Consider the following 115,343-nt stretch of genomic DNA (forward strand, 5'->3'; position numbering starts at 1 on the left):
CTGTCTCAGTATGGAGCCTTGCTAGATAAGTGAATGATTTTTCTATAGTGACCTTTAAAAAGTGATGATTAGGAGAAATCATCACTTTGTTTAGCTTCTGATGGGATTAGTCTTTTTTCTTTTTTAAATTTTTATTTGAAATTTAAAAGCCAAACTCAGTGAGCAACAGTTTGGCTTTTTAGTTTTTAGTTTTTAGTGAAGGTACCGTCACTATAATTAATAGTGTAGCCGTTGGCTGTATTGTAAACAATCACTTTTTCATCGATTGATTTATCAGAAGATTGCATAGATACCACAACAGCTCTTGGAACTAATTCATCTCCACTATATACAGGCATAGCTTCATAATATAGATGACCTTTATGGTTAGCCTCTAACCATTTTTGAGCCTTCATTTCAGTGTAACGCATGCCTCCATGTTGATTTGTGCCCCCAACATTTTGAGTCCTTGTTCCGGTAATCGCATTTACCTTAAGAGCATCTCCTCCTAAACTATCTGCGATCAAATGGCTTCTATTCCAAAAATGACCATTGTAGACTGAGCCATTTAGCCACTCAATAGGATAAGTAACCCCTTTAGGATTTCCTATCCAACCTGAAGGGTTTTGATCTTTGGCAAAATGTTGCCTTACATTATAACTAGCTGCCACATTGTCATATGTCAATGTTCCCCTAGCTGTTTGTGTTCGACCCAACTCATCGAGTTCACTGTATAAAATCTTTCCTACCTCAGGAAATACTTCTGGGGTAAGGCCACTATTGCCTAGCACTTTATAATAATTTGGACTTTCATTAAATGTCCATGCTGAGGCTTCTGATAAGTACTTACTTGATCCGTCATTAAAATTAGCTTTGGCTGTTGTTTGCGAATCTCTAGCTAGTACGACATTCGTGGTCGGAAAAGCTGTAATAGCAAATGTAGCTGATACTAATGCAACAATTGACAGTTTAACTAACTTACGTTGTTTACTGATAATCTGTCTTAATCCAAGTAATTCCATTTTTCGTCTCCTTTTTTCTAAAGCTCACTACAATTAGTATACGCTTACATAACCAGTTAATCAATACTTTTTTTAAATAAAGTTCATTATTACTTAGTTTGATTAGAGAACACTCTTAATTATAGTAGAGAAATGAAAAGTAAGAACAGTCCACCTAATGTTTCTATTACTACTTTTACAAGAATTTTTTAGCCCAGCTAATAGCTGAAAGTAAAGAACTTCTCCTCCTTTCTTCTTATTTTTATCTAGTATGATATAATAGAGATAGGAAAAAAGAGATAGGTAACATAATGAAATTTAAAAAATGTATACAGTTAATCACAATTGCCAGCCTTTGCCTCCTTATAACGGCCTGTGCAGGTAAAACGGATAAAAAAACAAAGTCTAAGAACTTGGATGATAGTAGTCTGTCTCTGCATAAGACAGCGGAAGCTGAACATCAGGATAAACGTTTTGCCTTTGAAAAAATAAAGGTCGCAAAAGTAGAACAGGAATTTAAGGGTGGCACTTCTTTAGAAGAGTTGAAAGAACTATTTGGTCAACCAACAAGCCATGAACAAAAACCTGCAGGAAATGTAAAACTAGATAATTACACTTGGCATTTTGACCATGTTGTTATTAAAGCCAATCTATTTGAAAATAGCACAATTGTTAAGTCTATTTCTAACTTTGCTTTTTCAAGAAAAATGAAAATTAGCCTAAAAGACTATAATAAGCTTGAAAAAGGAATGTCCTATAATCAGGTTGTCAAAATTCTAACAGAGCCTGACGACTACACAGAAGCCAGCTCTAGTGACAATGTACAACTTCAGGCCATTTGGATTAGTGGTATAAAAACCAGAGTACAAGGGGCCAATATCAATTTAATCTTTAAAAATGATAAGCTTGTTGAGCTATCCCAGAAAGGTCTCATAAAATAAAAAAACAAAAAAAGCCTGATTTTGAACTGCACCCCTACAGTGATATGTACCCCTTTCACTGGACTATCCAGTGAAAGGGGTACATATCAGTTGTCCAACTTTTGGGGGTCAGTTCATTTAATAGGCTTTTTTACATGGTTTGAATCCACCTTGAGGGAATCGAACCCCCATCTCAAGAACCGGAATCTTACGTGATATCCATTACACTAAAGGTGGAAATACCTTAATATTATACCACAAAAAACAAACAAAATAAACTCTATCAACAAAAAATCAGGCTAGTTTTCTTAGTTATTAGCTAGTAGATATCTTATGCTTTAAAGGGATTATTCGTGTACAAAGGAAAAAAGATTGAGATAAGTCTCAACCTTTTTATCTGTATTATAATTCAATATCGCCAAATAAATCAGCCATTGAGAACCCAGTTTGTGTTTCAGGAAGTTCGTAATCACGTTTAGCTTCACGTTTTGGACGACGTGGACGAGATTGACGTTTTTCACTGTCTTTATTAGTGTTTTCACCTTCTGCTTGTGCAGGACGCTCTTCAAGAACTTTGATTGAAAGTGATACACGTTCATCAGCAGCGTTAACTTCAAGAACTTTAACAGTAACTTCTTGACCTACAGAAAGTACATCTTTTGGATTTTCAACACGTTTGTGTGAGATTTGTGAAATGTGAACAAGTCCATCAATTCCAGGTAATACTTCAACAAAAGCACCGAAGTCTGTCAAGCGTTTAACTTTACCTTCAACAACATCGCCTTGAGCAAGTTTTTGTTCAACGCCATCCCATGGTCCAGGTGTTGTAGCCTTAAGTGAAAGTGATACACGTCCAGCTTCTTCGTCAATTGAAAGTACTTTAACTTCTACTTCTTCACCAACAGAAACAACTGATTTAGGTGATACGTTACGTTCATGTGATAATTCAGTAACGTGTACAAGTCCATCAACACCACCAAGGTCAATGAAAGCACCAAAGCTTGTCAAACGAGCAACTGTACCAGTTACTACTGAACCTACAGAAAGTTTAGAGAAAACTTCTTTGCGAGCTTCTGCTGCAGCTTCTTCAATAACTTCACGGCGTGACAAGATAAAACGATTTTCTGCTGCATCAACTTCTTTGATTTTAGCTTCAAACTCTTGACCAACAAATTTTTCTGTGTTGCGAACAAAACGAGTATCAATCATTGAAGCAGGGATAAATCCACGTAAGCCTTCAAATTCAACTGAAAGACCACCCTTAACAGCGCGAGTTCCTTTTACAGTAACGATTTCGCCTTCACGACCAATAAGTTTGTCCCATGCTTTGCGAGCTTCCAAACGTTTTTTAGATACTAGGAAAGTAACTGTATCAGTATCTTTTCCTACAACTTGACGAAGAACAAGTACTTCAACTGTGTCGCCAGCTTTAACGTAGTCGTTAATATCAGCTTCACGCTCGTTAGTCAATTCACGAAGTGTCAAGACACCTTCGACACCAGTTCCATCGATAACAACGTTTGCTTGACCATTATCAACTGTTAAAACTTCCGCAGTGACAACGTCACCAGGGTTTACTTCGCTAACACTGTTTAGCAAATCTTCAAATTCATTCATTCTAAAAAATCCTCCAACAAAAGCTAGCTATGGCTAGTTTTTGATAACAATATATTTTCTCAAGGTAACCCGCAACGACAACAACTCTTATCTTTAACGGTCTCAGAACACTCTGATACCTCTGACTGGGGTAGCTGGATTCGAACCAACGCATGAGGGAGTCAAAGTCCCTTGCCTTACCGCTTGGCTATACCCCAAAATAATGGAAAGAGAGGGATTCGAACCCCCGAACCCGAAGGAGCGGATTTACAGTCCGCCGCGTTTAGCCTCTTCGCTATCTTTCCATAACAACAAAAACTATTCTAACATAGTTTTGCTGTACACGCAAGTGTTTTTGAGCACTTTTAGTGATTGAGGTTATAGTTCTCAATAACGTTTTCAACTGCTTGTTCCAAGTTTTTGAAAAAGCTTTCAACATTTCCATTTTTGACCACTACAAACTTATCGTCTAGCTCTGCAATTTCGCCAACGACACGTTTCCCAATTTGCAGATGATAGCCATCAACCATGGTGTTTTCTAGTGAAACGGAGTGATCAATTAATTGGATTTCGATTTTTTTATCTTTTTTACTCATACCTTACCTCGCTTTAATCATTTTACACAAATTTAAAAAGGCTTGCAAGAGCAAGCTTTTAAATTAATCAACTTTTACAATCCAACCTTCTGGAGCTTCAATGTCACCAAACTGGATACCTACCAATTCCTCGTATAATCTTTTTGTGACTGGTCCAACTTCTGTCTCGCTATAGAAGACATGATACTCATGTTTGTATTGAATAGCCCCTATAGGTGAAATAACTGCAGCTGTCCCACAGGCCCCTGCTTCTGTAAATTTATTGAGTTGATCTACAGGAACATCTCCTTCAATAACTTCCATGCCAAGACGATCCTTTGCTAATTCAAGTAAGGAATATTTTGTAATGGATGGTAAAATTGAAGGGCTTAATGGGGTGATGAATTGGTTATCTGCTGTTATACCAAAGAAATTTGCTGCGCCAACTTCTTCGATTTTAGTATGGGTAGCTGGATCCAAATAGATAACGTCTGAGAAGCCGTTTCCCTTGGCCTGTTTACCAGGTAAAAGAGAACCAGCGTAATTACCACCAACTTTGGCAGCACCTGTTCCGTAAGGAGCAGCCCGGTCAAAATCTTCAGCAACAATAAATTTTGTAGGTAATAGACCACCCTTAAAATAATTGCCAACAGGCATTACAAAGATAGTAAAGATGTATTCTTGTGCTGGTTGTACCCCAATGATATCACCAATTCCAATTAACAAAGGACGAATGTACAAGCTTGCTCCAGTCCCATATGGAGGTACATAGTCTTCGTTGGCTCGAACAACTTTTTTTACTGCCTCTATAAACATATCTGTAGGCACTTGGGGCATTAATAAACGTTCTGCAGTAGCTTGTAGGCGCTCAGCATTCTGATCTGGACGAAAAAGCTGAATAGAACCATCTTTTGTTCTGTAGGCCTTTAGGCCTTCAAAGGCTTGCTGACCATAGTGAAGAGCTGGTGAACTTTCTGAAATATGTAAGTTAGCATCCTCTGTTAGCTGTCCCTGATTCCATTTTCCGTTTTTAAAATAGGATATATATCTAAATGGCAAATGACGATACTGAAAACCTAGGTTATCCCAATCTAAATCAACTGTCATCTTCAAACCTCATTTCTTTTTTCTTGAAATATTTTTAATATTCTGATAAATTTCGGTAAAATAGAAAGGGAAAACCTCCCTATTTTATACTTGCTGAAAATACTTCTTGGTCAGATATACTGTCTGAAATAAAGGAACCATTACTTGTTCTTTCAGACAAAGATAAAGTCGCTAAATTAACTTGGTATGTTTGACCTGTTTTACTGATAACTTCTAATACTTCTTGTTCTACTTTTTCATCATCCATATCACTAAAGAGATCAATGTCTTTGCCTGAAGTTGAGCTTTGTACATTGCCTGCTAAAAAGACACGATGGGGTTTGTTTTTCAATTCACGAAGTAATAAGAGTCCACGATTAGCACGACTTGTAGCTGGTATTTCTTCTACTGCAAGGCGTTTGAGGCTACCTCTTTGAGTTAAAATGAAGAAACTATCATTTTTCACCAAAAAGGCTGAGCTTAAACTGTCTTCTGCCTTTAGATTGATCGCTTTAACCCCAGCGGTTTTTAGACCTTGTACTGGTACTTCTTCACTTGGAAAGCGCAAAGCATAGCCCTTGTGGGTCACTAACATGATATCTTCGAAATAAATCGGTTCAATGGCCACAATTCTATCATCAGCATTTTTTAATTTCGCATATTTTGTTGACTTGGTTCTGTAGGTCCTCCAAGGACTCAATTCAGCACGTTCAAAACGTTTTATCTGACCAAATCGTGTAACTGACATATAAAGACCCTTTTCAAATTGATCCACAATTTCAGCATAAAGAATCTTTTCGTCGGTTGCAAAATTTGTTAATTGTTGAGAAAGGTGTTCTCCCACTTCCTTCCATCGAATATCTGTTAACTCATGTATAGGACGATAGATGACATTTCCTAAATCGGTGAACAGTAAGAGCTGTTGGGTTGTTTTTGCCTGTTTTACAAAAATGAGGGTGTCATCATCACGTTTACCAATTTCTTCTATACTTGATGAATTAAAGGATCTTGGGCTAGTCCGTTTGATGTAACCACCACTGGTCACACTGACAAAGGTTTCTTCTTCGATAATCAGACTGGCTGTGTTAATTTCAATGGTCTGTGTTTCTTTTTGAAGTTCAGAAAGACGAGGATTGGCAAACTTCTTCTTCACCTCACGGAGTTCACGTTTCATTAGATGATACATGGTGGCTTCATCGCTGATAATAGCAGACAAAGTCGTAATCTGATCTCTTAACTCATCTTCTTCATTTTGTAGGGTCACAATGTCCGTATTGGTTAAACGATACAATTGGAGGGTTACGATAGCCTCTGCTTGCTCTTCTGAAAAGGCATAGCTAACTTTCAAGTTCTCTTTGGCATCGGATTTATTCTCAGAAGCACGGATTAAGGCAATGACCTCATCTAAAATGGATAAGACACGGATCAAACCTTCAACAATATGCAAACGCTTTTCTGCTTTTGCCTTATCGTATTTTGAACGTTCAATGATAATATCCTTACGGTGAGAAATATAGCTTGAAAGAATTTTTTGCAGACCTACTTGTTTTGGAGTACAGTGATCAATAGCCACCATATTAAAATTATAATTAATTTGGAGATCTGTATATTTTAGCAGGTAGTTTAAGACTGTCTCAGTATCGGCGTCTTTCTTTAATTCAATAGCAATTCTAAGCCCGCTACGGTCGGATTCATCCCGAACTTCGACAATACCAGGAACCTTGTTGTTAACACGAACATCGTCAATTCTTTTTACTAAAACAGATTTATTAATTTCATAAGGAATTTCTGTAACAACAATTTGTTCCTTACCACCTTTAAGACTTTCAATAACTGTTTTAGAACGAACAACCACACGGCCTTTACCAGTTTCATAGGCCTTTCTTATTTCGTCAGCTCCTTGAATAATACCTCCGGTTGGAAGGTCTGGTCCTGGCAAAAACTCCATGAGCTTATCTAATGACGCTTTTGGATGGTCAATCATGTAGACAACAGCATCAATAACTTCAGCTAAATTATGAGGGGGAATATCAGTTGCGTAACCAGCTGAAATACCAGTAGCCCCATTAACCAGTAAATTAGGAAATGCTGCTGGTAAAACGGTGGGTTCTTTTTCAGTGTCATCAAAATTCCAAGCAAAGGGAACGGTTCCTTTTTCAATGTCTTCTAATAAATAACCTGAAATTTCAGATAGACGTGCCTCAGTATAACGCATTGCGGCCGGTGGATCCCCGTCCATTGAACCATTATTCCCATGCATTTCTACAAGGATCTCACGGTTTTTCCAATCCTGACTCATCCGAACCATGGCATCATATATAGACGAATCCCCATGTGGATGGAAATTCCCCATAATATTACCGACAGATTTGGCTGATTTTCGGTAGCCTTTTTCAAAGGTATTACCATCCTTATTCATCGAATAAAGAATACGCCGTTGAACAGGTTTTAGGCCGTCACGGATATCAGGAAGTGCCCTCTCTTGAATAATATATTTGGAATAGCGCCCGAAGCGTTCTCCCATAATGTCTTCCAAAGACATATTTTGAACATTTGACATAAATTAAGATACCAAGCCCGTCAGTTGCCAAGTAAAAATAGGAAATCGCCAGCTCATCCTGATGAGCTAGGAGATTTATCTTTTTTACACCGCAAGAGGCTGGGTTCAATTCCTTTCTGTAGAATTAAAAAGGGACGTTTATAATTGTGAAAGCCTCCCAATGAAAAGAGCCTAGCTAGACTCCTAGCTTGAACCATTTTCAGTTGAAAAACCTTACTTTAAGACTGAATGAAAAGCACACCAAGCCAACACCTGCTAACATTAAAAGAGAAGCTAACCCGACCGCACAATAGCGGCAAGCGGCTTAGCATTAGCTGCTTCAGCAGCAAGGATAAGAAGATGAACTATTACGACCTGAGACAAGGCAGTCGACTTTACTGACTTGCCGAAGTAGTAAGTGAGTTAGCTTGACCGCACGATAGCGACAAGCGTCTTAGCATTAGCTGCTTCAGCAGCAAGGATAAGTACTCACTTAAAACACCGTATTTTCTTCTAAGGTAAACTTAACGTTATCTTCAATCCATTGGCGGCGTGGTGCTGCTTTATCTCCCATGAGAACAGATACTCTGCGCTCAGCACGAGCTAAATCATCAATGGTTACACGAATCAAGGTTCTTGTTTCTGGATCCATGGTTGTTTCCCATAGTTGGTCTGCGTTCATTTCCCCTAGACCTTTATAGCGTTGCAACATAGCTCCCTTACCGTACTCTTTGCGCAAATCTTCCAGTTCGCCATCTGTCCAGGCATAGGAAATCTTCTCAGATTTTCCCTTACCTTTTGACATTTTATAAAGAGGCGGCAAAGCAATATAAACATGGCCTTCTTCCACCAAAGGTCTCATATAACGATAGAAAAATGTTAGGAGCAAAGTTTGAATATGAGCTCCGTCAGTATCAGCATCGGTCATGATAATGACCTTATCATAATTAATATCTTCAATGGCAAAATCAGCTCCAACTCCTCCACCTATGGTAAAGACCATTGTATTGATTTCTTCATTTTTCAAGATATCTGTCATTTTAGCTTTTTCCGTATTTAGAACCTTACCACGTAAGGGCAAAATAGCTTGAAATTTACGATCCCGACCTTGCTTGGCAGAACCACCAGCGGAATCCCCTTCGACAAGATAGAGTTCATTTTTCTTAGGATTTTTTGATTGGGCAGGGGTTAATTTACCAGATAAAAGCCCCTTATCTTTTTTATTTTTCTTACCATTTCTTGACTCATCGCGAGCTTTTCTTGCAGCTTCACGCGCATCTCGAGCCTTTATGGCTTTACGGATCAAATTGGATGCCAGTTCACCATTTTCCAGTAAAAAATAGGTTAGTTTTTCAGAAACAATGCCGTCAACAACAGGTCGGGCTAAGGGACTTCCTAGTTTGTCCTTGGTTTGTCCTTCAAATTGAAGGTGTTGTTCAGGTACAAGAATAGATAGTACTGCTGAGAGCCCTTCACGATAGTCTGAACCCTCAAGATTCTTATCTTTTTCTTTCAAAAGATTGGTTTTTCTGGCGTAATCATTCATCACTTTAGTGATAGCTGCCTTCAATCCAGTCTCATGACTTCCACCATCTTTTGTACGCACATTGTTGACAAAGGATAGAATGTTATCTGAAAATCCATCATTATACTGCAAGGCCACTTGAACCTGAAAACCTTGTTCACTTCCTTCAACATAAATGACAGGCGTTAGGGTTTCCTTATCTTCATTTAAGTATTCAACAAAATCCTGCACGCCATTTTCATAATGAAATTCTTCTACCAGAGCTTCATCTCCACGCAAATCTGTCAGTGACAGTTTAACTTCTTTAAGGAGGAAGGCAGATTCCTTTAAGCGCTCTGCTATAGTATTAAATTTAAAATCAGTGGTTGAAAAAATCGTATCATCTGGCATAAAGGTAACAAGTGTACCTGTTTTGCTCTTGGGTGCAGTGCCGACCTTTTTAAGGCCAGAAACAGGCTTACCACCATTTTCAAACCTTTGTCGATAAACAGTGCCATCGCGGGTAATTTCAACCTCTAACCAGGCTGATAGAGCATTGACAACAGATGAGCCCACCCCATGAAGTCCTCCAGAAGTTTTGTAGCCACCTTGACCAAATTTTCCGCCGGCATGTAAAACAGTAAAGATAACCTGAACAGTAGGTATACCCATGGCATGCATACCTGTAGGCATACCACGCCCACTATCAGATACGCTGACTGAACCATCCTTATTAATAACAACTTTAATTTCATTACCGAAGCCTGATAATGCCTCATCAACAGCATTATCAACAATCTCCCATATCAAATGATGTAGGCCAGTGGCATCCGTGGAGCCAATATACATCCCTGGACGTTTTCGAACCGCGTCTAACCCTTCTAAAACTTGGATGGCATCATCATTATAATTGTTTATAGTTATTTCTTTCTTAGCCAAAAGTGACCTCCAGATTTTTTCATCCTATTAATCTTACAAGTTTTTTTCAAAATTTGCAAAATTATTTTTTATTTTTTCAAAAATAATTGTACTTAGCCTCTCTACAAGCAGGTTTATGATATAATATTGAATATGAAAATGACATTATTAATAATCTTTGCCTACTTGTTAGGTTCTATCCCTACAGGCTTATGGATTGGCAGACACTTTTATCATATTAACCTTCGAGAATATGGGTCTGGAAATACTGGAACTACAAATACTTTCCGTATTTTAGGAGTTAAAGCCGGTTTAACAACCTTAGCCATTGATCTTTTAAAAGGGACGCTGGCAACATTGTTACCCTTGATCTTTGGTTTAAGCAGTCTTTCTCCTATTATAATTGGATTTTTTGCTGTTCTAGGACACACCTTCCCTATTTTTGCAAAATTCAAGGGCGGCAAGGCAGTTGCAACCAGTGCTGGTGTGCTCCTTGGTTATGCACCATTTTATTTCTTATTTTTAGCCTTTGTTTTTATCATTATTCTTTACTTGTTCAGTATGATTTCTCTTTCTAGTGTTTCAATATCTCTGATCGCTATTGTGACGGTACTGATTTTCCCGGCCTTTTCTTTCTTGCTCCCACGCTACGATCTTATTTTGATTCTGGTTGTCATGCTTTTGGCCTCTATTATCATCTATCGTCATCGTGATAATATAGGAAGAATTAGCAGACACGAGGAAAACCTTGTCCCTTGGGGATTGAACTTAAGTAAACAAAAGAAAAAATAGAAGTCCCACTCAGATGAAGGGGACTTTTTTCTATGCCTGATAAACTACCTTCCCCTTAGCTATGGTATATTTCACAAGACCTTTCAATTCTTCTCCAACAAAAGGAGAATTACTTGCTTTTGATGCAAACTGCTCAGCTCTACTGTTCTTTTTTCCTTGTCAGAAAAAATAAGAAGATCAGCAGAACCATTTTCAGCCAGATAACCTGCGGGAAGTTGGTATAATTGGGCGGGATTCAGTGACATCTTTTCAAGTAATTCCATCAAGGACAAATGACCTGGTTCTACTAAATAAGTTAAACCTAAAGATAAAGACGTTTCTAAGCCTATCATTCCTGAGGGAGCTTGTTTGATATCTGCATTATTTTTTTCACTAGTATGATGAGGAGCATGATCCGTTGCTATAATAGAGATAACACCAGATTTTAAACCTTCAATAATAGCCAGACGGTCTTTTTCGTCTCGTAAAGGAGGGGTCATTTTGGCATTGGCACCAGCTCTCAATAAAAGGTCCTCTGTCTTAGAAAAATGTTGTGGGGCCACTTCAGCTGTGACCTTAGCTCCTAAGTTTTGAGCAAATTCAACCACTTTTAGGATCCATTAGACGACCATTTTTTATCAGTAACATGCTTCCTCCCTCTTTTGTCGAAAAACTATGCCAGCCAATTAATAGGCGTAATACCCTTACTTTCTAAGAAAGCATTGGTCTTTGAAAAGGGCTGGCTGCCAAAAAATCCACGATAGGCAGATAGAGGGCTAGGATGAGGGCTTTCAATAATATGATGAATAGGATTAGTGATTAAAGCTTTTTTCCTACGAGCATAGCCACCCCATAGGATAAAAACAATTGGTTCTTCTTTCTCATTTGCTGCTTTGATAACTGCATCTGTAAAAGGTTCCCAGATCATATTGGCATGGCCATTAGCTTGATGTTCTGGTACTGTTAAGCAAGCGTTTAAAAGGAGCACTCCCTGTTGGGCCCATGATGTCAGATCATGATGTCTTCGCTCACCTATGTCACTTTCTAATTCCTTTAAAATATTTTGCAATGATGGCGGAGCTACAAGAGAATCTGGTACAGAAAAAGACAAACCTTGGGCCTGGTCTGGACCATGATAAGGATCCTGTCCTAAAAGGACAACCTTCATATCCTCATAGGCTGTCACCCTTAAAGCCTTAAAAACGTTTTCTCTTGGTGGATAAACAATGCCCCTTTGGTATACCTGATCCATAAAATGGTTAATTTCTGAAAAATATCCCTTGGGTAACTGTTCTTTTAACTTTCTTTTCCAGGTTGATTCCATACTCTTTGACCTTTCTTTGTCACTATACATTAGAAACTTTAACACTACTTAAACCCTATTTTAACACAAAAAGCTAGTAAAAAACCCAGATTTTTAGTATTGTCTGGGTTTTTATTCGTTTTTTAGCTTTAATAGAGGAGTTTCTTTTCCAAATACGCTTGGTATTTTTCAAGTAAAAAGGTCAGCATCCAGTAAATAAGAGCCACAAGAACATACATTGACATATAATCCCACTCCCTGCTGCCAACAATTTTTGCCTTTTGAAAAATATCAGGCACTGTAATCATGGCTGCTAGGGAAGAAGATTTGACCATATCAATAATAACATTTCCTAAGGGTGGTACTGCTATTCTTACAGCCTGAGGAAGTATAATTTTCCTTATAATACTGGAATAAGGTAGGCCTAAAGACTTTGCGGCCTCCCATTGTCCTATGTCTATTGCATCAATTGAAGCTCTAAAAACTTCGGAAATATAAGCAGCGCTGACCAGTGAAAAACCAATCAGAGCACACAGTAGAGCTGGCAACTGGATACCGTAATAAGGTAGACCAAAATACAAAACAAAGAGAACAACAATCATTGGTACCCCACGCATCATGGACACATACAATTTGACCAAGAAACTGCTGAACTTCTTGTTAAGTCTTCTGATCAGGGTTAATAACAAGCCTAAAAAGAGACCTATGACAAAACTAAGCAAGGCTATTCCCAAAGTATAAGGTAGGCCTTCAATAACATAGCCCAAACTCCGCCAAATCAGTTTTAAGTTAATCATATGAACCTACAATTCACTTATTGGACATCTTTGGTATCAATAAGTGGTAATTTTTTATCTTTTCCAAAAGCCTTTGTTAAATCTTGGCCACCATAATAAGTTTCAGATATCTTCTTCAAACTACCGTCTTTTTTCATGGCCTTAAGTGTCTTATTTATTTTATTGAGGAGAGTCTTGTCTTTTTTACTCATAACAATCCCTTGCTCAGTAGGATTGTATTGAACCTCACTCATTTTGACATTAAGTTTTGGATTTTTAGATTTCATAAAGTCCACAAAGAGCTTTTGAGCGGGATAGTCATTGGGAATAAAATCTGTACGACCATTGGCCACATCATTTAAATAGACGTCATTAGAAACATTATCATAGGAGACTAATTTTGCCCCTTGTTTCTTAGCCACTTTCATGTACTCAGTGCCTTCAGCACCAGCTGCTTTTTTATCTTTCCAGTCACTCAAATCTTTCTTACTAATGCCAGAACTACCATCTGCACGAACAATCAAGCCACCCACTCCGTATTTGTAGGGTATGGACATATTGTATTTAGCTTGGCGCTTTTTAGTAATATCAAAATTATTCAATGAAACATCTACACGACCACTATCTAGAGAGGTAAAAGCCTGATCAAAACCTGTTTCTACAAATTTCACTTTAATATGAAGGCGTTTGGCCACTTCCTTCATCATATCAACTTCATATCCAACCAGTTGGTTCTTATCATTATAGTATGAAGTGGGTTGATAGGTTGTTGGTGTAGCCACTCTTAAGAGACCTTTTTCTTCAATCTTACCCCAAGTACTTTCTTTGCCCCCTTTGTCAGAAGCACATGCTGTCAAGGACAAGGCAGCAAAAGCTGTAACCAGTAATTTATAACGTCTTTTCATTAGAAAAAATACTCCTTTTTGATAATATCCTTAGTATAACATTATCTTAAAGCATCCCTAGATAAGAAAGCTTATAAAAGAAGGAGAACTATTATAGGATAGTTTTCTTATTATATATCACAATCAAAGGGTTAATGCTTGTTCTTCTTCAAATAGCTCAGCTACAGCTAACAATAAATCTTCTCGCCCTTTTCCAGCTATCAATTGAGTACCTAAAGCTAGGCCATCCTCTGTCAGATAAGTTGGTAAACTAACAGCAGTCTGACCGGTTAAATTGGCTAGTGGGGTATAAGGATTTAAGTCAAGCCCCTTTTGAAACATCTGATTGATTAAGTCTAACTGCTCTGAAGTTTTGTACTCTTCAGCATGGGCAAGTTTTTCCATTAAAGCCGCATCTGGGTCTAACTGTCCATGTTTTGGAGCGACATCATGGGTCGTTGGTGTCAACAGTAAGTCATAGCTTTGATGAAAGAGTTCCATCTGAAGACTGAATTGGTCCCATTGCTGCAAGGTGCTAGAATAATCCTTTGCTAACAAGCCTTTTCCTGCCTGATAGATTGCCCATGTCATGGTTTCCATATCGCTTTTACTTATGGTACGACCAAGGACTGCTTCAATGTCATCAAACATTGCTGCCGTTTCTGAAGCATTCATAAAATAGTAGGCAGACATTAAAGTATCTAAATCAACTGGTAGGCTATCTATGGCTACAAGTTCATGACCTTGACTGATCAGAAAATCTCGAGCTTTCAAAAGGGCATTTTGGACTTCTGTTTTTAAAGGACTGCCATCTGCCTCTTTTAATAAGTAGGCAATCCTTAATTTTGGTAAGGTAAAGGCAGAGAGAGCTTTCTCAGTTAAGAGTGGTAAGTTAAAAGGACTTTCCATCTGTGATGACTGCAGATGATATAGCAGATTCTTTGTATCACGCACAGACTTTGTCAGAGCAAAATGCACAGATGCTCCTTGCCAACCGCGATAGGAATTGGGTCCTGTAATAATGCGTCCCCGACTTGGCTTCAAACCAATTAGAGCATTAAATGAAGCAGGAACACGAATGGAGCCGCCACCGTCACTGGCAGTGGCCAGGGTACAGATACCAGAAGAAAGCAGTGCTGCAGAGCCCCCTGAAGAGCCTCCTGCATTTCTCGTCCTATCTGCTGGTAGGTTGACAGAACCATTGGCCTTACTGTCACTAATATTTTTGAAGCCAAACTCAGGTGTATTAGTCTTACCTAAGATAATAAAACCAAGTTCTTCCAGCCTTTTAACAAAATTGTTAGTATGAGCCGATCTATAAGTTTGAAACAATGAGGATCCTGAGGTTGATAATTCCTCTGCCATTTCTTGACCTAGATCTTTGATATAAATAGGAACACCAGCAAAAACCTGCTTACTGAAATCCCTACTGTCTGCTTCTGCTAAGGCTTTTTCATACCTTGTTGAGACAATGGCATTTAGTTCAGGGTTTAGGGCATTGGCCTTTCTGATAGTTTCTTGAACAATTTCTTTTGCTGAAATATCCTTTTTTCTCACTGCTGCTGCAATGGCACTTGCATCTTTAAATTCCATTTTTAATACTTTCCAATAAAATTAAGCTCAGCTTTTTCAATAAAGTGAGCATTATTTCTTCACATAGTTGATGAAGTAAAACCATTTTCTAAAGGCAATAGATCACCTAAGGCATAGACTGTAAGATCCAAGCTAAGCCTTTGGCATTTGGAGACATGTCTTCTCTGTCAAAGGGAAATGGCTTGGCTATAAAGAAGTTGATCTTCTAGATTGAAGTATTGACATGTTTTAGCTAGTAGGTTTACTTCCCATTTATAAATGCCTGCTGCTGCAACATCTTGACAGAAGTGTGGAAAATCAGTCTGTCCTTTTTGATGAGCCTCCAACTTCTCTAAAAATAAGTCTTGATCACTGATCCTTGAGATCTTCTCTACCTTATAGCTTGGTAAAAGAATTTGCTGTCCTTCTTTGTCGCCATAGATGGTTTGTCCTTCTTTAATATTAAGACTATAAAAAGTCATTCCCATAGCCAGGTAAGCTTCCACTAGTTTTGAGAAGTTATTTCCTGAGAATTTTTCCTGTGCATTTTTAATTTTTCTTCTGTTATCATTTTAAACTCCTTGTATGCATTTCATTTAAGCATAAAATGAGAAAAATCGCCATTAAAAACGATTTAAAAAGAGTATCGCAATCAACACTCTTTCTGACTTCTATCTACACTATTATTGCCAATTTTCTTGGTTCTCTTTGAACCTTTTCAGCAATTCCAGTCCTTGTTCATTGATGTAGCCTTTTTCTTTAGCGACTGCAATCAGTTCTGAATAAGCTGACAAGGTTAGTAGTTCAATACCAGCACCTTCAAAATTCTTTTTCGCCCTTGGTAATTCATAAGAAAAAATAGCCACTACTCCTAATACTTCTGCGCCTGCCTTGATAGCGGCCTTAGCTGCGTCAAGTACTGAGCCTCCAGTTGATATGAGGTCTTCGATGATAACCATTTTTTGACCCTAATGAATGCGTCCTTCAATTTGATTACCTGCACCGTGGTCTTTGGGTTTGCTTCGGATGTAAGCAAAGGGGAGGTCCATCTTATCAGCAATGATAGCCCCATGTGGAATCCCAGCTGTTGCTGTTCCTGCGATCACTTCTACTTGTGGGTAATGGGCTTTGATGGTCTCCACGAAGCCACCTGCAATCAGGCTTCTTGTTTTGGGATAGGATAAGGTAATACGATTGTCAGTATAGATGGGTGATTTGATACCAGAAGCCCATGTGAAGGGCTCTTCTGGTTTGAGGTAAACGGCTTGAATATCCAAGAGATCAGCAGCAATTTGTCTAGATAGGGTCATGTTTTCTCCTTTATTGTCGTGAGATGATAGTTTTTAAGCTAACTTTAGGCATTCCATTCTTTTTTTATGGCTAAATAGGAGACTAGAGGGTCTTCTGCCAGCGTGATTGGACGTCCGACTACAATATAGTCACTGCCTATCTTTCTTGCCTGATTAGGGGTCATCACGCGCTTTTGGTCACCAATGTCTGAGCCATTTGGACGAATTCCTGGTGTCAAACAGACAAAGTCCTTTGAAGTGACTTCTTTAATGGCTTCTACTTCGTGAGCTGAGCAAACAACTCCATCTAACTTAGCCTCAGCCGTTTTTTGAGCATAATGAAGTACCGAGTCCAGTAAAGTTGTTTGAATATTTTGATCTTCTTGCATTTGTTCTTGGCTGGTTGAGGTTAACTGGGTAACAGCAATAAGAAGAGGTCCCTGTCCTAGGCCTTTTCGTGCTGCCTTAAGCATCTCTACACCTCCAGCTGCCTGAACCGTTGTCATATCTATTCCCAGCTTTGCTAAAACTTTCATGGTTGAATAGACAGTATTTGGTATATCGTGAAGCTTCAAGTCTAAGAAAACGCTGTGACCGAGAGACTTCACATAACGGATAATTTCTGGTCCCACCGAGTAGTACAATTCCATCCCAATCTTGACATACAATGACTCTTCTTTTGGAAATTGAGATAAAAACGATTTAAGATCATCAAAATCAGGGAAGTCTAGAGCTATTATTGGACGTTCTTCGTGCATAGCATTTCCTTTCATATAAAAACCTATAATATAGTGCAAAGAAAAAACCTTGCTCCAGAAAGCAAGGTTACACGAAAGTAGGCCTAAAAAGCCCTATATACTTGTAAACCTTAAAGCCTCTCTGGACTCTTTTAAAGGTAATAATTTTTTCCATTATATCCTTTTTTAAGTTCCTTGTAAAGTCTTTTAAAAAGAGCGTTAGAAGTCCCCTCTTTGACATACAAAAAATCTACCCCAAAGGATAGACTTTATCTTATATGCTAACTACTCCATTTGAGTGCAAAGCTTCTGCTGAAGAAATCTTTGGTCCTTGATAATGTTTAATGAAGGCCTCTTCTTCCAGGTTGACCATCTTGATGTGTTCATACAAGACTGGTGGAACCGGAACCTCCTTAAGCGACATAATAATCACCTTTAAAGAGGAAAAAACATCAATTAAGACTCCAAACACACGAATACGTTTATCTCCTAGAATAGCTTGAAAGACCTTCTTAGACTGGCAAATACTTACCAAGTCATCTAGTCCTTTCACCCAATTTTCCACAATCTGCAAGGTTTTATTCATAAGTTTAAAGGCTTTTTCTTCATACCAAAAGGTAGATTCAATTAAGCGTTGCTGTTTGTCCAAAGTATCAATTTTTCTGACAATATCACCAAGTTCCGATTGAACCATTGACGCTGTAAAATCATCTCCCAAAATCGATGGTGTACGCTCAACCAATTTCAACTCATCCTTAAAGAGAGTCAGATAATGAATACTGACCAATAATTTTTGAATTAAAACATTGTGACTATTTTGATTAGTTGATCCCATACAACACCATCCTTATCTAGCACTCTTCCATCGAAATCTATACTATTAATATAACACAAGAAAATTAAAAGGGCAAACCTATTAACTAACATTTTAACAAAACTCCAAGCAGCAAAAACACTACTTAATCACGTCTAAAAAGATCTCGAGTATAGACCTTCTCTTTGACATCATCCAAGCTATCATCATAACGATTAGCAACAATGGCTTGGGACTTTTCTTTGAATAGCTTAAGGTCGTTGACCACTTGGCTACCAAAGAAAGTTTCACCCTCTGCTAGGCTTGGTTCAAAAATAATGACTTTCGCTCCCTTGGCTTTGATTCTTTTCATAATTCCTTGAATGGAAGATTGCCTAAAGTTATCACTATTGCTTTTCATCGTTAAACGATAAACACCAATAATGACCTCCTTTTCCTTGGATGGATCATAAGAGCTTGAACCCACGTAGGTATCAGCCATTTCTAGAACCCTCTCTGCAATATAATCCTTCCTTGTTCGATTACTTTCCACTATGGCTGTCATCATATTTTGCGGGACATCTTTATAATTGGCTAATAATTGCTTGGTATCTTTAGGTAAACAATAACCACCATAGCCAAATGACGGATTATTATAGTGATTACCAATGCGTGGATCTAGACCCACACCATCGATAATAGCTCTGGTATCAAGCCCTTTACTCTCCGCATAAGTGTCCAACTCATTGAAATAAGAAACACGAAGGGCTAAATAAGTATTCGAAAAAAGTTTGACAGCTTCGGCTTCTGTAAAGCCCATGATCAGAGTATTAATAGTTTCTTTTTGAGCACCATCTTGTAAAAGTTTTGAAAATTCCTCTGCTTTATCCGTTAACTCCTGGTCAGTTTTATCTGTTCCAACTATTATCCTACTTGGGAATAAATTATCATACAGAGCCTTTGATTCCCTCAAAAACTCAGGACTAAAAATAATATTTTTAGTCTGATATTTTTCACGAAGAGCTTCCGTATAGCCCACAGGTATGGTTGATTTAATAACCATGGTAGCCTTTTGATTCACTTTTAAGACAGTTTCTATAACCGTCTCCACAGCACTGGTATCAAAAAAGTCGCGTTTACTATCATAGTTTGTTGGTGCGGCAATAATAACGAACTCCGCATCACTATAAGCCTTTTCAGCATCTACAGTTGCTTCTAAATGCAAATCCCTACCAACTAGAAATTCTTCTATTTCCTTGTCTTGGATAGGTGATTTCTTGTCATTGATTAAGGCAACCTTCTCAGGAATGATATCTACAGCAGTCACTTGATGATGTTGCGCAAGAAGAACTGCTATTGATAGACCGACGTAACCCGTACCCGCCACTGCTATTTTTTCATGATTTTATCCATTTTTAACCTCTTCAAAATAAGTGTCGGGTTTGTTAGGATCAAAGATTTCATTACAAGTCATCACTGTAACAAGGTTTTCTGTTTCAGAAAGATTTATAATATTGTGAGTCCAACCTGGAACCATGTAAATAGCTTCTATTTTATCACCACTCACTTCAAACTCTACAATTTCACCTGTCACAATATTTCTTTCTTGAATGAGACCATGACCACTAACCACAATGAATTGTTCCCACTTACTACTGTGCCAATGTTGTCCTTTTGTTACACCAGGTTTACTAATATTGATACTAATTTGACCACAATCCTCAGTATGCATGAGTTCAGTAAATGAACCACGCTGATCACTATTCATTCTTAGAGGATAAATGAACTTGTCTGTAGGAAGGTAAGTTAAATATAAAGAAAACAATTTCTTAGCAAAAGATCCATCAGGTATTTTGGGCATCATAAGATTAATGGGCTGTTCTTTGAATTCTTGTAATAAATCAACAATTTGCCCAAGAGTCACGTGATGTGTGGTTGGAATAAAAGCATATTTCCCTTCAGGATCCTCAACAGGTTCCACCCCATTGTAATGACAATGAATTTCTTTATTTTCAAGAAGATCTAACATACCCTCAACTAAATCGTCTATGTACAATAATTCAAGTTGAGCCTTCCTATCATTTACTGTAAACTCTAAATCGTTGGCAATAGCATGACAAAAAGTAGATACGGCAGAATTATAATTAGGTTTAGAGTGCCCCATTAGATTTGGAAAACGATAAACGAAAACTTTAACCGTTTCACTTTCTGCATAATCAAAGAATAATTTTTCTCCGGCTAGTTTACTTCTACCGTATTCCCCTTCTGCATAGCGCCCTTCTAATGTTGCTTGAATGGAGGACGACAACATGATAGGTGCTTTATTTTGATGCTTTTTCAGAGTATCTAATAAAAGACTAGCAAAACCAAAGTTTCCAGCCATAAAGGCTTCTTCATTTTGCGGTCTATTAACACCAGCTAGATTAAACACATAATCAGCCTTCTCACAATAATATTCCAAGTCTTCTTGACTAGAATGAAGATCATATTCATATATATCGTCGATTTGAATATTAGGACGTGTCTGATTTTTATTGTCTCGAATATTTTTAAATTGGTTGACTAAGGCTGTGCCAACCATTCCTTTTGAACCAGTTACTAAAATTTTCATACTAAATTCTCCAACTATTCTTTACGCCAGACCATTTTATTGACGACATTAGTATAAGACTGAATAATTTTAACTACTTTGTCTGAAACATTTTCATCCATATAATCAGGTACTGGAATGCCTAGATGATTATTTTTATTCATTTCAACAGCAACATCTACAGCTTGCAGTAGGCCTTTTTCATCAATTCCAGATAGAATAAAATCGCCCTTATCTAAGGCCTCTGGACGCTCTGTACTAGTTCGAATACAAACAGCAGGTATTGGTTTTCCAATAGAACTAAAGAAGCTTGCTTCTTCGGGTAATGTGCCTGAATCTGATACAACAGCAAAAGCATTCATTTGCAGGTTGTTATAATCATGGAAACCTAAAGGATCATGTTGAATAACTCTACGGTCTAATTCAAAGCCAGTTGAAAGAATCTTGTTTTTACTTCTAGGATGACAAGAATAGAGAATAGGCATATCATATTTTTCTGCCATTTTATTAACGGCATTGAACAAACTGAGAAAGTTTTTATCAGTATCAATATTTTCTTCACGATGTGCTGATAATAAAATATAGTTCCTTTTTTTCAGCTGTAGACGTTGGTGGATATCAGAGCCTTCAATCTTAGGTAGATTGGCCCTTAGCACTTCGGCCATAGGAGAACCTGTAACATAGGTGCGCTCTTTAGGTAGGCCTGTATCAGCAAGATATTTCCTAGCATGCTCTGAATAGGCCATATTAACATCAGAAATAATGTCCACAATTCTACGATTGGTTTCTTCAGGTAGACACTCGTCCTTACTCCTGTTTCCTGCTTCCATATGGAAGATTGGAATATGAAGCCTTTTGGCACTTATAACTGATAAACAAGAATTAGTATCCCCTAGTACCAAGACAGCATCTGGCTCTATTGTAGCCATTAATTCATAACTCTCAGATATGATGTTACCCATTGTTGAACCCAAGTGATTTCCAACAGTATTTAGATAAACTTCTGGTTCAGCTAAGTCTAAATCATGAAAGAAGACACCATTAAGGTTATAATCATAGTTTTGACCGGTATGCGCTAAGATGACATCGAAATAGCAACGGGCTTTTTTGATAACTTCTGACAATCTAATGATTTCTGGACGTGTTCCGACAATGATTAATAACTTTAACTTACCATTATCTTTCCATTGTACATTTTGATATTTACTCATAATTCACCGATATTTCTATTAATCTTCTAAAAGTCTATTTTGAATATATGATAAGGCTGCAATTTTTGCTTTAGTTTCTTCAACCGACAATAGTTCTGTATTGTTACTATTAAATTCAATTAATGTATTTCGTTCTATATCACCTTTATCGAAGTATTTATCATAATTGAGACTCCGCTGATCCCTAGGAACTCTATAAAAATCACCTAAATCCATTGCATTTGCACATTCTTCGTTAGTCAGTAGGGTCTCATACATTTTTTCTCCGTGTCTTACACCAATGACTTGAATAGCATTCTTATCTCCACCAAATAATTCACAGACTGCTTCTGCTTGCGTTTGAATTGTACAAGCAGGAGCCTTCTGGACAAGAATATCACCAGCTTCTCCATTTTCAAAAGCAAATAATACAAGATCTACAGCTTCTTCCAAGCTCATTATAAATCTTGTCATTGTCCCATCAGTAATCGTAAGAGAGTTTCCTTCCTTTATTTGATCTATCCAAAGCGGAATTACAGATCCCCTAGAACACATAACATTCCCGTAACGAGTACAACATATCTTTGTAGTCTCAGTAGTTCGACTTTTAGCAACAACAACTTTCTCCATCATCGCTTTTGAAGTTCCCATTGCATTAACAGGATAAGCTGCTTTGTCTGTGGACAAACAAATAACGCTTTCCACACCTTCTTCAATTGCAGCGGTCAAAACATTCTCAGTTCCGAATACATTTGTTTTGACTGCTTCCATTGGAAAGAATTCACATGAGGGTACTTGCTTTAAAGCAGCTGCATGAAAAATATAATCAACACCATGAATAGCATTTTTGATAGATTGAATATCTCTAACATCACCAATGTAGAATTTAATCTTATGCGCAACATAGGGAAGCTTAGCCTGAAATTTATGACGCATGTCATCTTGCTTTTTTTCATCACGAGAAAAAATACGAATTTCTTTAATATCTGTTTCTAAAAAACGATTGAGAACTGCATTACCAAAAGAACCCGTACCACCGGTGATTAGAAGTGTTTTATCTGTAAATAATGTCATTATATCTTTTCCTCCAAAATATCAGCAATTCGTTTAGAGGCTGTTCCATCACCATAAGGATTTGAAGCTTGGCTCATTTCCTTATAAATTAATTGATTAGTCAAAAGATTACGAAACTCATTGTAAATGCGCTCTTCCTCAGTGCCAACGAGCTTTAATGTCCCAGCTTTAACTCCTTCTGGTCTTTCAGTCGTATCTCTCATTACTAAGACAGGCTTACCTAGGCTAGGAGCCTCTTCTTGAATTCCTCCAGAATCTGTTAAAATCAAATAACTAGCATTAAGAAAATTATGAAAATCTATAACTTCTAAAGGATCAATTAATCTAATTCGATCAACATCTTTAAAAATTTGATTTGCTACTTCTCTAACTTTAGGATTATAATGAATTGGATAAATAACTTTTGTATCCGGAAATTCATCAATAACTCGTCTAATAGCTCTAAACATATTCTCCATAGACTGTCCCAAATTTTCACGTCTATGAGCAGTAATCAAAATCAATTTACTATCAGACGCCCATTCTAACTGTTCGTGATAATAATTATTACTTACAGTTGTTTGTAAGGCATCAATAGCTGTATTTCCTGTAACAAAAATACTTTCTTCTGCCTTTCCCTCATTGAGTAAGTTTAATTTTGCCGTTTCTGTTGGAGCAAAATTAAATTTACTAATGATACTGACTGCTTGACGATTAAATTCCTCTGGAAAAGGTGAATAAATATCATACGTTCTGAGACCAGCTTCAACATGTCCAACAAGTATCTGAGAATAAAAAGCGGACAAAGCCGTTGCAAAGGTTGTAGAAGTATCCCCATGCACAAGAACGATATCTGGTTTTTCTTTTTCCAGTATTTTTTTAATTTTAATCATAATATTGCTAGTAACATCGTATAAAGTTTGATTTTCTTTCATAATGGACAAATCATAATCCGGAACAACAGAAAATACAGATAAAACTTGATCTAACATTTGACGATGCTGACCGGTCACACATACTTTAACATCAAAACAAATTCGTTTTTTTAGCTCATTAACTAAAGGACACATTTTAATGGCTTCAGGACGCGTTCCAAAGACAAGCATAATTTTTTTCATTTTATTCCACCATTCTTTCGATAATAATCGATAAAAACATAATACCTTATTATGAATAACAAAAATTCCGATAAACTACAATTAATAGCAAGGCTAACTAAATTAAATTTATCAGTTATAATCAGAATAAAAACTCCGATAATTTGAACAATTGCAGCTAATATCGTAGAAATAGTTGTTGCTTTTACTTTACCTATCACACCCAACGCTGGCCAACCATACAACATAGAATAAAAACTAAAAAATATAACTGGTGTTAGATATTCTAAAATTTTAGCTGAACTGGAATAGTTGTTCCCCCCTAAAATTATAAAAATTTTTTCACCAAATATAAAAATTATTATGATACCGAATATTATTGGTAGTGTAATTCGATTACGAACCTTGTTTAACAAACTAATACTTTTTTCTCTCACCATAAATGGATAAATACTATTAGTAATTGGTGTGTACATGGCTTTAATGATTGAAACTACTTGCATAGCCAAACTCCAAAACGCAATATCTGTTTTATCCAAATTAACTCCAACTATAATTGTAGTTAAAGCTCCAAAAAAAGTTGTTGCAAAGTTTGAAATAAAATATATACTGGATCTTTTTAAATCGTCTAACCATCTATGAATATTTGAGATTTGAACAGAAATTATGAATTTTTTCAGAAATAATAAAGAAATGATTACAGATAAAATATTACCTATCATTTCAAATATTGGAATAAATAATATATTATTATCACTCTTTACTAAGAATAATGTCAAACAGACAGTAACTGCTTTAGCAATAGAGAAAGGAATTACTATATATTTCATATCCTCAATACCTTGATAAAAGAAATCTGGTAAAAATACCGTAATTAGGCATGAAATGATAAATAATATAGTAAACAATTTATTAGAGTCTAGAATTGGAATTATAGGTATAATGATAGCCGATAATAGAACAATTAAAAATGCTAATAATATTTTTTCAATAAAGGTATCGCCAATTATTTTAGAAATTTCATTCATTTCAAAACTATTATTAATATCTAATTTTGAAATCCTTTTTGTAGAATATAGTAAAAATCCAAAATCTAAAAATAGTAAAACATATGAAGCATAAGCTTTAACATATGCAACCAGTCCATAATTTTCAACTGATAAAACTCTTGTTAAATAAGGTAAGGTTGCTAAAGGTACAATCATTTTAACTATAGTAAAAAGATATAGATAAAATGCATTTTGTAATATTTTATTTTTCATTTATTAACAGATTATTATCTAATACTTTCCAGTGTTCTTTTGTTTTGGTATAAAGTTCTTCCGAAATATTAATAGGAATATTTTGGAACATTTGTAACTTAGAAGCTATTTCAGAAGCTTCTACATCATAAAGATTCAAACATCGTTCTGCTTCTGAAATTTTATGATAATATCTAAAAGACTTTCCAGGATGTTCTGCTACACATACAACACTTTTGTTAAACATAGATGCTATAACTCCCACATGAAGCTTTGTAGTCAATACCATATCTACTTTTGTTAATAACTTAGTAAACATAAAAGGGTCATCATATATAAAATGAGAGACATCAAAATCAAGTTGTTTTTTAAAATTCTCAAATAATTCAACTTCTTTTTGTAAAATAGAATCTGCTGAAACAATTAGCTCATAATCAGGATTTTCTTTTTTAAATTGATTTACAGCAATTGCAAATTTATCCCTAGCTTCAACAGAATGATTGTAGTGTACTAGAAGATATTTCTTTTTACTATCAAATTTTAAATTCAGATTAGTTTTTGCTAATACTTCTGAGAAATTATAAGCAAGCATCATATCAAAATAGTTACCATTTGTTTGGACACCAATAGTTTCTAAAGCTTCTAAGGACTCTTTATCTCTAACACTAATCGCCTGAGCTTTTCCCCCAATTAATTTAATTGAATTTTTCATCAAAAAACTTTTAATAGGGCCTGCTCCAATTCCTATAATAATAATATCTTTAGACAAACATACTGCTTTTAAACCAACTATCATAAACCTATAAAATTGCATCAAGTTTTCTTTAAATTTTGCTTTATGTCCTTCTCCAAAATATCCACCAGGAATATAAATAAGTTTATCTGCATTTCTTATTTTGCTATTATTGTCAATATTCTCTAATGTTATATATTTTTTAAAATATGCAGAAGGGTTATAAAAGTAAACATCATACTCTTTAAAATTTTCTAGAATATGATGATATATAAAATAACCATAAAGAAAATCACCATAATTTGAGGAGCCCAAGTCAGTTGCGCCATGAAGTATAATTCTTTTATTCATATATTTTTCTCCTTGAATTTAAAACATAATTAACAATAAGGAAGGGTAAAAATCCAATTAATATCAAGGGCCTAGTTATTTCAAAAATACCAAGGCGCACACTAGAAATTAATACAAAAAATAGGGTAAAATATATTTCAGTTCTTTTATAAAGCAATGGTGCCAAAAACTTTGAAGAAATCATTGCAAATATACACGTCGCAATAACACCACCCCAAAAACCAAAATTCCAATAAAAATCTCCAAGTAAACTTGACCCTGTTGGTATTCCAATGTATTTATTTATAACATAAGTACTCGTAGCAGAATCAAATGTTTCTCTTAATAAACCACCAACTGGGAGAACCGAAGGTAGTGACTTTAAAAATGTTTTACCTAATTCATATTTAAAGACCGAGGGAACAAATGTAACAATAGAAGTAACCGAATAAAGTGTTAATCCCGTCTCAGCAAAAGTCTCAGCTAAAAGATTTTTAAAAAAAGTCATTTTTATTAAACTTTCAATAAAAGCTTTAGGAACTGAATATAATGTCATCCTATATTCTCTAATAATGTAGATTAAGTCTAAAAACACTAACCCAGTAAAGATAACTTTTAAATTAGTCTTTATCCGCTCACCTGACATTCTTTTTTTCCATTGATAGAATAGTACTATAACTAAAATTGTAAAAATTTGGGTTTTCCTACTACCGCTTAAAATCATATAAATTACATTAAATAGCAAGGTGAAATAAAACAAGAACTTACCTTTTCTTTTTATTTTCTCTTCAGCATTTAAAACCAAAAACAAACCAGGTACGGTAAGCTGAGCAAACGTTGCTATTAAACCATTGAGAGATATACTACTATAACCTGTATAACTTCCTATAGACTGAGTAGCTGTAATTACCTTAGATGACAAATATAAAGTAGAAAAGAAACCTAAAATATATAAAAATATTCCAACCGTTTTCTTTATACTATTGTCAATTTTAAAACTATAATTGTATGAAGTTTTAGAATGAATTTTTTTTGAGTCATAGGTTAATATATATATGAAAGAAAAAAAGGTTAAACATACTAAGGCATAATAACATGATTTGAATAAGTTAATCCTAGTAAAGTAAGTCCCTGGTTGCCATAATAAAGTTGTGTTCATATTAAAGACTTCAAAGAAAACATAGCCAAACATAAAACAATTGGATAAAATATAAAACCAAAAACCAAAATCAAATATTGATACCTTTTTTATAATAAAGAAAGAAGTCAAAGCAATAGTGATTGAAATTACAATCCAAGGAAAAAGTAAATCTTCATAAGGATGGCTATTAATAAAGTCTGTAGTTAACGTATTAGACCATATAAAGAGTGAAACGAAATAAAATAAGTAACACAAAAATACAACATAGTCTCTAATTGATACTTTTATTGTCATTTAATTAATAAATTTCCTTTCTAGATTTAAATATAGATTTTCAAGTTCTAGAGCCTGCAATTTAATATCGTAAATTGTTCCTTCTAAATATTTTATATTCAATCTAGTATCCATATTTTTAGAAAGTGAAAGTATTTCATTTGACCAAAACTTTGGCCCAAATTTCAAGTCAATATATCTAACTAATTTAGTAATATTTACTTCCTGTGTAATAGTATCTGATGATAGACTCTTCAATCCTGATGCTTGAGCTTCAATTAAAGAAACCGGTAAGCCTTCATAAAAAGAAGGCAAAACAAATAAATCAAAAGCCATTAAAAGTTCTGAAACATCATTTCTGGCTCCTAAAAAAATAATATTATTCAAATCGTATTCTCTAACAAGAGATTTTAGTTCTTTTTCTAATTCACCTTTACCAACAATAATTAACTTTATATTCGGATTATTCTTCAATAATAAAAATGTTTCAATCAAAAACTTCTGATTCTTTTGTTCAGAAAGTCTAGCGACATTTCCCACTAAAAATGTCTCGTCTGAAATTCCTAAATTTTGACGACACTTCATACGAATTTTTTCATTAAATAAAAAATCATCTGAATCAATTGCATTGTGAATAACTTGAAAATATCCATTTTTATATGAATTTTTACCATATAGCCAATTACCCGCATCAATACCACAGGACCACCTAACATTTGATAACAGTTTGGAAAATAAGGTAACAAATTGTCGCTTGATCTTCATAAAATTCTTTTCTTTTTCAAAAGCCATGTGACTATGAATAATTCTTACTTTTATACCAAAGATAAATGCAAAAATTAAACCAAGAATTGATTTATAGCCATGAGTATGAACTATATCATAATTTCCTTCTTTGAATATTTTTATCATTTCTTGTAAGTGCTCAATTTTATGATCTCTAAATAAAGAAACATGGAAAATTTTAGCTCCCAATTCTTCAAAATCCCTTTCAAGTATACCGATATCACTACCGGGAACTACAATATCAAATTCAAAATCTTTTCTATTCATATGTTTGTAGTAATTTAACAAAAAACGTTCAACTCCACCACCATCTAACGAAGTGTATATATGTAATATTTTCATTCTATTTCTTATTCCTTAAAACATTATCTAATTCATTGACTACTTTACTATGTTCTAATGACACCTTTTCCATAAATCTATTACAATTTTTAATCAAAGTTTTTCGATCAATATTTTTAATATACCTAAATAAAGCATCTTTTTCGTTATCTGATTTCAATTCAAGTGTGTAACCAAAACCAAATTGATGAGAAATCTCCTCCATATAAGTACCTTTACAAACAAGAATTGGTTTATATAGCGAAGCTGAATAATACAACTTATTTGACAACGCATAATCCAATAATGGTGTATCATTCCCATATAGATTCATAATTAAATCAGTATTGTTGTAATATTCTAAAGTCATATTTTGTGGAAATGTTCCAATGAAGCTGACATTCAAAATGTTTTCCTTTACACAATAGTCTCTTAACTTTTCTGAACCTGTTCCAAAAAATTGCAACAAAAATCTATCATCATTAGCAAAGAAATTTATTATTTTATAATTTTGATCAAAAAATCTAATTAAACCTATATAACTAATGACTACTCTTTCAAATTTTTCATTATTTTTAAGTTGCTTATATTGTTCGTCAATTACAGGAGGTAAATTATGAACAATATGATAATTTGATTTTGGAAGAAATTTTTCAAAACCCTCAGAAGAAATAATATTCATTTTGGAGCTCTTTACCAGAAGATATTCTATCCAACGAACGAATGGCATGTACTCATAACTATAATCTCTAACATCATAGATAAATTTCTTTTTAAAATGTTTTAATAATATATCAGCAATTAATAGGTTAACAATTTGATGAAAACCAATAATATAATCATACTTATTCTCACATATTTTCTTTTTTATTATGTGGCGAAATTTAATATAATTTACGAATTTTTTTAACTTCGTTTTTCCTTTTGGATTATATCTTATATAATTATTTTTGTTGATATTTTCACTATTAGTTTTATCCCAATAAACAATATCGTAATCAATATTATTTTTTTTTAGTATTGATATATATAAATCTTTATATGGAACCAAATACAAATTATCTGCCGATAAAAGTAATATTTTCAACGATTAACTCCCTTTTAAAATAAAATTTTTTATATTATTTTCAGTAATACCTTTATATTATCCTAATTATAGGAATACTAAACCAGATTTCTATTTAAAGAATATCACAATTTTTTACGGAATATATTATCCAAATTGCTTTTCAATTAGTATATTTATTTATAAAGTTATCGATAATAGACATTAACATTTTCTTTTTAAAATTTTGTTCAAAATATGTTCTAGAATTATTGCTTAACTGTTCAAAATCAAATTTTTCAATATTAATGATTGCATTTACCAATCCTTCTACATTCCCATTTTCTACGCAAATACCACTTTTGGATTCATTAACAATCTTTTCCACTTCACCTTTAGCAGCTGCTAGAATTGGCATCCCACACGCCATATAACTTTGTAATTTTGCTGGTATTGTTTTATTGAAAAGATCATTATTCGCAAAGGAGATATAAGCTACTTGACAAGTTGCAAGTATATCAGGAATTTTTTCAGGTTCTTGCTTTGGAATAAAGATAAAGTTCCTGGTAACATTTTTTTCTAGAATTTCTTTTTCCAGTTCTTTTTTATATCTTCCTTCTCCGACAATAACAAACTTATATTTTTCATTCTGTAATTTTTCAGCTACTAGAGGTAGAACATCTAATCCCTGTGCGTAACCTATATTTCCAGTGAAGGCTATTCTAAAAGTATTTTTATCTAATTTTTTTTCTCGTGGTAAATAGAAATCCTCTGCATATTGTGGCCAAAAATGAACCTTTTCTTTATCAACTGGAACTTTCCGATTGACAATAGAGTCAACAAAACTAGGACTTGTTGTAAAAATTTCATCATAAGTTTTATATATATAGTCAACCATTTTATCTACTAAAGAAAGAATATGATTATTTTTAATTCCCGCAACTATTTCCAAATTTTCCGGCCACAAATCTTGAACGTATAAAAAATTAGGAATTTTTGTTTTCTTAGAAAACCAACTTCCTAGTAGAGCTTGGGTCATGGGAGAAACTTCGAAACTAAATATTAAATCTGGTTTTAGTTTAGAAAATTTCGACCAAAAAAAACCTGAAATAACAAAAGAGAGATAATTAAGCATTAGCATTCCAGAGTTTTTCCCACGAGGAATTATTGGCAATCGGATAATTTCAATACCATTCCAAGTCTCTTTTTTATTTTTAACAATACTATAGCCTTTATAAAATGTTCCCTCAGGATAATTAGGGATACCAGTAATAACTGTAACTTTATATCCATTCTTTATCCAAGATTTACAAATATCATTTATTCTAAATTGTTCAGGATAAAAATACTGTGATATCACTAAAATATGCTTTTTCTTCACTAGTTATCTTCCTCTGTCACCATAATTGATTCTTCAAAATCAAAAAATCTATATTCAAACCCATAATCGCTCATTGACTTTTCATAGACTAAATTGCCAAACATTTTTTTTACGTTGTCACTAAAAAAGAGGCTCTTAATTAAGGGATTAAAAATCTTTGTTCTGACTGGATTTTTACCATGACTGTTAGCTATCTGATACATCAAATCACTGGTACAAACATAGTTTTCATTTTGTGGGAAAAATACTCCATCAAGTTTTCTATCAATTACTTGTTTAAGAAACTCGCATAAATTCCCAATATATAACATACTTCTCTTATTTTGGTAGTCTGGAATTATTGGTAAAGACCGAGATAATTTGGAAAGTCTTGGGTAGTTTCCCTTTGAGGCTTTGCCATAGATCATAGGTGGTCTTACTATCGCTACTTTAAATTTTGAATCTGCTAGTTGATTAAGTTTCTTTTCTGCTTGCCATTTACTATCGCCATAAAAGTCGCTTGGTTTCGGAACAGTATCCTTAGTTATAACCCTATCTGCTTTAGTGCTATCCCCATAAATAATAATACTGCTCATGAAAATAAACTGATTCGCCCCTTCTTCTTTTGCTTTTTTTGCTACTGTTTCAGTTAGTTCGGTGTTGACTTTGTAATACAGGTCTTTCTGACTTGGATCTTTTGAAAAATGTGCAATCCCTGCCACATGGAAAATGCTGTCATAGGAGCTGAAGTCATACTTTTTCCACTCCGGATTAAGCATATCTAAGGTATCCACTTGGTAGTCTTGATCTGATCTTGATAACCAATTTTCTAAAGATTCACCAATGTATGAATGAGCACCCGTTATCAATACTTTTTTCACTTCTTGTCTTCCTTTCCTTGGCCTGTGCCGCCTTCAACGACACCTTCTCTTTTTAAAACGCTAATAAAGGTGCCAAAAAAGCACTTGACGTCAAAGAGGAAGCTCATTTTTTTCAGATAATAGCCGTCTAATTGTGCTTTGACATCTATAGGCAACTCATCACGGCCATTTATCTGAGCCCAGCCTGTTAGGCCTGGTTTGATGTCATTTGCCTCATATTGATCACGCTCAGCTATTAAATCAAATTGATTCCATAAAGCCGGTCTGGGTCCAATGATTGCCATCTCCCCTTTAAAAATGTTAAAGAGTTGTGGAAGTTCATCAAGACTTGTTTTTCTTAAAAAGCCTCCCACCTTTGTAATCCTTAATTTAGGATCTACAAGCATATGTGTTGGCATATCAGCTGGGGTATCCGCATACATACTTCTGAACTTATAGATCATGAAGTGTTTTTTATTTTGCCCTATGCGCTTTTGCTTAAATAAAACCGGTCCTTTTGAATCAATCTTGATAGCTATTGCGATAAAAAGTAAAAGGGGACTCAAAATAATAATGGCCAAGCCTGATATGATAATAGCTAAGAGACGTTTGATGATAGGATACATTTTCACTCCTGTTTAGCGTATTGAATTAAGGTTTCTTTTAGGTCTTCTTCAGATAATTGATCTAAACGATTAACAATGCTTTCTACTTCAGTCAGCGGTTTTGAGCTTACCCGGCCCACAAATATTTTTTCATGAATTTGGTCACTAACTCTCTCACTCGTTGACAGAAGTTCTTCATATAATTTTTCACCGGGCCTTATGCCTGTTTCAATAATCTTGATTTCTTCTTCAGAGTGACCACTTAGTTTAATCATCTTCTGGGCAAGGTCTAATATTTTGACAGGTTCTCCCATGTCTAAAACAAAAACTTCCCCACCCTTAGCTAGGTAGCCAGCTTGAATAACTAAGCGACTTGCTTCAGGAATGGTCATAAAATAACGTGTCATTCTAAAGTCAGTTACTGTAATTGGACCACCCTTTTTGATTTGCTCTTTGAAGAGTGGAACCACACTGCCCCGACTACCCAGAACATTACCAAAGCGAACTGCTGCAAACTGTGTCTTGCCGATTTCATTTAGGCCTGTCACAATCATCTCAGCAAAACGTTTGGTAGCCCCCATAACATTTGGAGGATTGACAGCTTTGTCAGTTGAAACCATGATAAACTTTGGAATACCAGCTGCTTTTGCAGCTTCGGCAACGTTTTTCGTTCCAAAGATATTGTTTTTTATAGCTTCTCGTGGATTATGCTCCATAAGAGGAACATGCTTATGGGCAGCAGCATGATAAACTATATCGGGCTTATAATCTGCCATGATTTTAAAAATCAGATCTCTATCCCGAATATCAGCAATTACTGGGACAATTTGAATGCTATTTTTATATTTATTGCCTAATTCTTTATTAATTAAATAGATGGAATTTTCCCCATGACCCAGGAGCAGAATCCTTTTAGGTTTGAAATTCGCCACCTGACGACAGATTTCCGACCCGATTGAACCGCCTGCGCCAGTAACTAAAACTGTTTTATCCTTAAAAAAGTAAGACAGTTGGGACTGGTCCAAATGAACCTCTTTTCTCCCCAATAAATCGGCAATATCAATTTCTTTAAATTTATTAAAGGAAACTTTTCCCATAACAATATTTTCAATACTAGGCATATTGTTAACAGGAACATTGGCTTCACGACAAATATCTAGAATGCTTTCTCTTCCTTCACCAGATAGACTAGGAATGGCAATCGTCACTTGATCCACTTCATAATCAACTACAATTCGAGGAATAGCATACTTATTACCAAGTACTTTAACGCCATGAAGATAGGTACCATATTTATTCAAATCGGCATCCACTAAACCAACAATCTCAATATCTTTTGCTTTGCTGAGAACAGTCTGAATAAAGGTACTACCGCCTTCTCCAGCTCCCACAACTAAGATTCTTTTTTTCTTAACCTGATTTTTCCTTCTTTCAAGAGGATTTAGCTCATGCCAGGCCCTCCAAGACATCCTTGGGAAAATCACCAAAAAGGTACTAAAAAGGTAAGTTAGGAAAATAAAGCGTCTACTAAAACTAGTCAAAAAGATGAGGTTTGCCAAATAGGCCATTAAGAAAGAAAAGAAGAGATTGCTAGTAATTTTGAATAAAATCTTATAATCTGTAAAACGATTGATAATTGAAAATATTCTTGTATAGATTCCTAAAATACTATAAATAAAAATAGCTACTGAAAGTGTCACCAAAACTTCAGAATCAGATAAATGTTGACTGTAAGCCATCAAAAAATGATCGGCTGATAGATGCGCAATACTGATCATCAAGACATCTAAGAAATACAAAATGATTCTTTTTTGGCTTCTTTTCATTCGGTCTATTTTCTCCTTCTAGACTTCTTTTTAACTTTCTTACTGCTTTTATGTGTTTGTCCATAGTTTCCATAGGATCCGTAAGATCCATAGACCCCATAAGAATCAATGGTATCTTCTACCTTATTTAAGATAACTCCTAAAAATTGAGCTCCACTTTGTTCCATTTGCTCTTTGGCTTTTTGGACAAAGCGTTTTTTAATAGCTCCTGCTTCTGTCACAAGGATTGTAGCGTCAGCTTTTTGAGCAACTATGGCCGAGTCAATGACCAAACCAATAGGTGGCGTATCAATAATAACGTAATCAAATAACTCTTTCACAGTATCTATCATGAAGTTGAAATTGTTATTTTGAAGTAGGGTGGTTGGATTAGGTGGAACCTGTCCAGCAGGGATGATCATCAGATGGTCAATATCTGTATTTGAAATAACAGTTGATAACTCAGCATTGCCAGAAAGATAACTTGATAAGCCTTCAAATCTTTCATTTGATTTAAAGGTTCCAGACATGACGGAATTACGAATATCGGCATCTATAAGCAAAGTCTTAAAGCCAGCTTTTGCAAAAGAAATGGCCAGACTTATAGAAGAGGTTGATTTCCCTTCTCCAGGCTGTACAGAAGTTAGGACAATGGCCTTATAATCACGACCACTAAACTGAATATTTGTACGGATGGAGTTATAGTATTCTTCTGCTTGTGAGTACAAGTCTTTCTTTGATTTAACTAATTCTAAATAAGCCATTTTTTACCTCTTACATCTTATTTGTATTTGGAACGATGCCTAGTAGTGTCATACCAAGTATTTCTTCAACATCTTCGGGACGTTTGACACGATCATCCAGTACTTCCTTAACGATTATCAAGATAATGGTAAGTAGAGCTCCCAGTAGAATACCAATCAAAGTATTGCGTTGGATATTTGGTGACGAGGGTTTTGTTGGTACTTGAGCTTTTTCAAGCGGGGTAACATCTTCAACCTTGGTAACTGATTTGATTTTCTCAGAAGCCACTTCGCGAATAGCATTGGCTAATCTTTTAGCCTGCTGGGGATCATGATTTGTAACAGCAATAGAAATCACCCGTGTATCTGCTGGGATAGTAACGTTAATCATCTTGCTCAGTTCTTCTGGTGTAGAAGTTAAACCATCGTTAGCAATGACATCTTTCATTACATCACGAGAAGTAATGATTTCCTTATAGTCATTAACCAAGTAACCTCCAGCCTGCAAATCAAGAGCTGTTAAATTGTCAGACTGTTGCCGGTTGATAACATAGATTCTAGTTGAGGCCGTGTAAGACGGTTTAATCAGGAAGACACTTGCAAGTAAGGCTATCGTCCCAAAGAAGAGGGCCATGAAAAGAATCAAAAACTTTTTACTCCAAAGTTTCTTCAAAAGGCTCAATACATCAATTTCTATTGATGAATTTTCAGTGTTATTCATAATATCTCCTATAAATAATCATTATTTATTAATGTTTGTGGATTGGTTTCAAACAGAGCTCTAGCACGTTTTAATCCGTAATTTTTCTTGATTAGTTTTTTCGCCTCTCTCATATATGGGGGGCGCTTTTTCAGGTTATGCATGTCACTAGCTACGCAATGAACCAAATCCTCATCTAAGAAATACTTTGCTCGTTTTTTATAAATTTTTAACTTATCCCCTATGAGCTTTGCTTTAAGAACATGCGAGCTGTTAATCTGAGTGTAACACCCCATATTAATTAGTTCAGTAACACGTTTTTTATTGTATTCCAAAGCATCATAGCGTTCAATATGTGCAACAATTGGGGTGACTCCTAGCATCAGTACTTTTGTCAGAGCAGAATGAATGGTCTTCCAGGGAGTAGCTCCTGAAAATTCGATCAAAGCATAGCGGGTATCATTCATTCTTGGCACACGTTTTTGATCTAATTTTTCTAGGATATCGCTGGTATAATACAATTCTCCCCCATACAAAATGTTAAGGCCTTCAAATCGTTTTTCTGCTTCTCTTTTAACCTGTGAAAATTTATTGTAAATATCATCTTCTGGTGTTTCAAACATCCCTTTGCGACGATGCGAAGTTGAAACGATGGTTCTAACACCTTGACGATAACTTTCTTCTATTAAAGCCAAACTTTCTTCAATTGTCAGCGGACCATCATCCACATCAAAAACGATGTGGGAATGGATATCAATCATTAATTACCCTCCATTGTTGCTTTTATTTTTTCTTTTGCTTGATTAAGACTCTCATCATCAAGCTTATACATATATAGTTTTGAATCTGGCATTGCATAAGACGGCAATTCACCAGTTGACCCTGTCCCTTGGACATCTTGGGATTCTGTAGTGAATTTTTGCTTACTTTCTAAATGAGCATTGGCTAAGGTCATCATTTGACTTAAGCTCATATTTGTTTGTACAGAATTTTGCAGTCCTGTAGCTATAGCTGAAAACTGTGAAAGCGATTTAACCTTACTTAGTTTATTTACAATGGCAGCAACCACCTTTTCCTGGTTCTTACCACGGTCATTATCTCCACCCTCAAGACTCTTTCTTTCTCTAACAAAACGCAAAGCTTGCTCGGAGTTTAAAGAAATGTGACCAGCTGGAAAGTCATATCCACCAACAGTAAAGGCCTGATCATTTTCAACTTCAATTCCTCCTAAGAGATCAATTAAGGTTAAAAAAGAGGTGAAATTGATTCTGGCATAATTATTAATGTCAATATCATACAGATTAGCCAAAGTCTTCATAGAAGTCTCAACGCCATAGATACCAGCATGGGTTAATTTATCATACTGATCACCACCTTGATCAGGAATCTTGACATAGGAATCCCTAGGTGTGGTTGTTAAAAGTATCTTATGAGTGTTCATATTAACGGTCATAAGAATATTAACATCTGATCTAGAAACAGTTGAAATCGGTCCATAGGTATCAATACCACTGATGTATACATTGTAAACTCCAGATTTAGCCGAGTTAGCTTCCTTCTTAGTATGGATTTCTTTTTTGATGGTATATTTATAAATAGTTTTAACCTTAGACTCATAATCATTGCCATTTTGTTCTAAGAGTGATTTATAAGCACTATTCATAACCATAGCTTTAGAGAAGCCATTTAACAAATTATCATAGGCCTTCTGATAAGAAGCTACCTCTGTCGTTTTAAGTTGGATTTTTTTATCAGATTTAATCTTTTTTAAAAGTTCATCAATGTTTGACTGATCACTTTTAACCGGAGCTTCCAGACTATCCAGTTGAGAAAGCTGGGAAACCGTGCTAGCTTTAGGCACCAAAACTGACATTTCTATTTCAGAAAATGAGGCAGTCTTGTTCAATTCTCCTGTTAGATCAATAGTTGACTTAAAAACTAAGAGTATGATAGCCAAAATAAGATTGCTAAGGATTAATCCAATCATGGTAAAGATTTTTGCTTTTTTTCTGAAAATGAGAACTAAAGACAGAAAAAAAAGAAACACTAGGACAATTCCTAAACCTATGTTTAGGTGACGAAAAGCTAAAAAGTTATAACTAAACATCATAAATCCAATAAAAATGGATAATATTGTATAGAGTGTTAATAGGGCTAAGTTAATAATGGTAAAAGTACTACTTCCCTCGCTTTTACTACGTTTTTTACTTCTTGACTTTGATGTCATAATCTTGTCTCCAAATCCTTATAAATACATAAAAATATAGGATAATTATAGCACCATCAAGATTAAATTGCAATTTCAGCTAATTTAATTTTATTGTAATTGTTATAGAATTATTAGATAACTTTTTATTTGATGAGATTGCAATAAAAAAATGTAAAATTCAAAAATAATTATAAATGCTTATTTTAAAAGCCTGGAGGCATTTTTAAGACTTTACCTTGAAACTTTCTTTTAATTAGGATAGACTATTTTTATGAGATTACAACAATTACATTACATTATCAAAATTGTCGAATGCGGCTCCATGAATGAAGCTTCAAAGCAATTATTCATCACTCAGCCTAGTCTATCAAATGCTGTCAAAGACCTGGAGCATGAAATGGGCATTAGCATTTTCAATCGCAATCCTAAAGGTATTACCTTAACAAAAGATGGCGTTGAATTTCTATCCTATGCTAGACAAATCATTGAACAAACCTCTCTTTTGGAAGATCGTTATAAAAACCATAATTCTAATAGAGAACTTTTTAGTGTCTCCTCTCAGCATTATGCCTTTGTCGTCAATGCCTTTGTTAGTCTCCTTAAAGAAACGGATATGAGGCAGTATGAACTTTTCCTAAGAGAAACAAGGACCTGGGAAATCATTGATGATGTTAAAAATTTCCGATCAGAAATTGGTGTTCTATTTCTCAATGATTATAATCGTGATATTTTATCTAAACTCTTTGATGACAACCATCTACTGCCGACCGTCCTTTTCCAAACCCACCCCCATATCTTTGTCAGTAAAACCCACCCACTAGCAAATAAGAGTAAGCTAAAAACCTCTGATCTCTTGGACTTTCCCTACCTCAGTTATGATCAAGGCTTTCATAACTCCTTTTACTTCTCTGAAGAAATGATGTCTCAAATGCCCCATGAGAAGTCCATAGTTGTTAGTGATCGTGCTACCTTATTTAATCTGATGATTGGCCTTAATGGTTACACTGTAACCAGTGGTGTCTTGAACAATCACCTAAATGGTGACCAAATCCTAGCTATACCACTTGATGTTCCAGATAAGATTGATATTATCTATATCAAACACGAAAAAGCTAATCTTTCAAAAATGGGAGAAAAATTCATAGACTACCTTATCAAGGAAGTACCTTTTGATCCCCAAAAATAAAGAGCTCTTAGAAGGCTATGAATCCTATAAGAACGCTTATTGCTCCCTAAAGAAAGTATCAAAAAAGTAATAAAAAATAGCGAAGAAAATTCTCTTTTCTTCGCTATTTTTTATATCTGAAACCCCGCCTCAATCAGTGCATTAACCTGATCGAAATAAAAGGGGTCTCTTTGGTAGCTTACTCCTGTAAAAACTGCCAAATCAATAATTTTTTCCAGAAATTCCTGGGATGAAAAGTCAGTCGTCCGATGCAACTCTTCTTCATCAAAGGCCTTGATCAAGTGTGCTAAAGGGTTTCGAACTGATTTTTCAAATTTTCTCAGTGTAGTAATGGTTTCTTTAATGTCATCTACTAAGGTAGAAGCTCTTAAAAGTTCAACTAGACTACTTGTTGTGACATTACGGCTTTGCTTTCTGGAAAGAAAACGATCAAAGATGGGATTTCCTGCCTCTTTCATCTGTTCAAAATTCCAAGTATCATACTGATCATTTTTTGAATCAAAAATATAGCTGTCAAAGCTTGGAATTTCTTTTCTCAGCAGACGCAGAAATAGTCGATAGAGAATCGGTGAGACCGATCTGACAAAGTCAATAATCTCTCCATTTTTAACCTTAACTTCCAAATCCAGTAGATAATTGGCAATCTGTTCTTCTTCTACGCCACTATTCATCTCTAAAGACATAGCAGTTTGCGCTTCAATGGCTTGATTTTCCTTTTGATGTTGGTATAAAAAATCAAGATTTAATTCCCGTCTTTCTTTCAAAAGTTCAATCAAATAAAGAGAAGTTGGGGAAAAACCAGGTATGGTCTTAGCAATCTTTAAAGCATGATTATAAGCATAGACATCCAACAGTATATCTACTGTCTTTTCAAGCTCAGTCATAAGCAATTAGAGTTTCTAGTCCAACTTGCATCATATCAGTAAAGGTTGTTTGACGTTCTTCTGCACTAGTGTCTTCAGTAGGATCATTAAGATTATCTGATATTGTCATGATACCAAGTGCCTTAACCTTATACTGTGCTGCTAAATAATAAAGAGCTGCTGCTTCCATTTCAATAGCCTTAACACCTAATTTACCTAGGGCCATATTACGCTCTGACATGTTGGAATAAAAAACGTCTGTAGATAAAACATTACCAACGTGAGTAGTCATTCCCAAATTCTTAGCAATATGATAGGCCTTATCAAGAAGTCCAAAATCAGCAATTTGTGGGAAATCAAATTCTGGAAAATCATTCCTAATAATATTTGAATTAGTTGCTGCTGCTTGTGCTAAAACCAATTCCCTCACATGAACATCAGGATCAATAGCACCCGCAGTACCCACGCGGATTAAGGTTTTAACTCCATAATCAACAATCAATTCACGAGCATAAATAGAAATAGAAGGCATACCCATACCAGTTCCCATTACAGAAACTCGGTGTCCTTTGTAAGTACCTGTATAGCCTAGCATCCCACGAATTTCATTGAAACATACAGCATCTTCCAGAAAATTCTCAGCAATAAATTTAGCACGCAAGGGATCCCCTGGCAATAAAATCTTATCAGCAATCTCACCAGATTGAGCAGAAATATGAATAGACATAGTTTAAGATATAAAGGGCGACAGAGAACAAAGTAAAAATAGGAAACTGACGACGCATCGCAGATGCTAGACAGTTTATCTTTCTTACACAGTTCTCCGCCCGTATTCAGACCTATGATACTAAGGGCGTTAAGAGGACGAAGGCAAAATAGGAAGTTGACAGAAAATCCCGATTTTCTAGACAACTTATCTTTTTGACCAAGTCCTTAGCCCGAGTTCAAATGTCATGATACAGAGAGTGAATACTCTCAACCCTATCCTTTCTTTTTTAGTTTAAAATAATAAATTTAATAGAGGACATATGGACAAGAAAGCTTTTTGCTCTCAACTAACCAGCAAAGTCTAAAGTAAACTTAGAGTTCTACTAAAATAGCTTTAATCAGTCCTTTGAAATTTTCTTTGATATGTTGTGTAACTTCAACTACTTCTTCGTGATTCAATTCTGACTGGAAACCAGCTGCAAAGTTTGTAATAGCTGAAATACCAAGTACTTTCATACCTGAATGAGCAGCAACAATAACCTCTGGAACTGTTGACATCCCTACTGCATCAGCTCCCAAAGTCTTGAAGGCTCTTATCTCAGCAGGAGTTTCATAGGTAGGCCCAGTAACTCCTATATAAACACCACCTTCTAGCTTAATTCCTAGTTCTTGTGCAACCTTATTAGCTATTTGACGGTATGAAGTTGTATAGGCATCTGACATATCTGGGAAGCGTGGTCCAAATTCCTCAAGGTTTTCACCAATCAAAGGATTATTCCCTGTCATATTGATATGATCTGTGATCGCCATCAGTGTTCCAGGACCATATCCAATACCACCAGCAGCATTAGTGACCACAAGACCTTGACAGCCTAAAGCTTTCATCACCCTAACAGGGAAGGTAACAACCTCAAGAGCATTTCCTTCATAAAAATGAAAACGTCCTTGCAAGGCCAAAACCTTACGACCTGAGAGTTCTCCATAAACCAATTTTCCGGCATGACCAACAACAGTTGATTTCCCCCAGTTTGGGATATCAGCGTAATCAATAATGATGGCATTCTCAACTTCTTCTGCCAACTCTCCAAGTCCTGAACCCAGTATGAGCCCAAATTCAGGATTTGAAATCCCCTTAGCTTGTAAGAACGCCTTCGTCTCGTTAATTCTAGTCAATAACGACATAATAGTCTCCTTTTAAAAGTTATTTAGGATAAACTACTTCTCCATCTTCCTTTGTGAAAGGGCTTGGAAGTGGAACAGGTAGAATATCAAGTAGCAATTCTGATGGCCGACACAGTTTTGTTCCCTTTGAAGAAACAACAATAGGCCGGTTGATTAAAATGGGATCCTCAAGCATGGCATTGACAATCTCTAAATTAGATTTACTGAGGTCTTGCAAGTTGTGCTTTTCAAATTCAAGAACATTTGTCCTTAAAACATCTCTAACCTCACCCCCCATATCAGCTATCAACTTCAGCAAAGTGGCTCTTGATGGTGGTTTTTTCAAATATTCAATAACTTGAGGTTCAATACCAGCATGACGAATCATGGCAAGAACATTTCGTGAAGTACCACACTTGGGATTGTGATAAATGATCATTTCTTCCATAAGTCCGACCTCCTCTATTAGACTAAAGCTGACAAGAAAGATTCCCCAATCATAGCAGTATCAACACCAAAGTTCTCTGCAATAGTAGCTGAGATATCGGCAAAGTGACCCTGTGCGATGACGCCATTACCCTTGAATGAAGCTGAATAAGCTAACAAAGGAATATACTCACGGGTGTGGTCTGTTCCAACATAGGTCGGATCATTTCCGTGATCAGCTGTAATTAGCAAGAGATCATCCTCTTTCATATTGGCAATAATTTCAGGCAAACGCTCATCAAATTCCTGCAAGCAATCACGATAGCCCTCACTATCACGACGGTGACCAAATAGAGCATCAAAATCAACCAGATTGGTAAATGAAAAGCCCTTGGTAAAGTCAGGTAATTGCAAAGTCTTAAGCAAAGTATCTACACCGTGATTGTTTGATTTATTGTGCCCCATATCATTGGTAATGCCTGAACCATTAAAGATATCATTAATTTTTCCGACGGCATAAGTTGGCACACCTGCATTTGCTAAGTTATTTAAAACAGTATCTTGGAATGGAGAGACAGCGTAGTCATGACGATTGGCAGTACGAGTGAAGTTCCCTGGCGTACCTACATATGGGCGAGCAATGATACGGCCAAGTAGAGCTGGGCGCTCCAAAGTGATCGAACGAGCATATTCACAAATACGGTAGAGCTCTTCCAAAGGAATAATCTCTTCATGTGCTGCAATTTGTAATACCGGGTCAGCAGATGTGTAAATGATCAACTCGCCAGTTTCCATTTGACGAGGACCAAAGTCATCAATAACTGCTGTACCTGAATAAGGCTTGTTTGCTTCACGAATGACCTTACGGCCTGAAAACTCTTCAATTTTTGTCAAGATTTCTTCAGGAAAACCATCCCAGAAGGTATCAAAGGGTTCTGTGATATTAAGCCCCATGATTTCCCAGTGACCTGTCATGGTGTCCTTACCTAAAGAAACTTCTTCAAGTTTCGTTACATAGCCACTTGGATTATCTTCTTTAGGAACTGTTTTAAGAGGACTTTCACGTGGAATATTACCCAGACCAATTTTTGCCATGTTAGGTAGGTCTAATCCAACTCTCTCTGAGATATGACCTAATGTGTCGGATTCTGTATCTGCAGTACCTGCATTAAAAAAACGGTCAGCATCAGGAGCTGCTCCAATACCGACTGAATCTAGAACAACTAGATGAATACGATTAAATTGTGACATCGTGTCTCCATTCTAAGGGAAATTAAGAGTGGCTCCCTAGGCCCTATAATATTTTAAAATTAGGAAGGCTCAACTTGTCAGTCTAGAGCGCTTCAAGTACAGTAACTCCTGCTTTACCAGCGACAATCACCTTATCAACCATACCATTAAACAAGCCATGTTCGACAACACCAACGGTCTCATCCAACATCCTACCAAACTCAAGAGGATTTTCAATACATTTCAAGTCCAAGTCAATGATAAAGTTTTGCATATCTGTCACAAGCTTTTCACCATTTTTTATTCTAAAGCTTGGTTGGTAACCAGCTTTTTCAAAGACTCTAAAGAGACGTTCAGCACCATATTGAACAACTTCAACCGGAAGCTTAAAGGCTCCTAAATGTTCAACCATTTTGGATTCATCCACAACCCAGATGTATTCTTTAGTCGGTGTCGCAACAATCTTTTCCATTAAGAGGGCCGCACCGCCACCTTTAATACCATTGAAGTTTTTATCTACTTCATCAGCTCCATCTACGGTTAGATCAATAGAATCAATCTCATCAACTGATTTTAATGGAATCTCTAACCCTTGTGCCTGTTTTGTAGTAACACTTGAGGTTGTCACACCTACAATAGTTAAACCTTCCTCTTTCACACGGCGGCCGATTTCTTCTACAAAATAATAGGCAGTTGAACCAGTTCCCAAACCGACTGTCATTCCATCTTTAACGTATTGGGCTGCTGTGACTCCAGCCATTTTTTTTAGTGCTTCCATTGTTCCTCCTAAATTGAGTTGAGTTTCAACACCTTATTATAACATGAAAGCGCCAACTTGTTAATGAAAAGATTATTTTATCCAGCCTTCTTACAGCAAGATCTTTTAATAACAAAATCTTGCTTTCTAGCTTGACTTATTCTAAAATAAGAGGCATGAATATAACTAAAGAATTTGATACCATTACTGCTATTTCAACACCTCTTGGTGAAGGAGCTATTGGGATTGTCCGCCTGTCCGGAACCGATGCCGTAAAGATTGCAAAAAAGGTTTTTAAAGGAAAAGATTTGGAGACAGTGCCTTCTCATACCATTAATTACGGGCACATCATTGATCCTGATACTAATGCCATTGTTGATGAAGTCATGCTAAGCCTAATGCTAGCGCCAAAGACCTTTACCCGTGAAGATGTGGTAGAAATTAATACCCACGGTGGGATTGCACTTACTAATGAGATACTACAATTATTAATAAGACAAGGCGCTAGAATGGCAGAGCCTGGAGAATTTACCAAGAGGGCCTTCTTAAATGGACGGGTTGATTTAACCCAGGCCGAAGCTGTTATGGACATTATTCGAGCTAAAACAGATAAGGCAATGAATATTGCTGTTAAGCAGTTAGATGGCTCCCTTAAGCAGTTGATTGATGACACCCGTCAGGAAATTCTAAATACCTTAGCTCAAGTAGAGGTCAACATCGACTATCCCGAGTACGACGACGTCGAAGAAATGACCACTGCTCTCATGCGTGAAAAGACACAGGAATTTCAAAGCCTCCTAGAAAATCTTCTAAGGACTGCAAAACGCGGAAAGATCCTTCGTGAAGGCCTCTCCACTGCTATTATTGGCCGTCCGAACGTCGGCAAATCTAGTTTGCTTAATAACCTTTTGCGTGAAGAAAAGGCCATTGTCACTGATATAGCTGGAACTACCCGTGATGTCATTGAAGAGTATGTTAACATCAAAGGCGTACCCTTAAAATTAGTCGACACAGCCGGCATCCGCGATACCGAAGATGTCGTTGAAAAAATTGGTGTCGAACGCTCTAAGAAAGCTCTCAACGAAGCTGATTTAGTTCTACTTGTCCTCAATGCCTCAGAAAAGCTAACGGAACAGGACCGAACACTACTTGAGTTCAGTCAAGACAGTAACCGTATCATTTTGCTCAATAAAACCGACCTTGAGATACAAATTGAGAAAGATCAATTACCAGAAGATTATATTGAAATCTCTGTACTCAACAATAAAAATATTGATCAAATTGAAGATCGCATCAATAGCTTATTCTTTGATAATGCTGGCTTGGTTGAACAAGATGCTACCTATCTTTCTAACAGCCGCCATATTTCCCTAATTGAAAAAGCCCTCAAAAGCTTAGAAGCCGTCAATGAAGGCCTTGAATTAGGAATGCCAGTTGACCTATTACAGGTTGATATGACCCGAACCTGGGAAATTCTAGGAGAAATCACAGGTGACGCCGCCCCCGACGAACTAATCACCCAACTCTTTAGCCAATTTTGTTTAGGAAAATAAAAAAAGTCCTTCGGACTTTTTTTACCTGAGCCCAAATATTAAAAAGAGCCCTAATCAACTGCACCCCCAAAGTTAAACAAACAATCTAACCAATGGGAGTCAGTCCATAGCAGGCTCTCTTTTTTTATTTAATTAATTCATAGATCGCTTCAGCATAAATAGCTGCTGAACGGAAAATATTATCTAAAGGCATGTATTCATTAGCCTGGTGCATGGTATTTTCATCACCAGGGAACATAGCGCCAAAGGCAACACCACGCTCTAGTAGGCGTCCAAATGTACCACCACCAATGACTTGTTCATAACCTTTTAGTCCAGTCTGTTTTTCATAAACACTTAGTAAGGTTGAAACCAATTCATCATCCATAGGGACATAATGTGGCACATGACCATGTTTTGAAATGCTTACCTGACTGATACCCTTTAAGTTTTCTAGTCCTGCTTTTATAACATGAGCATCAAGACCCTTTGGATAACGGAAGTTAAGGGCAATGGTATTATCATTTGAAGTCTTATCAAAATGGAATACACCAGCATTCATGCTTAAGGCTCCCATTTTCTCATCAGTATAGGCTAAGCCAAGCTTTTTAGCATCAAAATCTTCATGAAGTGTAGTACCAGAAATGTTTAAGAAGGCTTGAGCAGGACCTTCAAATGAAAATTGACTAAGGAATTTAGCTAAGAGCGTTGCCCCATTGATACCAAGCTCAGGTGTAGATCCATGAGCAGACTTCCCAATGACTGTAATCTCATACAGATCATCTTTTTCTTCAATGGAACCTTCAACCTTATAGTCAGAAAGGAATTGTTCAAAGGCGGCAGAGAGAACATTTAAGGGATGAGCAGAGCTAATTAGAGCACTTGCGGATTCTGGTACCATGTTTTCACGCAGACCACCATCGAATTTATGGAGAACAAATGGACCATCATTTTCTCCTTCAAAATGGAGATATTCTGTGATATTCCCTTTTTCACCATTGATGATAGGAAACTCAGCATCTGGAGAAAAACCAAAGTCAGGATTTTCCAAGCCATTATGAGCAAAGTAATAATCCATATCTCCCCATCCAGATTCTTCATCGGTTCCAAGGACAAAACGAACTTTTTTAGAAACGGGTAAACCAAGTTCTTTTATGATTTTCAAAGCATAATAACAAGCCAAAGTTGGCCCTTTATCATCTGATGAACCACGCGCATAGATACGATCATCCTTAATGACAGGCTCATAAGGATCTGTATCCCAGCCACTTCCAGCAGGAACCACATCTAAATGCCCAAAAATCCCTAAAACTTGATCTCCTTGGCCAAATTCAAAGTCACCTGCGTAATTGTCAATATTACGCGTTTTGTAACCATCACGTTCTGCCATGGCTAAAAAATGTTCCAAAGCCTTAACTGGACCAGGTCCAAAAGGATGTTTATCATCAGCCTTTGAATCATCTCTTTCAGAATTAATCCTTAGAAGACTTATCAAATCTTCCATCATAGCTTCTTTGCGCTTGTCAACTTCAGCTTTAAAATCAATCATACATTATCTCCTTTAATATATTTCAAAACTCTAAATAAGCTTCAACTCGACGAAGTAACAACTTATTTAGTTCTTTTTTTCTGAATAGTATACCACTTTTAGTAACTATAATTAAACAGCAAATCCTCTAGCGTCGCTCAATGATTTCATCTACAGGAAGTCGGTAGCTAGGTTCTAACTTATCATCGCTATAACCAACCGTGATTAAAATTTCTGGACGGAAACGCTTATCAATACCAAGAATATCATTTGTGATTGACTTATCAAAACCTAGAATCATATTAGAAGCAATCTTCTGGTCAGTCAATGCAAGCACCAAGTTCATGGCCACGAGACCCGTATTGAAAGCTAAGTAATCACTCTTTTGATCCGGCATGAATTTATCAAAGCGTGGAGGTAAAGTCTCCATATAGTAACCAATCAAATCATCTGGCAGATATTTCCTACCGATACGGGCAATCTTGCGTGATCTCTGTGCTAGGTCAGTGTCAGAAAAGATAACAACCACATACTGTGCACCTTCCACCTGCTCCTTGTTTCCAAGAACCATATCTTTTGCTAAATCAGCCTTCTTCTCCTCAACAATAACAAACTTCCAAGGTTGAATATTATTAGCACTAGGTGCTAAGGTTGCAATTTCGATAGCTGTTCTTAAATCCTTAAAATCTACTGGCTTGTCATTAAAACGCTTAAAGGCATGCCTTTTTTTATTTAATTCGAGAAATTTCATTGTAAAACTTCCTATCTAATTTATATTGTAGAACTATTCTACCATTTTTTGAAACTGGTTTCATGTTTTTTCTTCTGCTTTAGCTTGATCGTCACCAATTTTGAAGCTATCAAGCAAAGCTACTGCTACTTTTTCAGGAATACCTAAGGTTCTAATCTCATCTACTGAGGCATTAGCAATGGCCTGCATGTTTTTAAACTGCTTGAGTAGAGCCTGCTTGCGCTTTGGACCCAGTCCTTCTATACCATCCAGTTTTGAAGCGAAGGAATTTTTACTGCGGACTTGCCTATGGAAGGTAATGGCAAAACGGTGAACCTCATCTTGAATACGATGTAGTAGGAAAAATTCTTCAGAATTCCGAGGCAATTCCACCACCTCCAAAGGATCTCCAAACAGGAGTTCATGTGTTTGGTGTTTATCATTTTTTTGCAGACCAGCAATTGGAATCTTTAGGCCTAGCTGATTTTCAATAACATCCTTAGCTACATTGACCTGTCCTTGTCCCCCATCAATAATGATCAAATCAGGCACGGCTAACTGTTCTGTTAGTAGCCTGCTGTACCTTCGAAAAATAACTTCCCTCATACTGGCATAGTCATCTGGGCCAATAACCGTTTTAATCTTAAACTTACGGTAATCTTTCTTACTTGCTTTGCCATCAACAAAGACAACCATGGCTGCTACCGGGCTGGTTCCTTGGATATTTGAGTTATCAAAGGCCTCAATCCTCCTTGGACTTTTAATCCCTAAAAGGTGACCCAAATGTTCAATGGCACCCTTGGTTTTCTTCAAATCTTTTTCCAACAAGTCAAATTTTTGCTGTAGGCTAAGTCGAGCATTTTTGGTAGCCAGTGCAACTAATTGCTTCTTTTCACCCTTTTGAGGCTTGACAATTTTACTTGCTACTATGGCTTGGACCAAGTCCGCATCAATTGTGGAAGGAATAAAAACTTCCTTAGGTAAAAAGTGCTTTTTATCCTGGTAGAATTGGCCCATATAAGTTAAGAAATCTTCTTCTGCTTCATTGTAGTAAGGAAACATATTGACATCTCTTTGGATAAGTTTCCCTTGTCTAACAAAGAAGACTTGGACACACATCCATCCTTTTTCCACGTAATAACCGAAAATATCACGATCTTGAAGATCCTTACTCATCACTCTTTGCTTGGTTCTAAGCGTAGCAATTCCTGAAATCAAATCACGGTATTCAGCTGCTCGTTCAAATTCCATCTTTTGAGAAGCATCCAGCATCTTCTCCTTTAATTGGTTAACGATTTTATCATCCTTGCCATTTAAAAACTGCTTGACGTCTTCAATCAGACCATTCCAATAGGCCTGATCCGTGTGACAGATAGTGTGGGCATTACACTGCCCCAAATGATAATAAAAGCAAACCTTGTTAAGGGGATTTTTACACTTTTTAAAAGGGAAAATCCGATCCAACAACCTTTTAACCTCAGTAGCTGTGTAAGAATCTGGATAGGGGCCAAAATAAAGACCATCTTTTTTCTTAATCTGTCTTGTAATTAAGAGACGTGGAAAGCTTTCATTTGTTATCTTGATAAAGGGATAGGATTTATCATCTTTTAATTTGATATTATACTTAGGCTTGTTTTCTTGGATTAAATTAATTTCTAAAAGCAAGGCCTCAGTATTAGAGCCAGTGACAATAAACTCAAAATCTTCTATTTCAGAAACCAGAATCTCCGTCTTAGTATCATGACTGCCTCTAAAATAAGACCTTACCCTATTGCGTAAATTTTTAGCCTTGCCTACATAGATAATACTTCCATTTTTATCTTTATGTAAATAACATCCCGGACTATCTGGAAGCAATTCCAATTTATGTTTGATCAGTTCATTCATAAGTCTTATTTTACCAGATTTCAATCATAAAAACTTAAAAAAGAGCTGGACAAGCTCAGCTCTTTTTAATCACTGTTAGTGCTAGGGGGTTAATAGCTGGGGCAAAGCTCCTGTTCTGAGAAAATAATAAAAAAAAGGCTTAAAAGTTAAGTTCTATACTTCCAAGCCTTTTAAAGTGATTAATGCTGTGATTTTATTTCTTTGGTGTATAAACTAAATGTTCATTAACAAAGGAAGTAAATCCAAGTTCACTTAGTTCACGTCCATAACCAGAGTTCTTAATGCCACCAAATGGTAATTCTGGAAGACTTGCCCAAGCTGAATTAATGAAGGACATACCTGTCTCAATCTGTGCTGCCACGCGCTCAGCATGTTCTTGATTGCTACTAAAGATGGTACCGCCTAAGCCATAGTTGGAATCATTTGCTACCTCAATAGCCTCTTCTTCACTGGCTACTTTGTAAATCTCACCAACTGGACCAAAGATTTCTTGATAATAAATAGGATTATCTTTAGTCAAACCTGAAATTATGGTTGGCATAACAAAGTTACCTGGATGATCAATTTTCTCACCACCATAAATCAATTCTGCACCCTTATCAAGTGCCAATTGGATTTGTTCTAGGACATCCTCTTTTGCTTGAGCTGATGACAAGGGAGCAAGGGTTGTTTCTGGATCCATTGGATCTCCCCATTTAGCTTCTTTGAAAATCTTAGTTAAGAGTTCAACAAAGCGATCATAGTCTTTTTCAAGTACAATAAAGCGTTTAGATGAGGTACATACCTGTCCGGCATTATACAAACGGGCAAAGTAAAGAACTTTTTCCAATTCATCCCAATCCGCATCATCTAGAATAATAAAGGCATCATCACCACCTAATTCTAGGGTTGTCTTTTTAAGATTTTTACCAGCCACTTCAGCAATTGAAGCTCCGCCACGCTCAGAACCTGTTAGACAGACCCCAACAACACGTTTGTCTTCAATAACTTTAGAGACTTGGTCATATGATACAAATAAGTTGGTAAAGGCACCTTTTTCAGCACCGGCTTCAAGTATTAGCTCCTCAAATGATTGGGCAGATCGAGGACAGATTGAAGCATGTTTCAATACCATAGGATTTCCAACAATAAAGTTTGGTGCAAAAACACGCATAGTTTGATAGTAAGGGAAATTCCAAGGTTCAACTGCTAAAACAACACCAGTAGCTTGTTTAAGATAGTAAGCTTCACCTGTATCTGTTTCTAAGGGTGTTGATTGTAGGAATTCATCGGCCTTATCAGCATAGTAATCCGCAATATCAGCACATAGGTCAATTTCACCTTGAGCTTCAGTGAAGAGTTTTCCCATATCTTTGGTCATGATTTCAGCATATTTATCGCGGTCACGACGTAAGATACTAGCAACTTCTTTTAATTGTGCTTTTCTTTCTTCGAGCCTATCTTCTTTACGCCATTTTTTGTAGAGCAGATGTGCTTCTTCTAAAACATTTTCTAATGCTTCTTCCGTCATATTATCATACTCATGAAGAACTTCATTAGTATAAGGGTAAACAGTTTTATAAGCCATAAATAAGCCTCCTTTGTATTATAATTAAAGTTTATCAAAAAGAGGAAGCGATTTCAAAAATCTGCTATGGAAATTAACTTTTCAGACTATTTTTTAGGAGCAGTTCTTGGAGCTCCTCAAAACTGCTGACCTCATAAGTTGGATTTGCCTGGCTTAAATTTTTAACACGCTTGGGATTATACCAAACAGTATCTATATGAGCCCTATTCCCACCTTGAATGTCAGCTGTTAAACTATCCCCTATCATCAAGGTCTTGGCCTTGTCAAAATGAGCTATCTGTTGCCCTATCCATTGGTAAAAAGCTTGGTCAGGTTTTTGACTAGCTGCTTGTTCAGAGATAAAAACCTTCTTGAAATAGCTTTTTATATCCGAAGCCTGCAAGCGACCATTTTGAATCTTTGTGATACCATTTGTAGCAGCATATATCTCAAAGCCAGCTTCAGATAATTTTTTTAATAGGGCACTAGCACCAGGATAGGTTTGTCCTTGACTTTTAAGGTGTTCCTGGTAGCGCTCTGCCAGATAAATCCCGTCAACGGATTGCCCAAAATAATCAAATAATCTGGCAAAACGGGTATTGACAAGTTCTGTTTTAGAAATTCTTTTAAGTTCTAAATCCTTCCACATTGCTTGATTCATTGGTTTGTAATAATCTTTGTAGGCCTGAATATCTCTTATTTGGCATTCCTTTAATAGCTCTGTCAGGGCTACTTCTTCTGCCTGATCAAAATCCATTAAGGTGTGGTCTAAATCAAATAACAAAAAGTGATAGCTCATTATCTTCCTCCTTAGTAATTAACCATATTTTTGCACATTATAACATAAAAGCATAGTAAGCAGAACTTCTCTTATAAGGCGCAAGACGTAAAAAAGCATCTGAAGCTATTAAGCCAGGATGCTTTCTTTTTTAGTAGTGTCCTTTTATGAGTTCAACTCTAGTAATAAGAGATCCGTTCATCTTATCAATTCTCAGAGCAACGTTTTTTAAATAGACTACTGCTCCTACTGAAACAGTTTCTTCTTTTTCATTTAATTTTCTCACGATAAAATCTCGCAGGACTTCATCTTTTTCAGCCTTAATTTTAGTGTGAGCCATAATATTAACCATTCTAATTTTCTGACTACCACGAACAATCATTCTGGTCGAATCATCAAAATGGATAAATAAGTAACGTCTCACAGCAAATAAAATAGCCACAGCATTAACTCCTAATAGAAATTCTACCATATCAGGATGCTCTACAATTAATTGTCTGGTCAATGCGAAAAGTAGCACTTCAATGACTGTTCCAGGGGAAGGCTTGGAGAGCATTTTAATCAGCTCGACACCAACTGCCAAAGTCATTGCTCTAGCTAGGATAAGGTTAAACAGTTGGTCACTGTCTGTCTTGCTTGACAAAAAACCGGGGAGTTCTGTTATAAGGGTAAAGGCAAAGAAAAACATTGCAGCTGTCAGTGTTAGAGCTAACAAAACTTCTAAATAATAAGCAACTTCTGTTTCCAGATCTTGTAAGTATTTTCTCACATGGTCTCCTTTTCATATGGGGTACATTTAGTTTTATTTTTTCCATGTTACCATAAAAACTGGCGTTGGAATAGTTTCTTGTTTTCCACAGCTTATTTTAAGTAGTCCTTAAACCAGTCCTTGGTTAACTTAAGATAAGCTTGACTCCCTAAGTTAGCATCAATCCGATCAAAGGCATGATTGGTGTATGGCATAATAACCAGCTTATTAGGAATCTTCTTCTTTGTCAACTGTCTCGCTAAGTCGTAGGTAGCTTCTTGTGGCACCAATGTATCTCTTTGACCAGAGATAAATAAGGTTGGTGGTGTCTTATCAGAAATTGCATTTTTAGGGGTCAGCTGAGCATATTTTTTAGGAACTTGGTCGGGACGACCACCCAGATAGGCCATGACCATGGACTTGGCAATGTCTCCCTTGACAGAGTCATTATTTTCATAAAAGCTCTTGGGATCTGCAACTGGATACAAAACAGAAACAGCATCAACCTTTGGTAATTCCACACCTAAAGATTTCTTATATTGACCCTTATTGATCTTATAAGCCAATTCTAAGGCCAAATTACCACCTGCAGAAACACCTGTTACAAAAAGATGATCGGTTGAACCACCATATTGGCCAATATTTTGTTCAACCCAGGCAAACCCCTTGGTTAGCTGGCTTTCAGTCACATCTGATAAATGACGTTTTTTACTAGATAGGTCATAATCTAGACTGACTACAACATAGCCATCTTTAGCAAAAGACTTCCAATAGTAAGAATGAGATGATCTATGACCAGCTACCCAGCCTCCACCATGGATATAAATGAGCACTGGCTTATTTTCCTTACCATCATCCACTTGATAGACGTTGAGTTTCACATCTCCAGCCTTGGAGGAAGAGTAGGTCACTGAGTCAACACTGACACCATAGGTATCTTCAGCCTGGTAAGATTTTAAAAAACTAACATCAGCTCCCAACTGATTGAGATTGGTCTGTATACTTATAACCATATAGAGCCCAATCAAAAAACTAAAAGAGGCCAAGATCGCATTTAAAATATGCCAAAACTTTTTATGATGATAGGCCAGATACACACTAATTAGAAATAAGATAAAAAGTAGAGGTAACCAGATTCTAATATAGGGAACTGTATAGTGATTGGCAATTGATCCTAAACGAGGGATAGGAAAAAGAGTGGCTAGATTAAAAAGGAAAATGATAAAGATAATCAATTCAAGAAGAAAGAAACTGACTTGCTTAAGAATTTTCATAAATAGCTCCATATTTTCTGAATTTGTTAGTAATACTAGATTATCAAAAGAAGAAAAGACATGCAAACTGAAGCCATTAAATCAAAAAAGTGAACAACCTAAATCTAGGAATTGTTCACTTTTTTATTGCTAATATGAGCAGACACCTTAGGAATGAAAGTAAGTCAAAAGGCAAAAAACTGCTATTACCAAGTCCCTAAAAGAGATTGCATGACAAGACTAATCCCACTAATAGACAGCCAGCAAAGAGCGCCTAATAAGATAGCTTGCCCTCCTGTTTTGATTAATTTAAGAAGATCCGTGTTTAAACCAATGGCTGACATTGCCATGACAATGAAAAATTTTGAGATGGTTTTTAAAACTGTAAATAGGGCCGGATGAAAACCAAGGGCACTGACTACCGTTGTTAATAGAGAAGCTAGCAAAAAGTATAAGATGAAAGCTGGAAATGCTTTTTTCAAACTAAAAGTCTTTCCCTTACTAGGATCATTTTTCTTTCTGGCCTTGAGATAGGATAGACCCAGGGTTATTGGGACAATGGCTAAGGTTCTGGTCAATTTAATAATTGTAGCACTATCTAAGGTATTAGTATGATGGATAGCATCCCATGACGCAGCTGTGGCTGTTACTGAGGAGGTATCGTTGACTGCAGTACCGGCAAAAATGGCAAAGCCCTGATTGGAAAGCCCAATAAGCTGTCCAAGGGTGGGAAAAATAAGGGCCGCTAAAATGTTAAAGAAAAAAATGACGGAAATGGCTTTTGCAATCTCATCATCTTTAGCTTCAATAACAGGAGCCGTAGCAGCGATTGCTGAACCTCCACAAATAGAAGAACCTACACCCACTAAAGTTGCTGTGTTCAGATCCAAATGAAGCCACTTTTGAAGCAGATAAGCAAGCAGCAAGGAAGTTGAAATCGTTGATAAGATGATTGGTAGTGATTGGGCACCAACAGCCATCACCTGGGTTAGGTTTAAACCAAATCCTAAAAGAACCACTGCAGCCTGTAAAATATACTTGGAGGTGAAGGCAATTCCTACTTGTGTTTTTTGTCTATTACTATAAAAAAGAGCCACCAGCATCCCAAATAAGATGGCAAAAACAGGTGCTCCGATGATGGGAAACTTCTGTCCCAATAGCCAGGCAGGTATGGCTAGTATAAGACAAATTAGTAGACCGGGTATTTTAGTTTTAAAAGCTATCATATCAGAATTCCTCTTTTCTCAAAACTATTATAGAACTTTTAAAATCACTTGTAAAATAGACTAGGAAACTAAAAGTTCAGAAAAGGAGAAAAGAGCTTTCCCCTACCACTTCAGAAAAAAGATCAAGAAAAAAAGCTTGAACCTCTTTCATATCAGTTCAAGCCTTTTTCTTTATAAAGCACCCACAATCTTATGAGGAATATATTCTGCATCTAAGAAGTCTATATCTTATTGACTGAGTTTCACATCAAATGCCCCATAAAGTCATCTAAATATTTCTCCTTGGTAACTCCAACAATTGGAGCATCAACTCCCTTTTGCCACAACCAGGCTAAAGCTAGCTGAGTCCTACCAATTCCTAATCTTTGAGCCAGCTCTGCAATCCTTTTAACAATAACCCTATCTTGCTCTTTCGTTTGATCATATTTTGATATTGCGGTCTCATCAGTTTTACTTCTGGCTGTATCCGCATTCCAATCTCTAACAACCCGTCCAGCTGCTAAGGGACTGTAAAGAACCAGAGCAACCCCACCATCCTTGCAAAATGGAATGAGTTCTCGTTCATCTTCACGGTAGAGCATATTGTAATGATTTTGCATGACAGAAAATTTTATCCAAGCATCTTTTTCTGCTACATATTGGGCTTTTTGGAATTGCTAAGCATACATAGCTGATGCACTAAGATAATGCACTTTCTCAGCTCTAATTGACCATCACCAAAGTAGACCTTACTGGCAATAATGACCTCTTCACGATCAGCAAAGTCACGAAGTGCTCTGCCCAAATACACTTCACTTGTTCCAGCAGCATAGATATTTGCTGTGTCAAAAAAATGAATGCCTAAATCAAGGGCTTTCTTAATAATCTGACGGCTTTTTTCCTCATCAAGTAACCAGCCTGAATGAAAACCCTTACTAGAATCCCCAAAACTCATACAACTCTTCAGATCAATTTTACTCTTTTAATGCCCTATCCTGCCATTAAAAGAGTCTCTCATTTCCTATTTGTCCTATCATAAACCTTAGCTCCTCTTTCAGCTTAAGAAAAAAGCTAAGAAAAAATGGTGTTTCAGAATTTTTAAGTTCTCTTTTGACTTGGGGAAATCTGCTTCCAAGAATACTTGAGCAGTCATTAGCTTATCTAGCTTCTCAAGTCCTGATAGCCTCTGCAAAAATTAAAAAGATGAAGTTATTTTCTTCACCTTTTTACATTATTTGCCAGAGAAAACTGCGAAGCGACTATAGTCTCCATATTCTTTAAAGTCAATGGCTTTTAAGATTTCCATATCGTCCCTAGAAATCATGAAATCAGTATTCATATTAGATAACATATGTTCAGGATTTTCAGTTTTTGGTAGGGCAACCATCCCCAATTGAAGAACATATTTTATACACAATAAGGCATTTGAAACCTGATATTTATTAGCCATCTCTGTAATCAGCTCATTTCCCATAGCTTGACCATGTGCAATGGGTGAATAAGCTTCTAATAAAATATCTTCTTTTCGACAATAGTCAATGAGTTCAAAGGGTGTATTACCAATATGGGTTAAGATCTGATTAACAGCTGGTTTGATCCGTCCATTTTTAGAAATATTTTCAATGTCTTCTATGAGGAAGTTGGATAGGCCAATTGTCTTCACTTTTCCTGCCATCTGTGCATCTTCAAGTGCACGCCAGTCTTCTAAATTACCAGCATCAAAGTCTTTATCAGTGGCACGCCATTCTGACCAAGGTTGGGGACTATGAATAATCATTAAATCAAGATAATCTAAGCCTAATTTTTTCAATGACTGGTCAATGGACTGAGCAGCAGCTTCATAGTTTTTATGCTCTGCTGCCACTTTGCTGGTGACAAATATTTCTTCTCTCGGGATACCTGAAAGAAAGATCCCCTTACCAACACCAACTTCATTTTTATAAGCTTGGGCAGTATCAATATGACGATAGCCTAATTTTAGAGCTTGCGAAACAATGGACTCAGCCTTTTCATCTGCAATCATCCAGGTTCCTAAACCAAGTTTTGGAATGGAATAACCACTAGCCATTTTAAGCACTCCTATCATAATGCATCCTCCGTTCTAAGCTCATTATACCATTGATCATAGAGAGCAAGTCAAGCAGAAAACTTAAAGTGCTATGAAGACAAGAAAAAGCTTCAAAGGCCTGTAAGTCTTCAAAGCTTTTTGGATGATTTGAGTTTCAATAATTGTGAGATATGCTTTTGGATTTTATCAGTAACCTCTCTTTTGCGGTAGCCAGTATAATCATGAATAAGCTGTCTCATGGACTTAAGTATGATCACCTTTTTGGCCTGGTCAATGGAGCGCAGGGATGTAATCACCTGAAAGAAATGTGTAAAAGATTTTTCATCAAAAGGAAAGGCATTAAGACTGGTTATTCCACTAGCAATCAAGCTATCAAAAAAGGAATCACAGACCAACTTGAGGTCATGCTTAGACAATTGTTTGGTCCAATCCCTGAAAGTCAGTTCCAATATGCGGCTGAGTTCAGTGGGATCTGAAACAGTCTCAAATTTACCACTTAGATCAACCTGCCAATTAGCAGTCTTATGCTGCAAGAGACCAAAGGAAAGGCTTTTGACAATTTTGGGTTTGACATCACAATAAAGCATAACCCCAACGATGGATTCTTGTGGCCTAATAACAACCAATCTATCACGGATCCTTTGATAGCCCTCTTTCATTAGAAACTCTTCGGCCAGGCCTGGTGAATCCAGCAAATAAATTTTCTTGATGGCCTTTTGTAAGTTTGGGAGCAGAAAACTTGAAGCATAAAGAGCCAAGTTCCCACCTTTGGAATGTCCACTGACAACAATCTCTTTATCAGGATTATTTTCCAAATAAGAACTTAGGTAAGAAATAGCTGACCTGTCTGCTGCCACTTCTTTCATGTAGGTTAATTTGAAGTCTTCCTTCCAGCCAATTAAGCTATCATCTGTTCCTCTAAAAACAATTTGAGTATGCTTAATAGCATCTATTTCAAAAATCATAGCAGCAAACTGCTTCTCAGATTCTAGGTCAATTTCATTGACATAATAAGACAGACTTAGGCCTTTAAAACGCTCAGACTTTCGCATCTGTCTGAAAAGCTCAATTCTCTCTTTGGTCATCAAGAAGTTATAAACCAGCTTTTTACTATCCTCAGCCTCATCAGCTAGGACCTTTTCCAAATCAATCGTCAAAGGCTTATCTTCTTTTTTCTCTACTAATTGGTCAAAAGATAAATAGCCGATCTCGTTAATAGCAACAATATCAACTTCATTTAATGGCAACACTTCAAAACTTTTTTGGCTATTATGTTGGATATAATCACTAATTGTTGGCAATTGATCCGCACCTTTCTAAAACTGATGTCTTCGAAATTTGAAAAAAGTAGTCAGAGCATTTCCTTAAGGAAGTTCTTTTATTAAAAGCCTCCCTTAGCTTTCTTTAAATGGCTAGCGCTGACCATCCCATTCAGCAAAAAATTCTTCTAAGTAAAGTTCTAAAAATTGATGCCTCTGCTCTGCTATTTGCATGCCATAAGTTGTATTCATCAGTTCTTTTAGTTTTAATAATTTCTGGTAGAAATGTATGATGGCAGTGTCGTCCCCACTTCTATAAGCTTCTTTACTGAGCTGATCTGGAGATAATGATCTATTGGAATCATGGATAAGCCGTCCCTTATAAGCAGAATAGGCCATGGTTCTTGCTACTCCAATAGCCCCCATGGCATCCAAGCGGTCTGCATCTTGAACAACCTTAATTTCCAAGCTTTTTTAATCTTTGATCCTGCCCTAGTCGATAAGAGATGTGTCTCGTAATATATAAGATTTCTTCAGCAAGTTCCGGATCTACTTGCTCTTTTACTAACCATTGTTCAACTTCTAGATCCGCTTTTTGAGGATCATCATTTAATTTACTGTCAGCCATGTCATGCAAGAGAGCAGCCATTTGACAGATAAAAAGGTCTGCATTTTCTTTTTGAGCAATTGCCTTAGCCATGTTTCGAACACGAACAATATGCCACCAGTCATGACCACTAGAATCGTTTTCTAGCTTAGCTTTGACCCAGTTTTCTGTCTTTTTTAATAGCTGCTCCTTTGTAGTCAGCTTACTGATCTCCTGTGAATAAGGCCTTGTAATCCCCATACCCTTTTTGCTCCAATTCTTCAAAGGGGATAAAGTTTAGGGCTGCTGAATTAATGCAGTACCTCAAGCCTCCCTTATCAACAGGTCCATCATTAAAGACATGACCAAGGTGAGACTTGCTATTACGGCTTCTAACTTCTACTCGGTGCATACCAAAGGATGAATCTTCATGATTGGTTACAGCACGGTTTTCAACAGGTTTTGAAAATGCTGGCCAGCCACAGCCTGATTGGTATTTATCCAGTGAGGTAAAGAGGACTTCGCCACTAACAACATCTACATAGATACCCTTTTCAAAGAACTGATCATACTGACCACTGTAGGCTCTTTCAGTTGCTCCCTCCTGAGTCACTTGATAGGACAAATCGCCAATACGTTGACGTAGTTCTTCTTTAGATTCCACCTTTATACCTCCTTTTTGATAGGCCTTATTTTAAAAATGTCTCGTTTTTAGGATTAATGTAGTCAGCTTAGCTTATCTTACTAGCAAACTGACAGCTTAAGTTTAGGTCTATTTTATCATATTCTCATTCTTCTTATGACTTTAAGGCAGGAAAAAACTCACTTTTTCAAGTGAGTTCAGACTGTAGACAAAGTGATGATTTCTCAGAGAAAACTGATGACAAACAAAGTCATTAGAGAGTTGCCTTAAAGATCTTTTTTGCCCTGATCAGAGTGTCTGAGTAAGGCTTTGTATCCTACTGGTCGGGCTTCTTTGACTCTCCTATCTCAAAAGCTTCTAAATAAAATCTTTTAGGGATCAAAAGCTTGGCGCAAGCTATTGTACTTGTCTAAAATGCTATTTTTATGCTTGCTGACATAGGCATAGTCTTCTTTTAGTGTGGGGATGGCTTCTAATGGTTTAATATCACTACTGGTCTTGGCATCTTTTCTTATAGGACGATTGGTTGTAGATTGGGCAAAACTGTTTTGAACCTCTAAAGACAGGACAAAATCAATAAAAGCCTTGGCCTTTTCTATTGATTTAGAGCCTTTGACGATGGCCATTGACGAAGGTAGAAAGACCGTTCCTTCTTTGGGGTAAACAATGGAAATATTAGCTCCGCTCTTTTGCAGGTTAAGACAAGGATCCTCATAGCTGAGCCCCACCACCATTTTACCATCAGCTACTGACTGGTAAACATCTGATGAGCTAGCAGAGCTAATACCATTGATGTTGTGAATCAAATCTTGAACATAGTTCCAGGCTTTGGGATTTTTGTAACCACCTTTGGCTAACAAGATATTGGTTAGTTGGGAAAAAGCACTGGATGAACTATTAGGATCCCCAAAGGCAATTTTGCCCTTTAAAGCTGGATTGAGCAAATCTTCATAGGAACGAATGGGAATATCCTTGGCCAGAGCATTGTTAACGATAAAGACGCTACCGTTAATGGTGTAAGGACTAGCAATGTCACTGGGATAAAGAGTATCCGCAATGAGATGATTGGCTGCCTTAGGAAGATAGGAATCAAATAAATCCTTATGACTTTCAAACTGACTATAATTACCACCAAAGAAAAGGTCTGCCTTTAAGCCTGAACCTTTCTTTTCTAATTGCTTCATGAGCTGACCTGTTCCTCCTTGAATCAACCTGACTTTGATGCCATATTTTTCTTCAAAGGCAGGAATAGTTCCTGTTAAGAGGGTCTGACTGTTAGGACTTAAAATCACTAGTTCTTTAGTGTCAGGACTACTTCGCCTATCCCTGTGATTAAGATAGTAAAAAGAAGTAAAGATTACTAGCATAAGAATTCCTAAAAGAGCTAAGACTTTAACATAGGTCTTGGACATTTTCATCTCCTATTCTGTGCTAAGTTTGACTAAGTGTTCTTTGAAGGCCTTGACCGTTTGTCCCATATATTTTTTAAAGACGCGATCAAAATAACGATAATCATAAATGCCTACAGCTTCTGCAATCTGATAGACCAACAAGTCTGGTTCATTGAGCATCAGTTGGATAGCTTGGTTGATACGGTATTGGTTGATATAATCACTCAAGGTCATGTTCAGGTGTTTTTTAGCTAAATTGTAGAGGTAACTTTCACTGTAGCCTAGCTCATGGGCTAATTGGCTAATCATGATTTTTTCCTGATAGTGGTCATGAATGAAGTGCAACATGTCTTGCGCTGCCTCTGGCAATTGTTCACTGATCTGAGGAAGTGGTAAGTACAGATGACTTTGATCACCTCTTAGCTTTTGATCTTCTAGTCGCTCAATAATGCTTCTTAAAGTCTGATATAAGGCCTCTTTTTCCAGGGGCTTGGTCAAAAATTCAAGTACACCGTAGTGAAGGGCTGATCTGGCATTTGGAAAATCGGCATAGCCTGACAAGATGATTTTGGCATAAGAATAGTCTTTTGTAGCATCAAACATTTCAAAGGCTGTCATGATTGGCATATTGATGTCTGTCAAAACTATATCAGGCTTGCTTTCAGCAATCAGTGCTGCTCCTTCTTTGCCATCTTTTGCTTCTCCCACAACGACAATGTCTAATAGTTTGTAATCAATGGCATAATGAAGCCATTTACGAATCAGATGTTCATCTTCCACAATTAAAAGTTTGTACATCTCTTACTCCTTAATCTTATAAAGTAGCAAAAAGTCCTTCTCTCTTTTCTCAAAGCTTAGGGTCACCTCTGAGAAATGATGTTTCAAACGTCTGTAGGAATTCACCAGACCATGATGTGAATCTTCTGATTCTAAGAGTGCTCTGATTTCTGCTTGTCTATCAGGGCTAATTCCCGGCCCATTATCTGATACTGCAAAGTAGATAGTATCTGCTACCCTACTAATTTCTATGCCAAGTGACACATCGTGGCGGTGACGAAAACCATACTTAATACTGTTTTCAACCACAGGTAACAAAAAGAGCTTGGGAATCTTAAGATCTTCAAGGGTCTTATCACATACAATCTCATAATCAAGCTCTTCAAACCTCACTTTATTAATGACTAAATAAGACTCCAAAACGGCCAAATCTTCCTTTAGTGGCACAGCTTCTGAAGAACCATTTAGGCTATAACGTAGCAATTTGGTTAGGCGAAGCACAATTTTTTCGGTTAGCTCAGGATCATAATGGCTGGTAATCAAAATCGTCTCTAGAGTATTGTAGAGAAAATGAGGGTTAAATTGCGCCTCAAGCATACGTTTTTCAAAGTTTAACCTTTGCTTTTCCAGTTCTAAGGTTTTATCGTTCAAGCCCTGCAAGCGTCCGACCATTTGATTGATCTGTCCGGCTAAGAATTGAAATTCATCTTGGCTGCTCAGTTCAATCCTTGATTTTTCTTGCCTAGAAATAGCTGCCATATCTCTGGTTATTTGAGTAATAGCTCGTGAATTCTTGGAAGCAATCTTATCTGCTAGGGATCTTGATTTCCAGTTCAAGACCATAAAAATGATTAGAGAAGAAATTAATGAAAATAAGAGCACCATCTTAATAGGAATTAAGGGGCGATAAAGAAAGAGGGTAATAGTTGGACTCAGCTTGATCTGTCTAAGAATAAAAGCTCGATTCCCATGAAAGATAAAGTATCCTTTCAACAAGCGGCTATCTACCTTATGAAGACTGGAAGAAATAAAGTCACGATTACTAAAGACAAAACTGTTATCAAAGCGATCTGAAATGATAATATCTGAATTAATATCCTTGGAAGGAGGCAAAAAATCCTTACCGTTCATCAGTAAAACAGAATAACCCTTGATAAGGTTGTTAACCCTAATAGGTTCAATCATAGCTAAAAAATGTTCTTCTTCATTATCCATGATAATTTTTACTAGGTTTTTCTTACTTTTGGCTTCTTGGATGATTTGCGACATGTAAACCGATTGGTTGAAAAAATTACCTAATTGTTGATTACTAGCAAACAAGAGCTGATTTTCAGGACTAAAAATCATAAGTTCTGTCTGACTTTGAGAATGATTTCTAAAATGATAATACTGCTTACCAAGGTCATCAAGGGTCAATTGATGAGATAAAAATGAAGCTAAAATGGTCTGATTAAGATCCTTTAACAGACTTCTATTTTTCTTTAAGAGGTGATGGTAAGTTCCCTCCACACTCTTTAGATCACGATAGAGACCAATTTGTTGAGGGGCTAAGGAAAAAATTAGAAAAAAGCCAATTAATAAGACCGATAAGATCAGGGATTGATGCGAAAAATCATGCGAGATATCGTCTTGTAAGTGTTTTTTAAACTGTTCTTCCATGAGCCACTCTTTCCTTTCTAACATCTTTTATTATAGCAAATGTCAGCCAAGCCTTGCTAGAGTCACTTGCTTTTAAAGTAAACTTAAAAAAGATAAGTAAAAGAGGAGAATAGACTTCTACTTATCTTTTTGTCTACAGTCAATTAGCAAATGCCGAACAATCCTAGGATAATCCCTAAGAACATGATGCCAAACATGATCCAGTTAATATTGACTTTCTTACGTAGAAGCCAAAAGGCAGTCAAAGTAACCATTAAAGGCACGATGCCAATGAATAATTGGTCCAAATAGTTTTGTATGGAAGCTGCTTCTTTAGCCCCTTTAGCAGCAACGGTTAAAATAGTTTTAAATTTAACATTTGAAGCTGTCATAGAACCAACCATCATCAAACCAAGCATACTAGAGGTTTTGGTAACTATCTTGATACCACCTGATTCATATAACTTTTTGATGAAGCCTGCACCGACAGAATAACCACCATATAAACTATAGTAATGAATAATAAAGGCAGGTATATTGTAAAGTAGCAAGAAAACAACTGCTCCCATGGCTGAACCAGTGCTAGCCAGTGAGATCCCAATTCCTGCTGCAATCACCCGTAAGATTCCCCAGAAGAAAGAATCACCAACGCCAGAAATAGGTCCCATCAAGGAAGCCTTAACAGCCGTAATAGAACTGGCGTCAAATTCTGGATCTTCACTGTTTTTCTTTTCCATTGAAGCCACAAGTCCCATGATAAAGTTATTAATGTGCATGGTTGCATTAAACCATGTGGTGTGTCTAACCAAGGCTTCTGCCTTATCTTTATCCTTTTTATAAAACAGATTAATGACAGGTAATAAGGTGTAAATGACCCCAATAGCATGATATTGAGTAGCCCCAGTACGACTAGCATTCATGGTCCATGAACGCCAAAAGACTGAGCGTAACATTTTGCGTTCTTCTTTAGTCAACTTGTCTTGCGTTTTCATGCAAAGAAATCCTCCTCTTCTGATTCTTTGGAATCAAATGTGTTTTGCTTACTGATAAGACCATTACCAATAGCATCCATTTCCAAATCTCTTTGTGAACTGATGACACAGATCACAGCACCAAGGGCAGCTACTGCAACTGCAGGCAATTTCAAGTAAGCTGTCAAGACAAATCCTAATAAGTAAAAGACTGCCAATTTATTAGTCCACAGTAGTTTCATCAGCATAGCAAAGCCGACAGCAGGTAAGAGACCTCCAGCTGCGCTCAAACCATTCATAAGATTTTGAGGGATATGTTGAACAAAGCTATTAACCGGCCCACTGCCCACTAAAATACCAATAAATGAAATAGAGGCAATAATGAGGTAATAAACAATCCATGTCCCATAATGAAGTAAAACAAGCTGACCTTGTTGATTTTCAGCGGCCGCCTTGTCTACCCACGGAGCAAAGATATTCATAAAGACATTTTTCAAAAACATGACCACAAAGGCTGCAAGCATCCCAATTGGTACTGCCAAGGTCATGGCTGCTTTTTGGTCAATGTGTGAAATAATGGTAAAAGTTGTTGCCATTGCAGTTGCTGTTACAGGCTCTGCAGCAATGACACCACCGATATTGACATTTCCTAGAAAGAGTGCCTCAAGAGAAGCTCCCATCAAAATACCAACCTTCATATCCCCCAGTAACAGACCTGTAACCAAGCCTACCACTAGTGGACGCTCCATCATACTTTGACCGGTTAAATAATTTCCTCCAAAACAAATCAAGACAGCAAGGGCTGCCATTGTTGCTGGCATTAACATCTCTATCACCTCTCTTTATTTGACTAATTGGCTTAAGTGAACCTTGCTGTTTGAAGGCAAGACCTGGTTAAAGACATCCAAGTTTGGAAGGCTGGCTAGTTCTTTAGCTGCTTCTAACTCTTTGGGATTTAACAATAAGCTGGAAGTTAATTTGACCTTGCTGGCTGGATCTGATTTATCAAAGCGACCAACATTTGCTACATTGACAGCTTCTAAATCGCTTACATTTTTAGCAATAGCACAAGCATCTGTCACAGAATTAACAATGACAAAGATACGTTTATCCTTTGCCCGCGGATCATTGAAAAGCTGGATGGAATCTTCTACAGAACGTATCAAGAGTTTCATGCCATTTGGCACTGCCATCTTTAAAGTCATTTGTGTGATTTCATTTTTAGCTGCTTCATCGTTTGCCACCACAAGTAAGGGAGCATTTAATTCCTTTGTCCAAACAACCGCTACTTGTCCATGAATCAGACGGTCGTCAACACGAATTTGAGTAATCATTTTTCTTCCTCCTTAATTAAAAAAGTCATCATCAGAGTCATGGCTACTTTCTATAGCAACCAACTGAACTTGGGATTCATTAATAGTGTTTTGAATTTCCTCTTTTGTAAGAGCTTCATCTGGTTTTAAAAACATGAGTGATAAGAGAGTCGCTAGATTGCTATTTGAGATTAAGAAAATATTGTCCTTACCACTTGCCATCACTGCTGCAAGCATTTTCTGATTAACACTACCTCCCAATAAATCTGTGAAAATGAGTGCTTGTTCATCAGCTGCCACTCCTGCAATAAAGTCCTCAATGCGACTAGTGTAGTCACTATCATCAATATAGGCATCAATCGTTTCTATCTCTTGGCCACGACCTGCTAAAATTTCAATTGAGCTCTGCAAACCACTGGCTAATTTCCCATGACTACCAATTAGACATTTTCGTTTCATCTTTTCCTCCAACTAAGTGCGAGACTTACCTTTACCAGTATCTGACTGGCTAAGTTACAGCTTCATTTTATCAAATGAAAACGTTTTTAAAATGGACTATTCTACTTAATGTGTAGACAATCCTACACAAAGAAAGCTGAATGATCTTAATCAGAACCTAAAAAAGACTAATGAGAGGCTGTACTAACCCCAAAAAGTTGGACACTATATTTAGTAAAGAATTTGTCCACTTCTTGCTCTTAAAAGGGTTACCAAAGGTCTTAGCTATTGAAAAAATAGTGAACTTCTTTCCTAACAAAAAACTGATCCTCATAAATGAAGATCAGTCTTGAGAAAAACCTATCTTTTAACTTGTTTCTAACCTTGCTACTAACTTAGGAACTTCTTTTTTGCATCCATCGATAAGTGAAAGCTATTAATAGCCCAGCAATGACTAGGCGTAACTATTACAGTAATCTCATTTGCTAGAAAACTACCAAAGAAAAAGCCATTACTACCCTTTTGTGACCATTTTAGAAATAATCCCGGAGTATCCGTAGCTGATACTCAGAAAATGGTTAAAACTTGATGGATAAAGCCTTGATTAAAGATAGTCATTAAAAAGCCTGCAGAAAAAACATTTTTCTACAAGCTGAAACTTATTTTTTAAGTAGGATAAATCCTTATTTTTTACTTTCTTCATCCATGGATAAAACACTCAAGAAAGCCTCTTGTGGCACTTCCACTGATCCAATAGATTTCATGCGTTTCTTACCGGCTTTTTGTTTTTCAAGCAATTTACGTTTACGAGAAACATCACCACCATAACACTTAGCCAAGACATTTTTACGAAGGGCCTTGATATCTGAGCGGGCCACAATTTTTTGGCCAATAGCCGCCTGAATAGGCACTTCAAATTGTTGACGAGGGATGATTTTTTTCAACTTATCAACGATGATTTTCCCACGTTCATAAGCAAATTCTTTGTGAACAATAAAGCTAAGGGCATCAACCTTATCACCATTTAACAAGATATCCATTTTCACAAGCTGTGATTTACGGTATTCTGAAATTTCGTAGTCAAAGCTGGCATAACCTTTTGTTGATGATTTTAGCTTGTCAAAGAAATCAAAGACAATTTCAGCCAGGGGAATCTGGTAAATCACGTTAACACGATTATCATCAATATAATCCATAGTCACAAAATCACCACGTTTTCGTTGGGACAATTCCATAACTGCACCAACAAATTCTTGAGGAACCATAATTTGAGCTTTCACATATGGTTCTTCAATGATATCAACACGTGTAGGGTCAGGGAATTCTGAAGGATTTGAGACTTCTAACAATTGACCGTCAGTCGTATGAACATGGTAAACTACCGAAGGCGCCGTCATAATCAAATCAATGTTAAACTCACGCTCCAAACGTTCCTGAATAACATCCATATGAAGCAAACCTAGGAAGCCACAGCGAAAACCAAAGCCAAGAGCCTGTGAGGTTTCTGGTTCAAATTGTAAACTAGCATCATTGAGTTGAAGCTTTTCCAAAGCCTCTCTGAGATCATTATACTTATTAGACTCAATTGGGTATAGACCTGCAAAGACCATTGGATTCATTTGTTTATAGCCGTGCAGTGGTTCTTGAGCAGGGTTAGTAGCAAGGGTTACCGTATCACCAACACGTGTGTCTGCCACGGTCTTAATAGAGGCAGCAATATAACCAACGTCACCAGTTGCTAGAAAATCACGTCCCACTGCCTTAGGAGTAAAAATACCAACTTCTGTCACATCAAAGGTTTTACCATTAGACATCATTTGGATTTTATCACCAGGCTTAACAATACCATTTACAATGCGGACTTGTAAAATAACTCCTCTGTAGGCATCGTAGGCAGAGTCAAATATCAAAGCTTGCAAGGGCTCATCAACATCACCAGCTGGTGCTGGAACTTTTTCAACTATTTGCTCAAGGATTTCTTCTATCCCTATGCCAGCTTTTGCAGAGGCTAGGACAGCTTCAGAAGCGTCTAATCCAATCACATCTTCCACTTCTTGACGAACGCGTTCTGGATCTGCGGCTGGTAAATCAATTTTATTGATGACTGGCAAAATTTCCAAATCATTATCAAGTGCCAAGTAAACATTGGCCAAGGTTTGCGCTTCGATCCCTTGCGCTGCATCTACCACTAAAACAGCACCCTCACAGGCAGCCAGTGACCGTGAAACTTCATAGGTGAAATCCACATGACCTGGGGTGTCAATGAGGTGCAAAATATAGGTCTGTCCATCCTTTGCTTGGTAATTTAATTCAATAGCATTGAGTTTGATAGTAATCCCACGTTCTCGCTCCAAGTCCATGGAATCTAATAATTGAGCTTGCATCTCTCGACTTGAGACTGTTTCTGTTTTTTCTAAAATTCTATCTGCCAGAGTTGATTTCCCATGGTCAATATGGGCAATTATGGAAAAATTTCTAATCTTCTCTTGGCGTTTTTTAAGTTCTTGACTGTTCATTTTGGCTTCCTATACACATTTTTCGTTTCCCTTTATTATAACAAAAATATAAGCTTCTAGCTATAGTAAGTCATTTCTTAGCAAATATAAGATCTCAAAAGAGAATTGACTTAGATTCTATATTAAAAATATGAAAAATTGTTTCATTTTAATATAAAACCAAAACTATTTTAAAAAATTTGTTATACTATTAGCATGAAAACGCTAAATCTCACTGGAGAGAGATTTGGTCGTTTAACTGTCATCAAAAAACAAATAAACGAGCAGGAAATAACGAATTTGTCTATCTTTGCCATTGCAATTGTGGCAATGTTATTGAATCCTGTAGTTCATTACTTAAACAGGGGAAAACTAGGTCTTGCGGTTACCTTCATAGGGATACTAGAATGACAGATCTTAAAGCTCTGAATAAAAAAAGACCATCGTTGATGGTGTTGAACTTGACATGTTTCAAAATCGGAAAAACAAAATAATACCAGTGCTTACAAAGGTGTCTATAAACACCATAATGGCTATATGGCCAGAATCTGTGTTAAGGGGATTCACCATTGAGGAGACCTATTCGGATCGCAAAGCATTAGAAAAGAAATTTCTTCCAAAAGTAAAATGATGTTGAAAAAATAGAAGGTGCTCGGAGCATCTTCTATTTTTTTAAAGAAAAACACTATTTAAAGGTCACAACCAAACCATATATTCATTTCTCTTTGAGCTGACTCAGCTGAATCAGACCCATGAACAACATTTTGGATTCCTCCACCGTCCTCAGCTGCTTGAGCAAAATCACCACGAATAGTTCCAGGAAGAGCATCCTTAGGATTTGTAACTCCCATCATAGTTCGCCAGGACGAGATAACATGATTACCAGAGATAACTCCAATTACAAGGGGAGCACTTGTCATATAACATTCAAGATCAAGGAAAAATGGCTTATCTACTAGATCCTCATAATGTTTTCTAAGAAGCTCAGAACTAGCTTCACGCAGTTCCAATTTTTCAATAGTGAACCCTCTACGCTCAATGCGATCTAGGACTTGGCCAACTAAACCTCGACTAACACCATCTGGTTTAATCATAAAGAAAGTCTTTTCCATAAATACCTCAATGTATAATCTATTTTCCACTAGCTTCTTGTATCTGCAATGAAGTGGATTTTTCTTTATTTTACACCTTTAGTATTTAAAGTACAAGCGATTACAAATTACATTGATTATTACAACAATAAACGTATCAAAGTCAAACTAAAAGGACTTAGCCCTGTACAATATACAATACAGGACTAAATCCTTTATAAAATATAGTGTCCAACTTTTTGGGGTCAGTACAATATCGCTACTGCCTTTTTTTATTGTTCATCCGGGAAATCAAATATAGACTGCCAAAAATGCTTTCATAAATCAGGAAAAATCCCATAAAACAATGCATAAAGAATGTTTCTGGCAGAATCCAGATAACAGGGTCTGTTAAGGGATCAAAAGTCCAGTTGTCCTTTCCTGGAAAGAGAAGCTGGTGAAAGAGGGTAAAAAAACTATCAAAGCCCATCATGAAGGCAAATACTCCAATAAGAATAGGAAGGAGAACCGCCATCAAAAAGAAAGAACCGTGGAGCTGAATGCTTCTATTTTTTATCCTTTTACATAAGAATCGGACAGCAGGAACTAATAATATAAGAAAAATAGCCTGTGCCAAGTGAAAGAGATACTTAACATCCTGAAAATGAGCTAATCCTTCCTTAGAAGATGAGAAACTGGCAAAGCTTAATCGACTTATAAAGGGATTGGTCAAATAATCCATCAAGCCATTAAAATGATATAAAATCGTCTCTTTTTCCATATAAACGACTTTTGTTAAATGGAGATGATCTATCTCAATAGGATAAAAAAGCCAGGCCCCATAAATGGTTACTAATGTAGACAATGCCAAAAGCCACAAGCAAGTTAAAGCTAATAAGAATTTTTCTGTCTTCATAAGTCCCATTCATCCAAGCTTGTTAAAACATGATTTGGCATGGTTGGTAGGTTAGGTACTTCTTCTTGACTTGTGAAACCTGTTGTAACCAATAAGGTAGCTATGTCATTTTGAATCCCTGCCATAATATCTGTCAAATAATTGTCCCCAACCATTATGGCTTCTTGTCTTTTAACATTCAGAATTTCTAAAGCTTTATTCATAATAATGGCATTAGGCTTACCTATATAAACAGCCTTAGTTCGGGTGGCTGCTTCTATCAAGGCAACTAATGACCCTGCCCCTGGTAAGAGTCCTCTTTCTGTAGGGATATTTAAGTCAGGATTTGTTCCGATAAAAAGAGCACCCTTTTGAACAGCTAAGGTCGCTGTCGCTAACATGTCATAAGTTAACTTAGAATCTAGTCCAACCACGACATAGGCTGGGTTCTCAGTATCTTCTACATAGCCAGCTTCAGAAATAGCAGACTTCAGTCCTGTTTCACCAATAACATAGACCGTTTTTCCACGCTTCATATCGTTCATATAATCTACTGTTGCCATTGTAGCGGTGTAGATGGTTTCAAGCGGCGTTTCAACTAAAAACTGGTCTTTTAACATGCTTTGGATCATCTCTGGCGTCCGAGTTGTATTATTGGTCACTAAGAGATAAGGGATCTTTTTAGCTTGCAGACGTTTTATGAAACGCTCTCCTGCCGGGATCCTATCTTTTCCCTTATAAATTGTTCCATCTAAATCAATGAGATAGCCTTTATATTCCACCTTAAAACTCCTTAACTTTCTATTTTTTGCCATTCTATAATGGCCTGGGCATTAAGAACATCGTCTGACCTTATCTCATGATAAGACCGTAAGCCCTCACGTCTATAGCAAGAAGTGATTTGACCACCAGGGGCAACTTCTTTAACGTATTTTAACTGAACACTACTGGGGCGATGATGATGTAAAAATTCATAACCCAGAACATCATATATCCAATCCAAGTATTTACTATTGTTGACATGACCATTCATATCAATATCATAGTAGCGTACCTGGTAGATTTTTTCTTCTGCTTCTCCTAAAGGATCCATACGAGCTACTCTTTTTAGCTTTTTAATAAATTCTGACTGAAAAGGTTCAACGATTTCCACGGGTATAGGAGCAACCTTACGACTTTCTGGACTCATTAAGGCAAAATGTGTAAGGATATCAGCTATTTGGTGATTATCAGCATCAAAAATGCGAAACTGACGGTAACAGAAGAACTTGTTATAGGAAGTAGCTTCAGTCTCTATCCAAACGCTTTCATTAAAACGTGGTAGACGTTCAAAGGTCATCTCATAGTCTGTAATAATCCAAACCAGCTCATACCTTTCCAAGATATACTCGTCACTGCGTTTTAGGAGCCGGCTTTGTTTTCCTGAAAGAGCTAGGCAATAAGCTAAAAATGAAGACAATTTTGCATCATGTTTAACATCACAGAGGTCAAAGGGCAAGGTCAATTTCTCTTTGTATTTTAATCCCATAATAAGACTCCTAATCTAGTATGAATTTCTCAGCAACTGAGTCTCCCAAAAAAAGACCTCTTTTGGTCATTCTTATATAATCCTTATCTTTGACAAGAAGCCCATCTTCTTGCAAATCTGCAACAACCTGGCCATAGAGCTGATCAAAAGAGTGATCAAACTTCTCTTCGAACCTTTTAATGGAGACACCAGACTTTTTACGTAAACCGAGAAACAATTCTTCTTCCATCTTTTCCTTTTGTGACAGCACTTCTTCACTCAAGCGAGCATTTCCCTTTGCCACAGCCTGCAAGTAATGTTGGATGGGTACCCTGTTTCGATAGCGAATGCCATCTATATAACCAGATGCACCAGCACCACAGCCATAGTATTCATCATTGTTCCAGTACATCAAGTTATGCTTACTATAGTAACCAGGCTTTGAAAAGTTCGAAATTTCATAATGTTCAAAACCATTTGCTTCCATCTCTGAAATGATATAGTCAAACATTTGAGCTTCCAAATCTTCAGTTGGTAAATTTAGCTTGCCACGACGCATCTTATTCATAAAGACTGTGTGATGTTCTAAAATCAGGCTGTAAAGGCTTAAATGAGGGATATCCAAGGCTATGGCTTTAGCCACGTTTTCTTTCACTTCTTCCAAGCTTTGTCCAGGTAAAGCATAGATTAAATCTATAGAAATGTTATTGAATCCCGCCCTCTTCAAGGCATTAATGGTTGAATAAATCTGTTCTTCATTATGACTTCGCCCAATTTGTTTAAGGTGTTTGTCATGAAAAGTCTGTACCCCTAAAGAAACTCGGTTGACTGCAGATTTTTTTAAGACAGCAATTTTTTCCTCATCTAGGTCACCTGGATTAGCTTCAATGGTGAATTCTTCTAGACTGGTCAGATCTAAGCCCTTACTTATTTCTGACAATAAATAGTCCAACTGTTCACTACTTATAGCTGTAGGAGTGCCCCCACCGATATAAAGGGTACGCAGATTTGTAATATGATAAGAACGAAACTCAGCTATCAGAGCTCGCAGATAGTCATCAACAGGTTGATTTTTAATAAAAACTTTTGAGAAATCACAATAATAACAGATTTGTGTACAAAAGGGGATGTGGACATAGGCAGAATCAGGTTTTTTTAACATGCTCTTATTTTAACATTTTGACAGTAAAAAAACATCTTTAGCTGATCACTTTGACGCATTTAAGATAAGAGCTCTCTTGACCATGGCCACTGACTTTAAAACTTTTATAGGCTAAAGCTTCCAGTGTCTTTAATGCAGCCTCCTCTTTTTCATCCACTAACATTTCTAAAGACTTGATTTCGTACCTACTCAAAGCAAAGTTTTCAATAGCTGTAAAAAATGCTTCTCCATTTTTTGACGCATCAGTCTCTTTTCTTGCAAAGCGGATCCTGAGTTGTTCTCCCTCCACTTGAAAAATGCAGTAGCCAATCAGTTGACCGTTCCTTAAAACTTGACAATAGTCTTTTTCTTCTGATGCTGTCTTTGGTGAACCTTTAAATCCTTGTAGGTCTTCTTTATCAAAGTCAATCAGCTTCCAAGTAGTCAGGATTTCTTTGACACTATCTTGGCTAAGGGGCATCAGATAATAGTAGACTTCTGTCATTAATTTTCTTAAGCTTTTATCTAATTGTTTGCGCCTTTTTAACTGTGTTATCTCTTTGTCTGCACTGTAGATATAGTGGACATAGGAGTCCTGGATCTCAGGCACCATTAACTGAAAAATCTGCCGACTGTCCTTTGATAAGTGCTCTGCTAATAGCTTTCTTTTTTCTATAGACATCACTCTACCTTCTAAAAAAGTGAAAAGAATTGATCTTTTCACCTTTATTATTAATCAATTCCAATTTCCTTGCGAACGACTGCTGCGATGGTATCAACATAGTAATCGACTTCTTCAGCTGTAGGAGCTTCTGCCATTACACGAAGAAGAGGTTCAGTTCCACTAGGACGTACAAGGATTCGGCCATTACCTTGCATTTCATTTTCCATCTGAGCAATAATTTCAGCAATAGCAGGAACTTCCATAGCCTTATTTTTCATGCTATTTTCAACACGAATATTCACTAATTTCTGAGGATAGATGGTGACTTCAGCAGCTAGTTCAGAAAGAGATTTACCTGTTTCTTTCATCACTTTGGTCAACTGAATAGCCGTCAATTGTCCATCACCAGTAGTGTTATAGTCCATGATAATCACATGACCAGACTGCTCACCACCCAAATTATATTCGAACTTACGCATTTCCTCAACAACATAACGGTCACCTACAGCTGTGATAGCCTTGTTGATGCCATGTTGATCAAGTGCTTTGTGGAAGCCAAGGTTTGACATAACTGTTGTTACAATAGTATTTTTAGCAAGCAAGCCCTTATCAGACAAGAACTTACCAATGATAAACATTATCTTGTCCCCATCAACAATCTCGCCATTTTCATCAACTGCAATGAGACGGTCACTGTCACCATCAAAGGCTAAACCGATATTAGATGCTGTTTCTTTGACCAATTCCTGTAATTGTTCAGGATGGGTCGAACCAACGCCATCATTAATATTCAAACCGTCAGGAGTTTCTCCGATAACTACAATTTCAGCATTTAAATCTAAGAAAATATCACGCGCAGAAACTGAAGCTGCTCCATTTGCAGTATCTAAAGCAATTTTCATACCTTCTAGATCACTACCAGTTGACACAAGGAACTTTTCATACTTACGAAGTCCTTCTGGATAATCCACTAAGGTTCCTAGCCCTTCAGCACTTGGACGTGGTAGCCTATCTTCGCTAGCATCTAGCAGTGCTTCAATTTCAAGCTCTTGATCGTCTGCTAATTTGAAACCGTCATTACCAAAGAACTTGATACCATTGTCCATAGCAGGATTATGGCTGGCAGAAATCATAACACCAGCACTAGCTTTTTCTGTTCTTACTAAATAAGACACACCTGGTGTTGCTAGTACACCTAATTTATAAACTTCAATCCCTACTGAAAGTAGTCCAGCCACCAAGGCTGATTCAAGCATTTCCCCTGAAATACGCGTATCACGAGCTACAAAAACTCTAGGTGTACCTGTTTCGTGTTGGCTTAGTACATAACCACCAAAACGGCCTAATTTAAAAGCTAATTCCGGTGTTAATTCCACATTTGCTTCACCACGAACACCATCTGTTCCGAAATATTTAACCATAATCACTTCTCAGCGTAAAACGCTTCCTCCATTTCTTATACTATGATATTATCTTTTATTTTTTCTTGGTTGTCAATTGAACGGTCACAGATGACGGCTCAATGGAGACATGATCTGATCTCAAAGTGACTGTTTTGCTGGTATTTTTCGTGACATCAGTAATATCAATTTCTGCCACTAGCTCATCAATAGTGTCTAAGACCTCACGACTACCAGAAATAACAGCCTTTTGTTTTGAAGCTTTAGCCTGTATATCTGCCAAGCCTTCATGCATATTTCCATATAAGGCCACTCTAATTGGCACTGTTTTTGTTATCTTATTGACCTTAACTTTGAGCAGAGTCTTAGCAGGACTAATTGAGCTTGCTAAGATAGTGCCATCAGAAGTTACAGCTTGCAGTGTTACCTCGTCGCTATAATCCTTATCTAATTTGACATTATCAGGTAATTTAGCAATGACATGATCAATCAAATCAATTTTAGATTCATCGCTGGTTACTTCAACTTTTTTATGTTCTGTTTCTATATGGGCAATTTCATAACCACTAGCTATTTGTTTAGGTTCAACCGAACCGCTAACGTCAAAAGCCTTTGTTTTCTTCTTTCCAATAGTTACAGAAATCTTATCAGGTGTAATCTTGGCAGCGACTCCTGCTGGAAGGTTGTTCACCCTTAAAGGAACGGTGACTTTTCCAGGTTTACTATTTGTTAAGTCTGCCACAATTTTAAAATTACGGGTGTCACTGTTAACCTCTGAATCTAATTTGACACGATTGGTTGAGGTTAGGTAAACTTGTGCACCATAGGAATATTCACTGATAAAATACTTTTCACTATCATACTTTAAATCTATGGGAACATCAGACAAACTATGGGTATAGGTCTCAATTGGACTATAGATTTGTGAATTAGTTTTACTGTAGTTACTTGATGCAGCCACTAAGAATAGGAGAACAGCAAAGAATATTGAGACCAGTCCTAACCAAAAGCGACTAACAAAAAATTTCTTCATTATTACTTGCCTCCAAAAATAGTTTTGTACCAAGGGCTTTTTCTTTCTGTCCCGTTATTGATATAAGTCCTTAAAACTGTTTCGAAATCAGATTTAGACAGGTCATGTAAGAATTGGCCTTTACGTGTAACTGAAATACCTCCTGTTTCCTCAGAGACAACAATTGTAACAGCATCTGAGTTTTCAGACAAACCAATAGCGGCTCTGTGTCTAGTTCCAAATTCTTTTGATATAGAAAGAGATTCTGAAAGTGGTAAATAAGCACAAGATGCTGCTATTTTGTTATCCGCAATAATAACCGCCCCATCATGTAGAGGGGTATTGGGGATAAAGATATTAATCAAGAGTTGACTAGAGATGTCAGCATTTAAGGGGATCCCTGTTCCAATGTAGGACTGCAAGGTTTGAGCTTGTTCAATCACAATTAAAGCTCCAATCTTACGTGGGCTCATATAGGCAACTGACTTCAAGAGTGCATCCACTAGTTTTTCTTCATCACTAATGGTTTCTTTCTGTAAGAAGACCTGGGTTGTACGACCAAACTTTTCTAGACCAGCCCGTATTTCTGGAGCAAAGATGATCAGACCAGCTATGACCCCATAAGTAATAACTTGATTCATTAAGAAGGTTATGGTTGTAAAACCTACCCATTCCGCCACAAAACGCAGGACAATAAATAAGACCACACCTTGAACTAGTGACATAATCTTCGTACCCGCTAAAGCCTTTATAAAACGGTAAAGGACAAAAGCAACTATTAAGATATCCAAAAGATGAACAGCCAAGGTCCTAGGGTCGTCAAATAAGCTGGCAATAAATTTTGCATCAATATTACTTAAATTACTCATACTATTCTCTTTCTATCTGAAATACAATCTACGTTATTATACCATTTTTCTGAAAGTTTTTCTTTATTTAAATTTTATAAACTTATGTTAAAATATAAACATGAAACTTAAGACAATAATGGGCGTAACTGCCGGAAAAATAGCATATAAAGTATTAAAGGCCATGGGACGAGGATCAACTTATCCAGGGAAGCTGGCCTTAAACTTTGATAAAGAGATTTTAGACACACTTGCCAAAGATTATGAGATTGTTGTGATCACTGGAACCAATGGAAAAACCCTGACAACTGCCCTAACAGTGGGGATATTAAAGGAAGCCTTTGGTCAGGTTCTGACAAATCCAAGTGGTGCCAATATGATCACTGGTATCGTATCTACCTTCTTAACAGCTAAGAGAGGAAAAAGTGGGAAAAAAATAGCTGTCCTAGAGATTGACGAAGCTAGTCTTCCAAAAATCACCAAGTATATTAGTCCCAGTCTCTTTGTTTTTACCAATATCTTTCGTGACCAGATGGACCGCTATGGGGAGATCTATACTACCTATCAGCTGATTATTGATGGGGCTAAAAATGCACCTCAGGCAACTATTTTAGCCAATGGTGATAGTCCTCTCTTTGCATCAAAAGAGCTCATTAATCCTGTCAAATACTATGGTTTTAATACAAAAGAGCACCAACCTCGCCTAGCTCATTACAATACTGAAGGTATTTTGTGTCCTAAATGTGAACATATCCTGCAATACAAACTCAATACCTATGCTAATCTAGGCCATTATACCTGTTTAAATTGTCAGTTCCAAAGACCAAAATTGGATTATCAGTTGACTGCTCTGACAGAAATAAGCAATTCAAAATCAGCCTTTGTTATTGATGGCCAAGACTACAAAATCAATGTCGGCGGCCTCTACAACATTTACAATGCCTTAGCAGCTGTTTCAGTTGCTGAATTCTTTGGTGTGGCACCAGAGAAAATTAAGGCTGGCTTTGATAAAAGTAGGGCTGTTTTTGGACGCCAAGAGACCTTTAAAATCGGAGAAAAAACGTGTACCTTGGTTCTAATCAAAAACCCTGTGGGAGCTAGTCAAGCTTTAGAAATGATTAAACTAGCTGATGTTCCTTTTAGTCTATCTGTCCTACTGAACGCAAACTATGCTGATGGTATTGATACCTCATGGATTTGGGATGCCAACTTTGAATTAATTAACCAAATGCCAATCACAGAAATCACTGCTGCTGGTGTCCGTCATTCTGAAATTGCACGTCGTTTACGAGTTTCAGGATATGATGAAAGTAGGATAAAAGAAGCTGAAAAACTTGAAGATGTTATGACAGCCATTGAAAACCAAGAAGCTGATCATGCTTATATTTTAGCAACCTATACAGCCATGCTTCAATTCCGTGAAATGTTAGCGGAACGCCATATCGTTAAAAAGGAGATGAACTAATGACCTATACTTCTCTACAATCTCCTGATCCTATTAATTATCAGTTTGACATCAGAATTGCTCATTTATATGGTAATTTGATGAATACCTATGGAGACAATGGTAATGTCCTTATGCTTAAATATGTAGCTGAAAAACTCGGAGCACATGTTACCGTTGATATTCTATCCATAGATGATCACTTAGACGCTGATGCCTATGATATTATTTTCTTTGGTGGTGGTCAGGACTACGAGCAAACTATTGTTGCTCGCGACTTAGCGAACAAAAAAGAAGCAATTGATACCTATATAAAAAAAGACAAAGTCATCTTGGCTATCTGTGGAGGTTTTCAATTATTAGGACAATATTATATCCAAGCAAACGGTGAAAAGATCAATGGTATTGGTGTCATGGGTCACTATACCTTAAATCAAGATAACAATCGTTATATCGGAGATATTAAAATCTATAATGAAGAATTTAACGAAACCTATTATGGTTTTGAAAACCACCAAGGGCGTACCTTCTTATCTGATGATGAAAAGCCCCTAGGAAAAGTCATTTATGGAAATGGAAACAATAATGAAGATCAAACCGAAGGTGTCCACTATAAGAATGTCTTTGGTTCTTATTTCCACGGACCAATCCTTTCTCGAAATGTTAACTTAACTTATCGTTTAGTAACAACTGCTTTAAAAAATAAATACGGCCCAACCGTGAAATTAGCAAATTATGATACCATACTTGGAAATGAAGTATCACAAGAGTATGCTGATGTCAAAAGTAAAGCCGAATGTGAAAGATAAAGACTATCTTATCATTGATAATAAAAAAACCTCTGAGGATTCTTATCCTCAGGGGTTTTTGAGATTATGGTTACTTAAAAAATCAATTAAAAGATTAATCCTTGCGCTTAGCTGAATATGAAACCATTCCTGCGCTTGCCATAACTGCTAATGCTGCTGCAGTGAAAATTGAGGTAACAGAATCACCTGTTGAAGGAAGTTCTGCTTTAGTTGCTTGTCCAAAATTATGTGACATTGCAGAGCTATGTGCTTTTTGACCCATAGGTATATCGTTCATCATGCCTGCTGGGCCATTTCCATGAACAGATTTTTGTTTATGGTCTGAAGCGTCAGTTTTTTCACTCATGCCGTCTTTACCATCATGACCTGGTTTGCCATCAATACCGTCGCGACCAGGTTTGCCATCTTTTCCGTCTGTTCCAGCTTTACCATCTTGACCGTTGCGTCCGTTTTGGCCATCTTTACCTTTTTGGCCATCTTGTCCATCACGACCTTTTTGTCCAGCTTGACCATCACGGCCATCACGGCCATCACGACCATCACGACCAGTTGCACCATCTCTTCCCCGAGCTCCATCTCGGCCATCACAACCATCTAATCCGTCACGTCCTGCTTGCCCTGGGCGGCCTTCTGGTCCAGTAGCACCATCGCGACCATCTAGACCATCTCGGCCTGGAATTCCAGGACCAAAATCAACAAAACCTGGTGCACTAGGAATTCCCCCAGGATATACACCTGCACTTGGACCAATTCCAAAAGTAGGATAGTGGCTATCATGAACAGAAAAACCATATCCAGCACGACCTAATGAAGAATCTGGACTTTCTGCAAATGCTGTTGTTCCCTGCATACCGAGTGCGAATAGCGTTCCTAAGAGAACAGAGGCCGCACCGAAACTATACTTACGAATTCCAAAACGTTGTTTTTTGGCAACGTCATTTTTCATGTTTGTCATGATATTTCTTCTTATTTTGCTCACTTTAAAGGAATTGAGCAGTTATATTGTTTTAGTTATGAGGTTGAGAAACTGACCAGGTTCTCAAGTTAATAACCAAGATATATCATGCCACGTTTGGAAAAATCCATCATGTATACTTCGCTATTTTTTGTCAAATGTGATAACAATTTGCAAGTTTCAGAAAGCGATACCACTGCAGTCAATAACTATTATTTACTTTAAAATATTGATTTTAAGATATCACAAGGATTTGCTATAGTAAGAACTTGTAAAGTACTAAATCACAGGCATTAACTGGGAATAGTGGAAGCTTATTGCAATATTGATTGGCTTTCTAATGTAGTGATTTGTTATTACATATGCATTATCTGAAAGGTTTACAACAATATATTAAAGAAAGGAAAGAAAACAAAGTTCATGTATAAACGTTCCATACTTGAATCTTTACACATTTGCTTGAAAATTCCCATCATTGTTTTAGATGACAGATTAAACACAATTAGAATATATCCTATGGATATTAAAGATACATTGAATGATCGACTGAAACAATTTTTACGAGACAGCTGTTGTCAAAATTGTTTTTCTCCTTTTAAACTTCTTTGTCTATCTGCAAATTCATTATTAGCTGTCTATAGATATCAGAAGCATCTGATAATCTTTGGTCCTTTTTTATCCAATTATCCATTAGAAACAGCTCTTCCCTTAGTTCAAACAGAGCGTCTCCCTCAAGAGTACTTATCTGTCCATAATCATTTTAAACTTCCTCATGTCAATAATATCAGTCATCTCTTGCATTTAATCCACTATTTTTTTACAGGACACTTGCCATCACTTAAGAGTGAGCATAAAGACCTGTCTCAAAAAAATAATAGCATTCTCCATAATAATCTTTCCAAGCAAGAAATGAAAGCCTCCAATGACATAGAAGATAAGCACATAATAGATGAATCACTTTTACTTGACTGCATGAAAAGTGGCAACCTCAAGGATGTCAAACAGTTTCTTCAACGTCAATTTACAAAAACAAAAGATCCCCGTTCAGAAAAGAATTACTCCATCCTAATCTTCGAAAAAATTTCTCAGTTTGCCATTTCAATGGGTATTTCCCGTCAATTTGCTCATGACACGAGAGACGACTATATTGAAAAGTATGAACAGTGTCAATCCGTTCATGAAGTGCTTCAATTAAGAGAGTCTGCCGTTCTCCTTTTCACTCAAAAAATAAGTGGTGTTAATAAACATTCTTACACCGTGTCACGCATTTTACACTATATCCAAGAAAATATTTCTAAAAGATTACTCATTCGCACTATCGCAAGAGAAGTCAATTTTAGTGAATCCAACATCCGTAAGCTCTTCAAAAAAGAAATGAAATGCTCTATCCAACAATATATACGTCAACAAAAAATTGAACAAGCTAAACTTCTATTGCGTCATGGTATAAGCGTAACAGAAGTCAGTATTAATTTGGGGTATTCTGACGCCGCTCATTTTTCAAAAACATTTAAAACAATCGTTGGTATCTCCCCAAAACAATATCAACAAAAACCACAAAGAGAGATTTGCTAGTTATTAATCCTATAAAAAAATCCCCTTCTACTGTTCATTTGTAGAGGGGGATTTTACTATGCAACGATTGCTTTTGCTATTTCTTCAACTGTAATTCTTGAGAAATATTGAGCTGTATCGATGGTCTGTAGTTTTTCTAGAACATCTTTATAATCATATTTTGTTCCTATTAATAGGTTTTCAATGTCTTCAACATCTTTAATACCGAAGAAATCTCCGTAAATTTTAATATTTTTGATAACTGATTGTTGAACATTTGCGAAAGTATTGATCTTACCAGCAGGATAGCGAACATTTCTTTCAATAGTGTATTCTGGAGCCTTACCGTAGGTCCAATCCCATGTTCCAAATTTTGTATCTGCTGATTCTTGGATTTTTTCTAACTCATCTTCTGAAAGGACATATTCTGTCATCTCTGGATAGGTTTCTTTCATTTTTTCTAAAATTTTATCAGAGAATTCATTTACAGTAATCTTTTCAGGTAGTTCATCTAAGATATTAGTAACACGTGCTCGAACTGATTTGATTCCTTTTGATTCAATTTTATCCTTGCTTACTTTTAAGGCATCGCCAAGCACTGACATATCAACATCAAATAAAAGACAGCCATGGTGCATCATACGACCTTTATAATAAGCCTGGGCATTACCACAGAATTTCTTGCCATCAATTTCTAAATCATTACGACCAGTAAATTCAGCCTTAACCCCTAAATCAGCTAAAGTTTCAATAACCGGTTGGGAGAAGGTTTTAAAATCGAAAGCTCCTTCTTCTGATTTATTAGAAATAATGGTGTAGTTTAGATTGTTTAGATCATGATAAACTGCTCCACCACCAGATAATCGACGAACTACATGGATACCATGGGAGTCGATGTATTCCTTATTAATCTCTTGGATGGTATTTTGGTGTTTACCAATAATAATAGCAGGTTCATTAATCCAAAGGATGAAAATTTCATCTTCTGAGGTCAATTCTTTAAAGGCATAGGCTTCTAGAGCAACGTTGTAAGCTGGGTTATTACTCTTGTTAACAATATATTTCATTTCTTCTCCTAATTTTCGTCATTCATAACTTCTATTTTATTCCAAAATACTGTAAAACACAAGCTTTATAAGCACTTATTCCTTAGCGATTAGCAAGTATTTTTTACGGACAGGCAAAAAGAAAAAGCTTAGGAAAGCCTAAACTTTTTCAGCTATTTAGCTATTATTTTTTTCTCTTTGGTGGGTTATGGATAGCTTCGCCAAGAACATCTGCAAAAGCTTCATACATAACTTCTGAGAAGGTTGGGTGGCCATGGATTGATAGTAATAATTCATCAACTGTCAATTCAGATTCCATGATTGTAGCAGCTTCATTGATCATTTCAGCCGCTGCAGGACCGATGATGTGAACGCCAAGGATTTCATGGAATTTAGCATCGGCAATAACCTTAACAAAACCATGTGCTTCGTTAGAAGCAATAGCACGTCCATTTCCTGTAAAGCTGTTACGTCCCACTAAGATATCGCCATATTTAGCGCGAGCATCTTCTTCAGTTAAACCAACCATGGCAACTTCAGGATGTGTGTAAACAGCAGCTGGAGTAAATTCTAGGTTAGCCTTACGAGTGTTTCCACGCATTGCATTTTCAGCAGCTACTTCACCCATGCGGAAGGCTGCGTGAGCTAGCATCTTAGTTCCGTTAACATCACCTGGTGCATAGATTCCAGGAATTGAAGTTTCTTGATAGTTATTAACTTTGATACGGTTACGATCCATTTCTAAGTTAAGGTTTTCAAGTCCATTCATTTGTGGAACACGTCCGATAGATAGTAGGGCTTTTTCAGCAACAACTTCTTCACCGTTGTTCAATTTCAATGTTAATTGGTTGTTAGCTTCAACAATTTCAGAAACACCAACAGATGTTTTAATCTTCATGCCTTTTTTAGACAAGATCTTTTGAAGTTCAAGAGAAACATCTTTATCCATAGCAGGGATAATACGGTCTGCCATTTCGATAACAGTCACATCAACACCATAAGATGCCCAAACAAGACCAAGCTCGATACCAACGACACCACCACCCATAACAGCAAGTGATTTAGGCATTTCACGTAGATCAAGAATATCATCTGAAGTCAAGACTAAGTTAGACTCAATTCCTGGGATGTTAATACGAGAAACTTTTGAACCAGTAGCAAGGATAATCTTACGGCCTTTAATGGTTTCAGAACCAATGGTAACAGTCTTATCAGGGTTTACTTGACCTAAACCGTTATAAAGGGTTACTTTGTTAGCTTTAAGAAGACCTTTTACTCCGCCTGTAAGGGTTTTAACCACTGAGTTCTTGAAGTCAACTGTTTTATCCATATCAATAGTATAGTTAGTTGAAGCTAAGTTGATACCACGTCCAGCAGCAATTTTAATACCATCAAGGATTTCAGCATTTCTGAGGTAAGTTTTTGTTGGGATACATCCCACATTCAAACAGGTTCCACCAAACTCAGATTTTTCAACAATGGCAACTTTACCACCAAGTTGTGCAGCACGGATAGCCCCGTAGTAACCAGCAGGTCCACCACCTACAACAACGATATCATATTCGTTGTCCGCAAGAGGTTCTTTATTAGCTGAAGCAAGAGATTGCTCTGTTTTTTCTGGTGCTTTTGGCACTTCAAGACCAGCAGCTTTTAAATCTTCAGTAGTACGAGCTACTTCTACATCAGAACTAGCCTTTGTTCCTTCTTCGATTTGTTCACCTTCTGCTCCGATGTAACCAATAATTTCAGTTACTGGTACAGTTTCGCCATCTTGACGAACAATTTTTAGAAGGACACCAGAATCTTCTGCTTCGATTTCCATATTTGTCTTGTCTGACATGATTTCAAGAAGGATATCTCCTTCATTGACAGTATCACCTTCTTGTTTTTTCCACTCGATGATTTCACCTTCTTGCATATCAACACCAAGTTTAGGCATAATAATTTCAACAGCCATTATTTTCTCCTTTATCTCCTCAAGGCTAAGCAAGCTAAACTTTTTTCTAGCTTTCTTAACCATTATAAGCTTTTATTACCGACTTGTATAAGTAAAAATGACTTATCAGATCAATAATTCAAATGGATTTTCCATTAGGTTCTTAAGATCAACCATGAATTTAGCACCATTCATACCATCAACAATACGGTGGTCAATAGTCAAGCAGAGTGCCATGATTGGACGTGCAACAATTTCACCATCAACTACAGTTGGTGTTGGGATTGTTGCACCGACACCCAAGATAGCTGAGTTTGGTTGATTGATGATTGGGTTAAATGTCTTAGTGCCAAACATACCCAAGTTGGTGATAGAGAATGTTGAACCAGACATTTCTTTTGATTTTAATTTACCTTCTTGAGTTTTCTTAATAACATCCTTAGAAGCTACAACAAAATCTGAAAGACTCATTTTATCAGCATTGTGAACAACTGGTACAATCAAGCCACCATCTAAACCAACAGCAATACCGATATTAACGAATTCATGCAATTCGATTTCTTGGGCATCATTTATAAGAGATGCATTTAAGAATTTGTGCTCAGGTTTCATTAATGTTTTAACAACTGCCATCCCAATTAAGTCTGTAAAGCTGACTTTTAAGCCAGTCTTATTCATGATTGGGTCAATTAGCTTCTTACGAAAAGCAATCATCTCAGTCATATCAACATCATAATTCAAGGTAAAGGATGGTGCTGTTAGATATGAGTTGGTCATCCCTTTTGAGATAGCCTTACGCATAGCTGACATCTTGATAACTTCAACACCTTCTGGTAGATCAACTTTTGCTTTTTCTTCTTTAGCAGACTTGGTTTCTACTTGTTGAGCTGGTTTAGAAGCATTGATCAGAGCAAGGATATCTTCTTTCATAACCTTACCTTTGAATCCACTACCAGTAACTTGTGCTAAATCAAGTCCAGCATCTTCTGCCATCTTACGAGCAAGTGGAGATGCTTTTGGTTGAGCATTTTTAAAGTTTTCAACATCTGCAGCATGAACACGACCCTTAGGTCCTGAACCAGCAATCTGACCAAGTGAAAGTCCCATCTCTTTAGCTATCTTACGAGCAGCTGGCGTTGCACGAACACTTCCTTCTTCACCTTGTGGCACTGAAGTTGCTGCTAGTTCTAAGTCTGGTCTGTCAACATCTTCTTTAGGAGCTACCTTTGGAGCAGCATCTGCAGAATTTGGAGCAGGGATTTCAGTAGTTTTTTCACTAGAAGCAACAGTATCAACAGACTCGCCTTCTGCTCCGATATAACCAATAACTTCAGTGACTGGTACTGTATCACCATCATGACGGACAATCTTTAGAAGGACACCAGCGTCTTCTGCTTCAATCTCCATATTTGTCTTGTCTGACATGATTTCAAGGAGAATATCACCTTCTTTTACAGTGTCACCTTCTTGTTTTTTCCACTCGATGATTTCACCTTCTTGCATGTCAACACCGAGTTTAGGCATTATAATTTCAACAGCCATAATTTCCCTTTCCTTTATCTTTTAAGCTAATACAGTTGAAGGAAGCCCCAAGCTTGGGACTTCTTCATCTCTTTATTAGTTACCATTTCTTGCCATTTTTACAATAGCAGCTTTAATTTTTTCAACATCTGGTAAAATAGCTTGTTCAAGGACACGAGCATAAGGTACTGGCACATCTTCACTTGCAAGACGGACAATAGGATGATCCAAATAATCAAATGCTTCACTTTCAGTAATCATTGTGGCAATTTCACCAGTGTAACCACCAGTTTTATAGGCATCATTGACAAGCATCACACGACCAGTTTTCTTAACAGATTCGATAATCAATTCTTTATCTAATGGTACAAGTGTACGTGGGTCAAGGACTTCAACGTTGATTCCATCTTTAGCAACTTCTTCAGCTGCTTGAAGAACACGTTCTAGCATACGACCATATGAGATAATGGTTAAGTCAGTACCTTCACGTTTGATTTCACCTTTTCCAAGTGGAATATAGAAATCTGGGTCCTGGTTAACTTCTTCTTTTTTACCATAAAGAGCCTTAGGTTCCATGAAGATAACAATGTTGTTATCTTGAATAGCTGATTTTAACAGACCTTTGGCATCGTTAGCAGTTCCTGGGGCAACAACCTTGATACCTGGAATATGTGTCATCCATGCTTCAAGTGATTGTGAGTGTTGCGCAGCTGACCCAATACCTGAACCTGAGGCAACACGGAAGGTTACAGGAGTTTTCATTCCTCCACCAAACATGTAGTTGTTTTTAGCACCATTGTTAACAATGGCGTCCATCATGATTGTAAGGAAGTCCATGAAAGTTACGTCAACAATTGGACGAAGACCTGTAATTGCAGCACCAATTGCAGCACCTGAAATAGCAGCTTCAGAAATTGGTGTGTCTTTAACACGTTTTGCACCAAATTCTTCAAACATACCTACTGAAGTACCGAAGTCACCACCGTAAATACCGACATCTTCACCCATAAGGAAGATATTTTCATCTTTGCGCATTTCTTCTGACATGGCAAGATTCACGGCTTCACGCAAAGCCATTAATTTTGTTTCACTCATTTATTCTTTTCTCCTAGTTTTTTCAAAATAGAAATTTTCTCTTATCGAAATTGTTGATTCTAATGATATAGATACTAATCTTGTAATAAGCTTAGTCTACCCAAACATCTTCAAATGCTACTGAAAGTTCAGGATCAGGACTGTTTTGAGCATATTCATAAGCATCGTCAATTTCTTTTTTAACTTGTGCTTGGATAGCATCCAATTCTTCATCAGTAGCTATACCTTCTTTTGTAAGGTAAGTTCTGTATTTAATCATTGGATCTTTTTCTTTCCAAGACGCTACTTCTTCTTTTGAACGGTATTTACCAGCATCAGCTGTTGAGTGACCAAACCAACGATAAGATTCTACTTCAACAATTGCAGGTCCATTTCCACCACGAACGTGCTCTACAGCTTTTTCCATTGTTTCATAAACAGCTAAAACATCATTACCATCTTCACAGTAGAAACCTGGAATTCCGTATGCTTCAGCACGGGTGTATAAGTGAGGAGTATTTGTAGCATTATTAATGCTCATTGAAATACCATAACGGTTGTTAATGATGAAGAATATAACAGGTAATTTCCAAGTAGCAGCCATGTTTACTGATTCATGGAATGATCCTTCATTAGTTGCACCGTCCCCAGAGAATGCAACCGCAATGTTATTAGTACCTTTATATTGTTGTGTTAAAGCAGCACCTACTGCAAGAGCATAGCCACCACCAACAATACCATTAGTACCGTAGTTACCTTTTTCAATGTCAGCCAAGTGCATAGAGCCACCGCGTCCTTTTGAGACACCAGTTGCTTTACCTGCAAGTTCAGCCATCATTTTATTTAAATCCATGTCTTTAGCAATAGATTGACCATGTCCACGGTGATTTGAGAAGATAATATCGTCATAAGTTAAATGCGCAACAGCACCGACGTTTGCTGCTTCTTCACCTACTGAAAAGTGAGTCATTCCTTGTACAAATCCACGACGAACTAGTTTGTTGATACGTGAGTCAAATTCACGAATACGTTCCATTTTAAGAAACATATCCAGATGTTTTTCTTTCGAAACTGTTACCATTTTGGCCTCCAAAATATTATATTACATCTCCAATGATAACTTTTTTTCAGACTTTATGCAAGCAATTGAGTTCGCACTATTAGCTAAAACATAAGGTTTATAGGAACATTACTTGTTTGTTAAATCACAAACTACTTTGTTATATATAATAATCTGTTATATATAACAGATTATGTAAGAAGATTTAACTTGAAGAAAAAGACCTTTTTCTATTGATTTTTTCTTAGGTGCGGGGTGAGCGCGACTTTTTTTTAGAAATTGCTGACTCTCAGATCACTCACCTCACAAATAGCTGAAATAAAAGGTTTTCAGTAGTCTGATCAGGGCCAGTCATCTTTTTCTGTCATGAGATTTCGTAAGAAATAGTAAGTCAAAAAGTGATGAATAAGAAAATTCATCACTCAGTTTGAAAAAAAGTTATTTTTTGCTAGCTTCCTTAGGTACTGTCGGACAGGTTAAACAGTCAGGGGAGTGACTGTTTGAGAAAACCAAAGAGTTCCATACCTAACTTTCGACCCTAAGATCTGGCAAGTTCCCGGTATCTAAAATGTTGATATTAAAGCCATTCTACACTTTCAGAACGGCGGAGCTAGCCTTAATAAGCTCGCTCTTGCTCGCAGAAATAGGAAATCTATTGATAGCCTGAAGAAGCTTCTTAGCCTATTCCTAGGTAAATTGGGTTTGTCTGGCCTCTAAGAAAGCTTCTACTTCTTTCTTTATAGTCCGATTTTTAGTCCGATTTCTTCCCACTCTGCCATTAAGGACTCTTGTTCTCTTTCCAAATGATCTAATTTACTTTGGCTTTCGATCAAGAAACTGGCTTCATTGCTATCTAGCATTTCTGCTTGAATAGAACTAACTTCTTGATCCAGGTCTTCTAGTCTTTTTTCTATCTCTTCAAGCCGTCTGCTTAATTTTCGCAGTTCCTTCTGATCTTCTTTTTGCCTTTGATAATCATTAAGCGCTCTAGCCTCACTGAGGACCTCTTGACTACTATCAGCTTTTAGACTAGCCAGTTCTTCAAGCTCTGCTTTTTTTTCAATATAATAGTCATAATCTCCCAGATATAAAGTCGAACCCTGCTCTGATATTTCTAGCACCTTGCTAGCAACCCGATTGATGAAATAGCGGTCATGGCTGACAAATAATAGGCTACCTTCATAAGTAATGAGCGCATTTTCTAGGACTTCTTTACTATCAATGTCCAGGTGGTTAGTCGGTTCGTCCAAGAGTAAAAAATTATTATTTTCTAAGGACAATTTAGCTAGGAGAAGTCGCGCTCTTTCCCCACCAGAAAGCATGGCAACTGTTTTTTTGACATCCTCACCTGAGAATAAAAAGGCAGCCAGACGATTTCGGATATCAAGTTCTGTTTTTGTAGAGAATTCCGACCACAGCTCTTCTAAGACTGTATTACTATCACTTAAGCGAGATTGTGATTGGTCGTAATAACCGATGTCAAGGTTAGCTCCAAACTTGACATTTCCCTTAATAAAGGGAATTTGTCCAATGATGGACTTCATTAGGGTTGACTTGCCGATCCCATTTGGGCCAACAATAGCGATGGCGTCCAACTTACTGATTTCTAAATCTATGGGTTCTGAGAGGATCTTGTTTTCATATCCAATGGCCACATCCTTTACTTGCAAAACAACGTTGCCCGAAGGCTTATCAACCTGGAAGGTCATATTGGCCTGCTTATTTTTAGCGTTTGGCTTTTCTAGGCGTTCCATTTTTTCTAATTGTTTTCTTCTAGCCTGTGCTCTCTTGGTTGTTGAAGCTCGTACGATATTTTTTTGAACAAAGTCTTCTAATTTAGCAATCTCTTTTTGCTGTTTTTCAAAGTTTTTTTCTTCACTGGCTAGTTTTTCTGCCTTTAAGTCAACAAACTGCGAGTAATTACCAACATAGCGGTCCAAAGAATTTGGATTTAAGTCCAAGGTTAAGGTAGCCACCTTGTCTAAGAAATACCGGTCGTGACTAACAATAATCAAGGCTCCCTGATAGTTGGACAAATAATTTTCTAGCCAAGCAATGGTATCAATATCAAGATGGTTGGTCGGCTCATCCAGTACCAGTAAATCCGGCTTCTCTAATAACATCTTGGCTAGAGCCAAACGTGTGTTTTGTCCGCCAGATAAGTCCGAAATTTTCATGTCCCACATAGATTCATCAAATTTAAATCCGTTCAAAATAGCTTTAATTTCGGATTCATAAGCAAAGCCATTTCTCAAGCGGAAACTTTCTAAAAGGTGATCGTAATCAACCATCAACTTATCAAAGTCAGATCCACTTAGAAGAGGCATTTTTTCTTCCATCTGCCTCAGCTTTTTTTCATCTTTTCTGAGTTCGGTAAAGACCTTCAGCATTTCATTATAGATGCTATTAGTCGATTCAAAACGGCTATCTTGAGCCAAATAGGACAAAGAAAGATCTCTTTTTTTGTTAATTTCCCCACTGGTCGGGCTTTCTTCACCGACTAATATCTTTAAAAGGGTGGACTTGCCTGCACCATTTGGGCCCACTAGGGCGATACGATCACGTTCGTCTACCTGTAAATTTATATTTTTAAATAAGGTGTCTCCTGAAAAAGAACGTTCAATTTTATTTGCTTGAAGTATAATCATAAGACTATTTTATCAAAAAAAGCCCCACTTGGGGGCATTTCTAGGTTAAATTATCGCTTTATTTTAGCTAGCATAGAGTTCTTTTACTTTTAAAATATCGCTTTTTTGAATCCCGTAATAAGAGCCTGAAGATTGCATAACTGATTCATTAGCATCATCATGTTCTAAACCAATGGCATGCCCCAACTCATGTTCAGCTGTGTGAACAATCCTCTCAGAACTATAACCATATTGGTTATCAAGTAAGTAATAGGCATTTAATAAAACTTTTGCAGAAGCAATGGTTTTAGTACTACTTAGGCTTTTAACCTTTGCTAAACCTGCAGCTTGCAGACTTGAATCCTTAGTGTGATCGGCAATAATATCGGCTTTCTCTTTTTCTTTTACTATTTCAAGTTTGAAGACACCAGTTTGATTCCAATTGGTGATTGCAGCTCGGTAGGCATTGACAAAAATAGGTTCTTCTGTAGCAATAAAGATCTTGGCCTGATTCTTAGGCCACTTCAGATCTTTTTTATCGGTAGAGTGATCAGAAAGCTTGTCTTTGAGCTTTGATCCCTTGGTCAGTTGCGCCCCATCAGTATGTTTCCAAGCATCATAGATAGCCACAATTTTATGGGTCACGTTTGCAATATCATGAGCAAATTTTGAATCACTGTGATTGGAATAATAAATTAAAGCAAAGATAATGATCGCTAAGACCAAAACAGTCTGCACAAAACCCCAGATAATTCGCCAAATCATTAAAAAGATTGTTTTTGGTAACCACAGTACCATCTTTAAAAATTTCTTCATCTTTTTCCTTATAAAACTTTCCTAAGAAAGCCTTTCTTCTTTGACATAATTAATGGGTAACCACTCAAGAAGGACTTCTAATTGTTTATTCCAATAATACCAGTCATGGGTACCATGATCATTGCGATAGTTAATATCAAGTCCAAGCTCTAAGAGTTCTTCAACGGCCATCTCATTGGCCTGATATAAGAAGTCTTCGTAGCCACACCAAACGTAGAAATGAGTTTTCTTATCAGACTCTTTGACCATAGTAGACAAATAATGCTTTTCAACAGCTTCAGAATCTAGATCACCAAAGATGCCTTGCCAGTAATCCATACTGATAGCATTAAACTCATCAAAGGCCATATCTGGTTTTCTAAGGGCTCCAGAAAAGGATGCCGCATAAGAAAAACGATTTGTTTTCAGAGCCATTTTAAAGGCACCATAGCCTCCCATTGATAAACCAGCAATAAAGGTCTTTTCTCTTTTCTTGGTCATATTAGGGAAGAAATTGGCTAGTACTTGAGGTAATTCTTCTGCCAGAGCTTTATAGTATGGCAAGCCAGAGGCAGTATCTGTGTACCAGCCTAAGTCTGTTGAAGGCATGACAACAATCATATTAGTATGACGAAGCAAACGTTCAATATTTGTTCTTTTCTGCCAAGAGTTCTCATTGCCTCCCATCCCATGTAACAAGTATAAAACAGGGATATCCCTATCTCCTTGTTCTTCTTTACTTAGGCTTGATTGGTCTGGATAAATGACATTAACTTGTCTTTCCATTTGTAAAACTTCAGAACGGTATTCAATCTTTATAGTTGCCATAAATGATACTCCTACTTATAACTTGCTTATTCTAAAAGAGGCCTGTATTAACAAGCCTCACCTCTTTTATGAACGGACTTCCATAACGACAGGAAGAATTGCTGGACGGCGTTTGGTTTGCTCAAATAAAAATTTAGAAAGTTCATCTCTGACAGAACCTTTTAGTTCACCCCAGTCAAAGCTATCTTTTTGCAAGTAGTTGTCAACAGTGGTGTTTACTAATTCTGCACTTTCTCTAAGGATGTCTCTGCTCTTTTTCACATAAACGAAACCTCGAGTGTTGACCTTAGCCTTTGAGATGATTTTTTTATCACGTTTGCTAACGGTAATAGCTACAATGAAGATACCATCTTCAGATAGGACTTTTCGATCACGTAAAACGATATTCCCAACATCCCCAATGGCATTACCATCAATCATGACGTCAGACGCTGAAACACCACCTTCATGAAGGAAGCCATCAGACTCTAAGATCATGACATCACCACGTTTCATAATGTAGATGTTTTCTGGTAGAAGGCCTACTTCTTCAGCTAAGCTAGCATGAGCTGATAGGTCACTATATTCTCCTTGGACTGGGAAAAGATAGCTTGGCTTCATCAGATTAATCATCAACTGAAGGTCACGACCATTGGCATGGCCAGAAACGCGAAGGTTTTGTGTGATCAATTTAACTGAACCACCAGCCTTATAGATTAGGTTTTCAACCCGAGCCACCATGGCTTCTTTAGAAACATTTGGTGTGGTAACAATGTAGACCAAATCCCCTTCTTTAATTTGCACATAGCGGTGACGACCTGAAGCCATCTTTTGAAGATTATTAATAGGCTCACCCATTCTTCCTGCTTCAAGGATAATAAGCTCCTGATCTTCATAGTGTTTCATGTCTTTAGGTTTAATTAATAGTTTTTCATCAACGATGGTTAACTTTTTAAGACGAATAGCTGTGCGGACCACATTTTCAACGTCTGCGCCAGTCAAGACCACACGACGACCATGTACAACTGCTGAATCAAAAACTTGTTGAATACGAACTAGATTAGATGCTACTGCTGCAATAATGACACGCCCTTGGGCATCGCCAATAACATTACTCATTTCTTCGCCAACTTCAGACTCGCTGGCAATCTGTGTATTGCTGGTTGCATTGGCAGAAGCTGATAGCAGAGCTAAGACACCTTCCTTACCAATCTCAGCCAAGCGTGACAGATCTGTCTGATAAAATTCACGGGCTGCTGGGTCAAATTTAAAATCACCTGTATAGACGATATTACCCCGATCAGTTCCAATCACAATACCTAAACTTTCTGGGATAGAATGAGTTGTCTTGAAAAATGAAACAAGGCCATCTTTAAATTCAATTTCTGTTTCACTATCCACCACGTGGAAATTATTGAATTTCTTTGTACTGTTATTGTTTTTAACAAATAGTTTGGCTAATTCAATAGTCAATTCTGAACCAAAAACAGGTACTGATACCTCAGATAACAAGTAAGGTAGGGCACCTATTGAATCTGCATGTCCATGTGTTAAGAAGACACCTTGAACCTTGTCCTTATTTTCAATGACATAATCAAGGTTTGGAATCACCAAATCTACCCCTAATTGTTCATTTTCAGGATATTTTAGTCCTGCATCCAAGATGAACATGGAATCATTTACTTCAACCAAGTAGAAGTTCTTACCGTACTCACGAACTCCTCCCAAGGCTATTATTTTAATATCACTCATGATACTCCTTTTTATATATTTTATTACAAACGGTCCTTAACTTTGTAAGTCGAATTACTGCACTGTAGCAAAGCTACATTCTCATACAGTATAACATATTTGTAAAGTTTTTTCTTGAAAGCAAAGCTAATTTAAAAAGAAATTTCCTAATAAAAATGTCCTCAGAGCTAGAGCAGAGGACATGGGAGCTTGCTTATTCAAAAAGTTGGTAATAATCTGAAATATCCAGTTTGGTCTTATCTGAACTATTGAGGTCTTTGACCACTTTGCCATCTTTCATAACAATTAAACGATTCCCATATGTCAGGGCATCTTCCATATGATGGGTAATCATCAGAGCTGTCAAATGACCCTTTGAGACAAAGTCATCTGTTAAGGCCATCAAAGCTTGGCTGGTTTTTGGATCTAGAGCTGCGGTATGCTCATCCAATAAAAGTAAATCAGGTTTTTTTAGAGTGGCCATCAAAAGACTCAGAGCCTGCCTTTGACCACCAGATAATAAGCCCGTTGGGGTTTCTAAATGCTTTTCTAGTCCATTAGCAGTTTGTCCTAGCAAGTCCTGATAAAGGTCTTTTTGACAGGCATAGGTTCTTCTTCTGAGGCCTCTTTTTTGCCCTCGTTTCTCAGCAATCATTAAATTTTCAAGAACCGTCATTCGAGGTGCTGTCCCCATCTTAGGATCTTGAAAAACTCTGGCCACATATCTTGCTCTTTTTTCTGGCCCCATAGTGGTCACATCATGGCCAAGGATTTTTATGCTTCCGCTGGTCAAAAATTGTGTCCCTGCAATGACGTTAAATAAGGTAGACTTGCCAGCTCCATTTCCTCCCAGTAGGGTAATGAAGTCCCCTTCATAAATGTCTAGGGAAAGATCATCTAAAATTGTCTTATAATCATCAAAACCATTCATGACTTGAAGCTTGGCATCTTTTAATTCGATTATTTTTCTTGTCACTTCAATCTCACCCCTTTAAAAATATTTTTTCTTAGTACTGGAACCATCAAGCATGAAGCTAACAGAATGGCACTAAAAAGTTTGAGGTAATTAGTGTTGAAGCCTAGGGCGATTACCAAAGAAATTAAAAACTGGTAGAAAATAGACCCCACTACTATTGCAATCAAGCGTTCAAACAAGGTCAGACCTGTTGAATAAAGCACCTCCCCAATGATAATGCTTGCAAGTCCTATAACAATAACCCCAATCCCCTTTGAGACATCGGCATAGCCATCTTGTTGGCTCACCAAGGCACCCGAAAGTCCTATTAGAGCATTAGACACCACTAAGCCCAAGACTTCCATTTTGTCAGTATGAATGCCAAAACTTTTTGCCATATCTTTATTATCTCCAGTAGCAATATAGGCCTGGCCTAAATTGGTGTAGAGAAAATAAATCAGTAAGAATATTAAGACAAAGACTAGAAGAAATCCCATGACCAGGATGTTAATGTCTGGACTAAAGGGCAAATAATCTTGCAGTCTCAGCTTATCTTGTAAGCCCAGATTAGCCCGTCCCATGACCATCAGCATGATGGAGTTACAAGAAGTCATTACTAAGATACCAGCAAGTATGGTTGGGATTTTCCCCTTGGTATAAAGTAGACCCGTCAGTAAGCCTACTAAAGAACCTGCCAACATAGCAAGGATTGTAGCTATAAGAGGATTGTAGCCCAAATTAATGACTGTAGCCGCAACTGCTCCTCCAAGTGGAAAAGAGCCTTCTGTGGTCATATCTGGAAAATTTAAAATACGAAAGGTCAGGTAAATCCCTAAGCCAAGAATAGACCACAAGAGACCTTGAGAAACCGATGAAATGATCATTGTTTACCTCTATTTTTTTCTAATAATAGTTGATTTTTTTGCTAAAGAATCCGAAATGGAAAGTTGCAATTCATTTACTACTTTCTCATTAATCACTGCCTTACCCTCATCAATAACCTTAACAGGGACCTGGGATACCTTCTTGCCTTTCATCAATTCTTTGATCTGCTTTCCAGTTTCTACTCCCAGTTGGTATTGACTTTGTGAAATTGACGCCACACTTCCTTCTTTGACCATTGTATCAACGCTGGAATAAAGTGGAACCTTGGCTGCCTTACTGGAACTGACAACCGTTGCAAAAGCGGAGGCTATGGTGTTGTCCTGTGGAATAAAAATAGCATCAACCTGCTTGGTCATAGCAGACATGGTGGAAGAAACTTCATTGGTAGAAGGAACTGCATACTTTTTGATGACATATCCTCTGGCTTCTGCTAGCTTTGCAAAATCATTAACCTGTAATAAGGAATTATCTTCGTTACTAGCATATAAAAGGCCAATAGTTTTGACAGTTGGAGTGAGGTCTTTGATTAAGTCCAGTGTTTGCTTAAGAGGAAGCTTGTTTGAAAGTCCGGTGACATTTGCCTCTGGTTTTTTAAGATTAGTCACTAGCTTAGCCCCTATTGGATCAGAAACAGCTGACATAACCACAGGAATATCCTTACTTGCAGCGGCCAAGCCCTGGGCTGCCGGTGTGGCAATCCCAACAACAATATCATTGCCACTAGAAACTAATTGCCTACTCATTGTTTGCAGCTTACTCTGATCACCTTCAGCATTCATTAGGCTGATCTTAACCTTTTTGTCCGCAGGCAGTGAAGCTTTCAATTCATCCTCAATCCCCTTTTCAATTTGATCCAAAGCTTGGTGGGTAACTAACTGCAAAATGCCAACTCTAATGACCTTCTGATCCTTCATGTCCTTGGTCAACCGATCTTTTTTGAAGGCAATTGCAAAAATAACCAGTAGAAACAGTATCAACAGTGTGGCAATCAATCTCTTATTTTTCATCTTATTTCCTTTTCCTCAGTTTGATCCTATTCTGCAAAAGAAAAAGCGCTTAGTAGAAAATTACTAGGCGCCCTTTGGAAACTCAAAACCTGCGCATAGATACTTTTTAGAAAATCTAAAAGCCGTATCTATGAAGCATCATAAACACAACTTATCTATACCAGCTTTGCCAAAATTTACAAATCATTCTTTGCATGACTGAGTTTCCTTACACATGTTTTTTTATTATTATATCCTAATTAGGGGAAAATGCAAGAGTAGAGAAAATATTTTCAAGAGCTCTCAAGCTTATGATATAATGAAGAGATTAGAAAACAGAAGGGAGAAACCATGTCATTCGACGGCTTTTTCTTACATCACTTAACACAAGAACTAAAAGAAACGATTCTTTTTGGGCGTATCCAAAAGGTTCATCAGCTTTATGAAAAGGAGATGGTTTTAACCATCCGCAATAACCGACAAAATTATAAATTTCTTATCTCTGCTCACTCTGTCTTTGGTAGGCTTCAAATAACAGATACAGAATTTCAAAATCCCAAAGTTCCTAATACCTTTACTATGATTATGCGTAAATACCTTCAAGGCGCAGTAATTGAAAGTATAGAACAAATTGAGAATGATCGGATCCTTGAAATTGGACTTTCCAATAAAAATGAGATTGGTGATGCTATCAAGGTAACTTTGATTATTGAAATCATGGGAAAACATAGCAACATCATCCTAGCTGATCGCAATCAAAACAAAATTATCGAATCCATCAAGCATGTTGGTTTTTCTCAAAACTCTTACCGCACCATCCTACCTGGCTCCACTTATATTGAACCTCCAAAAACCGGAGCTAAGAATCCTTTCACCATCTCCGATGACAAACTTTTTGAGATCCTACAAACTGAAGACCTAAGTCCCAAAAATCTACAGAAATTATTTCAAGGTTTAGGTAGAGATACTGCCCAGGAACTAGCCAAGAGCTTAAAGGATAATAAATTAAAAGCCTTTCGGAACTTCTTTGCACAAAAAACTTATCCCAACTTAACAGACCAGTCATTTTCAGCCGTTCTTTTTGACAGTTCAAAAGAGTCATTTGAAAGCTTGTCCAAATTGTTAGATCACTTCTACTTGGAAAAGGCTGAACGCGACCGTGTCAAACAGCAGGCTAGCGACCTCATCCATCGGGTTCAAAATGAACTTGAAAAAAATATTAATAAGTTAGCTAAGCAAGAAAAAGAGTTACTAGCAACTGAGAATGCTGAAGACTTTAGACAAAAAGGGGAGTTACTGACAACCTACCTGTCTCTTGTTCCAAATAATAAAGCATCCGTCAGATTAGATAACTACTACACCGGCCAAAGTCTTGATATTGCTCTAGACCTAGCACTTACACCCAACCAAAATGCCCAAAGATACTTTAAAAAATATCAAAAATTAAAGGAAGCCGTCAAACACCTCTCTGCCCTGATTGAAGAAACCAAGCAGAGCATCTCCTATTTTGAAAGTGTTGACTATAACTTGTCTCAGGCTAATAGTGATGAAATCGAAGACATACGAGAAGAATTAGTTGAAGCTGGTTTTATAAGGTATCGTTCAACAGACAAGAGACACAAACGTAAAAAACCAGAAAAATACCTAGCAAGTGATGGCAAAACAGTGATCATGGTCGGACGAAACAATCTCCAAAATGAGGAGCTAAGCTTTAAAATGGCTAAGAAAGGGGAACTTTGGTTCCATGCCAAAGATATCCCAGGCAGCCATGTGATCATTAAGGATAATATTAACCCCAGTGATCAGGTCAAAACCGATGCAGCAGAGCTTGCGGCCTATTTTTCAAAGGGACGTCTGTCCAACTTACTACCCGTAGATATGATTGAAGTCAAAAAACTACACAAACCAAGCGGGGCTAAGCCAGGCTTTGTTACCTACACCGGACAAAAAACCTTGAGAGTCACGCCTGACAAAGAAAGAATAGAAAAAATGAAAATCAACTAAAAATAAGCCTAAGCTAAACGGCTTTCCCACTTTTAGTTCTTAAAAAGAAGAAAATGGCCTCAGACTAAGCCATTTCCAGCAAAAATAAAAGCAGGGTCTTAACTTGTAGAGAACCCATTTGTTAGCTTATGTCTAACTTTTGGAGTCACTACAGATTGAGACTCTTGCTTTTTTATTCCGATTTTGTAATATCTTCCATCAACTTTTTAACATCAAAGTCAGCTTCTAGGAAGTCTGAGTTCTGACTAGGGAAGTCCTGTTGGAGGCTGTCTATTTGACCTATCTCAACCTGTCCTTCTACCAATCTAAAGTCCATGACATGACCACCAAAACTATGATCTTCAGAAAGAAAATGAAGATGATAGCCAGCAACACTAACACCATGAAAGAGTTCTGGCGTCCAAAAACCGACCAAGGTTCCACAGACAGTAGCTTCTGTAAATTCAGGCTGCTGACTGGCAATCTCTGCAAAGCTTTTACCAGCTTGAGACTTTGGAATCATTCGCACATGCATATTTTCAAATTTTCCAGTGATTTTAATAGACTGAAAGAGATTTTTACTCTTGAAGTATGTCAGCAATTTCTCTTTCAAATTGCTATCACTAATAGCTTGATCAATCCGAAAACTGCTATCTACCCTATGAGAAACAATGGCTGCATAGGGAACAAGTTCCTTAGGATCAACTTCTAAAACCTGAACCTGATCTTTCAAAGCCCTTGCCTGATAAGCCTTACCATCTAAGATAATCAGCTCTCCATCTATATAATCCAAGGTTCCAATTCCCAAGTCTCCATGTTTGAGTAAGTCTTCTATGCTTACGGTTCCCTTATAGAGGCCAGCCATAAGTGAAGCTAAGGTATTGTGTTGGAATAAAGTTGTTTGATTTGTCATCAGTCACCTTCTTAATCAAATTCGTCTGGTAGAATGGTTTCACCTAGTTTTCCATTATCCTTATAATCAATTGGCACATCAATAAGGATAGGGCCATTAGCAGATTCTTTAATAGCCTTCTCTAAAGTACTTTTGAAACTTTCTTTACTATCTACGCGGTAGCCCTTGGCACCAAAAGCTTCTGCATACTTGACAAAATCAACATGGCCCAATTGAATTCCAGAAGATCTTCCATATTTCATTTCTTCTTGGAATTTTACCATATTGTAGGATCCGTCATTCCAAATGATATGAACAATTGGTAGTTTGAGACGGACAGCTATTTCAAGCTCCTGAGCAGAGAATAAGAAGCCACCATCCCCTGAAACAGAGATTACTGTTTTATTTGGTCTGATAAGAGCAGCTGAGATTGCCCATGGTAGAGCCACTCCCAAGGTTTGCATTCCATTTGAGAATAAAAGATGACGGGCTTCATAAGATTTGAAGTAACGAGCCATCCAGATGTAGTGACTACCCACGTCAACAGTAACAGTCATATCATCTTTTGTTTGTTCCTGTAGAATGTCTATGAGGTCTAGAGGATGCACCAGACCAGCTGCTGACTGGCGATCGAACTTGATATCACCAGACATGTTTTTCTTAAGATTTTGTAAATACTCCACTGATCCTTCGGGCAGACGGTATCCATTGACTGCAGGTATAAGAAGATCAATAGTTTCAGAAATGCTACCAATAAGCTCTCTTTCTGGTTGGAAATAAGTGTCAATTTCAGCCTGGGCAACATCAATAACAATTGTTCGAGCTGAAACTTCAGCATTCCAGTTACGTGCCTCATATTCAATAGGATCGTAACCAATAGCAATGACCAGGTCAGACTTTTTAAGCAACATATCGCCAGGCTGATTACGGAACAAGCCCACACGTCCAAAGAAAGTCTCTTCTTCTAAGTCACGAGAAACGATACCAGCCCCTTGGAAGGTTTCGACCACTGGTAATTTAACAGATCCCAACAAACGTCTAATCGAACGGGTTACCTTTTCATCTGAAGCACCATTTCCTAATAATAAAACGGGTAGAACTGCATTGCGAATAGCTTGCGCTAAGTAGTTGATATCTTCAACCGAAGCAGATCCTAATTTGGGTTCTGTCAGAGGCTTGATGGTCTTGACATGAACTGGGCTATCGGTAACATCTTGAGGGATAGAGATAAAGCTAGCTCCTGGTTTACCAGACTTAGCGATACGATAAGCATTAGCAATTGTTTCTGATAAGGTATCTGGATCATGGACTTCTGCTGAATACTTGGTGATAGGCTCCAACATAGCCACGTTATTCATTGATTGATGAGCACGTTTAAGCAGATCACTACGCTTAACCTGACCACCAATGGCTAAAACAGGATCTCCTTCTGCTGTGGCGGTAACAAGGCCTGTCGCTAGATTGGATATACCTGGACCACTGGTAGCAATAACCACACCTGGTTTTCCAGTGATTCGTCCAAGTCCCTGAGCCATAAATGTCGCATTTTGTTCGTGTCTTGAAACAATCAGCTGGGGGCCTTTTTCTTCTAAGGTGTCAAAAACCCTATCTATCTTAGCCCCTGGAATACCAAAAACATACTTAACCTCATGGTTAATGAGACTATCAATAATTAAATCAGCTCCATAATGTCTTTTTTTATCTGTCATTTCAAAACTCCTCATTCACAATATATAGTCATTATAGCACTTCAGTTTTCAAAATAAATCAATTTGCTGGGCAAATGTTAATCAAATTCTAAAATAAAATCCAAAAAATTAAGATAAGAAGTCCAATAATTCTTGCATACTGAGATCATCTGGTACGAGTGATAAATACTTTTGCGTCATTAATTTAGCCTTTTCAAGCATGGCAAATTCCCTTAGGATATAAGCATATTCTTGTAAGAATTCGGGGTTAGCATTCAAATCATCTTCAAGTTCTTGGTAGGAGGCCAAAGCCTTTTCTTCCATATCAAGACAACGGTAAGCCTTGGCAATATTCCATTTAGTTAAGCTATTTTCAAGATCAGGACTATCTAGGGCAATTAAATCCTCAAACCGTTCCATATTCAAGTAAAGCGTTGACAGAGGTAACTTAAGGTCATTCTCATCCATTCCAACTTCTCTTGCCTTTAGTAAGAAGTTTTCAGCACTCTCACTATCATGCAACTCATAGGCATAATGAGAGGCCAAGAGTAAGAGCTCTGTATCAAATTCGTTTTTTCTAATAGCCTGTTGGATTAGCCTTAAGGCTTCTTCTGTCTTATGTTCTTCATGTAAAGACTGAGCATAGATAAATTCAAAACCATTGAAGTCAGGATTCATTGTTTCTAATTGTTTAAAATAAAGGTTGGCCTTTTGAAATTCTCCCTGATCATAAAGAAGAGTAGCCAATTCATAGACGCTAGCATCATCATACTCAATGCTGACGGCCTTTTCTAGAAACTCAATGGCTGCTTCAAATTTACCCATAGCTGCATAGGCCCTAGCTATTCTTTGATAGGTAGAAATACCTGTTAGGTTCAAGATCTCTCGATTATCCAATTGGGCGTAATAATCAATAGCTTCCTTAAAATGGTCCAGGTCTAAATTAATCTCAGCTAAACCAAATAGTATAAGTGGATCTGGATTGATCTTACTAGCTTCCAGTAATTTTTCACGCGCAACATCACTCAAACCTTCCATGTCATAAAGATCAGCCATAACAAGCAGAGCATTGACATAGTAAGGACTATCTTTTTCTATTAAATCCAAGTAGGAAAAAGCTTCCTCAATAAGATTATCTTCTGCCAGGATCTGTGCCAAATTGATATTAACTTCTGGATAGTCTTTGTTCAGTTGTAAATAGATTTTCTTGGCATGTGGTAGGAAACCTATACTCTCTAAGTATTCAGCAAGGGACAGCAAGGTTTCTGAATCATCATTTTTTAAAGCCCTCTCAAAATATTTTTCAGCATTTTTCAAATTTTGCTGATCTAAAGAAGCAATCATTTTTTCACTATTCAACATCTTCTTTTTTATTCTCCACAATTATTTTCTCTTCAGCATAGAGGGGACTAATGTTTTTATACCAAACGAACAACTCTTTGACCACTACTTTTATTGAGGCATAGGCCGGGATAACCAGGAAAACTCCCCAAACACCAAACATAGATCCCGCAGTCAGTAGTAAAAACATAATTGTAATAGGATGAATGCTTAATTTATTACCTAAGACAATTGGGGCTACAAAACGTCCTTCAATGGTCTGTTCAATAGTAAAGACAACCAGAACCTTGACCAACATTATAGGACCTTGTACCAGTCCCATAATAACAACAGGGATCATTGCTAAAAAGCTACCTAAGTAAGGGATCATATTTAAAATCCCAGCCATAATCCCAAAGGTAATAGAGTATTTCAAACCAATAAGACTAAACATGACAGCAAACATAATACCTACAACGATTGCCACTGTCACCTGACCTTGAACATAGCCAGATAATTGTTGATTAATATCACCCAGTACTCTTGAAATTGGCTGTCTGAGTTTATTTGGAAGCACATTGACCAAGCCATCTTTCATCTTTCCGCTGTCTCGTAAAAAATAAAACAAGATAAAAGGGGAGATGATAATGGAAACAGTAATTCTTGCTATGGCACCGGCAAAATTTCCTGCCCAATCAAAAGCATTCTTAGAGAAGGTTTGGGCATAGTCTAGGGCTTTCTTACTAATACTAGTCAAAATATCCTGCAACTCTGAGCGATAATCTACAAGCAAGTGATTTTCTAACAGTTTATTAGCTTCCTTATCCACTGTTTTAACATATCTAGGCAGATCTTCAATAAAAGTACGTGTCTGGTCCCCAATCATCGGTATGATTCCAGAGAAAGACCAAATCATAATACAAACAATAAGACCAAAAACAATAAAAATGGAAACTGTTCTATTAACACCAAGTTTCTCTATCAGACCAACTAAAGGTTTTGTCAAATAGTAAAATATTGTAGAAATCACAAGGGGCAACATCAATATGGTTAAAAATGAAAAAACTGGTCCAAAGATAAAGGTTGTCTTGGTAAAGACAAAAATGGTCAGAAAGGTCAAGAACATCACTAAGAGGATATTAACAGCCTTACTGTTTAATATCCATTTATAAAACCAGCTTTCAGAAAACTTATTATCATTATGGTTAGTCATTAGTTTTTGATACCTCATTCTATCTATTTTTAGTTATTATTGGTAAAAGGTTACTTGTTTATCCATTAAACGGTTGGAATCATCATAAGAAAACTTAGCTGAGAAAAAGGGGCGGTCTTCAAGTATCCACTTAAAAATATCGTAGTCCCCTTCCCAGGTTGGTTTTTCTAAGACCTCATGATAAGGAACCCATTGCAAGGTCCCTTCTCTTGAATCCTGATCAGAAACCAACTCACCTTCAAATTCTGTCACCTTAAAAACATAGGTATACCAGTCCTCACCAGGGGTGAAGTTGGGAAATGTAATAACACCCTTAAAGTCCATCTTACGAACCTTGAGGTGGGTTTCCTCATAAATTTCACGGATAGCACATTCATCAGGGCTCTCCCCTGCTTCTAATTTGCCACCTACCGAAATCCACTTACCTTCATGAACATCATTTTCTTTTTTATTGCGATGGAGTAGTAATAGAGACTCTCCATTATCAACATAACATATGGTTGCTAATTTGGTCATCGCTTAACTTCCTTTTCTACTTTGTGTCTATTATACCAATCTTAGGAAAACTATGCTATAATTCATCTGGAATTATCATTGGAATTTTATCACTTGGAGGTGAAATCTGATGACATAAGTTATTTTGGAACCTATGGTAGAGGGCTTTCAAAGGGGATTTATTGTGCTAATTTTGATCAAATCAAAGGTCAGCTCAGCCATTTAGAAAATTTTATTAAAGTTGAAAATTCAACTTATTTAAGTCTTTCCAAAAAGGCTATCTCTATAGCATTATCCAAAATAAGGAAAAGGGCGGGGTGGCTGCCTGGCTTTTAAATAAGCTTTCTTTATCTATTCTTATAAAGTAAAAAAAGATTGAAGAAACACTCCTTTTTGGACTTTTTCTTCAATCTGAGAAGAGCTAAACAGCTCTTTTTCTTTTTTACTTGATAATTTTTTGCGTAGCTGCGTATTTAGCTTCTACAGCATCTTTTTCAGCCTTCCACCAATCTTCATGGTCCTTATACCAGTTGATCGTTTCTTCTAAGCCTTGCTCGAAGTTGGTAAATTCTGGTGTCCAACCTAATTCTTCACGGAGTTTTCTTGAATCAATAGCATAGCGTAAATCATGTCCCGCACGGTCAGTCACATGATCGTAAGCATCTTTAGGTTGTCCCATTTTTTCCAGGATCAATTCTAAAACTTCCTTATTATTTTTTTCACCGTCAGCACCGATCAGATAGGTTTCACCAATACGCCCCTTGGTCAAAATAGCCCATACCCCAGTAGAATGGTCATTGGTATGAATCCAGTCACGGACATTTTTACCTTCACCATAAAGTTTTGGCTTGATTCCTGACAAGATATTGGTAATTTGGCGTGGAATGAATTTTTCAATATGCTGGTATGGTCCATAATTATTTGAACAATTAGAGATTGTTGCTTGAAGACCAAAAGAACGTACCCAGGCCTTAACAATTAAGTCTGAAGCAGCCTTTGTTGATGAATAAGGAGATGAAGGGTTATATTTAGTTTCTGCTGTGAATTTCTCACCTTCTCCTTCCCCGTGACCAGGTAAATCCTCACGTAAGGGAAGATCTCCATAGACCTCATCAGTTGACACATGATGGAAACGAATGCCATATTTACGAGCCGCTTCCAACAAGGTATAAGTACCAATGAAATTCGTATGAATAAATGGACTTGGATCATTTAGGGAATTATCATTGTGGCTTTCAGCAGCATAGTGAACAATAGCATCCGCTTTGGCAGCCAATTGATCCACCAAAGTAGCATCAGCAATATCACCAACAACCAATTCCACACGATCGCCAAGAATTTCTTCGAGGTTTGCACGATTTCCGGCATAGGTTAATTTATCCAAAACAGTAACATGTACATCGGGATGATTGTTATAAACGTAGTGAACGAAGTTTGAACCAATAAAACCAGCTCCACCCGTTACAATAATATTTTTATAATCTGACATGATTTTTCCTTAATTCAATTTTTATAAATCTTCTGCTTTTAAAGGTGTAACATCTTTAAGCAGCGGATGGTTTTTGTCTGCCTCTGAAACCTCAGCTGCTTCAAGGTTTTCCCATTTGATGCCTAGTTCAGGATCAGCGTAATTAACAAAAGCATATTTAGGCTTTAACTCTTGTGCCCAATAGTCATTGACTAAGTAACTATAGGATACCTTGTCAGAGAGAACCTGAAAACCATTAGCCACACCACGCGGAACAAAGATCCCTTTTGAGGCATCGATAATCGTTTGGTAAGTTTGACCAAAACTTGGTCCCTGACGTAAGTCAACCCATGATCCTAAGACTTTTCCATCATCAGCCACAGAGATGTACTTGTCCCATGGTTCTGCATGCAAGCCGCGTAGAACATTTTTACGGGAAAAGCTAACATTATTCTGCAATTTTCCTTCAGCAAAGAAGCTTTCCGGAAAGCCTAGAGGAAGCATCTTTTCCTTTTGAAAATTCTCCTTGAACCAACCACGGTTATCTCCATGAACAGGTATGTCAAATTCAATTAAACCTGGAATAGCTTCAATTGGACGAGCTGCTAGTTTTTTCTCAAAAAATGCTTCAGTCATTAAGCCTCTCCAATCAATCTTAATAAATATTGGCCATATTCATTCTTTTTAAGAGGCTGAGCTGACCTATGAACATCTTCTTTTGTGATATAGCCCATACGATAGGCAATCTCTTCCAAGTTGGCTACCTGTGCATTTTGTAAGCGTTGGACTGTCTCAATGTATTGCGCAGCTTCAAGAAGACTTTCATGAGTACCCGTATCAAGCCAAGCAAAGCCACGTCCCATTAATTCAACAGAAAGGTCGCCACGTTCTAAGTAGGCCTTGTTAACATCTGTAATTTCAAGTTCGCCACGTTCACTTGGTTTAATATTTTTAGCAATTTCAACCACATCATTATCATAGAAATACAAACCTGTTACAGCATAGTGAGACTTTGGAAGTTTCGGTTTTTCCTCAATGGAAATAGCGTTCATGTGCTCATCAAATTCAACCACACCAAAACGTTCTGGATCCTTAACTTGGTAGCCAAAAACAGTCGCCCCTTTTTCTTTAGCAGCAGCTTTTTGAAGCATCTTAGTTAGACCATTACCATGATAAATGTTATCCCCTAATATGAGAGCAACATGATCATCACCAATAAAATCTTCTCCTATGATAAATGCTTGAGCCAATCCATCAGGACTTGGTTGTTCAGCATAAGACAAATGAATACCAAATTCACTACCATCACCAAGTAATTCTTCAAATCTTGGTAAATCTTGTGGTGTTGAGATGATCAGGATATCTTTGATACCTGCCAACATCAAGGTGGACAGTGGGTAATAAATCATTGGTTTGTCATAAATTGGCATCAATTGTTTTGATGCTGCACGTGTCAAAGGATACAAACGCGTACCCGAACCGCCGGCAAGAATAATACCTTTCATGGTTAAGCTCCTCTTTTTCTAAATCTATACCATTTTATCACTTTTTTATAGTAGTGTCACTTTTTATCATAGGAGATATAACTTCCAATAGGGTAATCATCACTGTCTAAACTCACTTTTTGACCTAAAAGTAAAGAAACCAATTCTCTACCAATCTTAGGACCAACTGTTAGTCCAGAAGAGCCTAAACCACTTGCAGCATAAGCCCCTTCCATATGGGGAACTTGTCCCCAAAAAGGACAAAAATCATCTGTATAGGCCCGTGTTCCAATACGTTCTTGGTAAGGAGCAGACTCCCTTAATTCTGGGTAGTATTTTTGAGCCTCTTCCCTGAGCTGCTTTAAAATGGTCTGGTCAGCTTGCAAATCAAAGCCCTGATCATTTTCGTGACTGGCGCCTACTGAGATTAAGCCCTGATCAAAAGGAATGATATCTATTTCTCCTTCAGGCATAAGCACTGGAAAGTGATGGCTGCTGTCTTTTGCCCTGGTCTCAAAGTCAAGTAATTGACCCTTTTGAGGCCTAATAGCTACCTCATAGCCTAAGGGTTTTAAGAGATCCCCCAGCCAGGCACCACTAGCTAAAATCACATAATCATATCTTTTTTCATCAATGATAAAGGAGCTTCCTTCTTGCCTGAAACTAACCTTTCTTTTATAGATGGGATAAGCCGCTGCTTTTTGTAAAGTGTGACAGAGCTTTGCCCCATCTATGCGTGCTGCACCTGAAGCATATAAAGCTTTAGTAAAGCCTTCGATTCCTTGAAAGATTCCTTGAGCTTCTGCTTTATCAAGGATGGCCAGCTCTCCAATCATGGGACAAGCTTTTTTCCGCTCAAGAGCTAACTGCAGCAGATCCTCCAGTTTTCTTTCATCCATTTTTAAGATTAACACACCATTTTGCCGATAAAAAGAGGTATCAAAGCCGTCTTTACTCAGATCTTCTATTAAATCTTGATAGAATTCTGCTCCAGAACTAGCTAAACGATACCAAGCCTTATGACGTCTTTTTGAAAACCAAGGACAGATAATACCTGCCGCTGCTTTAGTGGCCTGTCCTTCTCCATCATCAAAGATAGTCACATCTTCAACCTTATTTTTTCGTAAATAGTAGGCTGCTGTTGAACCAACAATACCAGCACCAATAATTGCAACTTTCATTTTTCCCTTTCCTTAGCTAAGTCTTCACCCCAGCGCCACATCCATAACCATCATAATAACAAATCCAAGCATCAAGCCTAGAGTTGCCAGGTCAGTATTGTCATTAGATTGTGATTCAGGAATTAATTCTTCAACCACTACAAAGGTCATAGCCCCAGCTGCAAAGGATAGGGCGTAGGGCAGGATGGGCAGCATCTTTAAGACTAAGGCAGCACCAATGACCGCACCAAGAGGTTCAACCACAGCTGACATCGCACCCCAATAAAAAGCCTTCAGACGTGATTTGCCATCAGCTCTGATTGGAATAGACAGAGCAGCTCCTTCTGGTATGTTTTGAAGACCAATCCCAATGGCCAAACTAATGGCTCCTATTAATGCAGCCTGTGAAAAATGACCATGGGCTAAAGCCCCAAAAGTGACCCCGACAGCTAAGCCTTCTGGTATATTATGAATGGTTATAGCCAAAAACAAAAGAGCAGTTTTTGAGAGTTTCTTTGGAGGCTGTATACCTTCCATTTCTGAAAGCTCTTTATTAAGATGCAGATGCGGAACAATAGCATCAATACTCCTTAAAAAAACACCTCCCACTAAGAAACCAATAGCCGCAGGGAACCAGGCAAAGGAACCATAACTATCTTTAGCAAATTCTATAGAGGGGGCTAAAAGAGACCAGAAAGAAGCTGCAATCATTACTCCCGCAGCAAAACCCATCATAGTGTCTAGTAATTTACGACTAATCTTTTTAAAAAAGAAAACGATGGCTGCACCAATGATTGTACAAAACCAGGTAAATAAGCCAGCAATTAAGGCCAAAAAAACAATATTTTCTTTAGCAATCCAATCCATATACGACTCCACTATTAAAGATGACTAAAAGGATTGGTTGATTGTTCACTAGCTATAATGGCAATATCCCACTTGCCCTCTTTTTTCCAATTTAGCATCTTTTCATAAACTTTTTCAACAAATAAAACTTCAATATGATGTCCAGGGTCAATAGCATAGAGCCCTTCCGTTAACATTTCCTGAGCAGTATGGTAGTAAATGTCACCAGTAACATAGACATCAGCACCCTTTTTTAAGGCAGATTTATAAAAGTCATCGCCACTTCCGCCACAAATGGCAACCCGCTTAATTAAAGGATTGGCACCAGCATATCTAATCAAACGAACTGCATCTAATTGAAAGGTCTCCTTGATCAGTAAGGAGAAATCTTCTAAGCTTTGCGCTTTAATCTCGCCAATGCGACCAAGTCCATAGCCTTCTTGTGTTTCCTTCAAGTAACTTGTCTTTTCAATGCCCAACTTTTGACAGAACCAGTCATTTAAACCATCTGGGACAATATCAATATTGGTGTGACTAACATAAACAGCAATATCATGCTTTACCAAATCAAGTAGGATATCTCTTTGCGGTGACGAAACCAAATCCTTAAGAGGTTTAAAGATAGGTGCGTGTTTTGTAATAATAAGATCAACACCCTTTGCAATAGCTTCTTCAACGGTTTGTTCTCTAACATCCAGGGCAATCATGAGGGTCTTAACCTCTTTTTCCAGACTACCAATTTGAAGCCCCACTACATCATCTTCCAATGAAAGGCTCTTAGGACAATAGTCTTCGTAGACCTTAATGATTTCACTTACTTTCATCATCTAACACTTCCTCTATATTTTTCATTTTTTGGAGAATAGCTGAGCGCTCCTCTTGTTTAACTTCTGGAACACAGGACAAGGCATAGCTTAGCTTGTCGATTTCTCTATGCCATTTACCTTTAAAGACTTGTGACTTTTCACGAGATAAGAATGGACCAAAGCGTAATTCCTTGGCAGATAAGATCTCCTTACCATGTTCAGCCACTATGATTTCATAATATTTGTCATTTTCAATCATTATCGTTTCAGAAACAATGGTAAAATCATTAGCCATCAACCACTGTCGCAAATCATCTTCTCGATTATTGGGTTGAAGCACCAGGCGCTTCACCTCTTGCAACTTCTCCTTACCAGCTTCTAAAATATCAGCAATTAAGCGTCCACCCATGCCACAAATAGTAATAAGGTCCACATGATCAGATGGTTCAAAAGCTTTTAAGCCATTGGCTAAACGCACTTGAATCTTGTCTTGCAAACCTGCCTGAGAGACATTTTTTAGAGCTGATTCATAAGGACCTTTGACCACTTCTCCAGCAATAGCTGACCCAATCCGCTTTTCCTCCATTAAAAAAATAGGGAGATAGGCATGATCGCTCCCTACATCTAATAGTTTGCTTCCCTTAGGAACAAAGCTTGCCACATTTCTTAATCGTTTGGATAAATTACTTTCCATTATCTAATCTTTCTATCTATTACTGCCTTCATTATAACAAATTCATAATCATAAAAAAAGAAAGCCTTTTTATAGCTATCTTTTTTTATAGACCTCTTTATAGTACTTGCAATAGGACTGAACTGGACAAATGCTACATTTAGGATTTTTAGCTAGGCAATGGTAGCGTCCAAAGAAAATCAAACGATGATGGGTTGTAATCCAATCTTTTTGGGGTATTTTAGCCATCAAATCCTTTTCAATCTGGACAACATCGGCATCTGCTGCTGAAATATTTAATCGTTTTGCTACGCGCGACACATGAGTATCCACTGCAATGGCAGGTACTCCATAAACTTCTGCTAGTACCACATTAGCAGTCTTTCGACCGACACCAGGCAAACTTTCCAATTCCTTATGGGACCGAGGTACCTGGCCATCAAATTCCTGACAGATTAAATGAGCTGTTTTAATAATGTTTTTGGCTTTATTTTTGTAAAGTCCAATTGTTCTTAGACAGTTTTCAACATCTTCTAAGTTAGCAGCTGCTAAATCTTCAATTTCTGGGTATTTTTCCCATAAAAGTGGGGTAACCTTATTAACAGCCTTATCTGTTGTCTGAGCAGATAAGATGACTGCAATCAAAAGTTGAAAGGGTTTGTCCCACTCTAGTTCACCCTTTGCCTGAGGAAACATTTGGCCAATTATTTGTAAAACAGTCTTAAGCCTTGCTTTTCCAATACGCATTAGTCACTCCATAGGTTCATTGCTGACAAGAAATCATCTGAAACCTTCACATTGGATGGATCTGAACCCTCACGCGCGCGATTCTTTTCTTCAATTTGGTAGACATTCCTAATACCTTCTTTACGCCAGTTGCGCAAAATGGCTTGAATATACTTCCAATTTGTCTTACCATTAAAAACCGCTTCGCGAAGAGCTTCTCTAACCAAGTCTATATCAGTCTTGTCGTCTTTGATGGTTTTTTCTAAATCTTCTAATTCAAAAGGACTTAAAAAGCGTCCCAATTCCCGCTCAAACTCTTCAACAATCTTTTTAAACTGATTAGGTTGATCACTTTCTTGCTCATCTGCCAGATTATTATGGGTCAGCAGCTGATCAAGTTTTTCTAGGGCTGGACTTGGATCAAAAATCGTTTCAATTTCATCAGCAATGGTGATAGTCTTCATATCCAGTAAATTTTGACTACTTAAGTTTGAAATGGACTTATTAATATCTGCCACTGTCTTACCCAAAGCTTCTGCAATTTGGCTGAGGGTTAAATCATCTAGAGCAGTTGTATTTTGCAGATAGAAAAATTGCCATACCAAATAATCTTCAGTAGTGGAAAAAATATCTTTAAAGTGGAAAAGTAAGGCACTTGGTAAGACCAGTTGGCCTGACTTATAATATTCAAGAAAACTCATAATCCCTCTATCCATGTCCTAAATTTAGAAAATCTTTTACTAACCTTTTTCTTTTGATACTTTCTTAAGTAGTAAGGCAAAGACCTCTACTTCTCTGGCCAATACCTTTGTCTATCATAAGATTTCTCTAGGAAATAGTCAGTTAAAAAATGTTGATAAACAGAATTTATAACTTCGTCTACCTTCTGATCTTCTTATCAGTTTTTTATGAAAGCTTAACCTGGGAAATTCATCAATACCTTATAATCAATATCACCAAGTTTATCACGGCCATTAAGGCCTTCTAGCTCAATCAAGAATGCACAACCGGCAACTACCCCGCCAAGTTTTTCAATCATTTCAATAGTCGCTTGAACGGTTCCGCCTGTGGCTAACAAATCGTCAACAATTAAGACACGTTGTCCAGGCTGAATAGCATCGGCATGCATAGTTAAAGTATCAAGTCCATACTCTTTTTCATAATCTGCTGAGACAACTTCTCTTGGTAACTTACCTGGTTTACGAACAGGTGCAAAACCAATACCAAGTTCAACAGCTACGGGACATCCAATGATAAATCCTCGCGCTTCAGGTCCAACGACCATATCAATTTCTTTATCACATGCATATTGAGCAATTTCGCGAATGGCATAGCTATAAGCTTTTCCATCTGCCATTAAAGGTGAGATATCACGGAAAGTTATCCCTTCTTGCGGATAATTCTCAATTGAAGCAATATAATTTGTTAAGTCCATAATCAATCATAATTCTTTCTAGAGGCCTGTGGCCAAAAATAAAATACTCTTCATTATATCACGAATTGATTTTTTCGTAAATTAAAGCTCAGACTATTCTAGGTTTTGCATTCTAAAAACAAAGAAAGAACTTTACTACTTGCCTGTCAGAAAATGATAGATTTCCTGAGGGGTCCCTAAGGCCATTAATTCCTGAACCTTGACAAGATTTTTTAATTCCTGGTATAGCTGACTGTCAGCAATATCACGTTTTTCAGCCTGTTTATTTACTGTCATTAGACCGTTTTCGATCTTAACAAAGCCTAGTTCTTGAAAGATCTGAATCATTTTTACTAATAAAATTTTCTCAATGTTCAAGTATTGGCTCAGGCTTTCTAGCTTGTAACGTATATCAAATTCAGGAAATTGATAAATAGTTTTATAAAGCCTTTTGTACTGTTCCTTGCTCCCAAAACCTGTCAAATAATAAGGCTTTTCAATCCTATTTTTAAAGTAGATAGCCTTAAAATCTTTGGCCCCTAATTTTTCCTTTAAGGGCTCAATTTCTTCTGGTATCTGATCAATAACAACCTCTAAACCTTCCGCCTCATCAGAGATTAGGGGCACTTCTGCTGGCAAAGGCACACTCTTTGCTCTGATATCGTAGAGCTGCACTCCCTCAACACGCGCATCCACTAAGGTTAATTGTAGGCTGGTATTCCCATTCCATATATTAACTGACAAGCTCACCACCAGCTCAAGGCCTTTTACCTGTTGAAACTCCTGACTTAAATGACCAAGATTAAAGGCCAACAAGTCAGTTTCTACAGAACCCTTTTTCAAGCGTAGTTTCAAATGACTCTTATCAGCACCAATTGTTCTGGCTTGGCTAATATGGAAATCATTAAGATAAAAAATAGGTTTTTTGTTGTCCATGCCAAAGGGTGCCAGTTGATCTAAGCTTTTCAAGGTTTGCAAGCTCAGTTGGCTCAAATCCAATTGATCATCAAT

General features: G+C 37.1%; 103 protein-coding genes, 3 tRNA genes and 5 pseudogenes (1 of these 111 running past the window's edge). 10 read left to right on the top strand and 101 right to left on the bottom strand.

Annotated elements, in window-relative coordinates; all coding sequences use genetic code 11:
* Positions 1-185 precede the first annotated feature (185 nt).
* On the bottom strand, positions 186-1,001 hold the full coding sequence (locus HBN42_RS01940) for a DNA/RNA non-specific endonuclease (protein WP_165993197.1): 816 nt from the start codon (positions 999-1,001) through the stop codon (positions 186-188).
* 290 nt (positions 1,002-1,291) lie between these two features.
* On the opposite strand from HBN42_RS01940, the gene HBN42_RS01945 reads away from it, so the two are divergent.
* On the top strand, positions 1,292-1,921 hold the full coding sequence (locus tag HBN42_RS01945) for a DUF3862 domain-containing protein (RefSeq protein ID WP_165993199.1): 630 nt from the start codon (positions 1,292-1,294) through the stop codon (positions 1,919-1,921).
* Positions 1,922-2,065: 144 nt separating this feature from the next.
* Here HBN42_RS01945 and HBN42_RS01950 read toward each other — a convergent pair.
* The 8 genes from HBN42_RS01950 to parE all read right to left on the bottom strand — a co-directional run bounded on the left by HBN42_RS01950 (position 2,066) and on the right by parE (position 10,139).
* Positions 2,066-2,137: transfer RNA gene (locus HBN42_RS01950), tRNA-Arg, on the bottom strand.
* 165 nt (positions 2,138-2,302) lie between these two features.
* On the bottom strand, positions 2,303-3,517 hold the full coding sequence (gene rpsA / locus HBN42_RS01955; RefSeq protein ID WP_165993200.1) for a 30S ribosomal protein S1: 1,215 nt from the start codon (positions 3,515-3,517) through the stop codon (positions 2,303-2,305).
* A gap of 125 nt (positions 3,518-3,642) precedes the next feature.
* Positions 3,643-3,714 (bottom strand) — tRNA-Gln (locus tag HBN42_RS01960).
* A 6-nt stretch (positions 3,715-3,720) separates the two neighbouring features.
* Positions 3,721-3,801 (bottom strand) — tRNA-Tyr (locus HBN42_RS01965).
* Between the two features lie 60 nt (positions 3,802-3,861).
* Entirely contained in the window at positions 3,862-4,092 is a 231-nt protein-coding gene (locus tag HBN42_RS01970) for a DUF2969 domain-containing protein (RefSeq protein ID WP_165993202.1), read from the bottom strand.
* A 63-nt stretch (positions 4,093-4,155) separates the two neighbouring features.
* The gene (locus HBN42_RS01975; protein ID WP_165993204.1) at positions 4,156-5,178 is read right to left on the bottom strand and encodes a branched-chain amino acid aminotransferase; all 1,023 of its coding nucleotides are present in this window, start codon (positions 5,176-5,178) and stop codon (positions 4,156-4,158) included.
* Between the two features lie 79 nt (positions 5,179-5,257).
* Entirely contained in the window at positions 5,258-7,717 is a 2,460-nt protein-coding gene (gene parC, locus HBN42_RS01980; protein WP_165993206.1) for a DNA topoisomerase IV subunit A, read from the bottom strand.
* 472 nt (positions 7,718-8,189) lie between these two features.
* Entirely contained in the window at positions 8,190-10,139 is a 1,950-nt protein-coding gene (gene parE, locus HBN42_RS01985) for a DNA topoisomerase IV subunit B (RefSeq protein ID WP_165993208.1), read from the bottom strand.
* 132 nt (positions 10,140-10,271) lie between these two features.
* Here parE and plsY point away from each other — a divergent pair, with 132 nt between their 5' ends.
* On the top strand, positions 10,272-10,910 hold the full coding sequence (gene plsY / locus HBN42_RS01990) for a glycerol-3-phosphate 1-O-acyltransferase PlsY (protein WP_165993211.1): 639 nt from the start codon (positions 10,272-10,274) through the stop codon (positions 10,908-10,910).
* A gap of 30 nt (positions 10,911-10,940) precedes the next feature.
* On the opposite strand, the pseudogene HBN42_RS01995 reads toward plsY, so the two are convergent.
* The 27 genes and pseudogenes from HBN42_RS01995 to cpsA all read right to left on the bottom strand — a co-directional run.
* A pseudogene (locus HBN42_RS01995) lies at positions 10,941-11,503 on the bottom strand (amidohydrolase family protein); the annotation flags it as partial.
* Positions 11,504-11,562: 59 nt separating this feature from the next.
* Positions 11,563-12,213, bottom strand: a complete 651-nt coding sequence (locus HBN42_RS02000; RefSeq protein WP_165993213.1) for a uracil-DNA glycosylase — start codon at positions 12,211-12,213, stop codon at positions 11,563-11,565.
* A gap of 128 nt (positions 12,214-12,341) precedes the next feature.
* A complete protein-coding gene (locus HBN42_RS02005; protein ID WP_165993215.1) occupies positions 12,342-12,989 on the bottom strand; it encodes an amino acid ABC transporter permease in 648 nt (215 codons plus the stop codon).
* Positions 12,990-13,006: 17 nt separating this feature from the next.
* Complete coding sequence (locus tag HBN42_RS02010; protein WP_165993217.1) at positions 13,007-13,873, bottom strand: transporter substrate-binding domain-containing protein; 867 nt, start codon at positions 13,871-13,873, stop codon at positions 13,007-13,009.
* A gap of 123 nt (positions 13,874-13,996) precedes the next feature.
* Positions 13,997-15,445, bottom strand: a complete 1,449-nt coding sequence (locus tag HBN42_RS02015) for an amidase (protein ID WP_165993219.1) — start codon at positions 15,443-15,445, stop codon at positions 13,997-13,999.
* A gap of 167 nt (positions 15,446-15,612) precedes the next feature.
* Positions 15,613-15,978 carry a DUF1398 family protein gene (locus tag HBN42_RS02020; protein WP_328804282.1) on the bottom strand — a complete coding sequence of 122 codons (366 nt, stop codon included), beginning with the start codon at positions 15,976-15,978 and terminating at the stop codon, positions 15,613-15,615.
* Between the two features lie 129 nt (positions 15,979-16,107).
* Positions 16,108-16,734: pseudogene (pyrE, locus tag HBN42_RS02025) on the bottom strand (orotate phosphoribosyltransferase).
* A 44-nt stretch (positions 16,735-16,778) separates the two neighbouring features.
* Positions 16,779-17,471: an orotidine-5'-phosphate decarboxylase gene (gene pyrF, locus HBN42_RS02030; RefSeq protein WP_165993224.1), complete on the bottom strand. Its 693-nt coding sequence runs from the start codon at positions 17,469-17,471 to the stop codon at positions 16,779-16,781.
* A gap of 253 nt (positions 17,472-17,724) precedes the next feature.
* The gene (locus HBN42_RS02035) at positions 17,725-18,285 is read right to left on the bottom strand and encodes a hypothetical protein (protein WP_165993226.1); all 561 of its coding nucleotides are present in this window, start codon (positions 18,283-18,285) and stop codon (positions 17,725-17,727) included.
* A 124-nt stretch (positions 18,286-18,409) separates the two neighbouring features.
* Positions 18,410-19,636, bottom strand: a complete 1,227-nt coding sequence (locus HBN42_RS02040; RefSeq protein ID WP_165993756.1) for a nucleotide sugar dehydrogenase — start codon at positions 19,634-19,636, stop codon at positions 18,410-18,412.
* A 12-nt stretch (positions 19,637-19,648) separates the two neighbouring features.
* A complete protein-coding gene (locus HBN42_RS02045; protein ID WP_165993228.1) occupies positions 19,649-20,854 on the bottom strand; it encodes a polysaccharide biosynthesis C-terminal domain-containing protein in 1,206 nt (401 codons plus the stop codon).
* Positions 20,855-20,868: 14 nt separating this feature from the next.
* A complete protein-coding gene (wecB, locus tag HBN42_RS02050; protein ID WP_165993230.1) occupies positions 20,869-22,044 on the bottom strand; it encodes a non-hydrolyzing UDP-N-acetylglucosamine 2-epimerase in 1,176 nt (391 codons plus the stop codon).
* An 18-nt stretch (positions 22,045-22,062) separates the two neighbouring features.
* Positions 22,063-23,097, bottom strand: a complete 1,035-nt coding sequence (locus tag HBN42_RS02055) for a polysaccharide biosynthesis protein (RefSeq protein ID WP_165993232.1) — start codon at positions 23,095-23,097, stop codon at positions 22,063-22,065.
* Positions 23,097-24,194 (bottom strand): non-hydrolyzing UDP-N-acetylglucosamine 2-epimerase, encoded by a 1,098-nt coding sequence (gene wecB / locus HBN42_RS02060; protein WP_165993234.1) that lies wholly within the window; start codon positions 24,192-24,194, stop codon positions 23,097-23,099. Before wecB (HBN42_RS02060) ends, HBN42_RS02055 begins: the two co-directional genes overlap by 1 nt.
* Complete coding sequence (locus HBN42_RS02065; RefSeq protein ID WP_165993236.1) at positions 24,191-25,435, bottom strand: oligosaccharide flippase family protein; 1,245 nt, start codon at positions 25,433-25,435, stop codon at positions 24,191-24,193. Before HBN42_RS02065 ends, wecB (HBN42_RS02060) begins: the two co-directional genes overlap by 4 nt.
* Positions 25,425-26,498, bottom strand: coding sequence for a polysaccharide pyruvyl transferase family protein (locus HBN42_RS02070; protein ID WP_165993238.1), 1,074 nt, complete (start codon positions 26,496-26,498; stop codon positions 25,425-25,427). Before HBN42_RS02070 ends, HBN42_RS02065 begins: the two co-directional genes overlap by 11 nt.
* Positions 26,491-27,912 (bottom strand): O-antigen polymerase, encoded by a 1,422-nt coding sequence (locus tag HBN42_RS02075; protein ID WP_165993240.1) that lies wholly within the window; start codon positions 27,910-27,912, stop codon positions 26,491-26,493. Before HBN42_RS02075 ends, HBN42_RS02070 begins: the two co-directional genes overlap by 8 nt.
* Positions 27,913-29,019: a glycosyltransferase family 1 protein gene (locus tag HBN42_RS02080; protein WP_165993242.1), complete on the bottom strand. Its 1,107-nt coding sequence runs from the start codon at positions 29,017-29,019 to the stop codon at positions 27,913-27,915.
* 1 nt (position 29,020) lies between these two features.
* A complete protein-coding gene (locus HBN42_RS02085; protein WP_165993245.1) occupies positions 29,021-30,085 on the bottom strand; it encodes a glycosyltransferase family 4 protein in 1,065 nt (354 codons plus the stop codon).
* Positions 30,086-30,227: 142 nt separating this feature from the next.
* Positions 30,228-31,424 (bottom strand): glycosyltransferase family 4 protein, encoded by a 1,197-nt coding sequence (locus HBN42_RS02090; protein ID WP_165993246.1) that lies wholly within the window; start codon positions 31,422-31,424, stop codon positions 30,228-30,230.
* Positions 31,424-32,284, bottom strand: coding sequence for an NAD-dependent epimerase/dehydratase family protein (locus HBN42_RS02095; protein WP_165993248.1), 861 nt, complete (start codon positions 32,282-32,284; stop codon positions 31,424-31,426). Before HBN42_RS02095 ends, HBN42_RS02090 begins: the two co-directional genes overlap by 1 nt.
* Entirely contained in the window at positions 32,281-32,889 is a 609-nt protein-coding gene (locus HBN42_RS02100) for a sugar transferase (protein ID WP_165993250.1), read from the bottom strand. Before HBN42_RS02100 ends, HBN42_RS02095 begins: the two co-directional genes overlap by 4 nt.
* A gap of 2 nt (positions 32,890-32,891) precedes the next feature.
* On the bottom strand, positions 32,892-34,694 hold the full coding sequence (locus tag HBN42_RS02105; protein ID WP_165993252.1) for a polysaccharide biosynthesis protein: 1,803 nt from the start codon (positions 34,692-34,694) through the stop codon (positions 32,892-32,894).
* Between the two features lie 5 nt (positions 34,695-34,699).
* A complete protein-coding gene (locus tag HBN42_RS02110) occupies positions 34,700-35,437 on the bottom strand; it encodes a tyrosine-protein kinase (protein ID WP_165993254.1) in 738 nt (245 codons plus the stop codon).
* A gap of 10 nt (positions 35,438-35,447) precedes the next feature.
* Positions 35,448-36,137: a Wzz/FepE/Etk N-terminal domain-containing protein gene (locus tag HBN42_RS02115; protein WP_165993256.1), complete on the bottom strand. Its 690-nt coding sequence runs from the start codon at positions 36,135-36,137 to the stop codon at positions 35,448-35,450.
* A gap of 8 nt (positions 36,138-36,145) precedes the next feature.
* On the bottom strand, positions 36,146-36,877 hold the full coding sequence (gene cps4B, locus HBN42_RS02120; protein ID WP_165993258.1) for a capsular polysaccharide biosynthesis protein Cps4B: 732 nt from the start codon (positions 36,875-36,877) through the stop codon (positions 36,146-36,148).
* A complete protein-coding gene (cpsA, locus tag HBN42_RS02125; protein ID WP_165993260.1) occupies positions 36,877-38,343 on the bottom strand; it encodes an LCP family glycopolymer transferase CpsA in 1,467 nt (488 codons plus the stop codon). Before cpsA ends, cps4B begins: the two co-directional genes overlap by 1 nt.
* Before the next feature lie 253 nt (positions 38,344-38,596).
* Between cpsA and HBN42_RS02130 the strand changes: the two genes are divergently transcribed.
* Entirely contained in the window at positions 38,597-39,511 is a 915-nt protein-coding gene (locus tag HBN42_RS02130) for a LysR family transcriptional regulator (protein ID WP_165993263.1), read from the top strand.
* Positions 39,512-39,621: 110 nt separating this feature from the next.
* Here the strand turns inward: HBN42_RS02130 and HBN42_RS02135 are convergent, their stop codons facing one another.
* From HBN42_RS02135 to rpiA, 6 genes are all read right to left on the bottom strand, one after another.
* Entirely contained in the window at positions 39,622-40,395 is a 774-nt protein-coding gene (locus HBN42_RS02135; RefSeq protein WP_165993265.1) for a LytR family transcriptional regulator, read from the bottom strand.
* Positions 40,388-41,101 carry a purine-nucleoside phosphorylase gene (gene deoD / locus HBN42_RS02140; protein ID WP_165993267.1) on the bottom strand — a complete coding sequence of 238 codons (714 nt, stop codon included), beginning with the start codon at positions 41,099-41,101 and terminating at the stop codon, positions 40,388-40,390. Before deoD ends, HBN42_RS02135 begins: the two co-directional genes overlap by 8 nt.
* 353 nt (positions 41,102-41,454) lie before the next feature.
* Entirely contained in the window at positions 41,455-42,264 is an 810-nt protein-coding gene (locus HBN42_RS02145) for a purine-nucleoside phosphorylase (RefSeq protein WP_165993269.1), read from the bottom strand.
* Positions 42,265-42,283: 19 nt separating this feature from the next.
* Positions 42,284-42,691: an arsenate reductase (glutaredoxin) gene (gene arsC, locus HBN42_RS02150; RefSeq protein ID WP_165993271.1), complete on the bottom strand. Its 408-nt coding sequence runs from the start codon at positions 42,689-42,691 to the stop codon at positions 42,284-42,286.
* Positions 42,692-42,708: 17 nt separating this feature from the next.
* The gene (locus HBN42_RS02155) at positions 42,709-43,920 is read right to left on the bottom strand and encodes a phosphopentomutase (protein ID WP_165993273.1); all 1,212 of its coding nucleotides are present in this window, start codon (positions 43,918-43,920) and stop codon (positions 42,709-42,711) included.
* A gap of 82 nt (positions 43,921-44,002) precedes the next feature.
* Positions 44,003-44,677: a ribose-5-phosphate isomerase RpiA gene (gene rpiA, locus HBN42_RS02160; protein WP_165993275.1), complete on the bottom strand. Its 675-nt coding sequence runs from the start codon at positions 44,675-44,677 to the stop codon at positions 44,003-44,005.
* A gap of 155 nt (positions 44,678-44,832) precedes the next feature.
* Here rpiA and mnmE point away from each other — a divergent pair, with 155 nt between their 5' ends.
* The gene (gene mnmE / locus HBN42_RS02165; protein WP_165993277.1) at positions 44,833-46,209 is read left to right on the top strand and encodes a tRNA uridine-5-carboxymethylaminomethyl(34) synthesis GTPase MnmE; all 1,377 of its coding nucleotides are present in this window, start codon (positions 44,833-44,835) and stop codon (positions 46,207-46,209) included.
* Positions 46,210-46,333: 124 nt separating this feature from the next.
* On the opposite strand, the gene pepV is transcribed toward mnmE, so the two are convergent.
* From pepV to ndk, 22 genes and pseudogenes are all read right to left on the bottom strand, one after another.
* Positions 46,334-47,737: a dipeptidase PepV gene (pepV, locus tag HBN42_RS02170; RefSeq protein WP_165993278.1), complete on the bottom strand. Its 1,404-nt coding sequence runs from the start codon at positions 47,735-47,737 to the stop codon at positions 46,334-46,336.
* Between the two features lie 127 nt (positions 47,738-47,864).
* Positions 47,865-48,467 carry a nitroreductase family protein gene (locus tag HBN42_RS02175; RefSeq protein ID WP_165993281.1) on the bottom strand — a complete coding sequence of 201 codons (603 nt, stop codon included), beginning with the start codon at positions 48,465-48,467 and terminating at the stop codon, positions 47,865-47,867.
* A 60-nt stretch (positions 48,468-48,527) separates the two neighbouring features.
* On the bottom strand, positions 48,528-50,333 hold the full coding sequence (uvrC, locus tag HBN42_RS02180; protein ID WP_165993283.1) for an excinuclease ABC subunit UvrC: 1,806 nt from the start codon (positions 50,331-50,333) through the stop codon (positions 48,528-48,530).
* A 193-nt stretch (positions 50,334-50,526) separates the two neighbouring features.
* Complete coding sequence (locus HBN42_RS02185; protein WP_165993286.1) at positions 50,527-51,900, bottom strand: NAD-dependent succinate-semialdehyde dehydrogenase; 1,374 nt, start codon at positions 51,898-51,900, stop codon at positions 50,527-50,529.
* A 73-nt stretch (positions 51,901-51,973) separates the two neighbouring features.
* A complete protein-coding gene (gene pynA / locus HBN42_RS02190) occupies positions 51,974-52,678 on the bottom strand; it encodes a pyrimidine 5'-nucleotidase PynA (protein WP_165993287.1) in 705 nt (234 codons plus the stop codon).
* A gap of 130 nt (positions 52,679-52,808) precedes the next feature.
* Complete coding sequence (locus tag HBN42_RS02195; protein WP_165993289.1) at positions 52,809-53,426, bottom strand: hypothetical protein; 618 nt, start codon at positions 53,424-53,426, stop codon at positions 52,809-52,811.
* Between the two features lie 92 nt (positions 53,427-53,518).
* Positions 53,519-54,679 (bottom strand): alpha/beta hydrolase, encoded by a 1,161-nt coding sequence (locus HBN42_RS02200; protein ID WP_165993291.1) that lies wholly within the window; start codon positions 54,677-54,679, stop codon positions 53,519-53,521.
* 185 nt (positions 54,680-54,864) lie between these two features.
* The gene (locus HBN42_RS02205; RefSeq protein ID WP_165993293.1) at positions 54,865-55,884 is read right to left on the bottom strand and encodes a YeiH family protein; all 1,020 of its coding nucleotides are present in this window, start codon (positions 55,882-55,884) and stop codon (positions 54,865-54,867) included.
* Positions 55,885-56,112: 228 nt separating this feature from the next.
* Positions 56,113-56,818 (bottom strand): annotated as a pseudogene (locus tag HBN42_RS02210) (aldo/keto reductase).
* A gap of 276 nt (positions 56,819-57,094) precedes the next feature.
* Positions 57,095-57,949 carry an aldo/keto reductase gene (locus HBN42_RS02215; protein ID WP_165993295.1) on the bottom strand — a complete coding sequence of 285 codons (855 nt, stop codon included), beginning with the start codon at positions 57,947-57,949 and terminating at the stop codon, positions 57,095-57,097.
* Positions 57,950-58,059: 110 nt separating this feature from the next.
* Positions 58,060-59,232: an Mbeg1-like protein gene (locus HBN42_RS02220; protein ID WP_165993297.1), complete on the bottom strand. Its 1,173-nt coding sequence runs from the start codon at positions 59,230-59,232 to the stop codon at positions 58,060-58,062.
* Positions 59,233-59,343: 111 nt separating this feature from the next.
* Positions 59,344-60,037 (bottom strand): annotated as a pseudogene (locus tag HBN42_RS02225) (HD domain-containing protein).
* A complete protein-coding gene (msrB, locus tag HBN42_RS02230) occupies positions 60,000-60,440 on the bottom strand; it encodes a peptide-methionine (R)-S-oxide reductase MsrB (RefSeq protein ID WP_165993299.1) in 441 nt (146 codons plus the stop codon). The pseudogene HBN42_RS02225 and the gene msrB overlap by 38 nt, the downstream one beginning before the upstream one ends.
* A gap of 350 nt (positions 60,441-60,790) precedes the next feature.
* On the bottom strand, positions 60,791-61,837 hold the full coding sequence (locus HBN42_RS02235; protein WP_413251916.1) for an extracellular solute-binding protein: 1,047 nt from the start codon (positions 61,835-61,837) through the stop codon (positions 60,791-60,793).
* A gap of 3 nt (positions 61,838-61,840) precedes the next feature.
* Positions 61,841-62,608, bottom strand: a complete 768-nt coding sequence (locus HBN42_RS02240) for a response regulator transcription factor (protein ID WP_165993303.1) — start codon at positions 62,606-62,608, stop codon at positions 61,841-61,843.
* Positions 62,609-62,611: 3 nt separating this feature from the next.
* Positions 62,612-64,246 carry a sensor histidine kinase gene (locus tag HBN42_RS02245; protein WP_165993305.1) on the bottom strand — a complete coding sequence of 545 codons (1,635 nt, stop codon included), beginning with the start codon at positions 64,244-64,246 and terminating at the stop codon, positions 62,612-62,614.
* 143 nt (positions 64,247-64,389) lie between these two features.
* Positions 64,390-65,217 (bottom strand): PTS system mannose/fructose/sorbose family transporter subunit IID, encoded by an 828-nt coding sequence (locus HBN42_RS02250; RefSeq protein ID WP_165993307.1) that lies wholly within the window; start codon positions 65,215-65,217, stop codon positions 64,390-64,392.
* On the bottom strand, positions 65,214-66,023 hold the full coding sequence (locus tag HBN42_RS02255; RefSeq protein ID WP_165993308.1) for a PTS mannose/fructose/sorbose/N-acetylgalactosamine transporter subunit IIC: 810 nt from the start codon (positions 66,021-66,023) through the stop codon (positions 65,214-65,216). Before HBN42_RS02255 ends, HBN42_RS02250 begins: the two co-directional genes overlap by 4 nt.
* A gap of 15 nt (positions 66,024-66,038) precedes the next feature.
* Positions 66,039-66,530 carry a PTS sugar transporter subunit IIB gene (locus HBN42_RS02260; protein WP_165993310.1) on the bottom strand — a complete coding sequence of 164 codons (492 nt, stop codon included), beginning with the start codon at positions 66,528-66,530 and terminating at the stop codon, positions 66,039-66,041.
* Between the two features lie 12 nt (positions 66,531-66,542).
* Complete coding sequence (locus HBN42_RS02265; RefSeq protein ID WP_165993312.1) at positions 66,543-66,968, bottom strand: PTS sugar transporter subunit IIA; 426 nt, start codon at positions 66,966-66,968, stop codon at positions 66,543-66,545.
* A gap of 662 nt (positions 66,969-67,630) precedes the next feature.
* Entirely contained in the window at positions 67,631-69,463 is a 1,833-nt protein-coding gene (lepA, locus tag HBN42_RS02270) for a translation elongation factor 4 (protein ID WP_165993314.1), read from the bottom strand.
* Between the two features lie 668 nt (positions 69,464-70,131).
* The gene (gene ndk / locus HBN42_RS02275; protein WP_165993316.1) at positions 70,132-70,554 is read right to left on the bottom strand and encodes a nucleoside-diphosphate kinase; all 423 of its coding nucleotides are present in this window, start codon (positions 70,552-70,554) and stop codon (positions 70,132-70,134) included.
* A gap of 93 nt (positions 70,555-70,647) precedes the next feature.
* Here ndk and HBN42_RS02280 point away from each other — a divergent pair.
* Positions 70,648-70,743: pseudogene (locus tag HBN42_RS02280) on the top strand (IS3 family transposase); the annotation flags it as partial.
* A gap of 49 nt (positions 70,744-70,792) precedes the next feature.
* On the opposite strand, the gene HBN42_RS02285 reads toward HBN42_RS02280, so the two are convergent.
* Genes HBN42_RS02285 through cdaA form a run of 8 tightly spaced genes read right to left on the bottom strand, consistent with a single transcriptional unit; the run spans position 70,793 to position 78,000 of the window.
* A complete protein-coding gene (locus HBN42_RS02285) occupies positions 70,793-71,428 on the bottom strand; it encodes a TIGR01906 family membrane protein (protein WP_165993317.1) in 636 nt (211 codons plus the stop codon).
* Entirely contained in the window at positions 71,425-72,189 is a 765-nt protein-coding gene (locus HBN42_RS02290) for a TIGR01457 family HAD-type hydrolase (RefSeq protein ID WP_165993319.1), read from the bottom strand. Before HBN42_RS02290 ends, HBN42_RS02285 begins: the two co-directional genes overlap by 4 nt.
* 11 nt (positions 72,190-72,200) lie before the next feature.
* Complete coding sequence (locus tag HBN42_RS02295) at positions 72,201-72,935, bottom strand: acyl-ACP thioesterase domain-containing protein (protein ID WP_165993321.1); 735 nt, start codon at positions 72,933-72,935, stop codon at positions 72,201-72,203.
* A 10-nt stretch (positions 72,936-72,945) separates the two neighbouring features.
* Positions 72,946-74,076: a radical SAM family heme chaperone HemW gene (gene hemW / locus HBN42_RS02300; protein ID WP_165993322.1), complete on the bottom strand. Its 1,131-nt coding sequence runs from the start codon at positions 74,074-74,076 to the stop codon at positions 72,946-72,948.
* 37 nt (positions 74,077-74,113) lie between these two features.
* Positions 74,114-74,737, bottom strand: a complete 624-nt coding sequence (locus tag HBN42_RS02305) for a hypothetical protein (protein ID WP_165993324.1) — start codon at positions 74,735-74,737, stop codon at positions 74,114-74,116.
* A 50-nt stretch (positions 74,738-74,787) separates the two neighbouring features.
* Complete coding sequence (gene glmM / locus HBN42_RS02310) at positions 74,788-76,140, bottom strand: phosphoglucosamine mutase (RefSeq protein WP_165993325.1); 1,353 nt, start codon at positions 76,138-76,140, stop codon at positions 74,788-74,790.
* Positions 76,141-76,195: 55 nt separating this feature from the next.
* The gene (locus tag HBN42_RS02315) at positions 76,196-77,152 is read right to left on the bottom strand and encodes a CdaR family protein (protein ID WP_165993327.1); all 957 of its coding nucleotides are present in this window, start codon (positions 77,150-77,152) and stop codon (positions 76,196-76,198) included.
* A gap of 2 nt (positions 77,153-77,154) precedes the next feature.
* Complete coding sequence (gene cdaA / locus HBN42_RS02320) at positions 77,155-78,000, bottom strand: diadenylate cyclase CdaA (protein ID WP_165993329.1); 846 nt, start codon at positions 77,998-78,000, stop codon at positions 77,155-77,157.
* A gap of 100 nt (positions 78,001-78,100) precedes the next feature.
* On the opposite strand from cdaA, the gene murT reads away from it, so the two are divergent.
* Both murT and gatD read left to right on the top strand, forming a co-directional pair.
* Positions 78,101-79,444 (top strand): lipid II isoglutaminyl synthase subunit MurT, encoded by a 1,344-nt coding sequence (gene murT / locus HBN42_RS02325; protein WP_165993331.1) that lies wholly within the window; start codon positions 78,101-78,103, stop codon positions 79,442-79,444.
* Complete coding sequence (gatD, locus tag HBN42_RS02330; protein WP_165993333.1) at positions 79,444-80,232, top strand: lipid II isoglutaminyl synthase subunit GatD; 789 nt, start codon at positions 79,444-79,446, stop codon at positions 80,230-80,232. Before murT ends, gatD begins: the two co-directional genes overlap by 1 nt.
* A gap of 94 nt (positions 80,233-80,326) precedes the next feature.
* Here gatD and HBN42_RS02335 read toward each other — a convergent pair whose 3' ends face one another.
* Positions 80,327-81,187 carry a YSIRK-type signal peptide-containing protein gene (locus tag HBN42_RS02335; RefSeq protein WP_165993335.1) on the bottom strand — a complete coding sequence of 287 codons (861 nt, stop codon included), beginning with the start codon at positions 81,185-81,187 and terminating at the stop codon, positions 80,327-80,329.
* A gap of 420 nt (positions 81,188-81,607) precedes the next feature.
* Here HBN42_RS02335 and HBN42_RS02340 point away from each other — a divergent pair, with 420 nt between their 5' ends.
* On the top strand, positions 81,608-82,762 hold the full coding sequence (locus tag HBN42_RS02340) for a YSIRK-targeted surface antigen transcriptional regulator (RefSeq protein WP_165993337.1): 1,155 nt from the start codon (positions 81,608-81,610) through the stop codon (positions 82,760-82,762).
* A 56-nt stretch (positions 82,763-82,818) separates the two neighbouring features.
* Here HBN42_RS02340 and HBN42_RS02345 read toward each other — a convergent pair whose 3' ends face one another.
* From HBN42_RS02345 to trpX, 12 genes are all read right to left on the bottom strand, one after another.
* Positions 82,819-83,808, bottom strand: a complete 990-nt coding sequence (locus HBN42_RS02345) for a lipoate--protein ligase (RefSeq protein WP_165993339.1) — start codon at positions 83,806-83,808, stop codon at positions 82,819-82,821.
* Positions 83,809-83,971: 163 nt separating this feature from the next.
* Positions 83,972-85,744 (bottom strand): dihydrolipoyl dehydrogenase, encoded by a 1,773-nt coding sequence (gene lpdA, locus HBN42_RS02350; protein WP_165993341.1) that lies wholly within the window; start codon positions 85,742-85,744, stop codon positions 83,972-83,974.
* Positions 85,745-85,849: 105 nt separating this feature from the next.
* Positions 85,850-87,265, bottom strand: a complete 1,416-nt coding sequence (locus HBN42_RS02355; protein WP_165993343.1) for a dihydrolipoamide acetyltransferase — start codon at positions 87,263-87,265, stop codon at positions 85,850-85,852.
* A gap of 75 nt (positions 87,266-87,340) precedes the next feature.
* A complete protein-coding gene (locus tag HBN42_RS02360; protein WP_165993345.1) occupies positions 87,341-88,339 on the bottom strand; it encodes an alpha-ketoacid dehydrogenase subunit beta in 999 nt (332 codons plus the stop codon).
* 91 nt (positions 88,340-88,430) lie between these two features.
* Complete coding sequence (locus tag HBN42_RS02365) at positions 88,431-89,399, bottom strand: thiamine pyrophosphate-dependent dehydrogenase E1 component subunit alpha (RefSeq protein ID WP_165993347.1); 969 nt, start codon at positions 89,397-89,399, stop codon at positions 88,431-88,433.
* 716 nt (positions 89,400-90,115) lie between these two features.
* Entirely contained in the window at positions 90,116-92,026 is a 1,911-nt protein-coding gene (locus HBN42_RS02370; RefSeq protein ID WP_165993349.1) for an ABC-F family ATP-binding cassette domain-containing protein, read from the bottom strand.
* A 63-nt stretch (positions 92,027-92,089) separates the two neighbouring features.
* The gene (locus HBN42_RS02375; RefSeq protein WP_165993352.1) at positions 92,090-92,821 is read right to left on the bottom strand and encodes a matrixin family metalloprotease; all 732 of its coding nucleotides are present in this window, start codon (positions 92,819-92,821) and stop codon (positions 92,090-92,092) included.
* 21 nt (positions 92,822-92,842) lie between these two features.
* Positions 92,843-93,628, bottom strand: a complete 786-nt coding sequence (locus HBN42_RS02380; protein ID WP_165993354.1) for an alpha/beta hydrolase — start codon at positions 93,626-93,628, stop codon at positions 92,843-92,845.
* Between the two features lie 66 nt (positions 93,629-93,694).
* On the bottom strand, positions 93,695-95,359 hold the full coding sequence (locus HBN42_RS02385; RefSeq protein ID WP_165993355.1) for a ribonuclease J: 1,665 nt from the start codon (positions 95,357-95,359) through the stop codon (positions 93,695-93,697).
* Positions 95,360-95,552: 193 nt separating this feature from the next.
* Positions 95,553-96,269, bottom strand: coding sequence for an ABC transporter ATP-binding protein (locus HBN42_RS02390; protein ID WP_165993757.1), 717 nt, complete (start codon positions 96,267-96,269; stop codon positions 95,553-95,555).
* A 41-nt stretch (positions 96,270-96,310) separates the two neighbouring features.
* Entirely contained in the window at positions 96,311-97,177 is an 867-nt protein-coding gene (locus tag HBN42_RS02395; protein ID WP_165993358.1) for an ABC transporter permease, read from the bottom strand.
* A 9-nt stretch (positions 97,178-97,186) separates the two neighbouring features.
* Positions 97,187-98,185, bottom strand: coding sequence for a tryptophan ABC transporter substrate-binding protein (gene trpX, locus HBN42_RS02400; protein ID WP_165993360.1), 999 nt, complete (start codon positions 98,183-98,185; stop codon positions 97,187-97,189).
* Positions 98,186-98,515: 330 nt separating this feature from the next.
* Here trpX and HBN42_RS02405 point away from each other — a divergent pair, with 330 nt between their 5' ends.
* A complete protein-coding gene (locus tag HBN42_RS02405; protein ID WP_165993362.1) occupies positions 98,516-100,168 on the top strand; it encodes an Rqc2 family fibronectin-binding protein in 1,653 nt (550 codons plus the stop codon).
* Between the two features lie 172 nt (positions 100,169-100,340).
* On the opposite strand, the gene budA is transcribed toward HBN42_RS02405, so the two are convergent.
* The 5 genes from budA to HBN42_RS02430 form a co-directional block, all read right to left on the bottom strand.
* On the bottom strand, positions 100,341-101,060 hold the full coding sequence (gene budA, locus HBN42_RS02410) for an acetolactate decarboxylase (RefSeq protein WP_165993364.1): 720 nt from the start codon (positions 101,058-101,060) through the stop codon (positions 100,341-100,343).
* Positions 101,061-101,071: 11 nt separating this feature from the next.
* Complete coding sequence (gene alsS / locus HBN42_RS02415) at positions 101,072-102,748, bottom strand: acetolactate synthase AlsS (protein WP_165993366.1); 1,677 nt, start codon at positions 102,746-102,748, stop codon at positions 101,072-101,074.
* Between the two features lie 108 nt (positions 102,749-102,856).
* Entirely contained in the window at positions 102,857-104,089 is a 1,233-nt protein-coding gene (locus tag HBN42_RS02420) for a tetratricopeptide repeat protein (protein ID WP_165993368.1), read from the bottom strand.
* A complete protein-coding gene (locus HBN42_RS02425; RefSeq protein ID WP_165993370.1) occupies positions 104,079-105,260 on the bottom strand; it encodes an AI-2E family transporter in 1,182 nt (393 codons plus the stop codon). The genes HBN42_RS02420 and HBN42_RS02425 overlap by 11 nt, the downstream gene beginning before the upstream one ends.
* A 36-nt stretch (positions 105,261-105,296) precedes the next feature.
* Positions 105,297-105,776: an NUDIX hydrolase gene (locus HBN42_RS02430; RefSeq protein WP_165993372.1), complete on the bottom strand. Its 480-nt coding sequence runs from the start codon at positions 105,774-105,776 to the stop codon at positions 105,297-105,299.
* A 99-nt stretch (positions 105,777-105,875) separates the two neighbouring features.
* Between HBN42_RS02430 and HBN42_RS10275 the strand changes: the two genes are divergently transcribed.
* Positions 105,876-106,091: a beta-propeller fold lactonase family protein gene (locus tag HBN42_RS10275; protein ID WP_413251922.1), complete on the top strand. Its 216-nt coding sequence runs from the start codon at positions 105,876-105,878 to the stop codon at positions 106,089-106,091.
* Positions 106,092-106,197: 106 nt separating this feature from the next.
* On the opposite strand, the gene rfbB is transcribed toward HBN42_RS10275, so the two are convergent.
* From rfbB to recJ, 11 genes are all read right to left on the bottom strand, one after another.
* Complete coding sequence (gene rfbB / locus HBN42_RS02440; protein ID WP_165993376.1) at positions 106,198-107,244, bottom strand: dTDP-glucose 4,6-dehydratase; 1,047 nt, start codon at positions 107,242-107,244, stop codon at positions 106,198-106,200.
* Positions 107,245-107,265: 21 nt separating this feature from the next.
* Complete coding sequence (locus HBN42_RS02445) at positions 107,266-107,859, bottom strand: dTDP-4-dehydrorhamnose 3,5-epimerase family protein (protein WP_165993378.1); 594 nt, start codon at positions 107,857-107,859, stop codon at positions 107,266-107,268.
* Entirely contained in the window at positions 107,859-108,728 is an 870-nt protein-coding gene (gene rfbA, locus HBN42_RS02450; RefSeq protein WP_165993380.1) for a glucose-1-phosphate thymidylyltransferase RfbA, read from the bottom strand. Before rfbA ends, HBN42_RS02445 begins: the two co-directional genes overlap by 1 nt.
* Positions 108,729-108,784: 56 nt before the next feature.
* Positions 108,785-109,888: an NAD(P)/FAD-dependent oxidoreductase gene (locus tag HBN42_RS02455; RefSeq protein WP_165993382.1), complete on the bottom strand. Its 1,104-nt coding sequence runs from the start codon at positions 109,886-109,888 to the stop codon at positions 108,785-108,787.
* A 24-nt stretch (positions 109,889-109,912) separates the two neighbouring features.
* The gene (locus HBN42_RS02460) at positions 109,913-110,734 is read right to left on the bottom strand and encodes a ZIP family metal transporter (protein WP_165993384.1); all 822 of its coding nucleotides are present in this window, start codon (positions 110,732-110,734) and stop codon (positions 109,913-109,915) included.
* A 14-nt stretch (positions 110,735-110,748) separates the two neighbouring features.
* Entirely contained in the window at positions 110,749-111,537 is a 789-nt protein-coding gene (locus tag HBN42_RS02465) for a Nif3-like dinuclear metal center hexameric protein (RefSeq protein WP_165993758.1), read from the bottom strand.
* Positions 111,524-112,213 (bottom strand): tRNA (adenine(22)-N(1))-methyltransferase, encoded by a 690-nt coding sequence (locus HBN42_RS02470; RefSeq protein ID WP_165993386.1) that lies wholly within the window; start codon positions 112,211-112,213, stop codon positions 111,524-111,526. The genes HBN42_RS02465 and HBN42_RS02470 overlap by 14 nt, the downstream gene beginning before the upstream one ends.
* Before the next feature lie 75 nt (positions 112,214-112,288).
* Positions 112,289-112,939 (bottom strand): endonuclease III, encoded by a 651-nt coding sequence (gene nth, locus HBN42_RS02475; RefSeq protein ID WP_165993388.1) that lies wholly within the window; start codon positions 112,937-112,939, stop codon positions 112,289-112,291.
* Positions 112,939-113,619: a DnaD domain-containing protein gene (locus tag HBN42_RS02480; RefSeq protein ID WP_165993390.1), complete on the bottom strand. Its 681-nt coding sequence runs from the start codon at positions 113,617-113,619 to the stop codon at positions 112,939-112,941. Before HBN42_RS02480 ends, nth begins: the two co-directional genes overlap by 1 nt.
* A gap of 215 nt (positions 113,620-113,834) precedes the next feature.
* Positions 113,835-114,353, bottom strand: coding sequence for an adenine phosphoribosyltransferase (locus HBN42_RS02485; RefSeq protein WP_165993391.1), 519 nt, complete (start codon positions 114,351-114,353; stop codon positions 113,835-113,837).
* Positions 114,354-114,488: 135 nt separating this feature from the next.
* A protein-coding gene (gene recJ / locus HBN42_RS02490) for a single-stranded-DNA-specific exonuclease RecJ (RefSeq protein WP_165993393.1) crosses the window boundary here: on the bottom strand, positions 114,489-115,343 show its 3' portion. Its footprint extends 1,347 nt past the window's final position; 855 of the gene's 2,202 nt are visible here — the last part of the coding sequence; the start codon falls outside the window, past its right edge — the gene reads right to left on this strand; it ends in the stop codon at positions 114,489-114,491.

Origin of the sequence: Streptococcus catagoni, assembly GCF_011421425.1 — a bacterium.
In the GTDB taxonomy this organism is placed as follows: Bacteria; Bacillota; Bacilli; order Lactobacillales; family Streptococcaceae; genus Streptococcus; species Streptococcus catagoni.

Bases quoted from the DNA above. Each gene is read 5' to 3' on its own strand.
- HBN42_RS01940 (WP_165993197.1), bottom strand. From the start codon at position 1,001: ATGGAATTACTTGGATTAAGACAGATTATCAGTAAACAACGTAAGTTA.
- HBN42_RS01945 (WP_165993199.1), top strand. From the start codon at position 1,292: ATGAAATTTAAAAAATGTATACAGTTAATCACAATTGCCAGCCTTTGC.
- rpsA (WP_165993200.1), bottom strand. From the start codon at position 3,517: ATGAATGAATTTGAAGATTTGCTAAACAGTGTTAGCGAAGTAAACCCT.
- HBN42_RS01970 (WP_165993202.1), bottom strand. From the start codon at position 4,092: ATGAGTAAAAAAGATAAAAAAATCGAAATCCAATTAATTGATCACTCC.
- HBN42_RS01975 (WP_165993204.1), bottom strand. From the start codon at position 5,178: ATGACAGTTGATTTAGATTGGGATAACCTAGGTTTTCAGTATCGTCAT.
- parC (WP_165993206.1), bottom strand. From the start codon at position 7,717: ATGTCAAATGTTCAAAATATGTCTTTGGAAGACATTATGGGAGAACGC.
- plsY (WP_165993211.1), top strand. From the start codon at position 10,272: ATGAAAATGACATTATTAATAATCTTTGCCTACTTGTTAGGTTCTATC.
- HBN42_RS02000 (WP_165993213.1), bottom strand. From the start codon at position 12,213: ATGGAATCAACCTGGAAAAGAAAGTTAAAAGAACAGTTACCCAAGGGA.
- HBN42_RS02005 (WP_165993215.1), bottom strand. From the start codon at position 12,989: ATGATTAACTTAAAACTGATTTGGCGGAGTTTGGGCTATGTTATTGAA.
- HBN42_RS02010 (WP_165993217.1), bottom strand. From the start codon at position 13,873: ATGAAAAGACGTTATAAATTACTGGTTACAGCTTTTGCTGCCTTGTCC.
- HBN42_RS02015 (WP_165993219.1), bottom strand. From the start codon at position 15,445: ATGGAATTTAAAGATGCAAGTGCCATTGCAGCAGCAGTGAGAAAAAAG.
- pyrF (WP_165993224.1), bottom strand. From the start codon at position 17,471: ATGCACGAAGAACGTCCAATAATAGCTCTAGACTTCCCTGATTTTGAT.
- HBN42_RS02035 (WP_165993226.1), bottom strand. From the start codon at position 18,285: ATGGGATCAACTAATCAAAATAGTCACAATGTTTTAATTCAAAAATTA.
- HBN42_RS02045 (WP_165993228.1), bottom strand. From the start codon at position 20,854: ATGAAAATTTTAGTAACTGGTTCAAAAGGAATGGTTGGCACAGCCTTA.
- wecB (WP_165993230.1), bottom strand. From the start codon at position 22,044: ATGAGTAAATATCAAAATGTACAATGGAAAGATAATGGTAAGTTAAAG.
- HBN42_RS02055 (WP_165993232.1), bottom strand. From the start codon at position 23,097: ATGACATTATTTACAGATAAAACACTTCTAATCACCGGTGGTACGGGT.
- wecB (WP_165993234.1), bottom strand. From the start codon at position 24,194: ATGAAAAAAATTATGCTTGTCTTTGGAACGCGTCCTGAAGCCATTAAA.
- HBN42_RS02065 (WP_165993236.1), bottom strand. From the start codon at position 25,435: ATGAAAAATAAAATATTACAAAATGCATTTTATCTATATCTTTTTACT.
- HBN42_RS02070 (WP_165993238.1), bottom strand. From the start codon at position 26,498: ATGAATAAAAGAATTATACTTCATGGCGCAACTGACTTGGGCTCCTCA.
- HBN42_RS02075 (WP_165993240.1), bottom strand. From the start codon at position 27,912: ATGACAATAAAAGTATCAATTAGAGACTATGTTGTATTTTTGTGTTAC.
- HBN42_RS02080 (WP_165993242.1), bottom strand. From the start codon at position 29,019: ATGAAAATATTACATATATACACTTCGTTAGATGGTGGTGGAGTTGAA.
- HBN42_RS02100 (WP_165993250.1), bottom strand. From the start codon at position 32,889: ATGTATCCTATCATCAAACGTCTCTTAGCTATTATCATATCAGGCTTG.
- HBN42_RS02105 (WP_165993252.1), bottom strand. From the start codon at position 34,694: ATGAAAAGAAGCCAAAAAAGAATCATTTTGTATTTCTTAGATGTCTTG.
- HBN42_RS02110 (WP_165993254.1), bottom strand. From the start codon at position 35,437: ATGGCTTATTTAGAATTAGTTAAATCAAAGAAAGACTTGTACTCACAA.
- HBN42_RS02115 (WP_165993256.1), bottom strand. From the start codon at position 36,137: ATGAATAACACTGAAAATTCATCAATAGAAATTGATGTATTGAGCCTT.
- cps4B (WP_165993258.1), bottom strand. From the start codon at position 36,877: ATGATTGATATCCATTCCCACATCGTTTTTGATGTGGATGATGGTCCG.
- cpsA (WP_165993260.1), bottom strand. From the start codon at position 38,343: ATGACATCAAAGTCAAGAAGTAAAAAACGTAGTAAAAGCGAGGGAAGT.
- HBN42_RS02130 (WP_165993263.1), top strand. From the start codon at position 38,597: ATGAGATTACAACAATTACATTACATTATCAAAATTGTCGAATGCGGC.
- HBN42_RS02135 (WP_165993265.1), bottom strand. From the start codon at position 40,395: ATGACTGAGCTTGAAAAGACAGTAGATATACTGTTGGATGTCTATGCT.
- deoD (WP_165993267.1), bottom strand. From the start codon at position 41,101: ATGTCTATTCATATTTCTGCTCAATCTGGTGAGATTGCTGATAAGATT.
- HBN42_RS02145 (WP_165993269.1), bottom strand. From the start codon at position 42,264: ATGTCGTTATTGACTAGAATTAACGAGACGAAGGCGTTCTTACAAGCT.
- arsC (WP_165993271.1), bottom strand. From the start codon at position 42,691: ATGGAAGAAATGATCATTTATCACAATCCCAAGTGTGGTACTTCACGA.
- HBN42_RS02155 (WP_165993273.1), bottom strand. From the start codon at position 43,920: ATGTCACAATTTAATCGTATTCATCTAGTTGTTCTAGATTCAGTCGGT.
- rpiA (WP_165993275.1), bottom strand. From the start codon at position 44,677: ATGGAAGCACTAAAAAAAATGGCTGGAGTCACAGCAGCCCAATACGTT.
- mnmE (WP_165993277.1), top strand. From the start codon at position 44,833: ATGAATATAACTAAAGAATTTGATACCATTACTGCTATTTCAACACCT.
- pepV (WP_165993278.1), bottom strand. From the start codon at position 47,737: ATGATTGATTTTAAAGCTGAAGTTGACAAGCGCAAAGAAGCTATGATG.
- HBN42_RS02175 (WP_165993281.1), bottom strand. From the start codon at position 48,467: ATGAAATTTCTCGAATTAAATAAAAAAAGGCATGCCTTTAAGCGTTTT.
- uvrC (WP_165993283.1), bottom strand. From the start codon at position 50,333: ATGAATGAACTGATCAAACATAAATTGGAATTGCTTCCAGATAGTCCG.
- HBN42_RS02185 (WP_165993286.1), bottom strand. From the start codon at position 51,900: ATGGCTTATAAAACTGTTTACCCTTATACTAATGAAGTTCTTCATGAG.
- pynA (WP_165993287.1), bottom strand. From the start codon at position 52,678: ATGAGCTATCACTTTTTGTTATTTGATTTAGACCACACCTTAATGGAT.
- HBN42_RS02200 (WP_165993291.1), bottom strand. From the start codon at position 54,679: ATGAAAATTCTTAAGCAAGTCAGTTTCTTTCTTCTTGAATTGATTATC.
- HBN42_RS02205 (WP_165993293.1), bottom strand. From the start codon at position 55,884: ATGATAGCTTTTAAAACTAAAATACCCGGTCTACTAATTTGTCTTATA.
- HBN42_RS02215 (WP_165993295.1), bottom strand. From the start codon at position 57,949: ATGATAGGAGTGCTTAAAATGGCTAGTGGTTATTCCATTCCAAAACTT.
- HBN42_RS02235 (WP_413251916.1), bottom strand. From the start codon at position 61,837: ATGAAAATGTCCAAGACCTATGTTAAAGTCTTAGCTCTTTTAGGAATT.
- HBN42_RS02240 (WP_165993303.1), bottom strand. From the start codon at position 62,608: ATGTACAAACTTTTAATTGTGGAAGATGAACATCTGATTCGTAAATGG.
- HBN42_RS02245 (WP_165993305.1), bottom strand. From the start codon at position 64,246: ATGGAAGAACAGTTTAAAAAACACTTACAAGACGATATCTCGCATGAT.
- HBN42_RS02250 (WP_165993307.1), bottom strand. From the start codon at position 65,217: ATGAAAACGCAAGACAAGTTGACTAAAGAAGAACGCAAAATGTTACGC.
- HBN42_RS02255 (WP_165993308.1), bottom strand. From the start codon at position 66,023: ATGTTAATGCCAGCAACAATGGCAGCCCTTGCTGTCTTGATTTGTTTT.
- HBN42_RS02260 (WP_165993310.1), bottom strand. From the start codon at position 66,530: ATGATTACTCAAATTCGTGTTGACGACCGTCTGATTCATGGACAAGTA.
- HBN42_RS02265 (WP_165993312.1), bottom strand. From the start codon at position 66,968: ATGAAACGAAAATGTCTAATTGGTAGTCATGGGAAATTAGCCAGTGGT.
- lepA (WP_165993314.1), bottom strand. From the start codon at position 69,463: ATGAACAGTCAAGAACTTAAAAAACGCCAAGAGAAGATTAGAAATTTT.
- ndk (WP_165993316.1), bottom strand. From the start codon at position 70,554: ATGGAAAAGACTTTCTTTATGATTAAACCAGATGGTGTTAGTCGAGGT.
- HBN42_RS02285 (WP_165993317.1), bottom strand. From the start codon at position 71,428: ATGAAGACAGAAAAATTCTTATTAGCTTTAACTTGCTTGTGGCTTTTG.
- HBN42_RS02295 (WP_165993321.1), bottom strand. From the start codon at position 72,935: ATGGGATTAAAATACAAAGAGAAATTGACCTTGCCCTTTGACCTCTGT.
- hemW (WP_165993322.1), bottom strand. From the start codon at position 74,076: ATGTTAAAAAAACCTGATTCTGCCTATGTCCACATCCCCTTTTGTACA.
- HBN42_RS02305 (WP_165993324.1), bottom strand. From the start codon at position 74,737: ATGTCTATAGAAAAAAGAAAGCTATTAGCAGAGCACTTATCAAAGGAC.
- glmM (WP_165993325.1), bottom strand. From the start codon at position 76,140: ATGGTTAAATATTTCGGAACAGATGGTGTTCGTGGTGAAGCAAATGTG.
- HBN42_RS02315 (WP_165993327.1), bottom strand. From the start codon at position 77,152: ATGAAGAAATTTTTTGTTAGTCGCTTTTGGTTAGGACTGGTCTCAATA.
- cdaA (WP_165993329.1), bottom strand. From the start codon at position 78,000: ATGAGTAATTTAAGTAATATTGATGCAAAATTTATTGCCAGCTTATTT.
- murT (WP_165993331.1), top strand. From the start codon at position 78,101: ATGAAACTTAAGACAATAATGGGCGTAACTGCCGGAAAAATAGCATAT.
- gatD (WP_165993333.1), top strand. From the start codon at position 79,444: ATGACCTATACTTCTCTACAATCTCCTGATCCTATTAATTATCAGTTT.
- HBN42_RS02335 (WP_165993335.1), bottom strand. From the start codon at position 81,187: ATGACAAACATGAAAAATGACGTTGCCAAAAAACAACGTTTTGGAATT.
- HBN42_RS02340 (WP_165993337.1), top strand. From the start codon at position 81,608: ATGTATAAACGTTCCATACTTGAATCTTTACACATTTGCTTGAAAATT.
- HBN42_RS02345 (WP_165993339.1), bottom strand. From the start codon at position 83,808: ATGAAATATATTGTTAACAAGAGTAATAACCCAGCTTACAACGTTGCT.
- lpdA (WP_165993341.1), bottom strand. From the start codon at position 85,744: ATGGCTGTTGAAATTATTATGCCTAAACTTGGTGTTGATATGCAAGAA.
- HBN42_RS02355 (WP_165993343.1), bottom strand. From the start codon at position 87,265: ATGGCTGTTGAAATTATAATGCCTAAACTCGGTGTTGACATGCAAGAA.
- HBN42_RS02360 (WP_165993345.1), bottom strand. From the start codon at position 88,339: ATGAGTGAAACAAAATTAATGGCTTTGCGTGAAGCCGTGAATCTTGCC.
- HBN42_RS02365 (WP_165993347.1), bottom strand. From the start codon at position 89,399: ATGGTAACAGTTTCGAAAGAAAAACATCTGGATATGTTTCTTAAAATG.
- HBN42_RS02370 (WP_165993349.1), bottom strand. From the start codon at position 92,026: ATGATTATACTTCAAGCAAATAAAATTGAACGTTCTTTTTCAGGAGAC.
- HBN42_RS02375 (WP_165993352.1), bottom strand. From the start codon at position 92,821: ATGAAGAAATTTTTAAAGATGGTACTGTGGTTACCAAAAACAATCTTT.
- HBN42_RS02380 (WP_165993354.1), bottom strand. From the start codon at position 93,628: ATGGCAACTATAAAGATTGAATACCGTTCTGAAGTTTTACAAATGGAA.
- HBN42_RS02385 (WP_165993355.1), bottom strand. From the start codon at position 95,359: ATGAGTGATATTAAAATAATAGCCTTGGGAGGAGTTCGTGAGTACGGT.
- HBN42_RS02390 (WP_165993757.1), bottom strand. From the start codon at position 96,269: ATGAATGGTTTTGATGATTATAAGACAATTTTAGATGATCTTTCCCTA.
- HBN42_RS02395 (WP_165993358.1), bottom strand. From the start codon at position 97,177: ATGATCATTTCATCGGTTTCTCAAGGTCTCTTGTGGTCTATTCTTGGC.
- trpX (WP_165993360.1), bottom strand. From the start codon at position 98,185: ATGAAAAATAAGAGATTGATTGCCACACTGTTGATACTGTTTCTACTG.
- HBN42_RS02405 (WP_165993362.1), top strand. From the start codon at position 98,516: ATGTCATTCGACGGCTTTTTCTTACATCACTTAACACAAGAACTAAAA.
- budA (WP_165993364.1), bottom strand. From the start codon at position 101,060: ATGACAAATCAAACAACTTTATTCCAACACAATACCTTAGCTTCACTT.
- alsS (WP_165993366.1), bottom strand. From the start codon at position 102,748: ATGACAGATAAAAAAAGACATTATGGAGCTGATTTAATTATTGATAGT.
- HBN42_RS02420 (WP_165993368.1), bottom strand. From the start codon at position 104,089: ATGTTGAATAGTGAAAAAATGATTGCTTCTTTAGATCAGCAAAATTTG.
- HBN42_RS02425 (WP_165993370.1), bottom strand. From the start codon at position 105,260: ATGACTAACCATAATGATAATAAGTTTTCTGAAAGCTGGTTTTATAAA.
- HBN42_RS02430 (WP_165993372.1), bottom strand. From the start codon at position 105,776: ATGACCAAATTAGCAACCATATGTTATGTTGATAATGGAGAGTCTCTA.
- rfbB (WP_165993376.1), bottom strand. From the start codon at position 107,244: ATGTCAGATTATAAAAATATTATTGTAACGGGTGGAGCTGGTTTTATT.
- HBN42_RS02445 (WP_165993378.1), bottom strand. From the start codon at position 107,859: ATGACTGAAGCATTTTTTGAGAAAAAACTAGCAGCTCGTCCAATTGAA.
- rfbA (WP_165993380.1), bottom strand. From the start codon at position 108,728: ATGAAAGGTATTATTCTTGCCGGCGGTTCGGGTACGCGTTTGTATCCT.
- HBN42_RS02455 (WP_165993382.1), bottom strand. From the start codon at position 109,888: ATGAAAGTTGCAATTATTGGTGCTGGTATTGTTGGTTCAACAGCAGCC.
- HBN42_RS02460 (WP_165993384.1), bottom strand. From the start codon at position 110,734: ATGGATTGGATTGCTAAAGAAAATATTGTTTTTTTGGCCTTAATTGCT.
- HBN42_RS02465 (WP_165993758.1), bottom strand. From the start codon at position 111,537: ATGAAAGTAAGTGAAATCATTAAGGTCTACGAAGACTATTGTCCTAAG.
- HBN42_RS02470 (WP_165993386.1), bottom strand. From the start codon at position 112,213: ATGGAAAGTAATTTATCCAAACGATTAAGAAATGTGGCAAGCTTTGTT.
- nth (WP_165993388.1), bottom strand. From the start codon at position 112,939: ATGCGTATTGGAAAAGCAAGGCTTAAGACTGTTTTACAAATAATTGGC.
- HBN42_RS02480 (WP_165993390.1), bottom strand. From the start codon at position 113,619: ATGAGTTTTCTTGAATATTATAAGTCAGGCCAACTGGTCTTACCAAGT.
- HBN42_RS02485 (WP_165993391.1), bottom strand. From the start codon at position 114,353: ATGGACTTAACAAATTATATTGCTTCAATTGAGAATTATCCGCAAGAA.